Source organism: Streptomyces sp. NBC_00178, from assembly GCF_036206005.1.
Classification (GTDB): Bacteria; Actinomycetota; Actinomycetes; order Streptomycetales; family Streptomycetaceae; genus Streptomyces.
In genome coordinates, this window is the sequence record NZ_CP108143.1 from 4332153 (window position 1) to 4442736 (window position 110584).

Here is a 110584-nt window from a genome sequence, read left to right on the forward strand (position 1 = left end):
GGCCGGCCACCTGGCCGGCCCTACTCCGTGGGCGCCCGGCGGCGGGAGACGATCGCGGTCAGGTCGAGATCGACGGCGAAGGGTGTGGACACCTTCATCCGGTCGTGAAAGATCCCGGTCGAGGTGTAGGCGCCCGTGGCGGGTTCCAGCTCGAAGACGTACACGACCGCCCGGCCGTCCTGGTTCTCCACCCGCCAGTAGTGCGGGATCCTGGCCCGCGCGTACTTCACCGGCTTGGTCTCCCGGTCACGGGTGACGGACTCGTCGGACACGACCTCGACGGCGAGCAGCACACTGCTCGCGGGGAAACGGGTCTGCCGCAGACTCTCGACCGCGTCCGCGCGCACGACGACGACATCGGGTTCGGGGCGGTTCTGGAAGTCGATGTCGATGGTGAACTCCCGGACCGCCTCCAGTTCAGGCGGTGCCAGTGACTGCAGCTGCCAGGTGAAGAAGTCGACCGCCCGGGTGTGGAACAACGTCTGCGGACTCACGAAAACCAGACTCCCGTCGATCAGCTCCGTGTGCGGAGGCAGATTCGGGAGTGTGTCCAGGTCATCGGCGGTCCAGCCGCCCACGGGCGGGACCGCCCACCGCGGCTCGGGGGCCTCGGGTTCGATGCTCATCAGTGCTCCCATGGGAGGCAGTCTCGCGGGACTCCTCAGCGTATCCGCAGGGAACACAAAGAGGTCCCCCCGAACGTGTGACCGCCTCACGCGTCGCTGACCGGCACGCCCTTGCCCACCCGGGCCCCGCCCGCGCCGGAGTCAGTCCCCGCCTCCGCCTCCGCCGCCGTCCCCGCTCCCCCCGCCTCCGCCGCCCGCCCGGGCGGCCTTGTCCTGGCGTACGTTGCGGTGCACGGCCTGCGCCGCCCACTCCTCGCGCACCAGGGCCCGCGTCGCGGCACGCGTGCGGCGGTCGCCGCCCCGCACGACCGCGGGCAGCTCCACCGCCGCCGCCAGGGCCGCGAGCAGCCGGCCCCTGGGGTCGGGGTGACCCGCCGCACGGGACTCCTCGTGGCGCTGCCGCACCTGCCCCGCCGGGGAGGCGGGGCCGGCCGGGTGGCGGTGGTAGGGGAGCAGACCGAGGAAGCGGCGCGTCTCCCGGCGCAGGACACCCCGCTCCACCAGGGCGTCCAGATACAGCCCCTCGGCCTGCCGCCCCGCCTGCCGCACCCAGCGCCGGGCCGACGTCCCAGGGAGCAGCCCGCCCTTGCCGGGGGCCGGGAGGCTGCGCAGGAACACCGCGAGCAGCGGATCGGGCGGATCCAGCGGATTCACGACCACCACCCGCCCGCGTTCCCCGGCGATCCGGCCCTGGAGCTCCAGCTCGGCCAGGGCGGCCCCGGCGACGCCGTACTCCAGGTACCGGCCCCGGCAGTACGGTTTTCCGCGCACGGGGTCCAGGGCGAGCAGCAGCAGTTCCTCGGGGAGCGTCAGAGCGGCGGCGGAGTCGTTCACGGGCGGGCCGTGATCCGTCCGGTGACCTCACCCAGCCCGACGCGCGTGCCGTGCGGGCCGGGGGCCCAGGCCGTGAGCGTCACCGTGTCACCGTCCTCCAGGAACGTCCGCTTGCCCTCGGGCAGGTCCAGCGGGTCGCGGCCGTTCCAGGTGAGTTCGAGCAGGGACCCGCGCTGGCCGGGCCCGGCGCCGCTGACGGTGCCGGAACCGTACAGGTCGCCCGTCCGCAGCGAGGCGCCGTTCACCGTCATGTGGGCCAACTGCTGCGCGGCCGTCCAGTACATGGTGGAGAACGGCGGCTCCGAGACCGTCTGTCCGTTGACGACGACCGAGATGCGGATGTCGAAACCGCCCGGCTCCTCGTCGTCCGCGTCGTCCAGGTACGGCAGCAGTGGGAAGTCCCGGGCAGGCGGCGCCGTCCGGGCCGCGTCCAGGGCCTCCAGCGGGGTCACCCACGCCGACACCGAGGTGGCGAAGGACTTGCCGAGGAACGGGCCCAGCGGCACGTACTCCCAGGCCTGGATGTCGCGCGCCGACCAGTCGTTGAGCAGCGAGAGCCCGAAGACGTGCTCCCGGAAGTCGCCGAGCGCGACCGGTGAGCCCTGCTCCGAGGGGACGCCGACGACGAAGCCGACCTCCGCCTCGATGTCCAGCTTCACCGAGGGGCCGAACACGGGCGCCGGGTCCGCGGGGGCCTTGCGCTGGCCGGAGGGGCGCACGACGTCCGTCCCGGACACCACGACGGTACCGGCCCGCCCGTGGTAACCGATCGGCAGGTGCTTCCAGTTGGGGGTGAGGGCCACGCCGTCCGGCCGGAAGATCCTCCCCACGTTGGTGGCGTGGTGCTCGCTGGCGTAGAAGTCGACGTAGTCCGCGACCTCGTACGGCAGGTGCAGCGTCACCGCGTCGAGCGGGTGCAGCAGCGGCTCTATGTCCGGGCGGTGCGCCGGGACGGTGACCCACGCGGTCAGGGCCCGGCGCACGTCGCGCCATGCGGTCCGGCCGGCCGCGAGGAGCGGCATGAGGCTGGGCTGCGCCAGCAGCTGGGCGTACGGCGAACCGAGGGCGTGCGCGGCCGCCCCGGCGTCCAGGACGTGGCCGCCGACGCGGACGCCGACCCTGCGGTCCGGGTGCCCGGGGGTGGAGAACACGCCGTACGGAAGGTTGTGCGGGCCGAAGGGGTCGCCCTCGGCCAGATCGAGCGGGCTGCTCTGCTCGGGCATCTGTTGCTGCCTCGCTTTCCAGGTCGCTTGAGGGACACGTTACGTCGGCGCCGATCTTCGGCGGCAGTGCCGTCAAGTAGGCGTAATGCCCGGAAAGTTACGCGATAACCCTGGTCATCCGGCCGTCCGCGGGATGCGCTTCTCCCAGGTCCGGTGGAAGACGATCTCGTCTCCGTCCCTGCAGACGATCTCGTCGGACGCGATGAAGTCGTCCGCGTCCGCGCTCAGCTCCGACCGCGTCTCCACCCGCACGTCCCAGGACATCTCCGGCCGGTGCAGCCGGATCGTCCGGCCGGAGCGGGTCCGGGCGGACAGCGGGTCGTCCTGCCGGATCGTGTACGTCTCCAGCGCGTCCTCGGTGAACTCCAGGCCGTCCGGGTGGACCCGCGTGCCGCCGCGGCACGGATCCACCTCCAGCCGCCACTCGCCCTTGGCGACGTCCCGCACCACCAGGCGCTCCGGCCGCTGTTCGTCGAGGGTGACCGGATGGACGACGCCGAGCGGTTCGGCCTGCTCCGGTTCGCCGAAGGTGATGCCCGGGTCCTCGGTGTGCCGGCGCACCGGGAGTTCGACGAGACTCCCGTCCGCGTCGAGCGTGAAGCCCGCCGAGCCGGCCTGCGGCCAGATCCACGGCCAGTACGACGACGAGACGGCGATCCTGATCCGGTGTCCGGGCGGGAAGGTGTACCCGATGGCGCCCAGCTCGAAGGCCACGTCCTCGGTCCCGCCGACGGGCCAGTCCTCGGCTCGGCCGCTCCCGTGCCGGGTGGCCGGGTTGAGGGCGCCGCGCGTCACCAGGGTGGAGGAACCGTCCGGCGCCACGTCGCAGAGCCGGGCGATCACCTGGCCGCGCGGCACGTCCATACGGATGCGGAGTCTCACCCCCGGCCTGCCGAGGATCTCGATGGGGGACTCCTCGACGGGGAACTCGAAGCACACCGACTTGGCGTCCTCGTCCCGCTGGTCGGGCGGCAGGTCCGCGTCGTCGCCGGAGGGGACGAACCGGCCCGCGTCCAACCCGGTCTGCTGCGGCGAGCGGACCGTCTGCTCCCCGCCGGCCAGCGCGTACGCCACCGGGGTGACGTTCTCCGACGGCCAGGCGGCATCGCCGACCCAGCGGCCCGGCAGCGTCTCGTAGGCCGTGGCCGGGGGGTGCGAGCCGCTGATCCAGGACCGGAGCAGCGGCTCGTTCATCACCCCGGTGTCCTGGCCCTTGAGGTGCTGGTCCCACCAGCGCAACGTCTCCTGCAGGAAGCCGATCGCCGGCCCCGGCCGCAGTCCCCGGTCGGGGTACTGGTGCGGCCAGGGGCCGATCAGGCCCCGCACCTTGGAGGGGTCCAGGTGCTCGACGAGCCTCAGGACCGTGTCGCGGTACGGGTCGTGCCAGCCGCCCACCGCGAGGACGTTCGCCCTGATGGCGCCGTAGTCCTCGCGGACGCTGCCGTGCCTCCAGTAGTCGTCGCGGGTCTGGTGCGCCAGCCACGTGTGGAGGAGCGGCTCCACCGCTTCCAGCCGGCCCAGCCACATGTCCCGCCAGCCGTCACCGACGTCCGCCGGGTCGGGCGGCAGCGCGACGGAGGCGAGCATGGCCGACGCCCAGGCGTGCATGCCCACGCCGAGCACGGAGCCGCCCATGTAGTGGACGTCGCCGGTGTAGCGGTCGTCGGCCGAGCAGACGGTGACGACCGCCTTCAGGGGCTCCGGCGCGAGCGCGGCGATCCGGAGCGAGTCGAACCCTCCCCAGGCGATGCCGAACATGCCGACCCGGCCCGAGCACCACTCCTGCTGGGCGAGCCAGTGCACCACGGCGACCCCGTCGGCGAGCTCCGTCGCGTCGTGCGCGTCGCCCGGCAGGCCCTCACTGTTGCCGTACCCGCGCACGTCGACCCGCACCGAGGCGTAGCCGTGGCCGGCGTACCAGGGATGGCGCTGGTGGTCGCGGGGCGCCGTCCCGTCGCTCAGCCGGTGGGGAAGGTACTCCAGCAGGGCGGGCACCGGCTCGTCGGTGACCGGCCGCCAGATCCGGGCGTACAGCCGAGTGCCCCCGGCCAGCGGGATGTAGAGGTCCTCGTGGGTGGTCTCGTACGGGAACGATGTGCGGATCTGCATCGGGAACCCTCGGGGGACGGGGTGCGACGTGCGCGCTTCGGCCAGGGGCCGGCGGTGGTGGCCGGGCCGGCCACCACCGCGACAGCGCCGTCGACACCGACATGGGCGCGGCTGGAGACCTCGCCGAACGGCTTCACCGGACCCCTCGACCGGCCGAACAGGACGTGGTCTTCCCCGGGTGGTGGTGGGGCCGGCCCGGTACCGGTCGTGACAGGGGACAAAGCGGCAACTCCTGATCGTATGAGCTGAACCCGAACATACCGGCGGTGGCGGGAAGGCGCCCACGGTGATCCAAAGGGGACCGGATACGCTGGCTCGAGTGAGGACAGCGACACATCGACATTCCGTGTGATCGTCAGCAGACAGGAGATCCCCTCGTGACCGTCGTCGGGCCGTTCGGACTGCGCGTGCGGGACCAGGCGCTGGAGGCAGATGTCCAGGCCGGTCTGGCCGATGTCGAGGCGGGGCTGCTGGCTGCCACCAAGAGCGAGGTCCCGTTCATCACGGAGGCCGCACAGCACCTCGTCAGCGCGGGGGGCAAACGATTCCGGCCACTGCTGGTCATGCTCGCCTCCCAGTTCGGCGACCCCGACGCGCCGGGCGTCGTGCCCTCGGCCGTGGTCGTCGAGCTGACGCACCTGGCGACGCTGTACCACGACGACGTGATGGACGAGGCGGACGTGCGCCGCGGGGTCGACAGCGCGAACACCCGCTGGGGCAACTCCGTCGCCGTCCTGACCGGCGACTTCCTCTTCGCCCGCGCCTCGCACATCCTGGCCGACCTCGGCCCCGAGGCCGTACGCATCCAGGCCGAGGCGTTCGAGCGGCTGGTGACCGGCCAGATCCTGGAGACCGCGGGCCCGCGCGACGGGCGCGACCCCGTCGACCACTACATGGACGTGCTGAGCGGCAAGACCGGTTCGCTGGTCGCCGTCTCCGGACGGTTCGGCGCACTGATGGCCGGTGCGGACGAGTCCGTCGTCGACATCCTCACCCAGTACGGCGAACGCCTCGGCATCGCTTTCCAGCTCGCCGACGACGTCCTGGACATCGCCTCCGACTCCCACGAGTCCGGCAAGACACCCGGCACCGATCTGCGCGAGGGGATCCCCACCCTCCCCGTCCTCCACCTGCGCGCGCGTGCCGCGGCCGGCGGCAGCCCGGAGGACAAGGAGCTCGTCGAGCTGCTGGACGGCGACCTCGCCGACGACGGCAGGCTGGCCGACGCCCTGCACCGGCTGCGGGCCCACCCCGCCCTGGAACAGGCACGACGTGACACCGTGCGCTACGCGCAGGAGGCACGGGCCACGCTGGCACCGCTGCCCGAGTGCTACGCGAAGGCAGCGCTGGAAGAACTCTGCGACGCCGTGGTCCACCGCGCGGGCTGACCCCCTAGGGGTGCCCGCGCCCTGCGCGCTCCGGGGTCATCCCGGAGAGGTACGCCGAGTTGCTCCCGGGGGCTGACGCTTGTTCCCGTCCGATTTGGTCAGATGGACAACAACCACTCCTGACCACATCGGGTGAGAATGGCGGCGGGGAGTGGAGCAGCGCAAGGGGATGGCAGCCGCCGACCACGGAGGTAGAGCACACATGGCACCGAACGACAGCGCGGAGACCAACGGCGAGGCCACGGGGACTGTCGTGGGCCGCCGGAAGAAGGCGCGTTACATCGTCCCGTTCGCGGTGGCGGGAGTGGCGGCCGCGACGATCGGGCTCGTCCCGGCGCTCGCCGCGTCCGGCGACCCGGACCTGCCCGACATCACGGCGCAGGAGCTCATCGAGAAGATCGCCGCGTCCGACCAGGAGCAGCTGTCCGGCACGCTCAAGGTCAGCACCGACCTCGGAATCCCCTCGCTCGGCGGTATCGCGAGCAGCCTCGCGCCGGACGCCGGCGGGGACACGAGTGCCGCGCCCGAGAGCAAGCTGATGGAGCTGGCGTCCGGCACCCACACGCTCCGGGTGGCCGCCGACGGGCCCGACAGGCAGCGCCTGTCGATCCTCGGCGAGGGCTCCGAGTACAGCCTCGTCCACAACGGGGACGACGTCTGGGGCTACGACAGCGGGAGCAACGAGGTCTACCACGCCCAGTCCGACGGGGCGGAGCGGCCGGACGGGATGCGCAAGGCGCCCGAGGGCGTCCCCGCCACGCCGAAGGAGCTCGCCGAGGAGGCACTCGCGGCCTCGGACGACACCACGTCCGTCACGGTCGACGGCACGGCGCAGGTGGCGGGACGCGACGCGTACCAGCTGCTGATCAAGCCGAAGCAGGCCGGTTCGACGATCGGGTCCGTCCGGGTCGCCGTCGACTCGGAGACCGGCGTGCCGCTGAAGTTCACGTTGGCCACGAGCTCCGGGGGCAAGGCCGCCGTCGACGCCGGATTCACGAAGGTCGACTTCTCCAAGCCCGACGCGTCCTCCTTCTCCTTCACCCCGCCGAAGGGTGCGAAGGTCACCGAGGCCGAGGAGCTGAAGGACGAGGCCGGAAGGAACGGCGCGGCCGGCAAGGCGCCCAAGGACCTGGAGGCGCTGGAGGACTTCAAGGGCCTGAACGTGATCGGCAAGGGCTGGAACGCCGTCGCCGAGATCGACGTCCCGGGCGGCGCCGGGCTCCCCGCCCAGGGCTCCGAAACCGGTGACATGCCGGCCCAGGCCCAGCAGTTCCTCGACGCCCTCGGCGACAAGGTCAGCGGCGACTTCGGCTCGGGCACCGTCTTCAAGACACGCCTGGTCAACGCCCTCATGACGGACGACGGCAAGGTCTACGTCGGCGCCGTCACCCAGGACACCCTGGTGAAGGCGGCCGACGCCGCCGAGTAGCACGCCCCGGTGAAGGCGGCCGACACCGCCGGGCCGTGCACACACAGGGCCCCCGCCCCGCCGTACGCTCCGTACGGCGGGGCGGACCCGTACGGGGCGGGGGACGAGGACCGGGAGGGCGCATGACCGACACAGCGGCCGCGACGGCGCGGCCGGAAACCGGGCCCGGGCCGGCGCCCGGGACCGTGATCGCCACGCACGGGCTCACCAAGCGCTACCGGGGCGGGCAGTTGGCGGTCGACGGGCTCGACCTCACCGTCCCGGCGGGCAGCGTCTTCGGTTTCCTGGGGCCCAACGGCTCGGGCAAGACCACGACCATCCGGATGCTCATGGGCCTCATCGCCCCGACGTCCGGCACCGCCCACGTCCTGGGCCGTCCCATGCCGGACGCGGTCCGCACCGTGCTCCCGCACGTGGGGGCGCTCATCGAGGGGCCCGCCCTGTACGGCTTCCTGACGGGCCGTGACAACCTCCTGCGCTTCGACTCCGCCGACCCGGCTGCCGACCCGCGCACCAGACGGGCGCGGGTGGACGGGGCGCTGGAACGGGTCGGCCTCGCCGCCGCCGCGGGGAAGAAGGCCAAGGCGTACTCGCTCGGGATGAAGCAGCGCCTCGGGCTGGCCGCCGCGCTCCTCCAGCCGCGCAGCCTCCTCGTGCTGGACGAGCCGACGAACGGCCTCGACCCGCAGGGCATGCGGGAGATCCGGGCGCTGGTCCGCGAACTGGCCGCCGACGGCACCACGGTCTTCCTCTCCTCCCACCTGCTCGACGAGATCGAGCAGGTCTGCACGCACGCGGCCGTCATGGCCCGGGGCCGGCTCGTCGTCCAGGGCCCCGTCGCCGAGCTGGCCTCCGGCGCCCGGGGCCGGCTCGCCCTGACCACCCCCGACGCCGGCGACGCCGCGCGCATCCTCACGGAGCACGGGGCGACCGGCGTGACGGCCGACGGGGACCGGGTGAGCGCCGACGCGCCGCCCGCCGACGTGGATCTCGCGGACATCAACGAGACCCTGGTGCGCGCCGGTGTACGGGTGCGGGCCTTCGGCGTCGAACGGGCCTCGCTGGAGGACGCCTTCGTCGCACTGACCGGAGAGGGATTCGATGTCGCAGGCTGAACTCACGGCGGTCCCGGTGTCCCGCGAGCCGCGGCGCGCACGGTGGACCCTGGGGATCCTCCGCTCGGAACTGACCGTCACCCTGCGCCGGTGGCGCACCCTCGCCCTGCTCGGTGTGCTGGCCGCCGTTCCCGTCCTCGTGGGGATCGCCGTGCGGATCGAGACGGGCGAGGGTCGGGCCGGGGGCCCGGACGGCGGGGGCGGCCCGGCGTTCCTCCCGCAGATCACCAACAACGGGCTGTTCCTCGTCTTCGCGGCGCTCTCCGTGACGCTCCCGGTCTTCCTGCCGATGGCGGTCGGTGTGGTCGCCGGGGACTCGGTGGCGGGCGAGGCGGGCGGTGGCACCCTGCGCTACCTGCTGGTCGCCCCGGCCGGCCGGACCCGGCTGCTGCTCGCCAAGTACGCGTCGGTGCTGGTGTTCTGCCTGGCCGCCACCCTGGTCGTCGCGGTGTCCGCGCTCGTGACGGGAGCCCTGCTCTTCCCCGTCGGCGAGGTCACGACGATCTCCGGGACACGGATCGGATTCGGTGAGGGGCTCGCGCGGGCCGGACTCATCGCGCTGGCCGTCGCGGTGTCACTCGTCGGCTTCGCGGCCCTGGGGCTGTTCGTCTCCACGCTCACCGACAGCGGGATCGCGGCGATGGCGGCCACGGTCGGGGTGCTGATCACCGTGCAGATCCTGGACACGATGCCGCAGCTGCACGCGATCCACCCGTATCTCTTCCCGCACTACTGGCCGTCCTTCTCGGACCTGCTGCGCGACCCGGTCTACTGGGACGAGATGGTCCGGAACCTCGGTCTGCAGGCGGTGTACGCGGCGGTCTTCGGATCGGCGGCGTGGGCGCGCTTCACGACGAGGGACGTCGGCGTCTGAGCCGTCTCCGGGGGCGGAGGGGCACGGCCCGTCCGCGCCGTCGGCCGGTCGAGCCGTCCCCCGATCGGCTCGTCGCGGCCCGGACGGCACGAACGGTGCGGTGCACGGAACGTCACGACACGGTACGTTCCGTTTCCAGCCAGGTCATTGTTCGACTTTTGGCGACGACCTGTCAACAAGCGGTGGGCGGAATCCCCCTATGCTCACCGAATGATCACATCGCAGAGTTCCCTGCGCCGCAGCGAGAGATCACGACGGGCGACGCTGGACGCCGCTCTGGAGCTGTGCGCGGAGAAGGGCTACGGCCGGGTCACCATCGAGGCGATCGCGGCCCGCGCCGGTGTGAGCAAGAAGACGATCTACCGCTGGTGGCCGTCCAAAGGGGCGGTGATGCTGGAGGCGTTCACCGAGGTCTTCGTCGGCGCCACCCCCTTTGTCGACACCGGTGACATCGTTGCCGACCTGCGGACCCACATCACCGGCGCGGTGCGGATGGTCTCAACGGGGCCGTACGGCCCCGTCTACGCCGGGATCCTCTCCGAGCTGCACGACGACGAGGTGCTGGCGCGCGCCGTGCGCGAACAACTCGTCGACCCGCGCTTCGACGCCGCCGTGCAGCGTCTGCGCCGGGCGCAGGAACAGGGGCAGGTCCCGGCGGGCGCGGACCTCCCGCTCGTGGTGGAGCTGCTCTACGGTCCGCTCTACTACCGGAACCTGCTGCGGAAGCCGCCGATGGACGAGGCGAGGGTCGCGACCCTCGTGACCCACGTCCTGAGGTCCGTGGGGACGAATGCCGGGGACTCCGCGAATGCCGGGGACTCCGCGAGTGCCGGGAGTACCGCGAACGGTATCGCCCCTCCGCGCCCCAGGGACGGCGGTGCTCCCGGCTGCGACGGCTGACGGGGCGGCGTCGCCCGCTCAGGCGAAGACGCGCTCCAGGACCACCGCCACACCGTCCTCGTCGTTGGACAGCGTGATCTCGTCGGCGACGGCCCTGAGTTCCGGGTGGCCGCCCGCCATCGCCACCCCGTGCCCGGAGAGCCGGAACATCGGCAGGTCGTTGGGCATGTCGCCGAACGCCACCGCGCCCGCCGGGTCACGGCCGAGCAGTTCCGCGGCGAGGGCGACCCCGGTGCCCTTGTCCACGCCGTACGGCGCCATCTCCACCGTGCCCGGCCCCGCCATGGTGACGGACGCCAGGTCGCCCACGGCCCCGCGGGCGGCCGCCGCCAGTTCGTCGTCCGTCAACTCCGGGTGGCGGATCAGGACCTTGATGACCGGCTCCGCCCACAGGTCGGAGCGCCGGCCGGTCCGCTGTGCGGGGAGCGAGGGGTGCGGCATGCGGTACCCCGGCTCGATCAGCGTCCGGCCGTCCGCCCCGTCCTGGTCCACCGCGGCGAACACCTGCCCCACCTCGGCCTCGATCTTGCCGAGCGCGGTGTCGGCCAGCTCCCGGTCCAGGGTCACCGACCTCAGCATGCGCGCCGACCCCGCGTCGTAGACCTGGGCGCCCTGTCCGCAGACCACGAGGCCGTCGTACGCGAGGTCGGTGAGCAGGGCGCGTATGCCGGGAACGGCGCGGCCCGTGACGATCAGATGCCGGGCACCGGCCGACGCGGCGCGGGCGAGGGCGGCGCGGGACCGGGGGCTCACGGTGTCGTCGGAGCGCAGCAGCGTGCCGTCGAGATCCGTGGCGACGAGGGTGTATGCGGCGGGTGGCGTGACCATGGGGTCAGCCTAGAGAGATCGCCGGTCCACCGTGCGCCGCTGACCTGGGCGGACGGTGTGCGCGATCAGTGCACGCAGAATTCGTTGCCTTCGGGGTCCAGGAGCACCTGCCACGAGCCGCCCGGTTCGTCGACGGCCCGCAGCACGCTCGCGCCCAGCCCCACGAGCCGTTCCACCTCCGCCTCGCGCTGTCCGGGCGCCGTGTGGACGTCCAGGTGGAGGCGGTTCTTCACCGTCTTCGGCTCGGGGACGCGCTGGAAGAGCAGCCGCCGGCCGAGACCGGTCCCGCTCTTCGCGTCGTACGGATCGTCCGGGTGCCGTACGGCGACGAGGTCCCGCCAGGCCCGGCGGCCGTGCGGTTCCACCGTGCTGGACTCGGGCACCGCCCCGGCGGCGAGCAGCTCCTCGATCAGGGCGCTGTTGTCCTCGACGAGGTAGCCGAGGGTCTCGGCCCAGAAGTCGGCCTGGGCGTGCGGCTCCGCCGCGTCGATGACGACTTTCCAGTGCAGGGTCATGAACCGTTTATAGCGGCACGCCCACCGGATCGGGGAGTGCCCGGCGGGGGAGGGGCGTCAGTGCGGCGAGCAGGTGGCGCAGGCGTGCCCGCCGAGCGACGCCAGCAGTTCGCCGGCCGCCGCACGCACCGCCGGATCGCTGTCCCCGGCCAGCCGCTCGGCCGTCGTCCGCCCGGCCAGGACCGCCAGATGCGCGTCCCGGGTCCACCCCGGCTGATGGGCGTGGGCGCCGGCGAGGATCGTCCCGAGCAGACCGAGCACGCCGACGCGCTCCTTCACGGTCTCCATGGCGGCGAGTTCCCACAGGAACGGCACCGTGGCCACCGTCGCGTCGAACACCGCCATCGCGGCTATCCACCGCCCCAGGTCGCTCAGCGCGTCCTCGGCCGATTCGCTGTCGCCCCATGCGATGCGCGACAGCATCCCGGGCACCTGGGAGGCGGAGCCCTGGGCGTGGCGCAGCTCATGCCACCGGACGTGCCTCATGTCCCCCAGGATCGTCCCCATCCGGGCACTCAATCAGCCTTTGGGCGCCCCGTCCACCATGCCTTCCGCACTCGTCGCATCCGGCTGCGCGGCCCCGTCCAGGACGTCCAGATACCGGTGCACGGCGTCGTGTCCGCCCGCTCCCGCGATCAGTCCCACGTGGTTGTCGGGACGGATCACGACGACGGTCCCGGCGTCCGCGCCGTAGGCGGCGCGGGCGAGCCCGTCCCGGTCGTGCAGGGCGCCCGGACCGGCCGCCGCCGTCTCGGCCCCGGGTGCCCCGGCGGCGAACACCCGGCAGGTCCGGACGGCCTCGCCGTGTGCCGCCCGCGCCCGGCGCAGGGTGTCCTGCGTGGCGGGCCCGAAGCCCAGCACGGTGATGTGCGGGCCGGCGAAGGTGCGGAAGAGGCGGGTAGGCGCCCCGGTCGCCGCGTCGTGGCAGGGGGCGTCGGGGGCGCGGTCCCCCGACCGCAGCACGCCGTCGGCGCCGGGCGCGGCGAGGGAGCTCCAGCGGTACCCCCGGTCGAGCCCCGCCGTCTCCGGGGTGACCGCACTGTCGAGTCCGCCGCCCGGCCGCCGGATCGCCTCCAGCGTGGCCCGCAGCCGTTCGGACGTGGTGTCCAGCGTCCACGCGGCGACGGGCATCCGCTCCTCCTCGTAGGTGTCCAGCAGCCCGGGTTCCGCCCGGCCGCGCAGCACCTGGGCGAGCTTCCACCCCAGGTTGTAGGAGTCCTGGATGCCGGTGTTCATGCCGAGCCCTCCCGCGATCGCGTGGACGTGGGCGGCGTCCCCGGCCAGGAAGACCCGGCCCGCCCGGAAGCGCTGCGCCATGCGCACGTTGACGCGGTACGTCGAGAGCAGCGTGGCCTCGGTGAGGTGGTCGCCCGGCAGCCGGGTGTGCCGGGCGAAGAGGCGCCGGAAGCCGTCGCGGGAGGGGGCGAGCGGGGCGCCGGAGGGGTCGCGCTCCGGTCCCGCCTGGAACCACCAGCCGGTGCTGCTGCCGGGGACGGGGCAGAGCATGACCGCTCCGCCCGCGTCGAACCACTGGTGCCAGATGCCCCGGTCCAGGACGCCCGGGGTGATCTCGACGTCCCCGCAGACCATCACCTGTTCCTCGTCGGTCTCCCCGTCGAAGGGGATCCCGAGCAGTTTCCGCACGCGGCTGTGGGCGCCGTCGCAGCCCACCACGTACCGCGCCGGGGCCGAGGAGCCGTCGGCGTACGAGACGGTCACCCCGTCCTCGTCCTGGTCGAGGCCCACGACTTCGGTGCCGGTGGTGACACGGACCCCGTGGGAGAGGAGGCGGTCGCGGAGGATCTCCTCCAGCCGCCATTGGGCGATCAGCCTGCCCCGGTCGTACGGCGCGTCCGGCGTGGGCGCGCAGTCCGCGTACGGGTCGGTGTCGGCGACGGGCACGCCGTCGCGGTACTTGCGCATCGGCAGCGGCGCCGAGCCCGCGTCGAACACCTCCCGCACGATCCCCAGGTCCTCCAGCACCTCCAGGGACCGGGGGTTGGGGCCCTTGGCCCGCGAACTGCGCGGGTGCTGCGGCGACCTGTCCACGACCCGCACGGCGACGCCCCGCCGCGCGAGATCGCAGGCCAGCGTCAGTCCGGTCGGGCCCGCGCCCACGATCAGTACGTCGGTCATGCCTGCTCCTCGGTCGGTCGTCCTTCGAAGAGGAAAACGCAACCGAGTCAAAAAAGCAACTCAGTAACCTTTTTTGGAAGGCGGGTCGGTCAGGGGGCCGGGGTCCGGTCGGGGGAAGCCGCCCCGGCGCCCTTGTCCAGCGGGCGTGAGGGGTCCGCGCCCACGGGCGGCACCGCCTGCGCGGCCCGCACGGCGAGGCGCAGCGCCTCGGCCCTCGTGCGCCGGGCCGCCCGCAGCGCGTCCCACGTCAGCAGGACCAGCGCCACCCAGACCAGCCCGAAACCGGCCCACCGCTCGGGCGGCATCTCCTCGTGGAAGTACAGGATGCCGAGCCCGAACTGGAACACCGGCGCGAGGTACTGCAGCAGCCCCAGCACCGACAGCGGCACCCGGATCGCGGCGGCGCCGAAGCAGACCAGCGGGATCGCCGTGACGAGGCCCGTCGCCGCCAGCAGGGCTCCGTGTCCGCCGCCCCCGGCCAGGAACGTGGCGTCTCCGCGCACCCCCAGCCACACCAGGAAGCAGGACGCGGGCACGAAGAGCACGGCGGTCTCGGCGGCCAGGGATTCGAGGCCCCCCATGCCGACCTTCTTCTTCAGCAGGCCGTACGTCGCGAACGAGAACGCCAGCACCAGGGAGATCCACGGCGGCTGCCCGTAACCGATCGCCAGCACCAGCACCGCGGCGAAGCCGGTGGCCACGGCGGTCCACTGCGCGGGGCGCAGCCGCTCGCCGAGCAGCAGGACGCCCATGGCGATGGTGACCAGGGGGTTGATGAAGTAGCCGAGGGACGCCTCGACGACGTGGCCGTTGTTGACGGACCAGATGTAGAGGCCCCAGTTGACCGAGATCACCGTGGCGGCCACCGCGATCAGCCCCAGTGTCCGGGGGCGGCGCAGCAGTTCGCCGATCCACGCCCAGCGGCGCAGGGCCAGCAGGGCGATCCCGACGACACCCAGCGACCAGACCATCCGGTGGGCGAGGATCTCGACCGCTCCCGACGGCTTCAGCAGCGGCCAGAAGAGGGGCACGAGACCCCACATCCCGTATGCGCCTATTCCGTACAGCAGGCCTGCCCGCTGCTCGTTCTTCCCGTCCACGGGCCCTCCCCGGCGCTCCTTCGCCGGCGATCGGCCGACCGCACGAAGGTAGCGCCGGGGGAGGCCCCGTGTCATTGCCGTCTCACGGAAACGCTCGTGACACGGGGAGGGGGTGCGTCAGGAGCCGGCGACCGCGGCGGCGACCGTCTCGGAGGCCGGGGTCGTCGGCCGGCCGATCAGGCGGGCCAGGTCGCCGCTCGTGCCGGCGAGCAGGCCGCGCCGGATCGCCTCGTCGACGTCCACGAGGATCTCGGCGAACGGCGCCGGGACGCCCGCGCCGACGAGGATCTCCTGGTGCGCCGCGGCGGACACCTCGGTGTAGACGATCTTCCGGCCGGCCGCCTCGGACACCATGGCGGCGTACTCGGCCAGCGACCAGGCGACGTCCCCGCTCAGTTCGTACGCCTTGCCCAGGTGGCCCTCGCCCGTCAGGACGGCGGCGGCGGCGTCCGCGTAGTCGGCGCGGGTGGCGGAGGCGACCCGGCCCTCGCCCGCGTTGCCGACGACGGCTCCGTACTCCAGGACGGGGCCCAGGTTCGCCGTGTAGTTCTCGGTGTACCAGCCGTTGCGCAGGAAGGTGTGGGGGACGCCGGACTCCAGGATCAGCTGCTCCGTCGCCTTGTGCTCGGCGGCCAGCAGGAAGTCCGCGTCCGGCCCGCCGAGCACGCCGGTGTAGGCCAGCTGGGCCACCCCCGCGGTCCTGGCCGCCTCGATCACGGCGGCGTGCTGCCCGACGCGCTTGCCGACCTCGCTGCCGGAGATCAGCAGGAGCCGGTCGCCGGACCGGAACGCCCCGGCGAGTGTTTCGGGGTGGCTGTAGTCCGCCATGCGGATCCCGACGCCCCGGGCCGCGAGCGCGGCGGCCTTCTCCTCGCTGCGGACGACGGCCGCGACGGACTGTGCCGGGACGGTGGCGAGCAGTCGCTCGACGACGAGACGGCCGAGTGCGCCGGTTGCTCCTGTGACGACGATGCTCATGGTGTTCCTCCTGGGTGCCGCCCGGACGGCCGGGCGATGCGCGGATCCTCGAACGCGGACTCTTGGTACTCACCTTAAGAGGTGCACTTTCCAATCGAAAGTACCCACTTTGAAGTAAGGTACTGGCATGAGCACCAGTACCCCCGCACCCGCCACGGTCAACCAGCCGATGTGTCCCTCGCGGCTGGTCCTGGAACACGTCACCAGCCGCTGGGGCGTGCTGGTCCTCGCCGCGCTGCTGGAGCGCTCGTACCGCTTCAGCGAGCTGCGCCGCACGGTCGGAGGCGTCAGCGAGAAGATGCTGGCCCAGACTCTCCAGACGCTGGAGCGCGACGGCTTCGTGCACCGGGACGCCAAGCCGGTGATCCCGCCGCGCGTCGACTACACCCTCACGCCGCTCGGCAGGGAGGCGGCGGAGCAGGTGTGGGGGCTGGCCCGGTGGGCCGAGCGGCGGGTCGAGGCCGTCGAGGCGGCCCGCGAGGAGTACGACGAGGCCCGGAGCCACCCGGCTCCGGGCCTCGCGCGGGGCTGACGGCTGGTCAGCCCACCACCGTCCAGGTGTCGTTGCCCGCCAGGAGGGTGCTCAGGTCGCCCTTGCCGTGCTGCTCGATCGCCGCGTCGAGCTGGTCGGACATGAGCGAGTCGTAGACCGGGCGCTCCACGCTCCGCAGCACCCCGATGGGCGTGTGGTGGAGCGTGTCGGCGTCGGCCAGCCGGGACAGCGCGAAGGCCGTCGTCGGGCTGGGGTTGTGCGCGTCGTGGACGAGGATCCGCGACTGGTTCTCCTCCGTGACCGCGACGACGGCGAGATCACCCGTCAGGGGGTCCCGGACGACTCCCTTGGCACCGTCGGCGCCGAAGCGGATCGGCTTGCCGTGCTCCAGGCGGATCACCGCCTCCTCCGCCCGCTCCTTGTCCTTGAGCACCTCGAAGGCGCCGTCGTTGAAGATGTTGCAGTTCTGGTAGATCTCCACCAGCGCCGTACCGGGGTGGTCGGCCGCCGCGCGCAGCACGCTCGTGAGGTGCTTGCGGTCGGAGTCGACCGTCCGCGCGACGAAGGTCGCCTCGGCGCCAAGTGCGAGGGAGACCGGATTGAAGGGCGCGTCGAGCGAACCCATCGGCGTCGACTTGGTGATCTTCCCGACCTCGGACGTCGGACTGTACTGGCCCTTGGTGAGCCCGTAGATCCTGTTGTTGAACAGCAGGATCTTGAGGTTCACGTTGCGCCGGAGCGCGTGGATGAGGTGGTTGCCGCCGATGGACAGCGCGTCGCCGTCACCCGTGACGACCCACACGCTCAGGTCGCGCCGCGAGGTCGCCAGCCCCGTCGCGATGGAGGGGGCGCGGCCGTGGATGGAGTGCATCCCGTAGGTGTTCATGTAGTACGGGAAGCGGGACGAGCAGCCGATGCCGGAGACGAACGTGATGTTCTCCCTGGCCAGCCCGAGGTCCGGCATGAAGCCCTGCACGGCCGCCAGGACCGCGTAGTCACCGCAGCCCGGGCACCAGCGCACCTCCTGGTCGGACTTGAAGTCCTTCATGGACTGCTTGCCCTCGGCCTTGGGGACCAGGTGGAGGAGTTCGTTGGTGTCAGGCATCAATGGCCTCCTTGAGGGCTGTGGCGAGCTGCTCGGCCTTGAAGGGCATTCCGTTGACCTGGGTGAAACTCCGGGCGTCCACGAGGTACTTGGCCCGGACGAGGGTGGCGAGCTGGCCGAGGTTCATCTCCGGGATCACGACCTTGTCGTAACGCCCCAGCACCTCACCGAGATTCCGCGGGAACGGGTTGAGGTGGCGCAGATGGGCCTGCGCGATGGTCTCCCCCGCCGCACGGAGCCGGCGGACCGCCGCCGTGACCGGCCCGTACGTCGAGCCCCAGCCCAGGACCAGGGTGTCCGCGCCCGCCGGGTCGTCGACCTCCAGGTCGGGCACCACGATGCCGTCGACCTTCGCCTGACGGGTGCGCACCATGAACTCGTGGTTGGCCGGGTCGTAGGAGATGTTCCCCGAACCGTCCTGCTTCTCGATCCCGCCGATGCGGTGCTCCAGCCCCGGGGTGCCCGGCACCGCCCAGGGGCGGGCCAGCGTCTCCGGATCCCGCTTGTACGGCCAGAACACCTCGGTTCCGTCGGCGAGTTCGTGGTTCGGTCCGGTCGCGAACTGCGTCCGCAGGTCGGGCAGGCTGTCCGTCTCGGGGATCCGCCACGGCTCGGAGCCGTTCGCCAGGTAACCGTCCGAGAGCAGGAACACAGGGGTCCGGTACGTCAGCGCGATACGCGCGGCGTCCAGCGCCGCGTCGAAGCAGTCCGCCGGGGTCCTCGGCGCCACGATCGGGACCGGGGCCTCACCGTTGCGCCCGTACATGGCCTGGAGCAGGTCGGCCTGCTCGGTCTTCGTCGGCAGACCGGTGGAGGGGCCGCCGCGCTGGATGTCGATGATCAGCAGCGGCAGCTCGAGGGACACCGCCAGGCCGATCGTCTCCGACTTCAGCGCGACACCCGGCCCCGACGTCGTCGTCACCCCCAGGGACCCGCCGAACGCGGCACCGAGGGCCGCGCCGATCCCGGCGATCTCGTCCTCCGCCTGGAAGGTCCGCACACCGAAGTTCTTGTGCCTGCTGAGCTCGTGCAGGATGTCGGACGCCGGGGTGATCGGATACGACCCCAGGTACAGCGGGAGATCCGCCTGCCGGGCCGCCGCGATCAGCCCGTACGAGAGGGCGAGGTTTCCGGAGATGTTCCGGTACGTGCCGGTCGGGAACGCCTTCGTCGCCGGTGCGACCTCGTAGGAGACCGCGAAATCCTCCGTGGTCTCCCCGAAATTCCAGCCCGCGCGGAATGCCGCGACGTTCGCCTCGGCGATCTCCGGCTTCTTGGCGAACTTCGACCGGAGGAATGTCTCCGTCCCCTCGGTCGGACGGTTGTACATCCAGGAGAGGAGCCCCAGGGCGAACATGTTCTTCGACCGTTCGGCCTCCTTGCGGGAAAGGCCGAACTCCTTCAGCGCTTCGATCGTCAAGGTCGTCAGCGGCACCGGATGCACGTTGTACGCCTCGAGCGATCCGTCCTCCAGAGGAGATTCGGAATATCCGACTTTCGCCATCGGGCGCTTGGTGAACTCATCCGTGTTCACGATGATGTCCGCTCCGCGCGGAACATCGGCGATATTCGCCTTGAGCGCCGCCGGATTCATCGCGACCAGCACGTTCGGCGCGTCGCCCGGCGTCAGGATGTCGTGGTCGGCGAAATGCAGCTGGAACGACGAGACACCCGGCAGGGTCCCGGCGGGCGCCCGGATCTCGGCCGGGAAGTTCGGCAGGGTCGACAGGTCGTTCCCGAACGACGCGGTCTCCGAGGTGAACCGGTCACCGGTCAGCTGCATGCCGTCGCCCGAGTCACCCGCGAAGCGGATGATCACACGGTCGAGACGGCGGATTTCCTTGTCGGTGGCGCCCGTACGATCGATGCGCGGGGCGCGCTGCTCCCCGACGACGGGCTCGCTGGCCTCATCGGACTTTCCGGCTGGGCTACTGACCTGACTGGTCACTGAACTGGACCTCCCTCGGGGCGGCGGCTCGGGACCGGCCGGCCCGCCGGCGGTCCGCGCCCCACCCTACTTCTGTAAGGGTCGCCTTCCTCGGACCGTTCATATGGCGGACGCGTTTCCGCAACCCGAATTCGTCACGCTCCGCCATATTTCCCGACCCCCGGGCCGCCCGATGAACGCCTGTGGCCCTCATCCTTTCGCCGGAGGCATGGGTCTCGCTCCACTGCGGGTGGATCACCGGGACCGTCCCGGCCGAACCGTCCCGGCCGAACCGTCCCGGCCGAACCGTGCCGACGCAATCGTGCCGGCCGAATCGTTCCGGACGGGTCATCCCCGAAGGATCATCCCCGAAGGATCATCGGGGAAAGATCATCCGGGAAGGATCGCCGTCTGTCAGGAGTTCAGATACGTGAGAACGGCCAGAACACGCCGGTGGTCACCGTCGCTGGGAGACAGGCCGAGTTTCATGAAGATGTTGCTGACGTGCTTCTCCACCGCCCCGTCGCTCACCACCAGCTGCCGCGCGACGGCCGAATTCGTACGCCCCTCCGCCATCAGACCCAGGACCTCGCGCTCACGCGGAGTGAGCCCCGCCAGCACGTCCTGCTTCCGGCTGCGGCCCAGCAACTGCGCCACCACCTCGGGGTCCAGTGCGGTGCCGCCCCGCGCCACGCGCACCACGGCGTTCACGAACTCGCGGACCTCGGCGACCCGGTCCTTGAGCAGGTAGCCCACGCCGCGGCTGCTGCCGGCCAGCAACTCGGTGGCGTACTGCTCCTCGACGTACTGGGAGAGCACCAGCACCCCGATCTGCGGGTAGTCCTTCCGCAGCTGCACCGCGGCGCGGACCCCCTCGTCGGTGTGGGTCGGCGGCATGCGCACGTCGGCGACCACCACGTCCGGCAGCGCCCCCTCGGCGGCGAGGTCACCCACCGTCTTCAGCAGGGCCTCGGCGTCGCCCACCCCCGCGACGACGTCGTGCCCGAGATCCGTCAGCAGCCGGGTGAGCCCCTCCCGGAGCAGCACCGAGTCCTCGGCGATGACGACCCGCACTCTTTCCTCCACGGCCTTGCGTCCCCCACTGTCGGTGTTCCGTCGTTGCGCCGCGGTGCGCGGTGCCCCTGTGAGTCCAGCATTCCAGCATCGGCGCCCCCGTGTGCCCCAGACCAGCGGTTCCGTCCGCGCACGGGCGAGCCGCAGCGCCCAGGCCGCCGTGGTGGCGGCCTGGGCGCTGCGGCTGTGACCCGTGCGCGGACCGGTGCTCTCAACCCCGCCAGGGGAGTTCGGCCGTGACCGTCGTCGGACCGCCGGCGGGGGAGTCGACGACGAGGACGCCGTCGACCGCGTCCAGCCGCTCCGTCAGGCCGGCGAGACCGCTGCCCGCCGACGCGTCCGCTCCGCCGTGTCCGTTGTCGGTGACTTGGAGCATGAGGCGGTCGGTGGTGCGCCAGACGTCGACGGTGGCGCGGGTGGCGTGGGCGTGTTTGCTGATGTTCTGGAGGAGTTCGGAGACGGTGAAGTAGGCGATGCCTTCGATGGCCTGGGCGGGGCGTGCTGTGAGGTCGACGGTGACGTCGACGGGGACGGTGCAGCGGGAGGCGATGGCGGAGAGTGCTGCGTCGAGGCCGCGGTCGGTGAGGACGGCGGGGTGGATGCCGCGGGCGAGGTCGCGGAGTTCCTGGAGGGCGACTTTGACCTCTCCGTGGGCTTCGTCGACCATGCGGGCTGCTGCTTCGGGGTCGTGGCCGAGTTTTTCCTTGGCGAGTCCGAGGTCCATGGCGAGGGCGACGAGGCGGGCTTGTGCGCCGTCGTGGAGGTCGCGTTCGATGCGGCGCAGGTCGGCGGCGGCGGTGTCCACGACCACCCCGCGATCCGACTCCAGCTCCGAGACACGGGTCGCCAGCCGGGACGGGCCGAGCAGCCCCCGCACCATCAGGCGGTCCACGGAGGCCAGGCCGCGGATGATCCACGGCGTGACGAGGACCAGCACCAGCCCGACCGCGGCGGTGGCCGCCAGTTCGAGGGACGAGTCGAGGTAGACCTGATGCGTCCGGTCGCCGTACAGCTGGATGCCCTCGACGCCCACGTACGCCGGGAACACCCAGTGCCACAGCGGATAGGTGAACGCGGCCCAGCCGTACGTCCAGAACGTCACCGCCACGGTGAACGCGAACACCGCCCACGGCATGTGCAGCAGCGCGTAGAGCAGATGCCGCCAGGACACCCCGCTCCTGAGCACCGCCCCGACCCAGGACATCAGGCCGCCGGTACGGCCGCGCACCGGGGCGGGCTCGGCGACGTCCAGGCTCAGCAGCGCGCGTGCGCGGCCCCGCTCCATCACACCGAAGCCGCGGCACATGACCAGACCGGCCGCGAGGATCGGAATGCCGAGGAAGGTGATCAGCATGCCCAGGCCCAGCGACGTCATGGTCACCGCGACGCCGAACAGGACCACGCTGATCGGAAGGCTCAGAAGCAGATGGGCCAGCTCGCGCCAGGTACGGCCCTCGAAGGGTGCCCGCAGCGGCGCGGGCAGGAAGTGCTTCGCCGGCGGGTCGCCCCCCGGCCCGGCGGCGGGCCTCTGGCGGTCCCGCGCGTCCGGTCCGTATGCCGTGGCCATCAGAGGCGTCCGTCCGTTTCTTCTGGGCGGGGACTCCCCGCGGGCCTGTACAGCGGCTGACGTACCAAGACTGCTGCGCGGAGGGGTGCCGCACCATGAGGGCGCTCTCCGTATCCGGCAGGGGGTTTTCCCCACCACCGCGCACGGGCCGTCCCGACAGCGGCCAGGGGACGGCGCCGGGGTGTCATCGCGGCACCGGGGATCGCCGGACGGGCCTGGAGCCTCGACGCGTCGCAGGGGGTCCCGGTGCGTGCCCCGGGTCTCGCGGCGCGGCCGGAGCCGGTGGTGCGGGTCGTGGGTCTCGCGGCGCGGCCGGAGCGGGCGGTGCGGGTTGTGGGTCTCACCGCGTCACCGGGGTGTCCGTGAGGTCGCGCCAGGGCAGCTCGGCGGTCACCGTCGTGGGACCGCCCTGCGGGGAGTCGACGACGAACAGCCCGTCGACCGCGCCCAGCCGCTCGGCCAGTCCCGACATCCCCGTGCCTCCCTCCAGTCGTGCTCCGCCGTGTCCGTTGTCGGTGACTTGGAGCATGAGGCGGTCGGTGGTGCGCCAGACGTCGACGGTGGCGCGGGTGGCGTGGGCGTGTTTGCTGATGTTCTGGAGGAGTTCGGAGACGGTGAAGTAGGCGATGCCTTCGATGGCCTGGGCGGGGCGTGCTGTGAGGTCGACGGTGACGTCGACGGGGACGGTGCAGCGGGAGGCGATGGCGGAGAGTGCTGCGTCGAGGCCGCGGTCGGTGAGGACGGCGGGGTGGATGCCGCGGGCGAGGTCGCGGAGTTCCTGGAGGGCGACTTTGACCTCTCCGTGGGCTTCGTCGACCATGCGGGCTGCTGCTTCGGGGTCGTGGCCGAGTTTTTCCTTGGCGAGTCCGAGGTCCATGGCGAGGGCGACGAGGCGGGCTTGTGCGCCGTCGTGGAGGTCGCGTTCGATGCGGCGCAGGTCGGCGGCGGCGGTGTCCACGACCACCCCGCGATCCGACTCCAGCTCCGCGATCCGGCGTTCCAGCTCGTCCGACGGCGACAGCAGCGCCCGGACCATCGCCCGGTCGGCGTTGGTCAGACCCCGCGCGATGTACGGGAGCACCGGCCAGAGCACGAACAGGCTCACCAGCGTCACCGCGAACGTCGCCACGCCCCACGGCAGCCTGATGAACGAATACAGCAACGCCCGCCAGGCCACCGGGTCCTTCAGCGCCGTCCACAGCCAGCTGAAGAAGCCCCGCTCCCGCCGGCCGCGCACCACCGGGCTCGGCTCGTCGATCCGCACCCCGAGCATCCCCCGGGCCCGGCCGCGTTCGGCCCGGCCGATCCCCCGCGCACCCTGCAGCCCGAGGGCGAGCAGCGGCAGCCCGATCACGGTGACGGACAGCCCGGCGCCCACGCCGATGAGGAAGACGGTGTAGACGAACCCCGCGATCGCCGTCGGAAGATTCACCAGGAGATGCGCGATCTCCTTCCACGTCCACCGGTCGAAAGCGAAGCGCGCGGGCGTCGGCCGGTCGTCGTCCGGCACGGAGGGGCTCATGGTCATACACCCAGCGTGCCGGGCGGGACAGCCGCACGCCATGGGGTTCGTGGGTGAGGCGCGGTAGGGAAAACCCCACCCCTCGTCCGTAGGGGCCGCTCACCGTTCGCGCGAGGCCCCCCTCACCCTTTGTACGCATCCGTTGCTTACCGTCTCTTTAACAGGGCCTAGACTCCCGTGCGTACAGACCGTCGAACAGGTTGAGGGAGCGAGGGACGGACGTGGCGGACGTGCCGGGACCGACCGTTCTCGCGGCGGACTACTTCCAGAGCTACTCGGTGGTCGGACTGCTGGCCCTCGTCGGCGTGCTGTTCGTCGCCGCCGCCTTCGGCGCCGGCCGGCTGCTGAGGCCCGTGGTCCCGACGCCGGAGAAACTCCTCACGTACGAGTGCGGGGTGGACCCCGTGGGCGAGGGCTGGGCCCACACCCAGGTGCGCTACTACGTCTACGCCTTCCTGTACGTGATCTTCGCCGTCGACTCGATCTTCCTGTTCCCGTGGGCGACGGTCTTCGCGGCGCCGGGATACGGGGCGACGACGCTGGTGGAGATGTTCATCTTCCTCGGCTTCCTGGCCGTGGGACTGCTCTACGCATGGAAGAAGGGCGTCCTCGAATGGGCGTGACGAGCCGGCCGAACCCGGAAACCCCCGTTCCGCTGCCCGATCCGACGCTGCTGCCCGAGCCGAAGAAGCTCGGCGTGCTGTCCCGGCTCGCGCCCGAGCCGATGAAGGTGGTCCTCAACTGGGGCCGCCGCTACAGCCTCTGGGTCTTCAACTTCGGACTCGCCTGCTGCGCCATCGAGTTCATCGCGGCCTCCATGGCGCGGCACGACTTCATCAGGCTGGGGGTCATCCCCTTCGCCCCGGGCCCCCGGCAGGCCGACCTGATGATCGTGTCCGGCACCGTCACGGACAAGATGGCCCCGGCCGTCAAGCGGCTGTACGAGCAGATGCCCGAACCGAAGTACGTCATCTCCTTCGGTGCCTGCTCCAACTGCGGCGGCCCCTACTGGGATTCGTACTCCGTGACGAAGGGTGTCGACCAGATCATCCCCGTGGACGTGTACGTCCCAGGCTGCCCGCCCCGGCCCGAGGCGCTCCTGCAGGGCATCCTCAAGCTCCAGGAGAAGATCGCCCGCGAGTCGCTCGCCGAGCGGTACGCCGGTGAGGGCACCGCACGCGCGTCGGCCGCAGCCCTGCGGAGCGGCCTCGTCGAAGCCCCGAAAGCCCCGAAGGCCCCTGAGACATCGGGGGCCCCTGAGACCTCGGGGGCACCGGAGGCACCCGGGACACCGGCGGACCCAGGGGCACCGGAAGCCTCGGGGACTCCCGGGACACAGGAAGCCCCGGGAACACCGGAGGCGCCGGGGGAGGAGCGGACGTGACCGCCGCCGAGACAGCTGCCGAGCTCTACGGCCGGCTGCCCGACGCCGCCGCGGACGTCTTCGGCCCGGAGGCCACCGCCGCCCGCGCCTACGACCTGCTGACCGTCGACGTCCCCGCCACCGACTGGATCGCCGCCCTCGAAGCGGCCCGCGACCAGCTGGGCTGCACCTATTTCGACTGGCTGAGCGCAGTCGACGAGCCGGGCACCGGCTTCCGCGTGTGCGCCCACGTCGCGGCGATCGGCGAGGGCACCGTACGGCGCCTGCTGGTCCGCACGACCGTCCCGCACGACGCGGCCACCCTGCCGAGCGCCATCGGCGTGTACGCGGGGGCGGCGTGGCACGAACGCGAGACGCACGAGATGTTCGGCATCGGCTTCGACGACCACCCCCACCTCGTCCCGCTGCTGCTGCCCGAGACCTTCGAGGGCCACCCCCTGCGCAAGGACTTCGTCCTGGCGGCCCGGGTCGCCAAGGCCTGGCCGGGCGCGAAGGAGCCGGGCGAGTCCGAGCACGGCGGGCCCAAGCGGCGCACGATGCTGCCGCCCGGTGTCCCCGATCCGAACGAATGGGGCCCGCTCAAGGGGCAGCTCCCGCCCGCCCCGGCCCGCCCGGCCAGGGGTGCACGCGCGACGGGCGACCGCCCGGTGCGCAGGGCGCGTACCGCGGGCGAGGGCTCGGCGGCGCAGCGACCGGCCGCCGCCCCCGACACGGCTCCGGGCGCGGAGCCGGGCGCGGCGGGGACCCGGGGTGCCGAAACCGCGGGTACGGCGGAGGCCCCGCGGACGGCGCCGCCCCGGCGGAGCCGCAGCGCTTCCCAGGGCTCCGCCAGCCAGGCCGCCGGCGCGGCTCCGGCACAGCAGCCGGCCGGGACGACGGGGCCGGACGCGGCGGCGCGTGCGGGCGGTGCGGACGCGGGTACGACCCCGGGGCCGGATGGGTCGGTCGTGCCGGAGGCCGGCGCGACCGGCGCGGACACCCCGCGGCGCCGCGGGGAAGCCGCGCGCCCCAAGGGGGCCGCCGGCAGCGCCGACGCGCCCTGGCACGACGCACGCCCCGCGTTCGACACCACCCCGAAGCCGTCCGAGCGTTCGGCGGGCGCGGAACAACGGCCCGAACAGCCCGAGCGGTCGGAACAGCCCGAGCGGTCGGAGCAGTCGGAACGGCCGACCGTTCCGGAACCCGTGCAGTCACCGCAGCCGGAGACCGCGACGTCCCCGGAGCCGGAGCGGCCGCCTGCGCCGGAACCGCAGCGCGAGGCCACACCGGAGACCGAGAACGCGTCCGAGGCCGAGGCCGCACCGGAGACCGAGAACGCGTCCGAGGCCGAGGCCGCACCGGAGTCCGAGCCGGCGCCGGCAGTACGGCAACCGGACCCGGAGCACGAATCCGAGCGCGCGCCGGAAGGCGACTCCGAGCGGACGCCCGCTCCCGAAACCGTTCCGTCCCCCGAAGCGGACCCCGCCCCCCGAACCACCCCGGCCCCTGAAGCGGACCCCGCGTCCGAACCCGGTCCCGCTCCCGGGGAAGACCCCGCGTCCGAGCCGGAACCGGATCCCGGTCCCGACTCCTCGTCCCGTAACGACCGCTCCACCGGTCCCGACCGTCCCGCCGGAGGGGATACCGCGTGAACGACGTACTCGACGTCGCCCTCCGCCTCATCATCGTCTTTGCCGTGTTCATGGCGGCCCCACTCGTCGTGGGGCAGGCGGAGCACAAGGTGATGGCGCACATGCAGGGCCGCCTCGGCCCCATGTACGCGGGCGGGTTCCACGGCTGGGCCCAGCTCGTCGCCGACGGGGTGAAGTTCGCGCAGAAGGAAGACGTCGTACCGGCCGACGCCGACCGCCGGATCTTCCAGCTCGCCCCCGCCGTCGCCCTGCTCCCGTACCTCCTCGTGATCCTGGTCATCCCGGTCGGTCCCGGCGAAGGCGCGGTCGGCCAGGTCGTCGACGCGGGCATCTTCTTCGTGCTCGCGATCATGGGCGTCGGCGTACTCGGCTCGCTCATGGCGGGCTGGGCATCGGCCAACAAGTTCTCGCTGCTCGGCGGCCTCCGCACCGCCGCGCAACTGCTCGCGTACGAACTCCCGATGCTCCTCGCCGCCGCCTCCGTGGCCATGGCGGCGGGCACCGTGTCGCTCCCCGGCATCCTCGACGCCTTCGAGTGGTGGTGGGTGCCCTGGCAGATCGTGGGCGCCCTCGTCTTCTTCGTGGCCGGGCTCGCCGAACTCCAGCGCCCGCCCTTCGACATGCCGGTCGCGGACTCGGAGATCATCTTCGGCGCGTACACCGAGTACACGGGCCTGCGCTTCGCCCTGTTCCTGCTCGCCGAGTACGCCGGGATCGTCGTCCTGTGCGGGCTGACCACCGTCCTCTTCCTCGGCGGGTGGCACGGGCCGTTCGCCGACGGGCTGGGCTGGGTCTGGACCCTCCTCAAGGCCGCCGTCCTCGCCTTCGTGGTCATCTGGCTCCGGGTCACCTACCCCCGTCTGCGCGAGGACCAGTTGCAGAAGCTCGCCTGGACCACGCTCATCCCCCTCGCCCTGGCGCAGATCGCGCTCACCGGCATCGTGAAGGTGGCGATCAACTAGTGCCCCCGATCCCCGGCTCGGGCCTGGCCAAGGGCCTGGCCGTCACCCTGCGGACCATGACGAAGCGGACGGTCACCGCCCAGTACCCGGACGTCCAGCCCGAACTGCCGCCCCGTACCCGCGGTGTCATCGGCCTGTTCGAGGAGAACTGCACGGTCTGCATGCTCTGCGCCCGTGAGTGCCCCGACTGGTGCATCTACATCGACTCCCACAAGGAGACGATGCCCGCTGCCGCTCCCGGCGGCCGTGAGCGCAGCCGCAACGTCCTGGACCGCTTCGCCATCGACTTCGCCCTCTGCATGTACTGCGGTATCTGCATCGAGGTGTGTCCCTTCGACGCACTGTTCTGGTCTCCCGAGTTCGAGTACGCGGAGACGGACATCCACGAACTGACCCACGAGCGCGACAAGCTCCGCGAGTGGATGTGGACCGTCCCCGAACCGCCCGCACTCGACCCGGCCGCCGAGGAACCCAAGGAGATCGCCGCCGCCCGCAAGGCGGCCGAGAAACTCCAGGCCCAAGAGGCCCAAGAGGCCCAGGAAGCCGAGGGGTCCCAGGAGGCCCGGGGGACCGAGGACATACAGGCTGCCCGGGAACCCGGCAGGGCACAGCGCGCACCCGGGGCCCGGCCCGACCGGGCCCCGGAACAGGAGGGGCAGGAGTGATGTTCGCCGCCACGGCCGGACACTCCGGTTTCCTCTCACCGACGGGTGTCGAGATCGCCTTCGTCCTCGTCGGTCTCGCCACCCTCGGCGCCGCCCTGATCACCGTCACGACCCGGCAACTCGTGCACGCGGCGTTGTGGCTCGTGGCCGCCCTCGGCGGCATCGCGGTGGAGTACCTGCTGCTGACGGCCGAGTTCATCGCATGGGTCCAGGTCCTGATCTACGTCGGTTCCGTCGTCGTCCTCCTTCTCTTCGGGCTGATGCTCACCAGAGCCCCCATCGGCCGTTCCCCGGACGCCGACTCGGGCAACCGGTGGATCGCCCTCGGCGTCGCCGTTGCCGCGGCCGCCGCACTGGTCTGGGTCGTCGTCGACGCCTTCCGGACCACCTGGATCGATCTGGACGGTCCCGCCCAGGGCTCCACCGAGGTCTCCGGTGAGTTCCTCTTCCGGCACTGGGTACTGCCCTTCGAAGCACTCTCCGTCCTGCTGCTCGCCGCCCTGGTGGGGGCGATCGTCCTGTCCCGCAAGGACCGGCAGGACCCGCAGTCGCCACCGAACCGGCAGCGTCCGCGGGGCACGCTGAGCCCGCAGGGCACCCGCACACGGCCGGCCGGCCGCGTCGGCCGGACCACGCAGCCGGGCCAGGATTCCGAGCACGGCGGGGGCAGCAGTGACGCCCACCGGGAGGACAAGAGCTGATGCACCTCGCCTATCCGGTCGTACTCGCCGTCCTCCTCTTCTGCACCGGGCTGTACGGAGTGCTCGCCCGCCGCAACGCGATCCTCGTCCTGATGTCCGTCGAGCTCATGCTCAACGCCGTCAACCTCAACCTGGTCGCCTTCGACGTATGGCTGCGCGACGCCCTGCACGCGGGCCAGGCCCTCACCCTCTTCACCATCGCCATCGCCGCGGCCGAGATCGGCATCGGCCTCGCGATCGTCCTCGCGGTGTACCGCAACCGCGGCACCTCGGACGTCGACCGCCTCCGTGACACCGCGGAGACCGACGAGGCCGAAGCGCTCCCCGACGACGACGGCGCGCAACCCGACGGGGCCGCCCCCGGCACCGCAGACCAGGCCACTGCCACGGCAGGGAAGGCAAAGAAGGCAGAGGCCACCGCGTGACCACCACGACCCTCGCCGTCCTCGTCCCCCTCCTGCCCTTCCTCGGCGCCGTCGCAGGTCTCCTCCTCGGACGGACCGCACCCGGCTTCGTCCGGCCCCTCGCCGTGCTCCCGACCCTCGCGGCCGCCGTGTGCGCGGTCGTCGTCGCCGCACGCCAGGGCGGTGGCCCCGCCATCGACGCCTCGACCCGGTACACCCCCACCGGCTCCGTGCCGATCGACCTGGCCCTCCACCTCGACGGCTTCGCCGTCCTCGTCGCCGTACTCGTGGGGCTCGTCGCCACCTGCGTGCAGATCTACTCGACCGCGTACCTCAAGGGCGATGCCCGCTACCCCTCGTACGCGGCGCTCGTCTCCCTCTTCACCTCCGCGATGCTGCTCGTCGTCTACTCCGGCGACCTGATGGTGCTCCTGGTCGGCTGGGAGATCATGGGCATCTGCTCGTATTTCCTCGTCGGCCACTACTGGGAGACCCCCGAGGCCCGCGCCGCCTCGCTCAAGGCCTTCCTCGTCACCAAGCTCGGCGACGTTCCCTTCCTCATCGGCCTCTTCGCGCTCGCCGCCGACACCGGCACGTTCCGCATCACCGGAATCCTGGCGGCCGTCGGCAACGGCGGGCTCGACCACCCCACCCTCGTCGCGCTGCTGCTCCTCGCCGGTGTGGCCGGGAAGTCCGCGCAGTTCCCGCTGCACACCTGGCTGCCCGACGCGATGGCCGGCCCCACACCCGTCTCCGCGCTCATCCACGCCGCGACGATGGTCGCCGCCGGTATCTACTTCGTCGCCCGCCTCCTCCCCGTCTTCGCCGCCTCGGGGGCGGCCTTGGTGGTCCTCGCCGTGATGGCGGCCGTGACCATGATCGGCTCCGGACTCGCCGCCCTCGCGCAGGACGACATCAAACGCGTCCTCGCCTACTCAACCATCGGCCAGCTCGGCTACATGTCCGGCGCCCTGGCCGTCGGCGACCGCGGGGCGGCCGTCTTCCACCTGATGTCCCACGGCGCGTTCAAGGCAGTCCTCTTCCTCGCCGCCGGTGTGGTCATCCACGCGGCGGGCACCAACTCACTCGCCGCCATGTCCCGCATGGGCGGCCTGGCCAGACGCATCCCCGACGCCTACTGGACGATGACCGTCGCCCTCCTCGCGCTGGCCGCCATCCCCCCGTTCGCCGGCTTCTTCTCCAAGGAGGCGGTCCTCGTCGCCGCCGAGCACACCGCCTTCGGAGACCGCGACGTCGCACCGGCCGCCGCAGGCTGGACCGTCCTCGTCGCCGGGCTCGTCGCAGCGCTCCTCACCGCCGCCTATGCCACCCGGCTGTGGCTGCTGGTCTTCCGCGGACGCGGGACCGAGGTCCCCGACCACGGCAAGCAGCCCGTCGCGATGACCTCCGTGCTCTGGGTCCTCGCCGTGCCGACGATCGCCTTCGGCCTCACCGTCGGCACACTCACCGACTGGTTCGACGGATACAGCCTCACCCCCTCCCTGACGACCGCCGTCCTGTCCACCGGAGTCGGCCTCGTCGGCGGACTCGTCACCTACGGGGCGTGGCGCCACACCACGGCAGTCGCGGGACGGCCCCCGGTCGGCGCGGTCGCCGCCCACCCCGATGCCGAGCCCGCGCTCGTGGAGGCCGAGGCGATGACCTCGCACACCGCGGCGTACGGCACGATCGCGGACGCCCCGGACCCGTCGGACCCCGGCCGGCTGCTGCTCGGCCCCCTCCACCGCCACGCGGTCACCGGCTTCCACCTGGACGCGCTGTACACCGCGCTGTTCGTCCGGCCCGTCCGCGCCGCGGCCCGGCTGGTCCGCTTCCTGGACCGCGAGGTCATCGACACCTACGTACGCGGCTCGGGCAGCATCGCCCGCGGACTCGGCATCCTGGTCCGCCGCGCCCAGACGGGCAACGTGCAGACCTACCTGAGCGCGCTGCTCGCCGGAACCCTCGTCCTGGCGATCGCCGCCGCCGTCCTTGCCAACGTCTACGCCGGGGCGTGAGCCGTGTTCGATATCAGCGCATCAGTGATGCAGTTCCTTCTGGCGTTCATCGTGGTCGTCCCGCTGCTGGGAGCGGTCGCCGCGCTGCTGCCCGCCCCGCCCGGGCTCAAGGGCAGGAACCCGGACCAGGCCGTGCTCCGCCACGGGGTGACCGTCACCGGCGCCGTGCTCATCGCCGCACTCGTCCTGGCTGCGGGCTTCGACCACGACCACCCCTCGAAGATGCAGGCCACCACCGACATCAGCTGGATCCCGGCACTCGACGTCCGGATCCACCTCGGCACCGACGGCATCTCGCTCCCCCTTCTCGTGCTGACCGCGCTGCTGACCTTCCTGTGCGCGCTCTACAGCTACTTCAAGCTCCCCGCAGGCCCTTCCCCGAAGGCCTTCGTCGCGCTCGTCCTGCTGCTCGAGTCCGGCACCCTCGCGACCTTCGCCGTCCTCGACCTGCTGCTGTTCTTCCTGGCCTTCGAGATGGTCCTCATCCCGATGTACTTCCTCATCGCCCGCTGGGGTGGTGACCGGAAGCAGCCCGCCGCCTGGAAGTTCATCCTGTACACCCTGCTCGGATCCGTGATCATGCTGCTGGGGCTGCTCCTCGTCGGGCTGAAGAGCGGCACATTCGACATGGTGGCACTCGCCACTGACAACGGCCGCGGCCTCACCACGTCCGTGCAGGTCATCGCCGTACTGGCGATCGGGATCGGCCTCGCGGTGAAGACCCCGATGTGGCCGCTCCACACCTGGCTGCCCGACGCCCACACCGCCGCCCCGACCGTGGGGTCCGTCCTCCTCGCCGGCGTCATGCTGAAGATGGGTACGTACGGATTCGTCCGCATCCTCCTCCCCGTCGCCCCCGACGGGATGCGGACCTTCGCGCCGTACCTGGCGGCCTTCGCCGTCGTCGGGATCATCTACGGATCGCTCGCCTGCCTCGCCCTCGCCCGCCCCGGGGCCAAGGGCGACCTGAAGCGCCTGATCGCCTACTCGTCCGTGGGACACATGGGCTTCGTGCTGCTCGGCATCGCGACGATGACCCCCACCGGGGTGAACGGCGCGCTCTTCGCCAACATCGCCCACGGGCTGATCACCGGCCTGCTGTTCTTCCTGGTCGGCGCCGTCAAGGACCGCTACGGCACGGCGGACCTCGACACTCTCGCCGGCGCCACGGGAGCCGCCCTCTACGGCCGCGCGCCCCGCCTCGGCGGACTCCTCGCCTTCGCCGCCGTCGCCTCGCTCGGACTCCCCGGCCTCGCCGGGTTCTGGGGCGAGATGCTCACCCTGTTCGGCGCCTTCGACCCCGCCGAGGGACTGAGCCGCCCCGCCTTCCTCACGTACATGTCCGTCGGCGCGCTCGGCACCCTCCTGACCGCCGCGTACATGCTCATCGTCGTACGCCGCGTCTGCATGGGCGAGCAGCGTGAGCGGACCGAGGCGGTCGCCGACATCCGGACCTACGAGTTCGCCGCCTGGACCCCGCTCGCCGCACTGACCGTCCTCGCCGGACTCTGGCCCGCCGTCCTCCTCGGCCTCACCGACCCGGCCGTGCAGAAGCTCCTCGCAGGAGGCAAGTCGTGACCCTGGCAGCCGGCAGCGCAACCGGGGCGGCGAGCCTCGTCCAGTCCGTCGACTGGCTCGCCATCGCACCCCCCGTCGCCGCGGCGGGCGCGGCACTCCTCGTCCTCGTCGCCGACCTCTTCGTCGCCGAGCGGCGCAAACCGCTCCTCGGCTACGGCGCCGTCGCCGGGCTCGTCGTCGCACTCGCCCTGCTCATCCCCCTGCGGGCCGGGGACCGCTCCACCTTCTGCCTCGCCGACGGGGCCTGCAGCTACACCGCCGACCACTTCGCGCTCGTCATCCAGGCCCTCGTACTCGGCGGAGCCCTGCTCACCGCACTGCTCTCGGCCGGGGACACCCGCAAGCTTCCGGCAGGCGAATTCTGGTTCCTGCTGCTCTCCTCGGCCGCGGGCGCCGCGCTCCTGCCCGCCGCCCGGGACCTCGCCACCCTCGTCGTCGCCCTCGAAGTCGCCTCCCTCCCCGCATTCGCCCTGGTGGGCATCAAGCGCGGCGACCGGCGCTCCTCCGAAGCGGCCCTGAAGTTCTTCCTCTCCTCGGTCGTCGCCACCGCCGTCATGCTGCTCGGCGTCAGCTTCGTCTACGCCACCACCGGCACCATGCACCTCACCGAGATCGCGGCCCGGCTCGACGACGTACCGGGACGGTTCCAGACCCTCGCCGGGGCCGGAGTCGTCCTCACCCTCGTCGGCTTCGCCTTCAAGACGGCCGCGGCCCCCTTCCACTTCTGGGTCCCCGACACCTACGTCGGAGCCCCGCTCCCCATCGCCGCCTACCTCTCGGTCGTCGGCAAGGCAGTGGGTTTCTCGGGGCTGATCCTCGTCACGGTGATCGGCTTCCCGTCCTACGCCGATGTGTGGGGCCCCGTCCTGGCCGTCCTGGCCGCCCTCACCATGACCATCGGCAACGTCGCCGCACTCCGCCAGACGGCGACCCGCGCCCGCAGCGCCGTACGCCTCCTCGCCTGGTCTTCCGTCGGCCAGGCCGGATACCTCCTCGTCCCGATCGCCGCGGCCGCGTACTCCAGCGACGCCCAGATCGGCTCCACCGTGGCCTACGCGCTCATGTACGCGGTGGTGAACCTCGGCGCCTTCGCGGTGGCCGCCCTCGTCGCCCGTACCCACCCGGGCAACCGCCTGAGCGACTACCGGGGTCTCTACGCCACGCGGCCCCTGGCCGCGCTCGCCATGGGCTTCTTCCTGCTCTGCCTGGCCGGCCTGCCGCCCGGGATCATCGGCCTCTTCGCCAAGGTGACGGTCTTCTCCGCGGCGGTCGACGCGGGGCTCGGCTGGCTCGCCGTCGTCATGGCCGTCAACGTCGTGATCGCGCTGTACTACTACCTGCGGTGGACCGCCGAGCTCTTCAGGTCCGCGGACACGGAAGCCGCTGCCGAAGGGGCGGCGGCAGCCCCGAGCCACCGGGTCCCCGCCCCGCTCACGGTCGCGATCGTCCTCACCGCAGTAGCCGGAATCACACTCTCCGGTGCCCCCCAGCTCATCCTCCGCGTCGCCGCCGTCGCGCTCTTCTGACCGCTTCCGCCCACGGCCGACCGGCTTGCCCGGCGCGCCGCGCTCAGGGCATGGTCGTGCGTGCACACGTCACCGAAGCAGAGCACGCACGAAGAGCACAGAGGAGCCAGAGCGGTGCTGAACGGGTTCAAGGACTTCATCCTCCGCGGGAACGTCATCTCCATGGCCATCGGCCTCGCCGTCGGGGCCGCCTTCACCGCGGTGGTCACGGGCTTCACCAACGCGTTCATCCTTCCGCTGATCGGGATCTTCACCCGCGGGGCCGGTGACTACAGCAAGGCCCACTACACCGTCGACGGTGTGAAATTCCCCTACGGCCTCTTCGTCAGCGCCGCTATCGCCTTCCTCATCACCGCCGCCGTCCTGTACTTCCTGGTCGTCCTCCCGATGACCAAGGTCCAGAACCGCTTCACGGCCAAGCACGAGCAGGAGAAGGCCGACATCAAGGCCGCCCTGCGCGACTGCCCCCGGTGCTTCACCGAGATCCCCGCCATCGCCAGCCGCTGCGCCCACTGCACCAGCGACGTCGAGCCCGACGCCCAGGCCCGCGCGCTCGCGGGACTGCCCGTCCAGCGCTGAGGCGCGTCACGGGCCCCCGGGCCCGCGCCAGGGCGCCTTCCACCCGTACGGCCCAGGGGCGGATCCGACCGGATCCGCCCCTTCCGCCGTTGCCCCCGGCGCCCGGGCACAAGGGAACTAGCTTCCGTCGCCTGGCGTTGACCAGTAAGGGAGGCTCCACTGGAGAGTGGAGCACCACTGAGCAAGGGTCCCCCTGCCGCACCACTTGGAGGGCTACCGTGCACCGCCGGCACAACGGGCTGAAAACCGCTGTACTCCTCGGGGGCCTGTCGGCCCTCATCATCGTCATCGGCAGCTTCTTCGGACGCACCGGGCTGATCGTGGCGCTGGTCGTCGCCGTCGCCACCAACGCCTACGCCTACTGGAACAGCGACAAGCTCGCCCTGCGCGCCATGAGGGCGCGCCCGGTCAGCGAGTTCGAGGCGCCGCAGCTCTACCGCACGGTCCGCGAGCTCTCGACCGCGGCCCGTCAGCCCATGCCCCGGCTCTACATCTCGCCGACGCAGGCACCCAACGCCTTCGCGACGGGCCGCAACCCCAGGAACGCGGCCGTGTGCTGCACCGAGGGCATCCTGCAGATCCTCGACGAGCGCGAGCTGCGCGGGGTCCTCGGCCACGAGCTGAGCCACGTCTACAGCCGCGACATCCTCATCTCGTCCGTCGCGGGCGCCCTCGCTTCCGTCGTCATGTTCCTCGTCAACTTCGCATGGCTCATTCCCATAGGGCGGTCCGACGACGACGACGGCCCGGGCCTCCTCGGGATGCTCCTCGTGCTCATCCTCGGCCCGCTCGCCGCCTCGGTCATCCAGCTCGCCGTGAGCCGCTCCCGCGAGTACCAGGCCGACTCCTCCGGGGCCCAGCTCACCGGCGACCCGCTCGCCCTGGCGAGCGCCCTGCGCAAGCTGGACGCGGGCACCAAACAGCTTCCGCTCCCACCCGAACCCCGGATCGAGACCGCGAGTCACATGATGATCGCGAACCCGTTCCGACCCGGCCAGGGCATGTCCAAGATGTTCTCCACCCACCCGCCCATGGCCGAACGCATCGCCCGACTCGAGCAGATGGCAGGGTATCGACCGTGAAGACAATCCTGAATGTCATTTGGCTGGTCCTGTGCGGATTCTGGATGTTCCTCGGCTACATCGCCGCAGGGCTCCTGCTCTGCATCACGATCATCGGCATCCCCTTCGGCCTGGCGGCGTTCCGTATCGGCGTCTACGCCCTCTGGCCCTTCGGCTACAGCGTCGTCGACCGCTACGACGCCGGAGCCCCCTCACTCATCGGCAACGTCCTCTGGGTGATCCTGGCGGGCTGGTGGCTGGCGCTCGGCCACATCTTCACCGGCATCGCGCTGTGCGTCACGATCATCGGCATCCCCCTGGGCATCGCGAACTTCAAGCTGATCCCCGTCTCGCTGATGCCCTTCGGCAAGGAGATCGTCCGCAGCGACGACCAGCCGTTCGCGGCCCGCTGAAGCACCCCCGGCCGGCAACCGCGCCCGTCGCGCACGCGTCCTGGCTTGCAGGAACGAGTGACGGGTAGGTACGCCACCATGAGCATCATCAGCTGGATCATCCTCGGGCTGCTGGCCGGCGCCATAGCCAAACTGCTTCTGCCGGGCCGCGATCCCGGCGGCATCGTCGGCACGACCCTGATAGGCGTCGTGGGGGCCTTCCTGGGCGGCTGGCTGTCGTCCCGCTTCCTCGACCGCCCCATCAGCACGGACTTCTACGACACGGCCACCTGGGTGGCCGCCATCGCCGGATCCCTGGTGCTGCTGATCGCCTACAGGCTGCTCTTCGGCAACTCCCGCGAACGCCGCTGACCTTCGACGCCCACCCGGCCCCCGCGAGCCGCGTGGCGGGCCCGGAAGCGCCTTAAGGGGCACGCCGGAGGCGACCGGGGCCTGTGCGGGGCGCCGCATGCGCTCAGCGGGCTGGGACACGCGAACGGGGCGGGCCGTGCCGATCAGGCACACCCCGCCCCGCCCACGCACCGCCGCACACGGCGGCGAACCGCCTACCGGTAGTTGGCGAACTGCACCGCGAAGTCGAGGTCCTTGCCCTTGATGAGTGCCTGCACGGCCTGCAGGTCGTCCCGGCTCTTCGAGCTGACGCGCAGCTCGTCGCCCTGGACGAGTGCCTTGACGCCCTTCGGGCCCTCATCGCGAATGATCTTCGCCACCTTCTTGGCGTTCTCCTGGGAGATGCCCTCCTCGATCGTGGCGAAGATCTTGTACTCCTTGCCGGACAGCTGGGGCTCGCCCGCGTCCAGCGACTTCAGGGAGATCCCGCGCTTGATCAGCTTGGACTGGAAGATGTCGAGGATCGCCTTCACGCGCTCCTCGCCGTTCGCCTCCATCAGGATCTTCTCGCCGGACCAGGAGATCGACGCACCCGTCCCCTTGAAGTCGTAGCGCTGGGAGATCTCCTTGGCGGCCTGGTTGAGGGCGTTGTCGACCTCCTGCCGCTCGACCTTCGAGACGATGTCGAAACTGGAGTCGGCCATGACGTGTGGCTCCTTGCGTCGTATGCGTTGGGTACGGCACAAAGCCTAGCCATCCGCGCCCGCACCCGGCGCTGATCAATCAGGTGGCGTAGCACCCCTGGGCATCGGGTATCGTTTACGTCGTCGCCAAGGAGCCCGCAAGGTCTTCGAGGCGCCGTTCCAGGCGGTGTGCCCGAGTGGCCAAAGGGAGCAGACTGTAAATCTGCCGGCTCAGCCTACCCAGGTTCGAACCCTGGCGCCGCCACAGGAACAAGAGGGCCCGTGAACAGCAGAGATGCTGAGCACGGGCCCTCTTTCGTTGCCCGGCGTCGATGAGTTCCGAAGACGCCGTTGATCCCGTTCTGTGCGGCTTTCCGCCCACCGCAATTCCCGGGTCGGCCACTCCGTGTGGCGCGGGCGTCATCGGCCTGGTCGTGAGCGGAGCGACCGCCTCTGTGAAGAGCCGCCGTCGGAAGGACCGGAGAGACCGGCAAGACAGGCAAGACAGGCAAGACCGGTGAGACCGTTGAGCCCGGCAAGATCGACACCCCGCACCCGCATGATCGGAAAGAGGAGAGTCGAGTGGAATCTTCGGTACCTGAGCTCTACGAACGCATTGCGGAGCGGTTCGGGGAACTGATCCGCGTCTGCCCGCCGGACAGATGGCAGGATCCGTCCCCGTGCCCTGGATGGGCGGCTCGGGATGTCGCGGCCCACGTGGTCTCGAATCACCGGAGGGCCGTCGCCGGACTGGACGGATCAAGCCATGCGGCGCCCGGCCGGGGCGAGGACCTTGCCCAGGCATGGGATGCGGCGTCCGGGGCGGTCAAGGCATCCCTGCGCGACCCGGCGAAGGCGCGTGCCTTGTTGGGGGAGGAGTTCGGCTCCATTCCGTTCGAGGAGTTCGTGAGGCGGATGGCGTGCGCCGACACCCTGATCCACGGATGGGATCTGGCGCGGGCGACCGGCCAGGACGAGGCACTTGACGCCGAAGCAGTGGCCGTGGCCACGGAGATCCTCCTGCCGGAGGACGGGGACATCCGGATGCCCAGGGCGTTCGGCGCGAAGATCTCTTCGGCCGCCGACGCGGACGCCCAGACCAGGTTGCTGAATTTCCTGGGCCGACGGGTGTAGCGGGTCCGCCCGCCCCGCCGACGTCAGTTCCCCGCGACGTCAGTTCCCCGCGATGTCCTTCACCGCGACCGCAACCGGCTTGTTCCCGCTGATGAGTTCCAGCGTGAGGCCCGCCGTCGCCGGGGTGTCGAGCAGCTCCAGCAGCACGGCCGCCACGTCGTCGCGGGGGATGGGGCCCCGGCCCGTCGAGGCGGTGAGCAGGACCTGCCCGGTGCCCGCGTCGTTCGTGAGCATCCCGGGTCGCAGGATCGTCCAGTCGAGGCCCGGCCTGGAGCGCACGTACGCGTCCGCCTCGCCCTTGGCCCGCAGGTAGACGTCGAAGACCTCGTCGCCGGTCTGCCCGGGGTCCGCGCCCATGGACGAGATCACGATGTAGCGCCGCACACCTGCCCGCTCCGCCGCGTCCGCGAAGAGTACGGCCGCCCCGCGGTCCACCGTGTCCTTGCGGCCCGAGCCGCTGTTCGGTCCGGCGCCCGCGGCGAAGACCACCGCGTCCGCTCCCCGAAGCGCTTCCGCCACCTCCTCGACGGACGCCGATTCGAGGTCGAGGACGACAGGTTCCGCCCCCGCCTCCCTCAGGTCCTCGCTCTGCTGCGGGTTGCGGATGACGCCCGCCGCCTCGTCACCGCGCGCGGCGAGCAGACGCTCGAGCCGCAGCGCGATCTGACCATGTCCTCCTGCAATGACAATGCGCATGTTTCCGACGGTACGCCGCACCGCGCAGTCGCGCTCAAGGCCCGCCGCCGTGGCCGGAATCCACCCTTCCCTGGCGGGGGAGGTCCAGCCCCGAGGCGGCCCCCGAGTCGCGGTACTCGCGCACGGCGCTCGTCCGCGCCACGACGCGCCCGCGGTGCACCACGATCCGGCTGTACGCCAGCGAGAGCGCCCCCGCGAGCCCGTCCCCGCGCACGGCGAGCAGTTCCGCGGGGAAGCCGGCCTCGACGCGTACCCCGGGCAGCCCCAGCGCCGCCCTCGCGGTGGTCGAGACGGCGTCGTACGCCTGCTGCGGGGTGAGGCCGTGCTGCGAGGCGAGCAGGTAGGCGGCTTCCAGGGGGTCGCCCCGGCCGACCGGGTTCGAGGCGTCGCGCAGAGCCCCGCTGCCGGCGGCGACCCGTACCCCGGCCGCGCGCAGCAGCCGTACGGGCGCGGTGCCCCGTCGCAGGGAGCCCGAGCACGGGCCCTGGGGCAGGCAGACCACCGTCACGGCGGCGGCGGCGAGCCGGTCGGCCGTGCGGGCCGCGACCTCGTCCGGAAGCCGTGCGAGCCCGGCGACGGGCCCCAGGCAGACGCGGGAGCCGAGCCCGCCGGCCATGTCGGCCAGCCCGGCGAGGCGCGCGGGGTCGTCACCGTCCGTGTGCAGATCGACCGGCCGGTCGTGGGTGGCGGCCAGGTCCAGGACCGCCTCGACGTGGCCCGCGGGGTCCGGGTCGAGATCGGGGCAGGCGCCGATCACGCCCGCACCCATCTCCACGGCGTCGCGGAGCCGGGCGAGGCCGTCCTTGCCCGCGACGCCGGTGAGAACGCGGGGAACGGCCACGGTGGTCAGGTCGGTCAGGCCGCGCAGGGAGCGGCCGGCCTCCAGCACGGCTTCGAGTGCCCCCGGTCCCTGGGAGTCGCCGACGCGCACATGGGCGCGCAGAGCGGTGGCGCCGTGGCTGAGCTGGAGCAGCGCCGACTCGGTGGTCCGGCGGCGGACGTCCTCCGAGTGGCCGGATGCCGAGTGGCCGGATGCCGGGTGGTCGGGCGCCGGGTGGTGTGACGCCGAGTGGCCGGATGTCGGGTGGCCGGACGCCGGGTGGTGTGACCCCGAGTGGTCGGGCGCCGGGTGGTGGGCCGCCGGGCCGCCCGCGGTGAGCGCCGTCCCGGGGTGGGCGTGCGGCTCCGCCGGCGCGGGCAGCAGGAGGTAGCCGCGCAGGTCGAGCCGCCTCCCCTCGGTGCGGAGACTGCCTGCCGTCCCGACCGCCTCGATGCGCGGGCCGCTGATCCGTACGTCGACGGAACGCCCGTCGGCGAGCCGCGCTCCGCTTAGCAGAAGTGCGGGCGCGTCGCTGGGGCTGTCGGGCATCGCGCCGCTCCTGGGGGCAAGCAAGATCACGCAGAGGGTGCGCCGAGCCTAGGCGGGGCCGCGGGCCCCCGTGCGGAGGGCGAGTTAGTCGTACGAATGCGGTCCGCGCGGGGAGGGCGGGTGAGAGCGGGCCGCCCGGCTTCGCGGGAACCCGGCGGGCGCGGTGTACGAGCTGATCAAGGCCCTGATCAGGGGGCGGATCGCGGGGTTCGGCGGACCGGCTCCCGAGGGGTCGGTGGGGGCGGGGGAAACGGATTTGGGCGTCGGCCACAGACCGTGTAATGTCTTCCTCGCTCGCCCCAATAGCTCAGTCGGTAGAGCGTCTCCATGGTAAGGAGAAGGTCTGCGGTTCGATTCCGCATTGGGGCTCTGGTGATCGGGTCTCTCCGCTTCGGCGGGGAAGCCCGGCATCAAAGCGGTGTAGCTCAGTCGGTAGAGCAAGCGGCTCATAATCGCTGTGTCACCGGTTCAAGTCCGGTCACCGCTACTAACGGTAGCCGATTGTGGGGTCGGTCCTTCGATCGGCTACTCTTTTATGCGTTCATCCGTCCATCCGTCCGTCCAAGGAGCACTCACGTGGCTGCCACCGACGTCCGCCCGAAGATCACGCTGGCCTGCGTGGAGTGCAAGGAGCGGAACTACATCACCAAGAAGAACCGGCGTAACAACCCGGACCGTCTTGAGATGAAGAAGCACTGCCCGCGCTGCAACTCGCACACCGCGCACCGCGAAACGCGCTGAAACAGGCTCGTACACGAGGCCGTCCCCACTGGGGGCGGCCTCGTGTCGTTTTATTGGGGTAGTTCCACGCCCTATTCGACTTTTTTCATCAGGAGGTAGCGGGCTCATGGCGCTCGACCAGTCCTTCGTGGGGCGGACCTATCCGCCCACCCCGGCGTACGAGGTCGGCCGGGAGAAGATCCGGGAGTTCGCGGAAGCGGTGGGCGACACCAACCCCGCGTACGTCGACACCGAGGCCGCCAAGGCTCTGGGGCACCCGGATGTGATCGCACCGCCCACGTTCGTGTTCTCGATCACGTTCAGGGCGGCGGGTCAGGTCATCGAGGACCCGCAGCTGGGACTGGACTACAGCCGTGTCGTGCACGGCGACCAGAAGTTCGCGTACACCCGCCCCGTCCGGGCCGGTGACCGGCTGGCCGTCACCTCGACCATCGAGGCCATCAAGTCGATGGCCGGCAACGACATCGTCGACATCCGCGGCGAGGTCCACGACGAGTCCGGTGAGCACGTCGTGACGGCGTGGACGAAGCTGGTGGCCCGTGCCGCCGAGGAGGCGTGATGACGGCGAGCATCGCCTACGGAGCGGTCGAGGTCGGTACGGAGCTGCCCGCGCAGTCCTTCCCGGTGACCCGCGCGACCCTCGTGCAGTACGCCGGCGCCTCGGGTGACTTCAACCCGATCCACTGGAACGAGAAGTTCGCGACGGAGGTCGGGCTGCCCGACGTGATCGCGCACGGCATGTTCACCATGGCCGAGGCGATCCGGGTGGTCACGGACTGGGCCGGCGACCCGGGCGCGGTCGTCGAGTACGGGGTGCGGTTCACCAAGCCCGTCGTCGTGCCGAACGACGACACCGGGGCACTGGTCGAGGTCAGCGCCAAGGTCGCCGCGAAGCTGGACGACAACCTCGTGCGGGTCGACCTGACCGCCATGAGCGACGGCAAGAAGGTGCTGGGCATGTCCCGCGCCGTCGTCCGCCTGGCCTGACGTACGCACGTCCGCGGACGTGCGCGGGGCGCCCTCGTCATGAGGGCGCCCTTCGCGTGTGCGGGGCACGCCCACGCCGTGCGACGGGGGCCGGCCCGGCAGCCGCACCCCGTGGCCCCGCCCGGCGGGGCCACGGACCGTACTCTTGTCCCCGTGCACGAACTCCACGATGCCCCCCTCGCCCCCCTGACCACCTTCCGGCTCGGTGGCCCGGCCGACCGCCTCCTGACGGCCACCACCGACGCGGAGGTGGTCGCCGCCGTCCGCGAAGCCGACGCGAGCGGCACCCCGCTGCTGGTCATCGGCGGCGGATCCAACCTGGTCATCGGCGACAAGGGCTTCGACGGCATCGCGCTGCGCATCGCCACCGAGGGATTCGAGCTCAGCGGTACGACGCTCGAACTGGCCGCCGGTGAGGTGTGGACCGACGCCGTCGCCCGCACCGTCGAGGCCGGCCTGGCGGGCATCGAATGCCTCGCCGGCATCCCCGGGTCCGCGGGCGCGACCCCGATCCAGAACGTCGGTGCCTACGGGCAGGAGGTGTCCTCGGTGATCACCGAGGTCGTCGCCTACGACCGGCACACCGGCGAGACGGTCACCCTTCCCAACGAGGCGTGCGCCTTCTCGTACCGGCACAGCCGCTTCAAGGCCGAACCCGACCGCTTCGTCGTCCTCCGCGTCCGTTTCGGGCTGGAGGACGCGGGCGGGCTGTCCGCGCCCCTGAGGTATCCGGAGACCGCCCGCGCCATGGGCGTCGAGCAGGGCGACCGTGTGCCCGCCGAGGCGGCGCGCGAGACGGTCCTGCGCCTGCGGGCGGGCAAGGGCATGGTGCTCGACCCGGAGGACCACGACACCTGGTCGGCCGGGTCGTTCTTCACCAACCCGGTCCTCGACGAGGCGCAGCACGCGGCGTTCCTCGCCCGCGCGGTGGACAGGCTGGGCGCCGGCGTGACACCGCCCGCCTTCCCCGCCGGCGAGGGGCTGGTGAAGACCTCCGCCGCGTGGTTGATCGACAAGGCGGGCTTCACCAAGGGGTACGGCACGGGTCCCGCGCGCATCTCCACCAAGCACACCCTCGCCCTCACCAACCGGGGCGACGCCACCACCGAGGACCTGCTGGCCCTGGCCCGCGAGGTGGTCGAAGGGGTCCGCGAGGCCTTCGGGGTCACCCTCGTCAACGAACCGGTGACGGTCGGCGTCAGCCTGTAGCCGCCGCCCTCGCGCCCGCGGGGTGGCGGGCCGTCCGCAGGCCGACGGCAGCCACCACCGGCCCGGACGGTCCCGCGGACGGCCTCAGCCGACGAGCCACGCGTCGATCCCGCCGAGCATCTTCTCCCGCACCTCCACGGGCGCCACCGAGCCGCGTACGGACTGCCGCGCGAGCTCGGCCAGTTCCTCGTCGGTGAACGCGTGATGACGGCGTACGAGGTCGTACTGCGCCGCCAGGCGCGATCCGAACAGCAGCGGGTCGTCCGCCCCGAGCGCCATCGGCACCCCCGCGTCGAACAAAGTGCGCAGGGGTACGTCGTCGGGCTTCTCGTAGACGCCGAGTGCGACGTTCGACGCCGGGCAGACCTCGCACGTCACGCCGCGCTCCGCTAGCAGCGACATGAGCCGCGGGTCCTCGGCGGCCCGCACGCCGTGCCCGATCCGGGAGGCGTCCAGGTCGTCCAGGCAGTCCCGGACGCTGGAGGGGCCCGAGAGCTCCCCGCCGTGCGGTGCGGCGATCAGCCCGCCCTCGCGGGCGATGGCGAAGGCGCGGTCGAAGTCGCGCGCCATGCCGCGCCGCTCGTCGTTGGAGAGCCCGAAGCCGATCACGCCCTGGTCGGCGTACCGCACGGCGAGCCGGGCCAGTGTGCGGGCGTCCAGGGGGTGCTTCATGCGGTTCGCGGCGATCACCACCCGGATCCCGAGCCCCGTCTCGCGGGCCGCGCGGTCCACGGCGTCCAGGATGATCTCGATGGCCGGGATGAGCCCGCCGAGCAGGGGGGCGTACGAGGTGGGGTCGACCTGGATCTCCAGCCACCCGGAGCCGTCCGCGACGTCCTCCATCGCGGTCTCGCGCACGAGCCGCTGGATGTCCTCCGGCTCGCGCAGGCAGGACCGGGCGATGTCGTAGAGCCGCTGGAAGCGGAACCAGCCCCGCTCGTCCGTGGCCCGCAGCTTGGGCGGCTCGCCCCCGGTCAGCGCGTCGGGCAGGTGCACGCCGTACTTGTCCGCGAGTTCGAGCAGGGTCGTCGGCCGCATCGACCCGGTGAAGTGCAGGTGCAGATGGGCCTTGGGCAACAGCCGTACGTCACGCTCCATTGAAGGATCTTGCCGCACGCGAGGGGTGCGGCGGTAGCCGGATCCCCTTGTGAGTTACCGATCGAACAGAAAAGTGACCCCCGGCCGGAGCCGGGGGTCACCTTCGTGGGGAGGGGTGTTCCGCGTCAGTCGCGGGCCTCGCCCAGCAGCTTCTGGAGCCGCGAGATGCCCTCGACGAGGTCGTCATCGCCCAGGGCGTACGACAGCCGGAGGTAGCCCGGCGTGCCGAACGCCTCGCCGGGCACGACGGCGACCTCGGCCTCGTCCAGGATCAGGGCCGCGAGCTCGACGGAGTCCGCGGGGCGCTTGCCGCGGATCTCCTTGCCGAGCAGCTCCTTCACGGACGGGTAGGCGTAGAACGCGCCCTCGGGCTCGGGGCAGAGCACGCCGTCGATCTCGTTCAGCATGCGCACGATCGTCCTGCGGCGGCGGTCGAACGCGCCGCGCATCTCGGCGACCGCGTCCAGGGGGCCTGAGACCGCGGCCAGCGCGGCGGCCTGGGCGACGTTGCTGACGTTGGACGTGGCGTGCGACTGCAGGTTCGTCGCGGCCTTCACGATGTCCTTGGGGCCGATGATCCAGCCGACCCGCCAGCCGGTCATGGCGTAGGTCTTGGCGACGCCGTTGACCACGACGCACTTGTCACGCAGCTCGGGCACGATCGCGGGGAGCGAGGTGAACTTCGCGTCGCCGTAGACGAGGTGCTCGTAGATCTCGTCCGTCATCACCCACAGCCCGTGCTCGACGGCCCAGCGGCCGATCGCCTCGGTGTCGGCCTCGTCGTACACCGCGCCGGTCGGGTTGGACGGCGACACGAACAGGACGACCTTCGTGCGCTCGGTGCGAGCGGCCTCCAGCTGCTCGACCGAGACCCGGTAACCGGTGGTCTCGTCGGCCACGACCTCGACCGGCACACCGCCGGCGAGACGGATCGACTCGGGGTAGGTCGTCCAGTACGGCGCCGGGACGATGACCTCGTCACCCGGGTCCAGGAGCGCGGCGAACGCCTCGTAGATGGCCTGCTTGCCGCCGTTGGTCACCAGGATCTGGGAGGCGTCGACCTCGTAGCCGGAGTCGCGCAGCGTCTTCGCGGCGATGGCGGCCTTGAGCTCGGGCAGCCCGCCCGCGGGGGTGTAGCGGTGGTACTTCGGGTTGCGGCACGCCTCGATCGCGGCGTCGACGATGTAGCCCGGGGTCGGGAAGTCGGGCTCGCCGGCGCCGAAGCCGATCACCGGACGCCCGGCGGCCTTGAGGGCCTTGGCCTTTGCGTCGACGGCGAGGGTGGCGGACTCGGAGATCGCACCGATGCGGGCCGAGACCCGGCGCTCGGACGGAGAAGTTGCAGCGCTCATGCCCCCATGCTCGCAGACCGGAAAACCCCGGAGCACAGCGGTTTCAGGGACCGGACAGCACTCGGACAGCATGCGGACAGGACCGGTCGGTTGTTGTCTGTTCGACGCGGCGCCCCTGAGCACGTACACTCACCTGTCGTTGGCCTTCATCAGCCGCACCGTCTTCCCCACCGGCCCACCGGTGAAGATGCGGTAGGTTGGTGGAATCCACAAAGGGTCGTAGCTCAATTGGTAGAGCACTGGTCTCCAAAACCAGCGGTTGGGGGTTCAAGTCCCTCCGGCCCTGCTACACACTCCTCCGCCAGGATGTGTGCGCATCTACGTACTTCAATGCACCGCCGTGCGGCTCCACCGGGCGCGGCACGGCCATGACCCGGAATCAGGTGAGTAGCGTGACGGACGCCGTGGGCTCCATCGACATGCCTGATGCCGAGGACGAAGCCCCCGAGTCGAAGAAGAAGGCCCGGAAGGGCGGCAAGCGCGGCAAGAAGGGTCCTCTGGGCCGGCTCGCGCTTTTCTACCGCCAGATCATCGCGGAGCTGCGCAAGGTCGTATGGCCGACGCGTAACCAGCTCTCGACCTACACGGCCGTGGTGATCGCATTCGTGGTCGTGATGATCGGTCTCGTCACCGTGATTGACTTCGGATTCGCGCGGGTCATCAAGTACGTCTTCGGCTGATCCCGCGGAGGGCGCCTCATCGGCGCCCCTTTCGCATGTTCCACCCATATGTATCCAGGAAGAAGCAGCCATCGTGTCTGACCCGAACCTGAACGACGACGCCGAGCCCACGGCGAGCGCCGTCGAGTCCGCCGAGGACGAGCTCGACATCGTCGAGGCGGCGGATGCCGTGGCCCCGGACCAGGTCGAAGCTGCTGACGCCGCCGAGGACGAGCAGGCCGAGTCCGACGAGGACGACGCCGTCGCCGATGAGGACGGATCCGACTCCGACGAGGACGACGAGTCCACCGAGGACGACGAAGCGGTCGCCGCCGAGGACGAGGAAGACGCCGAGGTGGCCGAACCGGTCGACCCCGTCACCGCCCTCCGCGACGAGCTGCGCGGACTTCCCGGCGAGTGGTACGTCATCCACACGTACGCCGGCTACGAGAAGCGCGTGAAGGCCAACCTGGAGCAGCGCGCCGTCTCGCTCAACGTCGAGGACTTCATCTACCAGGCCGAAGTGCCCGAGGAAGAGATCGTCCAGATCAAGAACGGCGAGCGCAAGAACGTCCGCCAGAACAAGCTCCCGGGCTACGTCCTCGTGCGCATGGACCTGACGAACGAGTCGTGGGGCGTCGTCCGCAACACGCCCGGCGTCACCGGCTTCGTCGGCAACGCCTACGACCCGTACCCGCTGACGCTGGACGAGATCGTCAAGATGCTCGCCCCGGAGGCCGAGGAGAAGGCGGCCCGCGAGGCGGCCGAGGCCGAGGGCAAGCCGGCTCCCGCCCGCAAGGTCGAGGTCCAGGTGCTGGACTTCGAGGTGGGCGACTCGGTCACCGTCACCGACGGCCCGTTCGCGACGCTGCAGGCGACGATCAACGAGATCAACGCCGACTCGAAGAAGGTCAAGGGCCTCGTCGAGATCTTCGGCCGCGAGACCCCGGTCGAGCTCAGCTTCGACCAGATCCAGAAGAACTGACGCTTTCCGTCAGCTTCCGGACACATGCCTATCGAGCAGGTCAGACCGGCTTCGCAGCCTGTCTGACCTGCTCGTTTTTGGTCGCGCGACTGTACCCGTTATCGTTGTGCGGTATGCCTCCATCCGGATGACCGGAACGGCGGCGAAACACTCTCACTAGGACCCGGAGAGAGCAATGCCTCCCAAGAAGAAGAAGATCACGGGGCTTATCAAGCTCCAGATCAACGCCGGTGCGGCCAACCCGGCACCGCCGGTCGGCCCCGCGCTGGGCCAGCACGGCGTCAACATCATGGAGTTCTGCAAGGCCTACAACGCCGCGACCGAGTCGCAGCGTGGCATGGTCGTGCCGGTGGAGATCACGGTCTACGAAGACCGCTCCTTCACCTTCATCACGAAGACTCCGCCGGCCGCCAAGCTGATCCTCAAGGCCGCGGGTGTGGACAAGGGCTCCGGCGAGCCGCACAAGACCAAGGTCGCCAAGCTGACGGCTGCCCAGGTCCGCGAGATCGCCACGACCAAGCTCCCCGACCTGAACGCCAACGACCTCGACGCCGCGTCGAAGATCATCGCTGGCACCGCCCGTTCCATGGGCATCACGGTCGAAGGCTGAGTCAGCCCCGTAGCCCCTCAGTGGTAGGACCAAGCGCTGGTCCGCACCACGACTCCACACTCTGAAAATCATCAGGAGTAGATGTGAAGCGCAGCAAGAACCTCCGCGCTGCGGACGCGAAGATCGACCGGGAGCGCACCTACGCCCCGCTCGAGGCCGTCCGTCTCGCCAAGGACACCGCCACCACGAAGTTCGACGGCACCGTCGAGGTCGCGTTCTGCCTGGGTGTTGACCCTCGCAAGGCCGACCAGATGGTCCGTGGCACCGTGAACCTCCCGCACGGCACCGGCAAGACCGCCCGGGTCCTGGTCTTCGCGACCGGTGACCGTGCTGCGGCCGCGGAAGCCGCGGGCGCCGACATCGTCGGCGCCGACGAGCTCATCGACGAGGTGGCGAAGGGCCGTCTGGACTTCGACGCCGTCGTCGCCACGCCGGACCTCATGGGCAAGGTCGGCCGCCTGGGCCGCGTGCTCGGTCCGCGTGGTCTGATGCCGAACCCGAAGACCGGCACCGTCACCCCCGATGTCGTCAAGGCTGTCAACGACATCAAGGGCGGAAAGATCGAGTTCCGCGTCGACAAGCACTCGAACCTGCACTTCATCATCGGAAAGACCTCTTTCGATGACACGAAGCTGGTCGAGAACTACGGCGCGGCCCTGGAGGAGATCCTCCGTCTGAAGCCGTCCGCCGCGAAGGGTCGCTTCATCAAGAAGGCGACCATGAGCACGACGATGGGCCCCGGCATCCCGCTGGACGCCAACCGCGTGCGCAACCTCCTCGTCGAGGAGGACCCGGCCGCCGTCTGAAACTGACGGTGGTCGCGGACCGCGTGACCGAAAACCGTCCCCCCGGTGCTCTCAGGAGCGCCGGGGGGACGGTTTTTCGTGTGCGGGCTCTCAGTGCGGTGCGTTACCTTTCAACAATTCAACTACGTACACAGGGGTGGGGCATGAGTGTGTCGGCATGGAAGCGGGCGGGGGTCTCGCTGACGTTGGCGGCCGTGGTCGTCGGAGTCGCGGGCTGCCAGAGCGGTGAGAAGAAGCCGGTGGCGGGTGCGGCGAAGTCGGAAGCGCCGGTGACAGAGGTGCTGACGGCCGCGTACAAGAAGACCGCGGCCGCGAAGTCGGCCAAGGTGCACATGACGGTCACCTCGCCCGCCGCCGCCGGCGGCACGATGGAGATGGACGGCACGATGGGCTGGGGACCCACCGTGATGGACATGACCATGAAGGGCGAGGCGCTCCAGGCCGCTCCGGACGCACCGGAGCAGGTCCGCATGATCATGGCGGACAACGTCATGTTCATGGACATGGGTGCCTCGGCCGCCGCCGAGATGGACGGCAAGCGCTGGATGAAGATGGACCTGGGCGCCATCGCGAAGGCATCCGGGAACGCCGCCGCGCAGAAGCAGATGACCCGCGGCCTGGAGGGGATGAACCAGGACCCGGCGCAGCAGCTGGCGCTGCTCCTGGAGTCCCCGAATCTCAAGCGCGTCGGCGCCGAGAAGATCGGCGGGGTCGCGACGCAGCACTACAAGGGCTCGCTCTCGGTCGCCGAGATGCTGTCCGCCAACAAGTCGCTCGACGTCCTGTCGGCCGAGGAGCGCAAGTCGCTGCTCGCCAACGTGAAGAAGAGCGGGATCACGGGCTACGACACCGAGGTCTGGGTCGACGAGGACGGTTACCCGAGGCGTATGAACGTCGGGGTGGACAACCCGCAGGGCGAAATCACCGTGGTCGCCGACTACTCCGACTACGGCGCCGGTGTGACCGTCGAGGCGCCGCCCGCGGGCGAGACCTTCGACCTGATGGAGATGCTCAAGGGGATCGGGCAGGCCGCGGACCCCGCGACCACCTGATCCTTCGACGGTGACGACGGGCCCCGCAGCCTCTCCGGAGGGTGCGGGGCTCCTCCTCGCAGGCGGCGTGGTGCCTGCCCTCCGTGTGCCGCCCGACAGGCCCCTAAACCTCTCGCGCGGGGCGAACCAGGACGGATTTGCTCCGGATGGCCCCGGTCGCGTAGCCTCTACAAGAAGCCAAAGACCGCTGGTCGTCGCCGCGCTCTCGCAAGAGGCACGGTGACCGAAGGTTCCGCTAGATCGGACGACCTGCGCAGGTGACTGTGGAACGCTCCCGGATTCGTCCGGTCGAGCCGCGCCCTGGCACTTGTGCTGGGGCGTTTCGTCTTTCCCGGCCCCTTCTGAGCGGTCCTCATCACCCGGAAGGAGGCCGACGCTCATGGCAAGGCCCGACAAGGCTGCCGCGGTAGCCGAGCTGACGGACCAGTTCCGCAGCTCGAACGCCGCCGTGCTGACCGAGTACCGGGGTCTCACCGTGGCGCAGCTCAAGACGCTGCGTCGTTCGCTCGGTGAGAACGCCCAGTACGCCGTGGTGAAGAACACGCTGACCAAGATTGCGGCCAACGAGGCCGGGATCGACACGCTGGACGACCTGTTCGCAGGTCCGACGGCGGTTGCCTTCATCACCGGTGACCCGGTGGAGTCGGCGAAGGGTCTTCGTGACTTCGCCAAGGACAACCCCAACCTCATCATCAAGGGCGGTGTCCTTGACGGTAAGGCGCTGTCCGCCGATGAGATCAAGAAGCTCGCGGACCTCGAGTCCCGCGAGGTGCTGCTCGCCAAGCTGGCCGGCGCCATGAAGGGCAAGCAGACTCAGGCTGCGCAGCTCTTCCAGGCTCTGCCGTCGAAGTTCGTCCGCACCGCGGAAGCGCTTCGCGCCAAGAAGGCCGAGCAGGGCGGTGCCGGTACGCCGGCTCCCGCCGAGGCCGCCGAGTAATTTCGCTCAGCGGTCCAGCGGGCTCCATGTACGCCCGCCGACATATACATCCGGCACCTGCCGAATAGTGGAAGGACGCCATCATGGCGAAGCTCAGCCAGGAAGACCTGCTCGCCCAGTTCGAGGAGCTCACCCTCATCGAGCTCTCCGAGTTCGTTAAGGCGTTCGAGGAGAAGTTCGACGTCACCGCCGCCGCGGCCGTCGCCGTTGCCGGCCCCGCGGGCGCCGGCCCGGCCGCCGAGGCCGCTGAGGAGCAGGACGAGTTCGACGTCATCCTCACGGGTGCCGGCGAGAAGAAGATCCAGGTCATCAAGGTCGTGCGTGAGCTGACCTCGCTGGGTCTCAAGGAGGCCAAGGACCTCGTGGACGGCGCCCCGAAGCCCGTCCTCGAGAAGGTCGCCAAGGAGGCCGCCGAGAAGGCTGCCGAGTCCCTCAAGGGCGCCGGCGCTTCCGTCGAGGTCAAGTGACTTCGAGAGTCCTCTGACTCTCCCGAGGCCGCTCGCTCCGTAAGGCGCTGAGTGTCCTCACCGAAGGGCGATCACCCATCCGGGTGGTCGCCCTTCGGCATGCCCCCGGGGGCTGCCTTGATCTTCCGTCCGCGGCGAGTAGGGTGATCTTCGCCGTGCGTTTCTCCGGGGCGCGCCACCGGGCGTCAACAGGCGTCCTCCGGGCGCAGGTGAAGATCGGCGGACGTCCGCCGGGGCCCCGGGGCCTTGACGAACCGCACGCGGCGCGCAATTCTCAGGACGCGTCGTCATCTCGATCCGCATCCGAGGCATGGATCGAGAGCGAAGAGGGCAGTAAAGAAGAGCGCACACCGCGCGAGGGCTATTCATGGGTGTTGAGAACAGCTGTTGAGAGCAACGTGGGTCTCTGAGAACCCCGACTGGACATCAGTGTGCCGCTTGGCTACACTGACCCTTTGCGCTGCCTGTTAGCTGCCTCCTGCCCGTCACCAGGGGCATGCCCACGCTCAGCACCGATGACCGGACATTCCCTGACCTTGGGATTCCTGTCTCTGTGTGCGGCTTGGGGGCCGGTACGCGCGTAGTGAGTCCGAGCCCTCGGAAGGACCCCCTCTTGGCCGCCTCGCGCAACGCCTCGACCTCGAATACGAACAACGGTGCCAGCACCGCCCCGCTGCGCATCTCTTTTGCAAAGATCAAGGAGCCCCTCGAGGTTCCGAACCTCCTCGCGCTGCAGACCGAGAGCTTTGACTGGCTCCTCGGCAACGCCGCCTGGAAGGCTCGCGTCGAGGCAGCTCTGGACAGTGGACAGGACGTCCCCACCAAGTCCGGCCTGGAGGAGATCTTCGAGGAGATCTCACCGATCGAGGACTTCTCCGGGTCGATGTCGCTGACGTTCCGCGACCACCGCTTCGAGCCCCCGAAGAACTCGATCGACGAGTGCAAGGAGCGCGACTTCACGTTCGCCGCCCCGCTCTTCGTCACGGCCGAGTTCACCAACAACGAGACCGGCGAGATCAAGTCCCAGACGGTCTTCATGGGCGACTTCCCGCTCATGACCAACAAGGGCACCTTCGTCATCAACGGCACCGAGCGTGTCGTCGTGTCGCAGCTCGTCCGCTCGCCGGGTGTCTACTTCGACTCCTCCATCGACAAGACGTCCGACAAGGACATCTTCTCCGCCAAGATCATCCCGTCCCGGGGTGCCTGGCTGGAGATGGAGATCGACAAGCGCGACATGGTCGGTGTCCGCATCGACCGCAAGCGCAAGCAGTCCGTCACCGTCCTCCTGAAGGCTCTCGGCTGGACCACCGAGCAGATCCTCGAGGAGTTCGGCGAGTACGAGTCGATGCGCGCCACCCTGGAGAAGGACCACACCCAGGGCCAGGACGACGCGCTGCTCGACATCTACCGCAAGCTGCGTCCGGGCGAGCCGCCCACCCGCGAGGCTGCTCAGACGCTGCTCGAGAACCTCTACTTCAACCCGAAGCGCTACGACCTCGCGAAGGTCGGCCGCTACAAGGTGAACAAGAAGCTCGGCGCCGACGAGCCGCTCGACGCCGGTGTGCTCACCAGCGACGACATCATCGCCACCATCAAGTACCTGGTGAAGCTCCACGCCGGTGAGCTCGAGACCGTCGGTGAGTCCGGCCGGACGATCGTCGTCGAGACCGACGACATCGACCACTTCGGCAACCGTCGTCTGCGCAACGTCGGCGAGCTGATCCAGAACCAGGTCCGCACGGGTCTCGCCCGTATGGAGCGCGTCGTGCGTGAGCGCATGACGACCCAGGACGTCGAGGCGATCACGCCGCAGACCCTGATCAACATCCGGCCGGTCGTCGCCTCCATCAAGGAGTTCTTCGGCACCAGCCAGCTGTCGCAGTTCATGGACCAGAACAACCCGCTGTCGGGTCTCACCCACAAGCGCCGTCTGTCGGCGCTCGGCCCGGGTGGTCTGTCCCGTGAGCGGGCCGGCTTCGAGGTCCGAGACGTGCACCCGTCCCACTACGGACGCATGTGCCCGATCGAGACCCCTGAAGGCCCGAACATCGGTCTGATCGGTTCGCTCGCCTCGTACGGCCGCGTCAACGCGTTCGGCTTCATCGAGACGCCGTACCGCAAGGTCGTCGACGGCCAGGTCACCGACGAGGTCGACTACATCACCGCCGACGAGGAAGACCGCTTCGTGATCGCCCAGGCGAACGCGACGCTCTCCGAGGACATGCGGTTCACCGAGCCGCGCGTCCTGGTCCGCCGTCGTGGCGGAGAGGTCGACTACATCCCCGGTGACGACGTCGACTACATGGACGTCTCGCCGCGCCAGATGGTGTCCGTCGCCACCGCGATGATCCCGTTCCTGGAGCACGACGACGCCAACCGTGCCCTCATGGGCGCGAACATGATGCGTCAGGCGGTGCCGCTCATCAAGTCCGAGGCGCCGCTCGTCGGCACGGGCATGGAGTACCGCTGCGCCACCGACGCCGGTGACGTGCTCAAGGCCGAGAAGGACGGTGTGGTCCAGGAGGTCTCCGCGGACTACATCACCGTCACCAACGACGACGGCACGTACACCACGTACCGCATCGCCAAGTTCTCGCGCTCCAACCAGGGCACCTCGGTCAACCAGAAGGTCGTCGTCTCCGAGGGCGACCGCGTCATCGAGGGCCAGGTCCTCGCCGACGGGCCGGCCACCGAGAACGGTGAGATGGCGCTGGGCAAGAACCTGCTCGTGGCGTTCATGCCGTGGGAGGGTCACAACTACGAGGACGCGATCATCCTGTCGCAGCGCCTCGTGCAGGACGACGTCCTCTCCTCGATCCACATCGAGGAGCACGAGGTCGACGCCCGTGACACCAAGCTCGGCCCGGAGGAGATCACCCGGGACATCCCGAACGTCTCCGAGGAGGTCCTCGCCGACCTCGACGAGCGCGGCATCATCCGTATCGGTGCCGAGGTCGTCGCCGGCGACATCCTCGTCGGCAAGGTCACGCCCAAGGGTGAGACCGAGCTGACCCCGGAGGAGCGTCTGCTCCGCGCGATCTTCGGTGAGAAGGCGCGCGAGGTCCGTGACACCTCGCTCAAGGTCCCGCACGGCGAGATCGGCAAGGTCATCGGCGTCCGCGTCTTCGACCGCGAAGAGGGCGACGAGCTGCCGCCGGGCGTGAACCAGCTGGTCCGCGTCTACGTCGCGCAGAAGCGCAAGATCACCGATGGTGACAAGCTCGCCGGCCGTCACGGCAACAAGGGCGTCATCTCGAAGATCCTCCCGATCGAGGACATGCCGTTCCTTGAGGACGGCACCCCGGTCGACATCATCCTCAACCCGCTGGGTGTCCCGTCCCGAATGAACCCGGGACAGGTCCTGGAGATCCACCTCGGCTGGCTCGCCAGCCGCGGATGGGACGTCTCCGGCCTCGGTGACGAGTGGGCCCAGCGCCTGCAGGCCATCGGTGCCGACCAGGTCGCCCCCGGCACCAACGTCGCGACCCCGGTCTTCGACGGTGCCCGTGAGGACGAGATCACCGGCCTCTTCAAGGCCACGATCCCGAACCGCGACGGCGACCGGCTGGTCCAGCCCTCGGGCAAGGCCCAGCTGTTCGACGGCCGCTCCGGCGAGCCGTTCCCGGACCCGGTCTCGGTCGGGTACATGTACATCCTCAAGCTGCACCACCTGGTCGACGACAAGCTCCACGCGCGTTCGACCGGCCCGTACTCCATGATCACGCAGCAGCCGCTGGGTGGTAAGGCGCAGTTCGGTGGGCAGCGATTCGGTGAGATGGAGGTGTGGGCTCTTGAGGCTTACGGCGCCGCATACGCCCTCCAGGAACTGCTGACGATCAAGTCCGACGACGTCACCGGCCGCGTGAAGGTCTACGAGGCGATCGTCAAGGGCGAGAACATCCCCGAGCCGGGCATTCCCGAGTCCTTCAAGGTGCTCATCAAGGAAATGCAGTCGCTCTGCCTCAACGTGGAGGTGCTGTCCTCGGACGGCATGTCCATCGAGATGCGCGACACGGACGAGGACGTCTTCCGCGCGGCGGAGGAGCTCGGTATCGACCTGTCCCGGCGAGAGCCGAGCAGCGTCGAAGAGGTCTGACGGGTTGGCCGGCCGGATCCCAGTGATCCGGCCGGCTCTCCCCGGACCCGTTCAGACCATTGCTGAAGTGCCCCGTTTTCTCGCATGACGCGAGGGGGCTCGAACCCCCGAAAGAGGGATTGACGACAAGTGCTCGACGTCAACTTCTTCGACGAGCTGCGGATCGGCCTTGCCACCGCGGACGACATCCGGACCTGGTCCCACGGCGAAGTGAAGAAGCCGGAGACCATCAACTACCGCACGCTCAAGCCCGAAAAGGACGGACTCTTCTGCGAGAAGATCTTCGGTCCGACCCGGGACTGGGAGTGCTACTGCGGCAAGTACAAGCGTGTCCGCTTCAAGGGCATCATCTGTGAGCGCTGTGGCGTCGAGGTCACGCGCGCCAAGGTGCGCCGTGAGCGCATGGGTCACATCGAGCTTGCCGCTCCCGTCACCCACATCTGGTACTTCAAGGGTGTCCCGTCGCGTCTGGGCTACCTGCTGGACCTCGCGCCGAAGGACCTCGAGAAGGTCATCTACTTCGCCGCGTACATGATCACGTTCGTCGACGAGGAGCGCCGCACGCGCGACCTCCCGTCGCTGGAGGCCCACGTCTCCGTCGAGCGTCAGCAGGTCGAGAACCGTCGCGACTCGGACCTCGAGAACCGTGCCAAGAAGCTCGAGACCGACCTGGCCGAGCTCGAGGCCGAGGGTGCCAAGGCCGACGTGCGCCGCAAGGTGCGCGAAGGCGCCGAGCGTGAGATGAAGCAGCTGCGCGACCGTGCGCAGCGCGAGATCGACCGTCTCGACGAGGTGTGGAGCCGCTTCAAGAACCTCAAGGTCCAGGACCTCGAGGGCGACGAGCTGCTCTACCGCGAGCTGCGCGACCGCTTCGGCACGTACTTCGACGGCTGCATGGGCGCCGCGGCGCTGCAGAAGCGCCTGGAGTCCTTCGACCTCGACGAGGAGGCCGAGCGCCTCCGCGAGATCATCCGCACCGGCAAGGGCCAGAAGAAGACCCGTGCGCTCAAGCGCCTCAAGGTCGTCTCCGCGTTCCTGCAGACCAGCAACAAGCCCAAGGGCATGGTGCTCGACTGCGTGCCGGTCATCCCGCCGGACCTGCGTCCGATGGTGCAGCTGGACGGTGGCCGCTTCGCGACCTCCGACCTGAACGACCTGTACCGCCGCGTGATCAACCGCAACAACCGCCTGAAGCGGCTTCTCGACCTCGGCGCGCCCGAGATCATCGTGAACAACGAGAAGCGCATGCTCCAGGAGGCCGTGGACGCCCTCTTCGACAACGGTCGTCGTGGTCGCCCGGTCACCGGTCCCGGCAACCGTCCCCTGAAGTCCCTCAGCGACATGCTGAAGGGCAAGCAGGGCCGTTTCCGTCAGAACCTCCTCGGCAAGCGCGTGGACTACTCCGCGCGTTCCGTGATCGTCGTCGGTCCGCAGCTCAAGCTGCACCAGTGCGGTCTGCCGAAGGCGATGGCGCTGGAGCTCTTCAAGCCGTTCGTGATGAAGCGCCTGGTGGACCTGAACCACGCGCAGAACATCAAGTCGGCGAAGCGCATGGTCGAGCGTGGCCGCACCGTGGTGTACGACGTCCTCGAAGAGGTCATCGCCGAGCACCCGGTGCTGCTGAACCGTGCGCCCACCCTGCACCGCCTCGGCATCCAGGCCTTCGAGCCGCAGCTGGTCGAGGGCAAGGCCATCCAGATCCACCCGCTCGTCTGCACCGCGTTCAACGCGGACTTCGACGGTGACCAGATGGCCGTGCACCTGCCGCTCTCCGCGGAGGCGCAGGCCGAGGCCCGCATCCTGATGCTGTCCTCGAACAACATCCTGAAGCCGGCCGACGGTCGTCCCGTCACCATGCCGACCCAGGACATGGTGCTGGGTCTCTTCTTCCTCACCACGGACGAAGAGGGCCGCAACGTCAAGGGCACGGACCGTGCGTTCGGCTCCACGGCCGAGGCCACCATGGCCTTCGACGCCCGCGAGCTGTCGCTGCAGGCGAAGGTCGACATCCGCTTCCCGGTGGGCACCATCCCGCCGCGTGGCTGGGTGCCGCCGGTCGCCGAGGAGGGCGAGCCCGAGTACCAGCCGGGCGACACCTTCCGGCTGCGTACGAGCCTGGGCCGCGCGCTCTTCAACGAGCTGCTGCCCGAGGACTACCCGTTCGTCGACTACTCGGTGGGCAAGAAGCAGCTCTCCGAGATCGTCAACGACCTGGCCGAGCGCTACCCCAAGGTCATCGTGGCGGCGACGCTCGACAACCTGAAGGCCGCGGGCTTCCACTGGGCGACCCGTTCCGGGGTCACCGTCTCCGTTGCGGACATCGTCGTGCCCGAGGCCAAGAAGGCCATCGTCAAGGGCTACGAGGAGCAGGACGAGAAGGTCCAGAAGCAGTACGAGCGCGGTCTGATCACCAAGGACGAGCGCACGCAGGAGCTCATCGCGATCTGGACCAAGGCGACCAACGAGGTCGCCGAGGCGATGAACGCGAACTTCCCGAAGACGAACCCCATCTTCATGATGGTCGACTCGGGTGCCCGAGGAAACATGATGCAGATGCGTCAGATCGCGGGTATGCGTGGTCTGGTGTCGAACGCCAAGAACGAGACGATTCCCCGTCCCATCAAGGCGTCCTTCCGTGAGGGCCTCACCGTCCTGGAGTACTTCATCTCCACGCACGGTGCCCGTAAGGGTCTGGCGGACACCGCCCTGCGTACCGCCGACTCGGGTTACCTGACCCGTCGTCTGGTGGACGTCTCGCAGGACGTCATCATCCGCGAGGAGGACTGCGGCACCGACCGCGGCCTCAAGCTGAAGATCGCCGTCAAGGGCGCCGACGGTGTCCTGCGCAAGACGGACGACGTCGAGACCTCGGTCTACGCCCGCATGCTCGCCGAGGACGTCGTCATCGACGGCAAGGTCATCGCGCCTGCCAACGTCGACCTGGGTGACGTCCTGATCGACGCCCTCGTGGGCGCCGGCGTCGAGGAGGTCAAGACCCGCTCGGTCCTGACCTGTGAGTCCGCGGTCGGCACCTGTGCCTTCTGCTACGGACGCTCGCTCGCCACCGGCAAGCTGGTCGACATCGGTGAGGCGGTCGGCATCATCGCCGCCCAGTCCATCGGTGAGCCCGGTACCCAGCTGACGATGCGTACCTTCCACACCGGTGGTGTGGCGGGTGACGACATCACGCAGGGTCTGCCCCGTGTCGTCGAGCTCTTCGAGGCGCGTACCCCCAAGGGTGTCGCCCCGATCTCGGAGGCCAAGGGCCGGGTCCGCATCGAGGAGACCGAGAAGACCAAGAAGATCGTCGTCACGCCGGACGACGGCAGCGAGGAGACGCCGTTCCCGATCTCCAAGCGTGCCCGTCTGCTGGTCGGCGAGGGCGACGCGGTCGAGGTGGGCCAGAAGCTCACCGTCGGTGCCACCAACCCGCACGACGTGCTGCGGATCCTCGGTCAGCGCGCGGTCCAGGTCCACCTGGTCGGCGAAGTCCAGAAGGTCTACAACTCGCAGGGCGTGTCGATCCACGACAAGCACATCGAGATCATCATCCGGCAGATGCTGCGCCGTGTGACGATCATCGAGTCCGGCGACGCGGAGCTGCTGCCGGGCGAGCTGGTCGAGCGGTCGAAGTTCGAGGTCGAGAACCGTCGTGTGGTCACCGAGGGCGGTCACCCCGCCTCCGGCCGCCCGCAGCTGATGGGTATCACCAAGGCCTCGCTCGCCACCGAGTCGTGGCTGTCGGCGGCGTCCTTCCAGGAGACGACCAGGGTCCTGACCGACGCGGCGATCAACGCCAAGTCGGACTCCCTGATCGGTCTCAAGGAGAACGTCATCATCGGTAAGCTCATCCCGGCCGGTACGGGTCTCTCCCGCTACCGCAACATCCGGGTCGAGCCGACCGAGGAGGCCAAGGCCGCGATGTACTCGGCCGTCGGCTACGACGACATCGACTACTCGCCGTTCGGCACGGGCTCCGGCCAGGCCGTTCCGCTGGAGGACTACGACTACGGTCCGTACAACCAGTAAGCGAGTCGCTTGATACGACCGAAGGGCGGTCACCCCGTTGCGTACGGGGTGACCGCCCTTCGGCGTGCCGGCGCGTCCGTCGCGGTGAGGTCGGTCACCCGGGGTCACGGGGATCCCCGGTCCGCCGTCGGCCCGATGCTGCGGTCCGGAGCATCCCAGATGTCGTTTATGCTGGTCAGAGAGGCTGTGCCGGCAGTGGTGCCGACGCCGTGGACGTCCTGGTGGCCGGGTGGGTCCGCACCTCGGGCTCCGGGGCCCGGGGGTGGGCAGCATTTGTTTTGACCCAGCTCCGTGAGGTAGGTACGCTCAAGCCTTGTGCCTGGGGTGTGCCTGGGCTCGGGTGCGTGTCCTCAACCGCACGGCGAGTCCGTAAGTGGCCACCGCAATCTGTGTCTCCTCTGCGTCACCGCAGGGGCGTGCAGTATTCGACACACCCGACCGCGTGGGTCGGAGAGTGTTCCAGGTTAGTTTCACGAACGGCACACAGAAACCGGAGAAGTAGTGCCTACGATCCAGCAGCTGGTCCGGAAGGGCCGGCAGGACAAGGTCGAGAAGAACAAGACGCCCGCGCTCGAGGGTTCGCCCCAGCGTCGTGGCGTCTGCACGCGTGTCTTCACGACCACCCCGAAGAAGCCGAACTCGGCGCTCCGCAAGGTCGCACGTGTGCGTCTGACCTCTGGTATCGAGGTCACGGCCTACATCCCGGGTGAGGGGCACAACCTGCAGGAGCACTCCATCGTGCTCGTGCGTGGTGGCCGTGTGAAGGACCTGCCGGGTGTTCGTTACAAGATCATCCGCGGTTCGCTCGACACCCAGGGTGTCAAGAACCGCAAGCAGGCCCGCAGCCGCTACGGCGCCAAGAAGGAGAAGTAAGAATGCCTCGTAAGGGCCCCGCCCCGAAGCGCCCGGTCATCATCGACCCGGTCTACAGCTCTCCTCTTGTCACGTCGCTGATCAACAAGATCCTGCTCGACGGCAAGCGTTCCACCGCCGAGCGGATCGTCTACGGCGCCATGGAAGGCCTCCGCGAGAAGACCGGCGCTGACCCGGTCATCACGCTGAAGCGCGCGCTCGAGAACGTCAAGCCGTCGCTCGAGGTCAAGTCCCGCCGTGTCGGTGGCGCCACCTACCAGGTGCCGATCGAGGTCAAGCCCGGTCGTGCCGCCACCCTCTCGCTGCGCTGGATCGTGGGTTACTCCCGCGCCCGCCGTGAGAAGACCATGACCGAGCGCCTCATGAACGAGCTGCTCGACGCCTCCAACGGTCTTGGCGCTGCCGTCAAGAAGCGCGAGGACACCCACAAGATGGCCGAGTCCAACAAGGCCTTCGCGCACTACCGCTGGTAGTCGCTCACCCCATCGAGACCGAGAGAAGATTGAGCCTTATGGCCACCACTTCGCTTGACCTGGCCAAGGTCCGCAACATCGGGATCATGGCCCACATCGACGCGGGCAAGACGACCACCACTGAGCGGATCCTCTTCTACACCGGCGTCTCGTACAAGATCGGTGAAGTCCACGACGGCGCAGCCACGATGGACTGGATGGAGCAGGAGCAGGAGCGCGGCATCACCATCACGTCCGCCGCGACGACCTGTCACTGGCCGCTCAACGATGTTGACCACACCATCAACATCATCGACACCCCGGGTCACGTCGACTTCACCGTCGAGGTGGAGCGTTCGCTCCGCGTCCTCGACGGCGCCGTCACCGTGTTCGACGGTGTGGCCGGCGTCGAGCCGCAGTCCGAGACCGTCTGGCGTCAGGCGGACCGCTACGGCGTGCCGCGTATCTGCTTCGTCAACAAGCTCGACCGCACCGGCGCCGAGTTCCACCGTTGTGTCGACATGATCGTCGACCGCCTCGGTGCGGTTCCGCTCGTCATGCAGCTCCCCATCGGCGCCGAAGCCGACTTCAAGGGCGTCGTCGACCTCGTGTCGATGAAGGCCTTCGTGTGGCCCGAAGAGGCCGCCAAGGGCGAGATGTACAACACGGTCGAGATCCCCGACACGCACAAGGAGGCCGCCGAGGAATGGCGCGGCAAGCTCCTTGAGGCCGTCGCGGAGAACGACGACCAGATGATGGAGCTGTACCTCGAGGGCAACGAGCCCACCGAGGAGCAGCTGCACGAGGCGATCCGTCGGATCACCCTCGCGTCGAAGGGCTCGGCCGACTCCGTCACCGTGACCCCCGTCTTCTGTGGCACCGCGTTCAAGAACAAGGGCGTCCAGCCCCTGCTCGACGCGGTCGTCCGCTACCTGCCTTCCCCCCTGGACGTCGAGGCCATCGAAGGCCACGACGTCAAGGACCCGGAGCTGGTCATCAAGCGCAAGCCTTCGGACGACGAGCCGTTCTCCGGCCTGGCGTTCAAGATCGCGAGTGACCCGCACCTGGGCAAGCTCACCTTCGTCCGGATCTACTCCGGTCGCCTCGAGGCCGGCACCGCGGTGCTGAACTCGGTCAAGGGCAAGAAGGAGCGCATCGGCAAGATCTACCGCATGCACGCGAACAAGCGTGAGGAGATCGCGTCGGTGGGCGCCGGTGACATCGTCGCCGTCATGGGTCTCAAGCAGACCACCACGGGTGAGACGCTGTCCGACGACAAGAACCCGGTGATCCTGGAGTCCATGGACTTCCCGGCGCCGGTCATTCAGGTCGCCATCGAGCCCAAGTCCAAGGGTGACCAGGAGAAGCTGGGTGTCGCCATCCAGCGCCTCTCGGAGGAGGACCCCTCCTTCCAGGTGCACTCCGACGAGGAGACCGGCCAGACCATCATCGGTGGTATGGGCGAGCTCCACCTCGAGGTGCTCGTCGACCGCATGAAGCGCGAGTTCCGCGTCGAGGCGAACGTCGGCAAGCCCCAGGTCGCTTACCGCGAGACGATCCGCAAGACCGTCGAGCGCATCGACTACACGCACAAGAAGCAGACTGGTGGTACCGGCCAGTTCGCGAAGGTGCAGATCGCCCTCGAGCCCATCGAGGGTGGCGACGCCTCCTACGAGTTCGTCAACAAGGTCACCGGTGGCCGCATCCCCCGTGAGTACATTCCCTCGGTGGACGCGGGTGCTCAGGAAGCCATGCAGTTCGGCATCCTGGCCGGTTACGAGATGGTCGGCGTCCGCGTCACCCTTCTCGACGGTGGTTACCACGAGGTCGACTCCTCGGAGCTCGCCTTCAAGATCGCCGGTTCGCAGGCGTTCAAGGAGGGTGCCCGCAAGGCGTCCCCCGTGCTCCTCGAGCCGATGATGGCCGTCGAGGTCACCACGCCCGAGGACTACATGGGCGATGTCATCGGCGACCTCAACTCCCGCCGTGGCCAGATCCAGGCCATGGAGGAGCGCAGCGGCGCTCGCGTCGTGAAGGGCCTCGTGCCCCTCTCGGAGATGTTCGGCTACGTCGGAGACCTCCGCAGCAAGACCTCGGGTCGCGCAAGCTACTCGATGCAGTTCGACTCCTACGCCGAGGTTCCGCGGAACGTCGCCGAGGAGATCATCGCGAAGGCCAAGGGCGAGTAACTCTTCCGAGCTCACGCTTTAGGCTTGTCACCGGAGCCCGGTAGGGCATCCGCCGTGATGCGCAAGCAACACGGCGGATGCCCCCGGCACCGGCATTCCAGCAAAGATCACCTGGCGCCGATGAAGCAAGGCGTACAGAACCACTCAGGAGGACCCCAGTGGCGAAGGCAAAGTTCGAGCGGACTAAGCCGCACGTCAACATCGGCACCATCGGTCACATCGACCACGGTAAGACGACCCTCACGGCCGCCATTACCAAGGTGCTGCACGACGCGTACCCGGACCTGAACGAGGCCTCGGCCTTCGACCAGATCGACAAGGCTCCTGAGGAGCGCCAGCGCGGTATCACGATCTCGATCGCGCACGTCGAGTACCAGACGGAGTCGCGTCACTACGCGCACGTCGACTGCCCGGGTCACGCCGACTACATCAAGAACATGATCACGGGTGCGGCGCAGATGGACGGCGCCATCCTCGTGGTCGCGGCCACCGACGGCCCGATGCCGCAGACCAAGGAGCACGTGCTCCTGGCCCGCCAGGTAGGCGTGCCGTACATCGTCGTCGCCCTGAACAAGGCCGACATGGTGGACGACGAGGAGATCCTGGAGCTCGTCGAGCTCGAGGTTCGTGAGCTCCTCTCCGAGTACGAGTTCCCGGGCGACGACCTTCCGGTCGTCAAGGTCTCGGCGCTCAAGGCCCTCGAGGGCGACGCCGAGTGGGGCAAGACCGTTCTCGACCTGATGAAGGCCGTCGACGAGTCCATCCCGCAGCCCGAGCGTGACGTCGAGAAGCCGTTCCTCATGCCGATCGAGGACGTCTTCACGATCACCGGTCGCGGTACGGTCGTCACCGGCCGCATCGAGCGTGGTGTCCTGAAGGTCAACGAGACCGTCGACATCGTCGGTATCAAGACCGAGAAGACCACCACCACGGTCACCGGCATCGAGATGTTCCGCAAGCTGCTCGACGAGGGCCAGGCCGGTGAGAACGTCGGTCTGCTCCTCCGTGGCATCAAGCGCGAGGACGTCGAGCGCGGCCAGGTCATCATCAAGCCGGGTTCGGTCACGCCGCACACGGAGTTCCAGGCGCAGTCCTACATCCTGTCGAAGGACGAGGGTGGCCGTCACACCCCGTTCTTCAACAACTACCGCCCGCAGTTCTACTTCCGTACCACGGACGTGACGGGCGTTGTGACCCTTCCCGAGGGCACCGAGATGGTCATGCCGGGTGACAACACCCTCATGGACGTCGCGCTGATCCAGCCGGTCGCCATGGAAGAGGGCCTGAAGTTCGCCATCCGTGAGGGTGGCCGGACCGTGGGCGCCGGCCAGGTCACCAAGATCATCAAGTAGTCACTTGATCGTCTGACCTGGTTGCTCCGCACAGAGCACCAGAAGGGCCCCGCACCTCTCTCGGGAGGTGCGGGGCCCTTCGCCGTGTCCGGGACCGGAGGCCGACCGGGGGCTGGGCGTCGGGTCACGCGCCTACGGCCGCCAGATCCAGGGCAGCGCGTCCGTGCCCAGCCCCGCCGCGACCGGCCGGCCGCCCTCCGCTCCGAGGTGGAGCACGGCCCCGTCCAGGGCCACGGAGCCGTGCGACCGTACGAAACGGGCGCCGCCCGTGTACAGGTGGAGGCGGCCCTCGGCGGTGAGCCCGAGCAGGGCGGGTCCGCTCGGGGCGGACGCCGCGGCGACGGGTCCGTAGCCGTCGAAGCCCGGTAGCTCCGCCGTCTCTCCCGCGCGCACGGTGGTCAGCCCGGGGCGGGCCTCCGCACGGTAGAACAGCTCGACGGATCCGTCCGGGGCGGGCAGGGCGGCCGGGGGAGTGCCGGGCACCGGGCCGGCGTCGATCTGGGTGCGGGCGGTCAGGCCCTGGCCCGGGCCGTCCTGTGTCCAGTGGTGCACGGCGTGGTGACCGGCTCCGTACACATGGACGAGGCCGTCACCGTCCACCGCCACGCTGAGGCCGTCCTGGATCTCGCCGCCGCCCATGTCCCGCCAGCCGCCCCACCGGCCGTCCCGCTCGCGCACCCGGGTGCTGAGACCTTTCTCCGCGTTGCGTACGAAGAGGTGGACGCGGCCGTCCGGTGCTGTGACAGCCACCGGCACTCCGATGCGGCGGCCCTCGTCCCGGCCGGGTGAGGGGTTGCCGAGGCCGTGCCAGGCGAGGAACCCGTCTCCCGCCGCCCGCTGTTCCAGCAACACGATCTCGCGTTCGTCGTCGCCGCCGTGACCGGAGAGCGCCGCGAACCGGAGCCCGAACAGCAGCAGCCGTCCGCCGTCCGCGAGGGCACTGCCCAGCACCGGGGCGAGCGGCCCGCCGCCGAGGTCCTCGGGGGCGTCCCACATGCCGCTGCCGGCCTCTGCCTCACGCCACCGGACCAGCCGCAGGCCCAGGACGGCGTACGCGTGGAGGCGGCCCCCCGGGCTTTCGGTGAGCACCGTGCGGGGACCCGGGTAGCGGTGGTGGGTGGAGCGGACCCAGCCCTTGCGGTTGGTCAGCGGGCGGTCGCCGCCGACGTTGTAGTCGCCGCATCCGGCCGGGTTGCCGCAGTCCCAGCCGGGCGCACCGCCGTAGGGCACGAGGTGGGCGGCCTTGGGGCCGAGGACGGCGGGCGGGAGGTTCTTGGGCCAGTGCCGGTTGTAGTACCCGCGGTATGCGGCCACCGCGAACGACGGCACCTCGCCGCCCGCCGCGGTGGCCCCGGCCACCCACCGGATCAGCGCAGCCCAGGCGAAGCAGGCCGCGGCGGTGTGGTCCGCGTGGTCGGAGTAGCCCCGCTGTTCGCTGTCCCGGCGGCGCGCGGCCTCCGTGCCGCGCTGGACGTCCGGATCGGGGTCGAGGGTGTGGACCACGGTGGGCCGGTAGTGCTCCAGCAACCGCACGAGGACGTCGACGAGCCCGTCGTACGTGTACGAGCCCGGGTGGCGCACCGGTGAGCCGTCGGCCACGACGGTGCGCAGGGAGAGGCGCCGGTCCTCCCAGAGGCTGGGCAGCCCGGGCCGGTGGCGGCCGGTGTGCATGGCGGTGTCGAGGAAGACCAGGTCCACCCTGCGCCGCCCGTCGCCGAGGGTGGCGATCTCGGCGCGGTGGCGCCCGCCCAGTTCCATGACGGATGTCTCCCAGGGCGTGAACACGTCCTGTCCCAGGAGGGCCGCGTACGCCTGCCGGAGTCCCTGGCGGCGTGCGGAGGAGTAGGCGGCCTTGTCGGGTGCGGGGCGCGGGGCGCCGGGCACCTTGTTGAGGCCGTCGGCCTCGCCCGCCGTCAGATACACGCAGACCACCCGCGTCCCGGCGTCGAGGGCCTGCCGCGTGTCCGGGTTCATGAAGTACAGGTCGTCGTCCGGGTGGGCGAGGAACTGCAGGACCAGGGCGCGGCTGCCGGTGCTGATGGGCCGGCCGGGCGCGGGGTCCGGGGCTGTGTCCGTACGGCGCGGGGGCGGCACGGAGCAGGCGCTCAGGGCGCCGAGGGCGGCCGTGATCACGACAGCGCGCCGGCGCACGCCGTTTCCGGGCAGGCCGGTTCCATCCGTCACGCCGTGTGCTCCGTCCGTTCCCCCCGCAGCGGACGGGCAGGTGCCCAGGGCTGCGTACCGCTGTCGTGCGAGGGGGAAGACGGGTGTCCGCCCCGGCGGGTTGCCTCGGGCGGCCCGGCGGGGTGTCGGCTAGCCCGTCACGGCCGCCGTGACCGTCGCGATGAGGGCCAGCGCGGGCTGGGCGATGTCGGCCGCCCCGGCCAGCAGTTCGCGAAGGCGCTCCGCCCGCAGCCGGAAGGCGCCGGCGTCCGGCTCGCCGGAGAGCGTGGCCAGGTCGTGCACCGCTTGGGCGGCCTCGTCGCGCTCCGTGTCGGACAGCTCGGCGCTGGAGAGGGTCAGTCCCAGCAACTGCCGCAGGTCGTCGGCACAGGGCGTGGTTCCGTGCTGGTTCTGGAAGTCCTGGACGACCGTGTCCTTGGGGCGGTTGATGAACGTCGTGTTCTGCCCGTTGAAGTGGAAGTTCTCCGTCATGACGGCCCCCGATGTGCCCGAAGTGAGAATGACCTTGCAGTTGTTGAGCTGATACCCGGTGTGGGGCGCGGGAGTCCGCCGCAGTGCCGCGCTGATGGCGTGCTGGGCCTCCGCGACCCGTGCGAACGCCTCCTCGTCCCGGTCGCGGGCGCTGCGCAGCAGCAGGTCGCGCAGCACCGTCGGGCCGTCGCCCACCGCCGCGGCCCGCAGGTCGTCGTACTCCAGCCGTCGGTCGTCGCGCGTACCGGGCTGTCCGCCCAGCGCCTCGGCGATGCGGCCGAACAGGGTGCGGAAGTAGCGGGGGGTGGACTCCTCGACGGGGAAGACGACCTTCTGCTTGCCCCACGGCAGGTCGGCCCGGCCGTTGAACAGGACGAGGCAGGGCAGGAGCGCGGGGTCCACCTTCAGGAGCGAGGCGATCCGGTAGGCGCCCTGCGGGTCGTACGGCTGCCAGCGCAGCCACTGCATCGGCGCCAGCACCTGGTAGAGCTCCGGTTCGAGGCGGCTGCGCCAGTAGGCCCGTGCGTCGGCCCACCGAGTCCGGCGCTCCATCACGAAGACGCGCGTCGAGGGACCGGAGAGCGCGTCGAGGTCCTCGAAGTGGGTACGGACGTACGTCGCCAGCTCGGTATCGGCGGACGTGTAGAGCAGGACGCCCCACAGCACGCCGCCGCTGTCGGGGGCGCCGCCCTGCATCGCGAACTGCATGCGTTCGAGCAGGGCGGCGGGATTGGGACTGCGGGCAAGCCTGTACATGCCCTCGGCCGGGCGCTCGATACACAGGACGATCAGATCGCCGTCGCCCAGGCCGTACGCGCCGAGCGTCGCCCGGGGGTCGAGGCGCTCGTCCGTGGCGGGGTCCGCCAGCCAGGTGCGCAGCACACCGTCGTCCCAGGGGAAGGCCGGCTCGTAGACGCGCTCGGGCTCGGCCACCCCTCGTCGCCGGGCTTCGCCGAGGGCGTCTGCCAGGCACTGCGCCACGGTGACGGACGGCGCCGCGGACATCTCGAACGCCCGGCCCAGGACCGCCGCGTGCAGGTCGCGCCACCGGGCCGAGCCGTCCACTGCCGTCCCGGACGCGGCGGCGAAGGACTCCGGTCGGCGCACGCGGCGCGCCGCCTCGTTTCCGTACGGGCCGTGGAACGCGGAGAAGTCACCCTCGACGACGTCGACCAGCAGACGCATCCGGCCTCCCCCTCTGCCCTCGCGATCCGCCCCGGCGGTGACGTGCGGGCCGATCAGTGCCGACATGGAGATCGTCCCTGCCCGGGGAACCGGTGAGTGGGGGTCCCCGAGATCCCTGCCAGTCCATCACAACAGTGCCACCGAGTGTTCGTTTCACCGTCCTCGATCGCTTACCCGGCATGGAGTTGCGCTGACGCGAATCGATCCGTCATGCCACGCACTCCACCGCGTCCCCCGCAGCGTGGTCGGTGCCCTGCTGGGCTGCGGGCTGTCACCTGTTCGGGACGGAGCCGTGTGCCTGGTTCCGCGGGGGGATGCACGGTGGTCCGGGTGACCGGGTTGCCCGGCGGCCGGGGCTGCTCCGGGCAGTGGCTCAGGACCTGCCGCGTCCGGTTTCGTGAGCGGGTCCGTCAGCGCGCTGATCCGGCGGCGAGCCGGGTGAGCGTGCCACGACGCCAGACCGCGCGGAGGTTGAGGGTGTCGCTGATGGTGGTGGTGGGGTCGCCGTCCACCAGGAGCAGGTCGGCGCGCAGCCCCTCGGCGATCCGGCCGCGGTCAGCCAGGCCGAAACGGCGCGCGGGGGTCAGGGTGGCGGCCCGCAGGGCCTGAACCGGCGTGAGGCCGGCCCGGACGAGGTACTGCAGCTCGTGGTGGACGCCGGCGCCGTGGACCATGCCTCCGAGGAAGGGCAGCGGCATGGGGGCGGCGTCGGTGCCGGCGAGAAGATCGACCCCGGCGTCGTGCAGCGCCCTGACCGAGGCCAGGACGTCCTCCACCTTGCCCTGGGGGTAGCGGTTGTAGCTGCTGCGCAGGGTCTCGGTCCACGCGGGGTCCAGACGTGAGCCGACGCGCGGGTCGTCGGCGAGATCCGATCCGGTGATGCCCGTCATCGAGGCGTTCAGGACGACACAGGGGGCGACGAACGCGCCGGAGGCGGCGATGAGTCCGATGATCTCGTCGGTGTGCGGCTGGTCCATGAAGAGGTGGGCGAGGCCGTCGACGCCTGCTTCGATCGCCATCCGCGTCGCGTCGACCGTGAGGGTGTGGGCGATCGCCAGCATCCCGTGCCGGTGCGCCTCGGCGACCCCGGCGTTCAGCGTCGCCTGGTCGAGCATGGGCAGACCGGGGTGCCCCTCGACGGAGCCGTCGTCGACCATGAACTTGATGTAGTCCGATCCGGCGGCGACGAGCTGCGGAATGTAGCCGACCGCTTCGGCGGGGGTGCTGGAGAACGGCATCAGCGGAGCCCGGCCGTGACCCCGCTGCGCATCGGGGCCCGATTCTCCGTGGCCCGGTTCCCCCCGGTCCGTCTCTCCGTGGCCGCCCGGCTCGAAGTCCTCGGGGAGCAGTTCGCTGGGGTGGCCGCCCGGCGGAGTGATGCCGAAACCCGAGGAGCGGACGTCAGCGACGGAGTCGTCGCCGAGCAGGTGCTCGCGGTTGCCCCTGGTGTACATGCCCTGCATCTCCAGCTCCGTGGTCACACCGAACCGCAGCGCCAGCGCGAGCCCGGCCTCGGAGGTGTGGACGTGGGAGTCGATCAGACCCGGCAGAAGCGTGGCGCCCGAGGCGTCGACGATGTCCGCCCCGGCGGGCGGCTCGCCGCCGATCGCGGCGATTCGGGTGCCGTCCAACAGGACGGTGGTCTCTTCACGGACGCGCTCGCCGTCGAACACACGGGCGCCGGTGATGGCCGTAACCATGCTGCTCCACCTCTCTTCGCGGGCCCGAGGGCCCTGCGGCGAACTTCCTCACCGCGTCGGTCAGCTCAATGCTACGCGCAACTCCATGCATGATTGCACGCAACTGCTGTTTGCAAGCTTCTGCGGTAGGGTCGTGGCGTGACGTTCTCCGATGCCTCGAGCCCGCAGGGAGAGGCTTTGCTGGATGCCGTCGGCGCGGCTTTCGCCCGTCTCAGGCGGCGCACCATGCAGGCTCCCGTCGACCCTCCGGTGGGCCGTAAGGACCTCAAGCGCAATCTGGTCCTCAACCTCGTCGACGAGGCGACCGAGGCGGGCAGGGACATCACGGTCGGCGGGCTCGCCGATCAGCTGATGGTCGACCCGTCCGTGGCCAGCCGGATGGCGAGCGACTGCATCACCCACGGCTATCTGGTGCGCACGGCCTCGCAACAGGACGGCAGGCGCACCGTGCTCAGGCTGACCGAGGACGGCATGGCCCTTCTCGGCCACTTCCGCAGTCAGCAGCGGCAGGCCTTCGAGCACATCACCCGTGACTGGCCCGCTTCCGAACGCGTCGAATTCGCGCGCCTGCTCCTCAAGTACGCCGACGCCACGGCCCAACTCCCCACGCCCGGCGGCGAGAACAGCTCCACGGCGCGGTGAGTCCGCCGCTCCGGCGGCTCCTGCCACGGGATGTCCGGGGCCGAGCGTCACGTGATCGTCACCGTTCGTTTCGCACTCTTGTGCGCACGCTGCGCTCTGGCATCAACTGGTCCGAGGAGCCGTGTGGGGGAGTGGAACAGAACAGTGAGCAGCAGAACGCCGTCAGGAGAGCCGCCCGAGCGTCCGGACGAGGGGGGTGCCGTCTCCGACGAACAGTGGGCGGAGCTCGTCCGGCGGGCTGAGAGCGGCGGTGGCGACGCGCCGAAGGAGCCGTCGGCCCGGGCCCGGATGGTCACCGCGCGCCTGCGCGCGCTGGACGAGGAGGCCGCCGGGGAGCGCCGGGGACGTAAGGACGGCCGGCAGGAGGCCTGGCAACCGGACGGCTGGCGCACCGGTCCCGCGTGGCAGGACGGGAGGAGCCGCTCCCGCAAGCGGCGGCGCGTTGCCGGGGTGCTGGGAATCCTGGTCGTCGCCGGGGTCCTGGTGGTCACCATGCGGCCGAGCCTGGTGACCGACCGCCTGCCGGGAGCGGACGTATCGGTCGACACCCTGCCCGCCGACGCGCCCGCTCCGGACGGACCCACCCGCGAAGAACCGTTCCGCGGGTCGCCCGCACTCCGGTGGGCGGACGGTGCAGCCGGGATCGAGATCCCGGCTGCGAAGGCGGTCGGCGGCATGAGCGAGGACCAGGTCGAGCAGGCGTTGAGGGCGACCAGGCAGCTGCTCGTCGAAGCGAATCTGGACCCGGTGACACTGCGGGGCGACAGGCCCCGGGAGGCGCTTGAACTGCTCGATCCTCTGCAGAAGGGCGAACGCGACCGGCTCGAACGGTCACTCGACCGGCCCGACGTGGAACACGATCCGCTGATGCTCTTCACCCGGTTCGACCCGGGCGAGGCGCTGCTGGTGGGAGATGTCGTCAAGACGCGGGGGGAGATGACGTTCGAAGCGGGTGACCCGGGCTCGGTCGAGGTGCACGCCGACTACACCTTCGTCTACCCGCTGTCGAAGCCGGGCGGCGACGAGATGACGCGCACGATCGTGCGGCGCAGGCTCACGACCGCGCTGCACGACCCGGAGAAGTTCGTGGCGACGCCCGGCAAGCTCTCCGTGATCAGCTCGCAGCAGAACGTCGGCAACACCGCCTGCGAGCTGTACGACGGCTTCCTGCACCCGTCCTTCCCGAGTGACCGGCCGGACCCCTACCGCAAGGGGCCGGACGTGGACCCCTACGACCGCGACGCATGGCAGCCCGAAGGGGCGTGCGGGAAGCTCACGCGTACGTGAGACGTGCCCGGGGGACGCGCACGGACCGTCACGCCGTCGCGCGGGCCCGGGGCGCGCACGTCGGCCCACGCGGGCCGGGCATCCTGATCAGGATGCCCGGCCCGGGGCCTTCGCCGGGCCCGTCAGGCCGCCGTGCCCGTCCCGGATCCGCAGTCGCGGCAGTGGCCGGGGAGGCGTGAGCGGAAGGCGCGGTCGCAGCGGTCGCAGTTCTGCATCGGGATGACGAGCGTGCCGGGGCGGACGGCCACCAGTTCCCGGGCACCGGGCAGCGGAGGCGGCAGCAGGACCGTGATGCGGTGCCGCAGGAGCTTGGCCGGGTGTTTCAGGGGCACGGGAAGATCCGCGGTGAGCGCGTGCCGGATCGCGTCGGCGTCCGCGTCGCGCTCCAGCCAGGCGATGACCCCCGGAGCGAGCATCCCGATGTCCCCCTCCGACAGGGTGAGCTGCGGCGCCAGGCGGCGGAGATCCGCCAGGATCGCCCTGGCCGCACGGTGCGGCTCGGGGCAGGCCGCCTGCGGACGCGGCATCGGGGGAGGGGGCGCCGGCCGTGCGGTGGGTGCCGGTGCGAGCACGGGGGCGGTCGGCGGCACCTCGGCGCACTCGGATGCGGTGACCTGGGGAGACTCGGGCGGTGCGGGCGGCGGGGCGTCCGGGGTGAGGGCTTCTGCCAGGAGCACCGGCACGCTCTCCGGCGGTGGTGTCAGCGGCCCGCCGCGCCCCCCGCTCCCCGGACGTGCGGGCACGAGATCGGCCGGGGGCGCGGGCTCGACCCGCAGCAGGGACTCGCCCTGCCGCGCCGGTGCGCGGTGGGTTGCGCCGCGGGGCGCCCGGGCGGTGACCGAGGCGGACGCGGTGCCGCGCCTTCCGTCTCCGGGGCGCGGGCGCACGACGGCGGACGGCGCCACGGCTCCCGGCTGGTTGTACGACACGGTGCGCGTGCAGATCCGGCCGTTCGGCAGGCGTTCGCGGCTGCGGCGCAGATAGCCGGTGGCTTCCAGCTCCCGCAGCGCGGCGGCGATGCGGACCTCGCTCTCGGGGAACCGTTCGGCGAGGCGCTTCACGCCGATCCTGGCACCGGCGGGCAGCGACTGGATGTGCACGGCCAGCCCGATCGCGACCAAGGACAGTGCCCGGTGCTGACTGAGGTGGTTGCCGATCACGGTGAAGGCCGCGGTGTGCCGGACGGTGACGTGGACGACACCGGCGGACGGCGTGAGGCCCCCGGAGACGGGGGACGGGGCGCACGGGGGCGCGCTAACCTGCTGGGTATCCATCGGGAAGGTGCTTCTTCCTCGTGGTCAGGCCCTCGCCCGGGATTCCCGTCCCGGCGGGGGCCGTCGCATGTCTGTGGTTGTCGCGGCGAGCATATGACAGCCAACCCATGGCAAATCCAGCCCAGTTGCCATATGTCACCCGCGCGGGTGACCAGGCCGGAGCAGGGTCGGGTCGGGTTGGGTTGGGGAGGGTTGTTTCCCGAGTCCTCAAAAGCTTTTAGCGTCGTGCGCCGCCGGGACGTGGCCCACCGCCTCGCGGTCCACGAGGTCGCGGTCAACCGGGTCGTGGTCGGCCGCGACCCGGTGCGAGCGGTGCGGAGCGAGGTCCAGTTCGGCCCAGACCGTCTTGCGCGGCACCGGCCCGCACGTCACGCCCCAGCGATCGGCCAGCGCCTCCACGATCAGCAGACCCCGCCCCGACCCGGCCTCGCGGGCAGGGGCCCCGGTCCGCGGCAGAGCCTCGCCACGGGCGTCGGTGACCTCGATCCGCAGCCACCCGCCGCACCGGGCGGACACGTCCAGCCGGAAGTCCCGGCCCGGCACGCGACCATGCCGCACGGCGTTGGACGCCAGCTCCGCCACGATCTGCGCGGCCGACTCCACGGGAAGGCCCCAGGCACCCAGGTGGGCCACGGCCAGCAGGCGCGCGAGCCTGGCTCCCCGCCGAGTGGGGGAGAGGAGCACCGAGAAGGCATGGACGGGAGCGGAACGCACGGTTCGGGTGATTTCTCGACTCATGTCACTCAGCGTGTTCGTTTCATGGCTACTCTCGAAAGGGATGGCGCCCGTGCGGAGAGCCCTTGTCCGGCTGCGGCCGTGCGCTGTCCGGCCTGTACGCCGAGCCGTGGTGGCGGCGGTCGTCGTTGGGCACGGAGGCGCAGGGGCACGACGGAGGCGGACGGGAAAATGAGCGGGGACAGCGGGGCACCGGCAGGCGTCGGCGAAGCGGGGGACGGCGTGGGCGGTTCGCGTTGGGACGGAGGACTGGAGGACGACTCCGGAGCCGTGATGAAGGCCGTCGGCCGGCAGATCAAGCTGTGGCGGGAGGCGGCCGGTCTGCGGCAGTCGGAGCTGGGCGCCGCCATCGGCTACAGCGAGGAGATGGTGTCCTGCGTCGAGCGGGGCAGACGGGCACCGAAGCCGGAGTTCCTCGACGGCGCGGACAGGATCCTGGGCGCCGAAGGGAAGATCGCGGCGATGCGGGGCGACGTCGCCGAGGCCCGCTATCCCAAGAAGGTGCGGGACCTGGCCCGGATCGAGCGGGAGGCGGTGGAGCTCGGCGCCTACGGCAACCACAACGTGCACGGCCTTCTCCAGACGGAGGAGTACGCGCGAGCGCTGTTCGAGATGAGACGGCCGGCCCTCTCGCCGGACGACCTGGACCGCTTCGTCTCCGCCCGGCTGGCCCGCCAGGAGATCTTCACGCGTACGCCCCTGGTGACGCTCACCTTCGTGCAGGAGGAGGTCACGCTGCGGCGCCCGCTCGGCGGGCGGGCGGTGCTGCGCCGACAGCTCGAACGCCTGTTGGAGGTAGCGCAGTTGAGGCACGTGGAGTTCCAGGTAATGCCGACGGACCGGGAGGACCACGCGGGGATGGGCGGGCAGCTCCAACTGCTGAGGCTCAAGGACGGAACAGGGGTCGGGTACTCCGAGGCCCAGCTGACAACCCGCTTGGTGTCCGAGCCGAAAGAGGCCCACCTTCTCGAACTCAGGTATGGAATCATCCGGGCGCAGGCTCTCAGTCCCCGGGAGTCGCTGGCCTTCGTCGAGAAAGCGCTGGGTGAGACATGAGCCTCAGGTCCTCCGGAAAGGCCTCCGCGCCGGAGTGGTTCAAGAGCAGCTACAGCGGCAGCGACAACAACGACTGTGTCGAGGTGGCCCGGTCCTCCGAAGCCGTCCGCGTGCGCGACTCCAAGGACGTGCCTGGCCCGGAGATCGGCGTGGGCGCACAGGCATGGAGCCGGTTCGTGGCGTACGCCGCTCGCTGACCCGCCGAGGTTCCGGCCTGCGGCCTCACGCCCGGGGGCGGCGGACCATGTACACGTCGACGGGGTCCTCGCGCTCCAGGGTGAACCCGTGGCGCTCGTACAGGCCACGGGCAGCGCTGCCCTGGAGGACCTGCAGCCGGACCGCCACGCCCTCGGCGTCGGCGCGGGCCAGGAGCCCGGTGAGGACAGAGGTGCCTATGCCCCTGCCCTGGAGTTCCGGGGCGAGGTAGAAGTTCTCCAGCCACCAGCCGTCCTCGGAAGGGCGCAGAGTGACGCAGCCCGAGAGTGTCCCCTCCCCCTCTGCCACGACCACGGACGTGTGCTCGGGCAGGTAGGAGTCCCGCAGGCGCTGCCGCACGCGGTGCTCGTCGTAACGCCCCAGACGCTCCAGGTCGGGGCGCATCACGACGGCCCTCAGCTCGGCCATGACTTCCAGGTCCTCGGATGCGGCGGGGCGCAGGCCCCAGCTCCGGACGGTGCTCGTCGACATGGCCCGGATTCAAGCAGCCGGGCCCGCGTCGGTGCGTAGGTGTCTCAGTTCTGCTGGAACAGGTCCGTCGCCGAGGACGCGCTGAGGGCCAGGGTCAGATAGCGGTCGAGCGCCCCGGGATCGGTGCATTCCCTGATGCGGGCGCTGATCTCACCGCTCACGGTGATCCCGCGCTGCTCCAGCACCTGCACCACGGCCTCCGCCTTGCCTTCGGCCTTGCCTTCGGCCCTGCCCTCGGCGCGCAGGCGCTGTGAGGATTCCGAGCGGAAGAAAGACAGGTCCACGGCCATGAGGTCCCTCCAGATCTGAGCGGCTGGGGACGTGCCCAGCCCGAGTTCGGTGAGCTCGCCGAAGATGACCGCTGTCTCTTCGTCGAGGGTCTTCAACGCGGTGGCCAGCGCTTCGAGTATGGCAGGCGCATTCGGGTCCTTACCATGTGTAATCGCCGAGAACGTGGCGAGGGGGACATCGCGAGCGGCCACCGAGGGATCGGTCACGGCGGGCACATTGTGCGGACCCAGCACCAGCGGCCGGACTGTGAGCGAGGCCCATTCCGGCGGGCCGATGCGGATGGGCCGCGCCGCCCACAGGGCCGTGGCCTCGTCCTGGCAGACGACGAGCAGCACGGGAGCGATGCCGTACTTGGCGTTGAGGTGGGCGAGATAGTAGGTCCAGCTGCTCGGCTTGGACGGGTCCTTCTTCCCCTGGGACTCGACGGCCAGCAGGTACGGTCTGCCATCGGCGGTCTCCACCCGCAGCAGGGTGTCGAGACGGCGTTCCAGAGGCTGGGTCTCGGTGAGGTCCGTCGTGAGGACCGAAACGTCGACGGTGTCGGGAAAGGGGATGCCCAGGGCTCTGAACGTCCTGGTGAAGATGCCCGGATCTTCCTGGAAGATCCGGTTCATCGCCTCGTGCGATGAGTTGACCATGATCGGAAGCTATGGCCCGCCGCGCCTCTCGCCCTGCCGAAGGAGGAGACAGTTGCCGGAAGAGGTGATCCCTCGAACGGCCGGCCGGGCGTTCCGAACAGCGGCTCTGCGGCGCACCGATGGGTGTCCGCGTTTGACCGGTCCCTCGCAGGGGGTAAGATCCCGGACCCGATTGGCCAGGCCCACGGGCCGTATGGCACACTAGCCAGGTTGCTCGGTTGAGTGTCAATGCTGCACGCCTCCCGCCGGGAGGACCGGAAGCGAGTCCCACAGTACTCGTCGACCCCCAGGGTCGGACGTACGGGAATCTTTCGGGAAGTGCCAGTGGGGCACCGGCCAGGCGCCCGGTGGGGTTTCGCCCCCGGCAGCGCGGTTTCGGCCCGCACCCCCTTGGTTGGGAAATCCTTCGGGAGATCTACGTAGAGGGGATGCGACACGCCCGACCGCGTGGGTCGGAGGCGAGGTTACGAGAACCGCCGGGTCCCAGAGCGTTATGAGAGACAGGACTACTAGTAGCCATGGCGGGACAGAAGATCCGCATCCGGCTCAAGGCCTACGACCACGAGGTCATCGACTCCTCGGCGAAGAAGATCGTCGAGACGGTGACCCGCACTGGTGCGTCGGTCGCAGGCCCGGTGCCGCTGCCCACTGAGAAGAACGTGTACTGCGTCATCAAGTCGCCGCACAAGTACAAGGACTCTCGCGAGCACTTCGAGATGCGCACGCACAAGCGCCTCATCGACATCCTCGACCCCACGCCGAAGACGGTTGACTCGCTGATGCGTCTCGACCTGCCGGCCGGCGTCGACATCGAGATCAAGCTCTGAGGGGACGGGCCGAGATGAGCAAGAACATCAAGGGCGTCCTGGGCGAGAAGCTCGGCATGACCCAGGTCTGGGACGAGAACAACCGGGTTGTCCCGGTGACCGTCGTCAAGGCCGGTCCGTGCGTCGTGACGCAGGTCCGCACGAACGACAGCGACGGCTACGAGTCGGTCCAGATCGCCTTCGGCGAGATCGACCCGCGCAAGGTGAACAAGCCCCTCAAGGGCCACTTCGCCAAGGCCGACGTCACCCCGCGCCGCCACCTGGTGGAGCTCCGCACCCCTGACGCCAGCGAGTACACGCTGGGCCAGGAGGTCACTGCCGAGGTGTTCGAGTCCGGCGTCAAGGTCGACGTCACGGGCAAGAGCAAGGGCAAGGGCTTCGCCGGTGTCATGAAGCGTCACAACTTCAAGGGCCTCGGCGCCGGTCACGGCGTCCAGCGCAAGCACCGTTCCCCCGGTTCGATCGGTGGCTGCGCCACCCCTGGGCGTGTCTTCAAGGGCATGCGCATGGCCGGTCGCATGGGTAACGAGCGCGTCACCACCCAGAACCTGACCATCCACGCGGTTGACGCGGAGAAGGGTCTGCTCCTCATCAAGGGCGCAGTCCCCGGTCCGAACGGCGGCCTCGTCCTGGTCCGTACCGCGGCCAAGGGGGCTTGAGGTAATGAGCACCATTGACATCCTTTCGCCGGCAGGCGACAAGGCCGGTACCGTCGAGCTCCCCGCGGAGATCTTCGACGCGAAGACCAGCGTTCCGCTGATCCACCAGGTCGTTGTCGCACAGCTGGCAGCTGCCCGTCAGGGCACGCACAAGACCAAGCGTCGCGGCGAAGTCCGTGGTGGTGGCCGCAAGCCGTACCGCCAGAAGGGCACCGGCCGCGCCCGCCAGGGTTCGACCCGCGCGCCGCAGTTCGCCGGCGGTGGCGTCGTCCACGGCCCGCAGCCGCGTGACTACTCGCAGCGCACCCCGAAGAAGATGAAGGCCGCCGCCCTCCGCGGTGCCCTCTCGGACCGGGCGCGTCACTCCCGCATCCACGTCGTCACCGGCGTGGTCGAGGGTGGGATCTCCACCAAGGCCGCCAAGACGCTGTTCGGCAAGATCTCGGAGCGCAGCAACCTGCTCCTGGTCGTCGAGCGTGCCGACGAGGCCGCGTGGCTGTCCGCTCGCAACCTGCCCCAGGTGCACATCCTGGAGCCGGGCCAGCTGAACACGTACGACGTGATCGTCTCTGACGACGTGGTCTTCACCCAGGCCGCTTTCGAGTCCTTCGTGTCTGGCCCCCAGACCGCTGAGACCGAAGGGAGCGCCGCCTGATGAGTGAGGCGACCGTTACCAGCAAGACCTACTCGGACCCGCGTGACGTTCTCGTCAAGCCCGTCGTGTCCGAGAAGAGCTACGCGCTGCTCGACGAGAACAAGTACACCTTCATCGTCGCGCCCGGCTCCAACAAGACCCAGATCAAGCAGGCCGTGGAAGCGGTCTTCTCGGTCAAGGTCACCGGGGTCAACACGATCAACCGGCAGGGCAAGCGCAAGCGGACCAAGACCGGCTTCGGCAAGCGCGCTGACACCAAGCGCGCCATCGTGACCCTCGCCGAGGGCGACCGTATCGACATCTTCGGCGGCCCGACCTCCTAGTGAGGTCGAGTCGTCCGGAATCGGACGAGGACTGAGAAATGGGTATCCGCAAGTACAAGCCGACGACCCCGGGCCGTCGTGGCTCCAGCGTCGCCGACTTTGTCGAGATCACGCGGTCCACGCCGGAGAAGTCGCTGGTCCGCCCCCTGCACAGCAAGGGCGGCCGTAACAACGCCGGTCGTGTGACCGTTCGCCACCAGGGCGGTGGCCACAAGCGCGCCTACCGCGTGATCGACTTCCGTCGTCACGACAAGGACGGCGTGCCGGCCAAGGTCGCGCACATCGAGTACGACCCGAACCGCACCGCGCGCATCGCGCTGCTGCACTACGCGGACGGCGAGAAGCGTTACATCGTCGCCCCCCGTGGTCTGTCGCAGGGTGACCGCGTCGAGAACGGTCCGACCGCAGACATCAAGCCGGGCAACAACCTGGCGCTGCGCAACATCCCGGTCGGTACGACCATCCACGCCATCGAGCTCCGGCCCGGCGGCGGTGCGAAGTTCGCCCGTTCCGCAGGTGCTTCGGTGCAGCTGCTGGCGAAGGAGGGCACCATGGCCCACCTTCGTATGCCTTCCGGAGAGATCCGGCTGGTCGACGCCCGCTGCCGCGCCACCATCGGTGAGGTCGGCAACGCCGAGCAGTCGAACATCAACTGGGGCAAGGCCGGCCGTATGCGCTGGAAGGGCGTTCGCCCGACCGTCCGCGGTGTCGCGATGAACCCGGTTGACCACCCGCACGGTGGTGGTGAAGGCAAGACCTCCGGTGGACGTCACCCGGTCTCGCCGTGGGGTCAGAAGGAGGGTCGTACTCGCTCGCCGAAGAAGGCATCGAGCAAGTACATCGTCCGCCGCCGCAAGACGAACAAGAAGCGCTAGGAGCGGGTTTAGATGCCGCGCAGTCTCAAGAAGGGGCCCTTCGTCGACGGCCACCTCATCAAGAAGGTGGACGTACAGAACGAGGCAGGCACCAAGAACGTCATCAAGACCTGGTCCCGTCGCTCGATGATCGTCCCGGCCATGCTGGGTCACACCATCGCGGTGCACAACGGCAAGATCCACGTCCCGGTGTTCGTCACCGAGTCGATGGTCGGCCACAAGCTCGGCGAGTTCTCGCCGACTCGCACCTTCCGCGGCCACGTCAAGGACGACCGGAAGTCGAAGCGCCGCTAACCGCGGGGTGGAAACGACTATGACTTACACCGAAGGGACAACCATGGAAGCCAGGGCCCAGGCGCGGTACATCCGCGTCACGCCCATGAAGGCCCGCCGCGTGGTGGACCTCATCCGTGGCATGGATGCCACGGAGGCTCAGGCGGTCCTGCGTTTCGCCCCGCAGGCCGCGAGCGTGCCGGTTGGCAAGGTGCTGGACAGCGCCATCGCCAACGCTGCACACAACTACGACCACACCGACGCCTCTTCGCTGGTCATCAGCGAGGCGTACGTGGACGAGGGCCCGACCCTGAAGCGGTTCCGTCCGCGTGCTCAGGGCCGTGCCTACCGGATCCGTAAGCGGACCAGCCACATCACCGTGGTCGTCAGCAGCAAGGAAGGAACCCGGTAATGGGCCAGAAGGTTAACCCGCATGGGTTCCGACTCGGCATTACCACGGACTTCAAGTCCCGTTGGTACGCCGACAAGCTGTACAAGGACTACGTCAAGGAAGACGTCGCCATTCGTCGCATGATGACGAAGGGCATGGAGCGGGCCGGCATCTCCAAGGTGGAGATCGAGCGCACCCGTGACCGCGTCCGCGTTGACATCCACACCGCCCGCCCGGGCATCGTCATCGGCCGCCGTGGCGCCGAGGCCGACCGCATCCGTGGCGAGCTGGAGAAGCTGACCGGCAAGCAGGTCCAGCTGAACATCCTCGAGGTCAAGAACCCCGAGGTGGACGCTCAGCTGGTGGCCCAGGCCGTCGCCGAGCAGCTCTCCTCCCGCGTCTCCTTCCGTCGTGCCATGCGCAAGAGCATGCAGAGCACGATGAAGGCCGGCGCCAAGGGCATCAAGATCCAGTGCGGTGGCCGCCTCGGCGGCGCCGAGATGTCCCGCTCGGAGTTCTACCGCGAGGGCCGTGTGCCCCTGCACACGCTCCGTGCGAACGTCGACTACGGCTTCTTCGAGGCCAAGACGACCTTCGGCCGCATCGGCGTGAAGGTCTGGATCTACAAGGGCGACGTCAAGAACATCGCCGAGGTTCGCGCCGAGAACGCCGCGGCCCGCGCCGGCAACCGTCCGGCTCGTGGCGGCGCTGACCGCCCGGCCGGCCGCGGTGGCCGTGGTGGCGAGCGTGGCGGCCGCGGCCGCAAGCCGCAGCAGTCCGCGCCGGCAGCCGAGGCCCCCAAGGCCGACGCTCCCGCCGCCGCTGCTCCGGCTGAGAGCACCGGAACGGAGGCCTGACCGAAATGCTGATCCCCCGTAGGGTCAAGCACCGCAAGCAGCACCACCCGAAGCGCAGCGGTATGTCCAAGGGTGGCACGCAGGTTGCGTTCGGCGAGTACGGCATCCAGGCGCTGACCCCGGCGTACGTGACGAACCGCCAGATCGAGGCAGCTCGTATCGCGATGACCCGCCACATCAAGCGTGGCGGCAAGGTCTGGATCAACATCTACCCGGACCGCCCCCTCACGAAGAAGCCTGCCGAGACCCGCATGGGTTCCGGTAAGGGTTCTCCCGAGTGGTGGATCGCGAACGTCAAGCCCGGTCGGGTGATGTTCGAGCTGTCCTACCCGAACGAGAAGATTGCTCGTGAGGCGCTCACCCGCGCTGCTCACAAGCTTCCGATGAAGTGCCGGATCGTTCGGCGCGAGGCAGGTGAGTCGTGATGTCGGCCGGTACCAAGGCGTCCGAGCTGCGCGAGCTGGGCGGCGAGGAGCTCCTCAACAAGCTCCGCGAGGCCAAGGAAGAGCTGTTCAACCTCCGCTTCCAGGCGGCGACCGGACAGCTCGAGAACCACGGTCGGCTCAAGTCCGTCCGTAAGGACATCGCCCGGATCTACACCCTGATGCGCGAGCGCGAGCTGGGCATCGAGACGGTGGAGAGCGTCTGATGAGCGAGAAGACTGTGACTGAGACCAACACCGAGCGCGGTTTCCGCAAGACCCGTGAGGGTCTGGTCGTCAGCGACAAGATGGACAAGACCGTCGTCGTCGCTGTCGAGGACCGCGTCAAGCACGCGCTGTACGGCAAGGTCATCCGCCGTACCAACAAGCTCAAGGCCCACGACGAGCAGAACGCTGCGGGCGTCGGCGACCGTGTCCTCCTCATGGAGACGCGTCCGCTGTCCGCCACGAAGCGCTGGCGCATCGTCGAGATCCTCGAGAAGGCCAAGTAATCCCTGAGGGGGTCTCCCCTCAGGACAGTTCCGCCAGGCTCGGCGGGGGCCGCTTCACCGCGGCCCCCGCCGGGAACCGGCAGACGATCAGGAGATAGACGTGATCCAGCAGGAGTCGCGACTGCGCGTCGCCGACAACACGGGTGCGAAGGAAATTCTCACCATCCGTGTTCTCGGTGGCTCGGGTCGCCGCTACGCGGGTATCGGTGACGTCATCGTCGCCACCGTCAAGGACGCGATCCCCGGTGGCAACGTGAAGAAGGGTGACGTCGTCAAGGCCGTCATCGTTCGCACCGTCAAGGAGCGCCGTCGCCAGGATGGCTCGTACATCCGCTTCGACGAGAACGCCGCTGTCATTCTCAAGAACGACGGCGACCCCCGCGGCACCCGTATCTTCGGCCCGGTGGGCCGAGAGCTGCGCGAGAAGAAGTTCATGAAGATCATCTCGCTCGCGCCGGAGGTGCTGTAAGCATGAAGATCAAGAAGGGCGACCTGGTTCAGGTCATCACCGGTAAGGACAAGGGCAAGCAGGGCAAGGTCATCGTTGCCTTCCCCGCCCAGGACCGTGTCCTCGTCGAGGGTGTCAACCGGGTCAAGAAGCACACCAAGGCCGGTCAGACGGCTCGCGGCTCGCAGACCGGTGGCATTGTCACCACCGAGGCCCCGATTCACGTCAGCAATGTTCAGCTGGTCGTGGAGAAGGACGGCAACAAGGTCGTCACCCGCGTCGGCTACCGCTTTGACGACGAGGGCAAGAAGATCCGCGTTGCCAAGCGGACCGGTGAGGACATCTGATGACGACCACCACTGCGCCGCGTCTCAAGACGCGCTACCGCGAGGAAATCGCCGGCAAGCTGCGTGAGGAGTTCTCGTACGAGAACGTCATGCAGATCCCCGGTCTGGTCAAGATCGTGGTCAACATGGGTGTGGGCGACGCCGCCCGCGACTCCAAGCTGATCGACGGTGCCGTCAGGGACCTCACCACGATCACCGGCCAGAAGCCCGCCGTCACGAAGGCCCGCAAGTCGATCGCGCAGTTCAAGCTGCGCGAGGGGCAGCCGATCGGCTGCCACGTCACCCTCCGCGGTGACCGCATGTGGGAGTTCCTGGACCGTACGCTGTCGCTCGCGCTTCCGCGTATCCGTGACTTCCGCGGCCTGTCGCCGAAGCAGTTCGACGGCCGTGGCAACTACACCTTCGGTCTCACGGAGCAGGTCATGTTCCACGAGATCGACCAGGACAAGATCGACCGGGTCCGGGGCATGGACATCACCGTGGTCACCACGGCTGCCAACGACGACGAGGGTCGTGCCCTGCTTCGTCACCTCGGCTTCCCGTTCAAGGAGAACTGACCGTGGCGAAGAAGGCTCTGATCGCTAAGGCCGCCCGTAAGCCGAAGTTCGGCGTGCGCGGGTACACCCGCTGCCAGCGCTGCGGCCGGCCCCACTCCGTTTACCGCAAGTTCGGCCTGTGCCGCGTGTGCCTTCGTGAGATGGCTCACCGTGGCGAGCTGCCGGGCGTGACCAAGAGCTCCTGGTAACTCTCCTTCGCCCCTAGGGGCTTGGGAGGACCAGAAAGCTCTCGGTAAGTATCTGGTCGGCAGGAGCCCCGCTTTTCATGCCGTAGGCTTGAAGGGTTGGGCGCCTGCCGCCCTGACCGACTTACTACGCCGTAGGTCCCCGCACCGCACCCGTCCCGCCACAGAGTGGGGAGAGGGATGGCGCATACAGGAAACCCCGGCGAGAGAGGCCGAAGGCCAACTCATGACCATGACTGATCCCATCGCAGACATGCTCACGCGTCTGCGTAACGCGAACTCGGCGTATCACGACGATGTCGCCATGCCGCACAGCAAGATCAAGTCGCACATCGCGGAGATCCTCCAGCAGGAGGGCTTCATCACCGGCTGGAAGGTCGAGGACGCCGAGGTCGGCAAGAACCTCGTCCTCGAGCTGAAGTTCGGGCCCAACCGCGAGCGTTCGATCGCCGGCATCAAGCGCATTTCGAAGCCGGGTCTGCGTGTATACGCAAAGTCCACCAATCTGCCGAAGGTTCTGGGCGGCCTGGGCGTGGCGATCATCTCCACGTCCCACGGTCTCCTGACCGGCCAGCAGGCCAGCAAGAAGGGCGTAGGTGGGGAAGTCCTCGCCTACGTCTGGTAGTCGGGAACGGAGGAAAAGCTCATGTCGCGAATCGGCAAGCTCCCCATCCAGGTTCCCGCCGGTGTGGACGTCACCATCGATGGCCGCACGGTCGCGGTGAAGGGCCCGAAGGGTTCCCTCTCGCACACCGTCGCAGCGCCGATCGAGGTCACCAAGGGTGAGGACGGCGTGCTCAACGTCGTCCGCCCGAACGACGAGCGTCAGAACAAGGCCCTCCACGGCCTGTCCCGCACGCTGGTGGCGAACATGATCACCGGCGTGACCGCGGGATACAGCAAGGCGCTCGAGATCAGCGGTGTCGGTTACCGCGTCCAGGCGAAGGGCTCCAACCTGGAGTTCGCCCTGGGCTACAGCCACCCGATCCTCATCGAGGCCCCCGAGGGCATCACCTTCAAGGTCGAGTCGCCCACGAAGTTCAGTGTCGAGGGCATCGACAAGCAGAAGGTCGGCGAGGTCTCGGCGAAGATCCGCAAGCTGCGGAAGCCCGACCCGTACAAGGCCAAGGGCGTCAAGTACGCCGGCGAGGTTATCCGCCGCAAGGTCGGAAAGGCGGGTAAGTAAGCCATGGCATACGGTGTAAAGATCGCCAAGGGCGACGCCTACAAGCGTGCCGCCCTCAAGCGCCGCCACATCCGCGTGCGCAAGCACATCTCCGGTTCGCCGGAGCGGCCGCGCCTGGTTGTGACGCGTTCCAACCGCCACATGGTGGCTCAGGTCATCGACGACATCGCGGGCCACACGCTCGCGTCGGCGTCGACCCTGGACGCTTCCATCCGCGGCGGCGAGGGTGACAAGAGCACCCTGGCCAAGCAGGTCGGCGCACTTGTCGCCGAGCGTGCCAAGGCCGCAGGCGTCGAGGCCGTCGTGTTTGACCGCGGTGGTAACCAGTACGCCGGGCGGATTGCCGCTCTGGCTGACGCCGCCCGTGAAGCCGGGCTGAAGTTCTAAGCCCCGGTTCCTACGCACAGCGGACGTAACAGAGAGAGGTAAATCCAATGGCTGGACCCCAGCGCCGCGGAAGCGGTGCCGGTGGCGGCGAGCGGCGGGACCGGAAGGGCCGTGACGGTGGCGCTGCCGCCGAGAAGACCGCGTACGTCGAGCGTGTCGTCGCGATCAACCGCGTCGCCAAGGTTGTGAAGGGTGGTCGTCGCTTCAGCTTCACCGCGCTGGTCGTGGTGGGCGATGGTGACGGCACCGTCGGTGTCGGATACGGCAAGGCCAAGGAAGTTCCCGCGGCCATCGCCAAGGGCGTCGAAGAGGCCAAGAAGAGCTTCTTCAAGGTCCCGCGTATCCAGGGCACCATCCCTCACCCGATCCAGGGCGAGAAGGCTGCGGGCGTCGTCCTGCTCAAGCCTGCTTCCCCCGGTACCGGTGTGATCGCCGGTGGCCCGGTGCGCGCGGTTCTCGAGTGCGCCGGCGTCCACGACATCCTGTCGAAGTCGCTCGGTTCTTCGAACCCGATCAACATCGTGCACGCGACCGTGGCGGCCCTCCAGGGCCTGCAGCGTCCCGAGGAGATCGCGGCCCGCCGCGGTCTGCCCCTCGAGGACGTCGCCCCCGCGGCTCTGCTTCGTGCGCGTGCGGGAGCGGGTGCGTAATGGCTCGCCTCAAGATCACGCAGACGAAGTCGTACATCGGCAGCAAGCAGAACCACCGCGACACCCTGCGTTCGCTCGGGCTCAAGCGCCTGCACGACGTGGTTGTCAAGGAGGACCGCCCCGAGTTCCGCGGAATGGTGCACACCGTCCGCCACCTCGTGACGGTTGAGGAGGTTGACTGACATGGCGGAGAACAGCCCGCTGAAGGCCCACAACCTCCGGCCTGCCCCGGGCGCCAAGACCGCCAAGACCCGTGTGGGTCGTGGTGAGGCGTCCAAGGGTAAGACCGCAGGCCGTGGTACCAAGGGTACGAAGGCTCGTTACCAGGTTCCGGAGCGCTTCGAGGGTGGCCAGATGCCCCTCCACATGCGTCTCCCGAAGCTCAAGGGCTTCAAGAACCCGTTCCGCACGGAGTACCAGGTCGTGAACCTGGACAAGCTCGCGACGCTCTACCCCGAGGGTGGAGAGGTCACGGTGGCCGACCTGGTCGCCAAGGGTGCCGTGCGCAACAACCACCTCGTCAAGGTCCTCGGACAGGGCGAGATCTCCGTGGCGCTGCAGGTTTCGGTTGACGCCGTCTCCGGCTCCGCCAAGGAGAAGATTGCCGCCGCCGGCGGCACCGTCACCGAACTCGTCTGAGACAACACGGACAAGACGGTGGTCTGAACATCCGACCGGGGATGCCTCTCATATGGGGCATCCCCGGTTGGTCGTTCCTAGGGGGGCATGTCCGCCGGTAAGGTGGCGTCCACTGCTGTGGTAAGTCCTGGGCGAACGCCCGGGGTTCTCTCACTGTTTCTTATTCGTCGATCCTCAAGACCGTCACCTCTACGCTCTGCGCGGGGGGTCGCAGGAGGCACCGTGCTCACCGCGTTCGCCCGGGCGTTCAAGACGCCCGACCTGCGCAAGAAGCTGCTCTTCACGCTCGGCATCATCGTGCTCTACCGTCTCGGGGCGCACATTCCCGTACCGGGGGTGAGCTATGAGAACGTCCAGATTTGTGTTGATCAGGCCAGCAAGGGCAACAACAGCCTCTTCGGTCTGGTGAACATGTTCAGCGGTGGTGCACTGCTGCAGATCACGATCTTCGCGCTCGGAATCATGCCGTACATCACGGCCAGCATCATTCTTCAGCTGCTGACCGTCGTCATCCCCCGGCTCGAGGCCCTCAAGAAGGAGGGGCAGTCGGGCACGGCCAAGATCACGCAGTACACGCGTTATCTGACCGTCGCGCTGGCCATCCTCCAGGGCACCGGACTGGTGGCAACCGCCCGTAGCGGCGCGCTCTTCAGCGGCTGCCCCGTGGCCGACCAGATCGTCCCGAACCAGTCGATCTTCACGACCGTCGTCATGGTCATCACCATGACCGCGGGTACCGCCGCCGTCATGTGGCTCGGTGAGCTCATCACCGACCGCGGCATCGGCAACGGCATGTCGATCCTCATGTTCATCTCGATCGCCGCCAGCTTCCCCGGCGCCCTGTGGGCCATCAAGCAGAGCGGCAAGCTGGCCGACGGCTGGATCGAGTTCATCACGGTCATCGTCATCGGCTTCGTGATGGTCGGGCTCGTCGTCTTCGTCGAGCAGGCACAGCGCCGGGTTCCCGTGCAGTACGCGAAGCGCATGATCGGGCGCCGTTCGTACGGCGGTACGTCCACGTACATCCCGCTCAAGGTGAACCAGGCGGGTGTGATTCCCGTCATCTTCGCTTCTTCGCTGCTCTACATCCCTGCTCTAATCGTTCAGTTCTCCAACTCCACCTCGGGCTGGGCGACCTGGATTCAGGCTCACTTCGTCAAGGGCGACCACCCGTACTACATCGCGACGTACTTCCTCCTGATCGTGTTCTTCGCCTTCTTCTACGTGGCGATCTCGTTCAACCCCGAGGAAGTCGCGGACAACATGAAGAAGTATGGTGGCTTCATCCCGGGTATCCGGGCAGGTCGACCTACTGCCGAGTATCTGAGCTACGTGCTCAACCGGATCACTTGGCCGGGCTCGCTGTACCTGGGCCTCATCGCTCTGGTGCCGACAATGGCGTTGGCAGGCTTCGGCGGTGCCAACCAGAACTTCCCGTTCGGCGGGACAAGCATCCTGATCATCGTGGGTGTGGGTCTGGAGACCGTGAAGCAGATCGAGAGTCAGCTCCAGCAGCGCAATTACGAAGGGTTCCTCCGCTGATGCGAATCGTCCTCGTCGGGCCGCCCGGTGCCGGCAAGGGAACGCAGGCTGCGTTCCTTGCCAAGAATCTTTCGATTCCGCACATCTCCACGGGCGACCTCTTCCGCGCCAACATCAGCCAGGGCACCGACCTTGGCAAGCAGGCCCGCGCCTTCATGGACGCAGGTCAGCTGGTGCCGGACGAAGTCACCATCGCCATGGCCAAGGACCGTATGTCCCAGTCGGACGCCGAGAACGGCTTCCTGCTGGACGGCTTCCCGCGCAATGTGGGCCAGGCCGTCGCGCTGGACGAGATGCTTCACGACGAGGGCGTCAAGCTGGACGCGGTTCTCGACCTCGAAGTTCCCGAGGACGAGGTGGTCAAGCGCATCGCCGGCCGCCGCATCTGCCGCAACGACAGCGCTCACGTCTTCCACGCGACGTACAACCCGCCGAAGACCGAGGGCGTCTGCGACGCCTGCGGCGGCGAGCTGTACCAGCGGGACGACGACACCGAGGAGACCGTGCGCACGCGTCTCGAGGTCTACCACACGCAGACCGAGCCGATCATCGACTACTACCGGTCCCAGGGACTGGTCGTGACGATCTCGGCGCTCGGCAAGGTCACCGAGGTGACCGACCGGGCGATGAAGGCCCTCGAGAAGTCCGAGGGCTGAGTTCCACCCCCGTTCCACCAGTGCAGTCGGCCGCGACGCCCCTCGGGCGCCGCGGCCGACTGTTTGCGCCGTATCGTGGAGTACGGCATCGGCCGTTCCCTCCGCAGGCAGAAAGGCGCCCAGCAATGGTGCAGATCAAGACCCCCGAGCAGATCGCGAAGATGCGCGAGGCGGGCCTCGTGGTCGCTGCCATTCACGCCGCCACCCGCGAGGCGGCCGTGCCGGGTGCCAGCACGAAGGACCTCGACGAGGTCGCGCGCAAGGTGATCGCGGACCACGGCGCCAAGTCGAACTTCCTCGGGTACGGCGGATTCCCCGCGACGATCTGCACCTCGGTCAACGAGGTCGTCGTCCACGGCATCCCGGACGAGAAGACCGTCCTCAAGGACGGCGACATCATCTCGATCGACGCCGGCGCGATCATCGACGGCTGGCACGGCGACGCGGCCTACACCGCCTTCGTGGGCACCGGTCACGCCCCGGAGCTGGTCGAGCTCTCCCGGGTGACCGAGGAGTCCATGTGGGCCGGGATCGCCGCGATGAAGGCGAACAACCGCCTCGTCGACATCTCGAAGGCCATCGAGTCCTACATCCGCCGCCAGCCCCGCCCGGCGACCGGCAAGTACGGGATCATCGAGGACTACGGCGGGCACGGCATCGGCACCGAGATGCACATGGACCCGCACCTGCTGAACTACGTCTCGCGCAAGCGCGGCAAGGGCATCAAGCTCGTCCCGGGCGTGTGCCTGGCCATCGAGCCCATGGTGTCCCTGGGGACGCCGCAGACGAAGGTCCTCGCCGACGAGTGGACGGTCCTCACGACCGACGGGACCTGGTCCTCGCACTGGGAGCACTCGATCGCGCTCACCGAGCAGGGCCCGCTGGTGCTGACCGCCCCCGACTGCGGCCGCGAGAAGCTGGCCCAGTACGGCGTGGAGGCGGCGCCGGACCCGCTGGGCTGACCGGTTCGACCGGGCGGAGGCCGGCACCGCGGACCGAAGCCGGTGAGGCGCCCCGGCGCCGAGCCCGCGAGGCGTGCGTGGGGGAGACGGCGGCGTGGAGGCGGCGCCGGGCCCGCTGGGCCGGCCGGGCTCGCGGGAGGCCGCCCGCAGGACTGTCCGGCTGATCCGTGTCTAAGGATCAGGGGAAGTGGGCAAACTTGACGGATTCGTCTTTTGGAGTCCGCTGACGTAGACTGACTCGTCGGCTCTCGTGCATCAGTGTGCCCGTATGTCTGCACACGAGTGTGGAGAGTCGATCAAGGTAGCCGATTCGAAGGGCGAAGCGTGGCCAAGAAGCAAGGTGCCATCGAAATTGAGGGCACCGTGATCGAGTCCCTCCCGAACGCCATGTTCAAGGTGGAACTCCAGAACGGTCACAAGGTCCTCGCGCACATCAGCGGCAAGATGCGGATGCACTACATCCGCATCCTCCCGGATGACCGGGTCGTCGTGGAGCTTTCTCCGTACGACCTGACGCGTGGCCGGATCGTCTACCGCTACAAGTAGATCTTGTCTCCACCCCGCTTCGGCGCGGTGTGGGCACTGACCCGGAGAACCTGACATCCCATGAAGGTCAAGCCGAGCGTCAAGAAGATCTGCGACAAGTGCAAGGTGATCCGCCGTCACGGCCGGGTCATGGTCATCTGCGACAACCTGCGCCACAAGCAGCGCCAGGGCTGACGCACGACCACCTGCATCTCGCAGCTCTTCGCGCGACGCACGTAAACGTACATACGCAGAGCCCGTCCAAGCTTCGGCTGACGACACCTCCGGCGGGGGCCGGGGACCCGGGCGTACCACCCCTTCCCACACGGGCGGGGTCGGCGTTCGGGAGTGGCACTGCGGTAGACCCCCGACATGACAACTGGAGCCATTGAATGGCACGCGTTTCAGGTGTTGACATCCCGCGCGAAAAGCGCGTGGAGGTTGCCCTCACCTACGTCTTCGGTATCGGGCGCACCCGGTCCAAGGAGATCCTCGCCACCACCGGCGTGAACCCCAACACCCGCGTTCGCGACCTGGCCGAAGAGGACCTGGTCAAGATCCGCGAGTACGTGGACGCCAACCTCCGCACCGAGGGTGACCTTCGCCGCGAGATCCAGGGCGACATCCGCCGCAAGATCGAGATCGGCTGCTACCAGGGCATCCGGCACCGTCGCGGTCTGCCGGTCCACGGTCAGCGCACCAGCACCAACGCGCGTACCCGTAAGGGCCCGCGTCGCGCCATCGCCGGTAAGAAGAAGCCGGGCAAGAAGTAGTCCTCAGCGGACGCACTGCGGGGCTCCGGGTCACCGGACGCCGCAGCAACCAGCGGTCTTCGCTGTAGGACCGATCACCTCCCCTCTCCATCTGGAGTCAAGACATGCCCCCCAAGGGTCGTCAGGGCGCAGCCAAGAAGGTGCGTCGCAAGGAAAAGAAGAACGTCGCTCACGGGCACGCCCACATCAAGAGCACGTTCAACAACACCATCGTCTCGATCACGGACCCCTCGGGCAACGTGATCTCCTGGGCCTCCGCCGGCCACGTCGGCTTCAAGGGCTCGCGCAAGTCCACCCCCTTCGCCGCGCAGATGGCCGCCGAGTCGGCCGCCCGCCGCGCGCAGGAGCACGGCATGCGCAAGGTCGACGTCTTCGTCAAGGGTCCCGGCTCCGGCCGTGAGACCGCGATCCGCTCCCTCCAGGCCACGGGCCTCGAGGTCGGTTCGATCCAGGACGTCACCCCGACGCCGCACAACGGCTGCCGTCCGCCGAAGCGTCGCCGCGTCTGACCCGCTACGGCCGGTGACGGCCGTGCGTCAGTAGCGTGGGTCCGGGCGGCATACCTCTTCGGGGGTGTGCCGCCCGTACCCTTGTTTCATCTGTCGGGCATCAAATAGTGGGTGCCCACGACTGAAGGATCACCACATGCTTATCGCTCAGCGTCCGTCGCTGACCGAAGAGGTCGTCGACGAGTTCCGCTCCCGGTTCGTGATCGAGCCGCTGGAGCCGGGCTTCGGTTACACCCTCGGCAACTCCCTGCGTCGCACGCTCCTCTCCTCGATCCCCGGTGCCGCTGTCACCAGCATCCGGATCGACGGTGTCCTGCACGAGTTCACCACCGTGCCGGGCGTCAAGGAGGACGTCACCGACCTCATCCTCAACATCAAGCAGCTGGTCGTCTCCTCGGAGCACGACGAGCCGGTCGTGATGTACCTGCGCAAGCAGGGTCCCGGCCTGGTCACCGCCGCCGACATCGCCCCGCCGGCCGGTGTCGAGGTGCACAACCCGGACCTCGTCATGGCCACGCTGAACGGCAAGGGCAAGCTGGAGATGGAGCTGACCGTCGAGCGCGGTCGCGGCTACGTCTCGGCCGTCCAGAACAAGCAGGTGGGCCAGGAGATCGGCCGTATCCCGGTCGACTCCATCTACTCGCCGGTGCTCAAGGTCACGTACAAGGTCGAGGCGACCCGTGTCGAGCAGCGCACCGACTTCGACAAGCTGATCGTCGACGTCGAGACCAAGCAGGCCATGCGTCCCCGTGACGCCATGGCGTCGGCCGGCAAGACCCTGGTCGAGCTGTTCGGTCTGGCGCGCGAGCTCAACATCGACGCCGAGGGCATCGACATGGGCCCGTCCCCGACGGACGCCGCGCTCGCCGCCGATCTGGCGCTGCCGATCGAGGAGCTCGAGCTCACGGTCCGTTCGTACAACTGCCTCAAGCGCGAGGGCATCCACTCCGTGGGTGAGCTCGTGGCCCGCTCCGAGGCGGACCTGCTCGACATCCGCAACTTCGGCGCCAAGTCGATCGACGAGGTCAAGGCGAAGCTGGCCGGTATGGGCCTCGCGCTCAAGGACTCGCCTCCCGGCTTCGACCCGACCGCCGCCGCCGACGCCTTCGGTGCCGACGACGACGCGGACGCCGGTTTCGTGGAGACCGAGCAGTACTGATCCACCCCCGGCAGGGTGCCCGGTTGTCCGGGTGCCCCTCGCCGGACCGGGGGCCCCGGGCCCCCGAGCCGTCCGCCGGCGCGACGCGCCGCGGCCGGACAGGAACTTCCGCGGGGCGTCCGCCTCACGGGAACTGACACCGGTACCTGATACGGCCGGTGCAGCACACAAGGAGAAAAACCATGCCTCAGCCCGCCAAGGGTGCCCGTCTGGGCGGCAGCGCTGCGCACGAGAAGCTTCTTCTCATCAACCTCGCGAAGTCGCTGTTCGAGCACGGCCGCATCACCACGACCGAGGCAAAGGCCCGCCGCCTGCGTCCGGTCGCCGAGCGTTTCATCACCAAGGCGAAGAAGGGCGACATCCACAACCGTCGCCTGGTGCTGCAGTCGATCACGGACAAGGGCATCGTGCACACGCTCTTCACCGAGATCGCCCCGCGGTACGAGAACCGCCCCGGTGGTTACACCCGCATCACCAAGATCGGCAACCGTCGTGGCGACAACGCCCCGATGGCCGTCATCGAGCTGGTCGAGGCCCTGACCGTGGCCCAGCAGGCCACCGGTGAGGCCGAGGCCGCGACGAAGCGCGCGGTCAAGGAGGACGCCCTCAAGAAGGACGAGGCTCCGGCCGAGACCGTCGAGGACGCCAAGCCGGCCGAGGCCGCTGCCGAGGACTCCAAGGACGCCTGAGCGTCCTGAGACCCCTGGAACGGGCCCGCACCACCCTTCGGGGCGGTGCGGGCCCGTTCTGCTTTGAGAGGATGCGCAGGTGAGTGACGAGGCAGAGCCCGGTTCCGTACGGGTACGGCTGGACCTTTCGTACGACGGGAAGGACTTCTCCGGCTGGGCGAAGCAGACCAGCAGACGCACCGTGCAGGGCGAGATCGAGGACGCGCTGCGCACCGTGACGCGGTCGTCGGTGACGTACGACCTGACGGTCGCGGGGCGGACGGACGCCGGGGTGCACGCGCGCGGACAGGTCGCGCACGTCGACCTCCCGGCGGCGGTGTGGGAGGAGCACCGGGAGAAGCTGCTGCGGCGCATGGCGGGACGCCTCCCGCTCGACGTGCGGATCTGGCGGGCGGCCGAGGCCCCCGCAGGGTTCAACGCACGCTTCTCCGCGCTGTGGCGCCGCTACGCCTACCGGGTGGGGGACCGGCCGGGCGGGGTGGACCCGCTCACGCGCGGCCATGTGCTGTGGCACGACCGTCCGCTGGACCTGGACGCGATGAACGAGGCGGCGGCCCTGATGGTGGGCGAGCACGACTTCGCCGCGTACTGCAAGAAGCGCGAGGGCGCCACGACCATCCGCACGCTGCAGAAACTGCACTGGGTGCGGGACGCGGAGTCGGGTGTGCTGACGGCGACGGTGCAGGCCGACGCCTTCTGCCACAACATGGTGCGGGCGCTGATCGGCGCCGCCCTGTTCGTGGGGGACGGGCGCCGGCCCGCGCGGTGGCCGGCCGAGGTGCTCGCGGCGAAGGTCCGGGACCCCGCCGTGCACGTCGTGCGGCCGCACGGACTGACGCTGGAGGAAGTGGCCTATCCGGCCGACGGCCAGCTGGCGGCGAGGGCCCTGGAGGCCAGGAACGTCAGGACGCTGCCGGGGGCCGGCTGCTGCTGACCGGCCTGCGGCGCAGGGCGCGGACCAGTCCGGCCGCGAAGTACGCGGCGAGCGCACTGGACACCGTGGAGCGGAACCAGCCGATGTCCGGGGTCCACCAGGCGTAGACGGCGGCGGCCGTGAAGAACAGCAGGCCCGCCGTGCGCAGGACCCACCAGCCCGCCGGGTGCGGCTCGTCGGAGGCGGCCGCCTCCGGGTGCACACCGTCCTTCGTGGTCATGGTGTCGCGCATCCCCGCGAGGAATCCCCGCCGGGCCAGCACACGGGCGCCCGGCAGGCGGGCCAGGATCTCCTGGTCACCGCCGTAGCCCGGCGGCAGCGGGGGGAGGCCCAGAGCGGCGACGAGTTCGCCCTGGTGACGGGCGGGGTCGCCGGTGGCCCGCAGGACGTGGGCGAGGGGGCGCGGGTCGGTGAGCCCGTAGACGCGGGCGAGCGCGGCGGCGGTCGCGCTCGCCTCGGTGTGGTCGGCGGCCGGGGCGGCGGTCTCCCAGACGTGGTGCGCCACCTGCCTGCCCCGGTGCAGGAGGGTGAAGCTGCTGCGCTCCGGGGTGCGGTGCAGGACGAGGGCGGGCCAGTCCTCGGCCGTCGTGAAGTTGTCGGCCGCCGAGGTCAGCGGATCGTGGGGGAGCAGCCCGGCCCGCTTGCCGCGGACCGGGTCCGGGACGATCTCGACGTACGTGTGACGGTCGCCGGCCGGGGCAGTGCGCAGGCTGTGGCCGCAGATCAGAGCCGCCTGGGCGAGCTCGGTGGGGCCGGTGGAGGCGATGGCGACGGAACGGGGCGCGAGTGCGCGCTCCCAGTCGGGTGCCCCGGCCGCAGGAGGGCCTGGCGGCCTGCGGAAGAAGGGGACCTTCATCGCCAGCTCGACCCGGGTGTCCGAGCGGGCCTCCAGGAACTCGTCCCGGGCGTCGCCGAAGTAGGTCCAGGGGAAAGTGGTGGCGTGCACCCCTATGCCGCGGAAGGCGTCGAGGGCCTCCTCGTAGCGGTTCGTCGACCACAGGACCAGGGCGAGGTGGTTGCGGAAGCCGGCCGCCTCGCGGTCCCCCGGCGCGTAGCTCTCCGAGAGGGCCTGGGCACGGCTCACCGCCGCCTCGGCCCGCTGCGCGTACGGGCCGGGGCCCTCGGCCGCGCCGTCGGCGATCAGGTACTCCACGACTGCCTGGAGGGGCAGCGCGTGCAGCCGGGAGCCCGGCGGCGCCTGGCCGGCGGCCCGCTCGGCGAAGTCGAACATGTCCTCGTGGGAGCCGTACCACTTGGCGCAGAGGTACTGCAGGGCCTGGACGTGACAGCCCTCGTGGTGCGGATCGCGGTCCGCGGCCTCGGCCAGGTAGGAGTCGAAGACCTCCCGCGGCGCCTGGATGCCCCGGGCCTGGGTCAGCGCGATGCGCCACGGCACCGGATCGTCGGGGTTGAGCTCGGCGGCGGCGGAGATCACCGGGACCGCGTCCCGCAGCACCGCGTGGAACGCCCGGAACTGGTCGGCCTCCACGTGCCTGGCCCGGGCGCCCGTGCGTATCTGCCACGCCTGGTGGACGTACTGGTCCGCCTTGACCAGCACGGCGTCGGGGTCCTCCGGCGACTCCTCCAGCCAGGCGTCCAGCCAGCCCGGATGGTGCAGCGACGCCCGTGCCAGCCGGGAGACGCAGGCGTCCCTGTGTTCCCACTGCGCGTGCTCGCGGGTGGCGGCGAGCAGCTCGGCGGCCGGTCCGTGGTCACCGGCCGACGCGGCGGCGAGCGCCACCCGCAACGAAGGGTCGGGCGCGTCGACCACCACCGCCTCGTCCGGGGGCAGGTCGGCCCCTATGGCGTCGCTGTGGCGCAGGACGCGCGGGATGGTGAGGAAGGCGGACAGACGCACGGCGGCGGTTCCTCGGTGGAGGGGAGGGACGGGAGGGGTGCGTGGAGCGGCGGCCGGCTGTCAGGTGACCGGCGCGGCCGCCGCCGACGCCTGGACCTCGCCGCGGTGCCGGATCTGGCGGAAGGTGAAGTCGGTGAGGTCGTCGCCGACCGCGTACACGTTCTTGTCCGCCGTGGTGACGTTCTTCCCGCTGGTGAAGCCGCCGACGGTGAAGTAGGCGTAGCGCCCGTAGGAGTTGGCGGTGCGCCGGCATACCGACCCGCCCCGGCAGAACGTCGGGACCCCCGACCCGCTGAGGGACGCTAGGCCGCCGGACGCCTGCCGGGCCGCCTTCCCGGCCTGCGCCTCGGTGGCGAAGACGGCGACGCCGACGGTGACCGCGACCCCGCTCCTGCTGTACGTGGCACGGATGACCTGGTCGCACCCGTGCGCGGCGAGGATCGAGCCCAGGGCGCCCTGGGTCGTGGCCGCGCAGTCCGTCGTCCGGGCGGTGGCGCCCTTGGCATAGACGCGGTCGCCCATGGTCAGCCTCCTGCCGGGGAAGAAGGCGTCGACGGTGACGGGCGCCCTGTCCTTCTTCTCGTCGGCTATGAAGTCCTTCGGGTCCGGCGGGGGCGGCGGCGCCACCGAGGAGAAGGACGGCTGGGGCGCGGCGCTCTCCGGGGGCAGGTCCTCGGGGGCGGGCAGCTCGCTCGCGTTCTTGTCCGAGCCGGACGTGCCGCCCTTGCCGCTGGTCGTGATGACGGCCGTGGCCACGATCGCGGCGACCGCCGCGGTGGCCAGCGCGCCCCCGCCGATCAGCAGCCACTTCCTGCGTCTGCCGCGTGCCTCGGACGCCTCGGCGAGCGCCGCCCAGTCCGGAGTCCGGCTGTCTCCCGGCCCCCAGGAGGGCCCCCCTTGCCCAAAGCTCATGCGGCGAATCCTAGACCGCCCCTAATCCGGTTGGGCCAACGGTTCTCGGGCCGTGACAATGATGCGCATGGGACATCTTGAAGCGGGCCACCTGGAGTACTACCTACCGGACGGGCGGGTGCTGCTCGGCGACGCCTCGTTCCGGGTGGCCGACGGCGCGGTCGTCGCCCTGGTCGGAGCGAACGGGGCCGGCAAGACGACGCTCCTGCGGCTGCTCGCCGGGGAGATCCAGCCGCACGGAGGCTCGGTCTCGGTGAGCGGCGGGCTCGGCGTGATGGCCCAGTTCGTCGGGGCCGTCCGCGACGAGCGCACCGTCCGCGACCTGCTGGTGTCCGTGGCCCAGCCGCGGATCAGGGAGGCGGCGAAGGCCGTCGACGCCGCCGAGGAGCGCATCCTCGCGGTGGACGACGAGGCCGCGCAGATGGCGTACGCGCAGGCACTGAGCGACTGGGCGGAGGCGCGCGGCTACGAGGCCGAGACGCTGTGGGACATGTGCACCATGGCCGCGCTCGGCGTGCCGTACGAGAAGGCGCAGTGGCGCGAGGTGCGCACGCTCAGCGGCGGCGAGCAGAAGCGCCTGGTCCTGGAGGCGCTGCTGCGGGGCCCCGACGAGGTGCTGCTCCTGGACGAGCCGGACAACTACCTGGACGTGCCCGGCAAGCGGTGGCTGGAGGAGAAGCTGAAGGAGACCCGCAAGACGGTCCTCTTCGTGTCCCACGACCGGGAACTCCTCTCCAGGGCCGCCGAGAAGATCGTCAGCGTGGAGCCCAGCGCGGCCGGCTCGGACGTGTGGGTGCACGGCGGCGGGTTCGGCACCTACCACCAGGCCCGCAAGGAGCGGTTCGCGCGCTTCGAGGAGCTGCTGCGCCGCTGGGAGGAGGAGCACGCCCGGCTGAAGGCGCTCGTCCTGCGGATGCGGCAGCAGGCGGCGAACAGCCCCGACATGGCGAACCGCTACCACGCGATGCAGACCCGCTTCAAGAAGTTCGAGGAGGCGGGCCCGCCGCCGGAGCCGCCGCGCGAGCAGGACATCAGGATGCGGCTGCGCGGCGGGCGGACCGGGGTGCGGGCGGTGACGTGCACCGGCCTGGAGCTGACCGGCCTGATGAAGCCCTTCGACCTGGAGATCTACTACGGCGAGCGGGTGGCCGTGCTCGGCTCCAACGGGTCGGGGAAGTCGCACTTCCTGCGGCTGCTCGCGGGGGAGCAGGTGGCGCACACCGGCGAGTGGAAGCTCGGGGCGCGCGTCGTGGCCGGTCACTTCGCCCAGACCCACGCCCACCCGGAGCTGCTCGGCAAGACCCTGGTCGAGATCCTGTGGTCGGAGCACGCCAAGGACCGCGGGGCCGCGATGTCGGTGCTGCGGCGCTACGAGCTGGAGCGCCAGGGCGACCAGGCCTTCGAGAGGCTGTCCGGCGGACAGCAGGCGCGCTTCCAGATCCTGCTCCTGGAGCTGGCCGGCACGACCGCGCTGCTGCTGGACGAGCCGACGGACAACCTGGACCTGGAGTCCGCCGAGGCACTCCAGGACGGTCTTGAGGTGTACGACGGCACGGTGATGGCCGTCACGCACGACCGCTGGTTCGCGAAGTCCTTCGACCGGTACCTGGTCTTCGGCTCGGACGGGGTGGTGCGGGAGACCACGGAACCGGTCTGGGACGAGCGCCGGGTGGAACGGGCCCGTTAGGGGCGGTGGGGCTGACGCGTTTTGACCCGTCCGGGCCGGGGCGGGTACTGTCAATGGTTGTTATACGTATTGGCTTCGTCGTTCTCACGCGAAGGGCCATGCGTAGGTTCTCTGGAGCAGTTACCAGTGGTTCGCATACGGGCGGTGTCCCGGCCTTGTGAGCCCCAGCTGCATATCGCTTCAGGTGCCATGTGTCTGGACCTCATCCACTGAAGAAGCGAAGGCTACGACGTGCGTACGTACAGCCCCAAGCCCGGCGATGTCACTCGCCAGTGGCACATCATCGACGCCGAGGACATCGTCCTCGGCCGCCTGGCCACCACGGCTGCGAACCTCCTGCGAGGCAAGCACAAGGCGATCTACGCCCCCCACATGGACATGGGCGACTTCGTCATCATCATCAACGCCGAGAAGGTCCACCTCTCCGGCAACAAGAAGACCCAGAAGATGGCGTACCGCCACTCCGGCTTCCCGGGCGGTCTGCGTTCGGTTCGTTACGACGAGCTTCTCGCCAAGAACCCCGAGAAGGCCATCGAGAAGGCCATCAAGGGCATGATCCCCAAGAACACCCTGGGTCGTCAGATGATCTCCAAGCTGAAGGTCTACGCGGGCGACCAGCACCCGCACGCTGCGCAGCAGCCGGTCCCGTACGAGATCACCCAGGTCGCGCAGTAGTTCCGGCCTCCCCCCAAAGACGTAAAGAAAGATCTGAGGAGAATCGTGGCCGAGACCACTGTTGAGACGACCGCTGACGACGCAGCGGGCACCGAGGGCGAAGAGACCTTCGCCGAGGTGACCACCTTCGAGTCGGAGGTCCCCGTCGAGGGTGAGTACACCTCCGAGTCGCTCGCGGGCCGCTTCGGCGACCCGCAGCCCGCGGCCGGCCTTGGCCGTCGCAAGAACGCCATCGCCCGCGTCCGGATCGTTCCGGGCACCGGCAAGTGGAAGATCAACGGTCGCACCCTTGAGGACTACTTCCCCAACAAGGTGCACCAGCAGGAAGTCAACGAGCCCTTCAAGGTGCTCGAGCTCGACGGCCGCTACGACGTCATCGCCCGCATCTCGGGTGGCGGCGTCTCGGGTCAGGCCGGCGCCCTGCGCCTCGGTGTGGCCCGCGCGCTGAACGAGGCGGACGTGGACAACAACCGCGCCACGCTGAAGAAGGCCGGCTTCCTCTCCCGCGACGACCGTGCGGTCGAGCGCAAGAAGGCCGGTCTCAAGAAGGCCCGTAAGGCTCCGCAGTACAGCAAGCGCTAAATCGCCTGCTCGCACGCGTTACACGTTCGCCCCGGCGGCACACCTGTGCTGCTGGGGCGTTCGTTTATCAGCCCTCGCGGGCGTATAACGGCTTCATACGCTTGCATGTTCATCGGGCCGGAAGCCTCGGGCGCGCCCTTCTTTGCTGCGCCTTGCCACGCTATGCCCTGTTTTGATTACTTTGGTTTTGCGGTTTCGGAGCACCTCGGAGGACGACAGTGGGACGACTCTTCGGCACGGACGGCGTACGCGGTGTCGCCAACGCGGACCTGACGGCCGAGCTCGCGCTCGGGCTCTCGGTCGCGGCGGCGCACGTACTGGCCGAGGCGGGGACCTTCGAGGGGCATCGGCCGACCGCCGTGGTGGGCCGCGACCCCCGCGCGTCCGGAGAGTTCCTGGAGGCCGCCGTCGTGGCGGGCCTGGCCAGCGCGGGCGTGGACGTGCTGCGGGTCGGAGTGCTGCCGACCCCGGCCGTGGCCTACCTCACCGGCTCCCTGGGGGCCGACATCGGTGTCATGCTCTCCGCGAGCCACAACGCCATGCCGGACAACGGCATCAAGTTCTTCGCCCGCGGCGGTCACAAGCTCGCCGACGAGCTGGAGGACCGCATCGAGACGGTCTACGAGCAGCACCGCACCGGTGAGCCGTGGAACCGCCCGACCGGCGCGGGCGTGGGCCGGGTCACCGACTACACCGAGGGCTTCGACCGCTACGTCGCCCACCTCATCGGCGTCCTGCCGAACCGGCTCGACGGACTGAAGGTCGTCCTCGACGAGGCGCACGGCGCCGCCGCCCGCGTCTCGCCCGAGGCCTTCGCCCGGGCCGGCGCCGAGGTCGTCACCATCGGTGCCGAGCCCGACGGGCTCAACATCAACGACGGCTGCGGCTCCACCCACCTGTCCCTGCTGCGGAACGCGGTCGTCGAGCACGGCGCCGACCTCGGCATCGCGCACGACGGCGACGCCGACCGCTGCCTGGCCGTGGACGCCGCGGGCGAGGAGATCGACGGCGACCAGATCCTGGCCGTGCTCGCCCTCGCCATGCGTGAGACCGGACACCTGCGCAAGGACACCGTCGTCGGCACGGTCATGTCGAACCTCGGCTTCAAGATGGCCATGGAGCGCGAGGGCATCCACCTCGTCCAGACCGCCGTCGGCGACCGCTACGTCCTGGAGTCGATGAAGGCCGAGGGCTTCGCGCTCGGCGGCGAGCAGTCCGGACACGTCATCGTCCTGGACCACGCCACCACCGGCGACGGCACCCTGACCGGCCTGATGCTCGCGGCCAGGGTCGCGGCGACCGGGCGCACGCTCGCCGACCTGGCCGGCGTGATGCAGCGCCTCCCGCAGGTCCTCGTCAACGTGCCGGACGTCGACAAGTCCCGTGTCGACACCTCGGCCGAGCTCGCCGCCGCGGTCACCGAGGCCGAGCGCGAATTGGGCGACACGGGAAGGGTGCTCCTGCGCAAGTCGGGCACCGAGCCCCTCGTACGGGTCATGGTCGAGGCGGCCGACCTCGAACAGGCGCGTGCGGTGGCGGGCCGGCTGGCCGACGTCGTGAAGTCCGCACTCGGCTGACGGCCCCTCGGCTCCTGGACGGACACCCGTACCGGACGGCCTCTCAACTCCCGGACGGACCCGGCCTCACGGCCGGGTCCGTCCGGCGTCGCAGCTCACGGAGGATGCGGGTCAGGTCGTCAGGGGCGGCGGCGAGGCGGACCGGCGTGCCCGCGTCGTCGAGTTCGGCGACGTGCCAGTTCCCGTGGACGCCGTCGCCGTCGCCGCCCCTGACCCGCCGTACGTTCGTGACGGTGAGCCGTTCCACCGGGATCCGCCTGGCCGCGAACCGGCCGGGACCCGAATGGGGTGTCACCGCGGGCGGGCCGCTCCCCAGGACGACGTGGGTGCCGAAGCAGTCCGGGTTGTAGTCGGTCCCGTCGAGGAAGCGGGCGGCCAGGAACAGCTCCGTCGTCTCCGGAGAGGCCTCGTCCCCGGGCGCCGCGGCGTCCCCCGGCATCACCGGGTCCCCGGGTGTGCGGACACGGGTGGCCCGCCAGGCCCAGGCGAGCATGCCCAGGGTGGCGGCCACGCCCGAGGCCGTCCACGCGAGGGCCACGGGGGAGCCGAGCGGGTCGGCCGGGTGGACGTAGCACAGCGGCAGCAGCCACCCGGCCGTACCGGCGAGGGCCGCGGCGAACGGCAGGGCGGAGGGGACGACCTCGTCCGCGGCCAGTCGGCGGCTGCTCCGCCTGCGCAGCAGGATCCGGGCACCGGGGTAGCCCGCGGCGAGGGCGCAGCCGGCCGCGACGACGGCCACGTCTCCCGCGCCTGGGAAGTGCTCGCGCCAGACGTGGTGCTCTCCGGCGACCACCCTCACGCGCCCCCGCCACAGCGTCAGCTCGACGCCGTCTCCGGGGTGGAACCCCCGGGCGCCCTCCTGCGAGACCCCGAGGCGTTCCGACGGACCGCCGTCGGCGAAGTACAGCCAACTGCTCTGCCTGCCCATGCCGACGTCCGTCCCCGAGATCACCGCGCGGCGCGTGCTCAGACAGTCGCCCCGCTCCGTGGCGGGGGTGTCCGCGGTGCAGGGGACCGCCGACGTCCACGCCTGCTTCGTCGAGGCGGCGGCCGGCACGAACCACGCCGCCAGGCCCGCGCCCGCGAGCAGCAGGACGCACAGGATCCACGACACGGCCGAGCCGCCTCCGGCGGTGCGGTGCGAGAGGACGGGGGCACGACCCGGCTCCGGGCCGCCATGACGGTGGTGCAGTGCACGGAGCCCGTACAGCTCCGCGTCGAAGTCCGCCCGGCCCCCGGAGGACCCGTCGGGCGTCAGAGGCAGCCGTCGCGTGCGTCCGTCGCGCAGCAGGACCTCGACGCGGTGGATGTCCTGGTGCCGCCCGCGCTGGACGCGGGCGCGCAGCTCGGCGACATCGGACCACGGCATGCTCCGCCGGCGCAGCAGCGTCCGGGAACGCAGGCCGTGGTCGTCGGCGGTGACCCGGGCGGTGGCGGCGTACAGGCACACGAGACCCAGCAGCGCGAGCAGCAGACCCACGGCCGACCACAGGTCCGGGAAGCCGGCACCGCAGGCCGGGCGCACGGCGGCCAGGCCGGCCCCCGCCGCGACGAGGACTGCGGAGTACCGGGCGGCACGCCTCCTGCGGCGGCGCGGGATCACATCCGGGGTGTCGGTCATGCCGGGATCGTGTCACCGGCGGGACCGCCCCCGCCTGTGCGGTGTACGGCAGTTTCGGCGCCCGCCACCCTGCCGGTCCGTCACCCGCGGGCGCGGCCCGGCGTCCGCAGGCGTCGTGGCGTACCCCCGCGCGTGACGTGCCGTCAGTCTCCGGAAGGAACCGGCCTCACGGCCGGGTCCGTCCGGCGTTGGGCGGCCCACAGCGCCCGCTGGACCAGCAGCGTGCACGTGCCCGCGAGCACGATGCCGCCGAGGTTGGCCAGCAGCTGCGCCGACGACCCCCAGGTCTGTTCGAGGTCCTGGTAGCTGAAGGCGACGGCGGCGTTCGCCGCGGCCGGAACCGTCGTCACCGAGATGGCCACACCGATCAGCGCCCCGGACTTCGCCGACGTCAGCGAGAGCGTGCCCGCGATGCCCGCGAGGAGAGCGACGACGAAGGACGTCCAGTCCGGGTGCCAGATGAACCCCGTGTTCGGCCTCTCCGCCCTGATCATGTCGGCGCTGAACAGCCCGAGCGCGTCCATCAGCCACGCGAACCCCGCCGTCAGGACCATCGCCACGGCGAAGCCGCCGATCAGGGCCCACAGCGACCGCCCGACGAGCCGGGGTGCCCGCTGCACCAGCGCCGTCGAGATACCCGCCAGCGGGCCGAACTCCGGCCCCACCGCCATCGCCCCGACGATGAGGACCGCGTTGTCCAGGACCACCCCGCAGGCGGCGAGCATCGTGGCCAGGGAGAGGAAGGCGACGTAGGTCGCGCTGAAGGTCGACTCCTCGTGGGTCACCTCGCTCAGTTCTTCCCAGAGCACCGCGTCGGCGCCCTCGCCCGGTGCCGCCCGCTCCGCCTCGTCGGCGTGCCTGGACAGCGTCAGGTCCATGTTCTCGACGGTGATCGATCCCGCGTCGTCGATGCCCAACCGGCGCAGCTCGCCGATCAGTTCGTCACCGGCCTCCCGCGCCACGTCGCACAGGACGACATCGCCGGCCGGGCTGCGCGCGACTCCGGCGAGCACGGCGAGGTGCGCGGTGCCCACCGTCCGCTCCAGCAACCGCACCACCTCGTCGGTGCGTTCGGCGGGCACGATGAGGCGCAGATGCAGCACGGGCGCACCCTTTCCGTGGTCAGAGCTTGCGCAGCGAGAGCTTCTGGACCTTGTGGTCCGGACCCTTGCGCAGCACCAGGGTGGCACGGCCCCTGGTGGGCGCCACGTTCTCCAGCAGATTCGGCTTGTTGATGGTCCGCCACATGGTGCGCGCGTAGTCCAGCGCCTCCGACTCGGAGACCTGGGTGTACTTGCGGAAGTAGGAGAACGGGTTCTGGAACGCCGTCTCGCGCAGCCTGCGGAAGCGGTTCAGGTACCAGGTCTCGATGTCCTCGGCCTTCGCGTCCACGTACACGCTGAAGTCGAAGTAGTCGGCGAGCCCGACCCTGGTCCGGCCGTCCTTGCCGGGCAGCGCCGGCTGCAGCACGTTCAGGCCCTCGACGATCAGGATGTCGGGGCGGCGGACGGTGAGCCGCTCACCCGGCACGATGTCGTAGATCAGGTGGGAGTAGACGGGAGCCGTCACCTCGTCCTTGCCGGCCTTGATGTCGGCGACGAACCGGGTCAGCGCCCGCCGGTCGTACGACTCCGGGAAGCCCTTGCGCGACATCAGCCCCCGCGCCTGGAGCTCCTTCATCGGGAGCAGGAAGCCGTCCGTCGTCACCAGCTCCACGCGGGGGTGCTCCGGCCAGCGGGCCAGCAGCGCCTGCAGGATGCGGGCGGAGGTGGACTTGCCCACGGCCACACTGCCTGCGACCCCTATGACGAACGGGGTCCCGCGCTGCGCCCCGTGCCCGTTGCCCGCGTCACCCAGGAAGGTGTTCAGCGCCCCGCGCAGGCCCGAGGTCGCCTGGACGTAGAGGTTGAGGAGCCGGGAGAGCGGCAGGTAGACGTCCCGGACCTCGTCGAGGTCGATGACGTCGCCGAGGCCCCGCAGCTTCTCGACCTCCTCGGCGCTCAGCGGCAGCGGGGTCTTGTCGCGCAGTGCGCTCCACTCCGCCCGGGTCAGGTCGACGTAGGGCGTCGGCGCGTGCTCGGTGCGGCGGGGGCTCCGTGCGGGCGAAGTGATCACGCACTCATTGTCGCGGGACATGCCCCGGAGTGGGAGGTGGGGTCGGTCACGTGGGGGATGCCGCGCACGGCGGAGGCGGCCTGCGGGGCGGTGGGGATCACTCTTCGGGAGGGGCGGGGGCACCCTGTTGGTACTCTGCCGCACCGCCCGCGCCAGGTGATCACCGGCGCGGCGGATCCCCTTCCATGAGCGATGAGGTGCGAATGAAGACAAGCGGCAGAACCGGAGCCGCGGGCGTGATCGTGGGGGCACTCGCCCTCTCGGCGTTCGCGGCTCCCCCGGCGCAGGCCGCCGGAACCGGCATCACCGTGTCGCGGGTGGTCGTCAACGGCGGAGCGACCGTCGTCGTGGGCACCTCGGACGTGAAGCGGCCCTCCCTCACCTTCCGGGTCACCCTGCCCTCCGGCTACAGCACGTCCGACTGGTCCGCGTGGTCCGCGCGTCCGTTCCTGTACCACGGCACGACCGTGGCCAAGGGGCTGGACGACGGCGGCCTGCGCACCGGCATCTACACCTGCTACCCGACGACCGCACGGATCGCGGACTGCGAGGGCAGCCTGTACATCGACCCGCGCTACGACCTCGACTCGAACAACGACGCCACCACCTGGAACATCGGCGTCCTGACGCAGCTCTGGAAGCCGGGCGGCGGGCTCAAGGCGGAGCAGCACGTCACCGCTTCCGGCGCCGTGAAGGTCAAGCGCTGGGCCAAGGCCACGGTCAACGCCTCGCCCGAACCGGTGACGAAGGGCGGGACGATCACCGTCACCGGCAGCCTCAAGCGCGCGGACTGGGTGAAGCACGCGTACACCGGTTACGCGGGCACGTCGGTCAGCCTGCAGTTCCGCAAGGCGGGCAGTTCCGTCTACTCCACGGTCAAGACGGCCACGACCAGCAGCACGGGCTCGCTGAAGACCACCGTCAAGGCCACGGTGGACGGCTACTGGCGCTGGTCCTTCGGCGGCTCGTCCACCTCGGGGACGGCCGCAGCCGCGGGCGACTTCGTCGACGTGCGCTGAAAGCCGGCGGCGCCGCCGCTCTGCCCGTGCGGTGCCCGCGTCGCCCGCACGGCACGGGGAGGCGGCGCCGCCGGTGCGCGGGGGGCCCTAAGCGCCGCCGAGTTCCGCCCGGAGCGCGAGGGCCACGCCGTCCGCCCGCCCGGCCGTCACCCGCTGCCCCTCCGGCGGCCTCAGCAGCGCGAAGACGCCGGCCCCGAGGTGCTCCGGCGGCAGGTCACCGGCGCGCGGCACGATGTGGAAGTGCACATGGGCGAAGCCCTCGGCCTCGGCGAACTGGACGACGTACGTCTTGGCGCATCCCGTGACCGCGCGCAGCGCCCTGGACAGCCTGACCTGCCAGGTCCCCAGACCGGCCGCCTCCGCGTCGGTGAGTTCGTGCACGGCCGTGATGTGGCGCCTGGGCAGCAGCACCAGCCAGCCCGGCAGCGAGGTCCCGGTCGCGTGGGCCACCCGCCAGTGCCGGTCGTACGCGACGCGCTCGCGCGGCGGCAGCGCGTCGAACTCCGCTTCCATGCCGCAGGTGTAGCAGTCGGAAGTCGCCATGGGCCGAGAGCGTAGCGACCGCCCGGTCCCGGACGCAGCCGCCCGCGCGAAACCGCTCGGCCCGGTGCCCCGCGGGCCGTGCGGCGACAGGCACTTTCCGGCGGCCGTCCGGGCCCGACACACGCATGGCCCTGGGCTGCGGCAGGCAGGGGCCTTAGGGTGCCGATATGTGCGGAATCGTGGGTTACGTCGGGTTGCAGTCGGCGCAGGACGTCGTCGTCGCGGGGCTGAAGCGGCTGGAGTACCGGGGATACGACTCCGCCGGGGTCGCCGTCCTCGCGGACGGCGGGCTGGCCGCGGCGAAGAAGGCGGGCAAGCTCCTCAATCTGGGGAAGGAACTCAAGGACCGGCCGCTGCCGGCCGGGAACGCGGGGGTCGGGCACACCCGTTGGGCCACGCACGGCGGGCCCACCGACACCAACGCCCACCCCCACCTCGACAACGCCGGCCGGGTCGCCGTCGTCCACAACGGGATCATCGAGAACTTCGCGTCGCTCCGCGAGGAGCTGGCCGGGCGGGGCCACGCCCTCGCCTCCGAGACCGACACCGAGGTGGTGGCCCACCTGCTCGCCGAGGCGTACTCGTCGGTCGGTGACCTGGCGGACGCCATGCGGCAGGTGTGCGGGCGGCTGGAGGGTGCGTTCACCCTGGTCGCCGTGCACGCGGACGAGCCCGGCACGGTCGTCGGGGCCCGGCGCAACTCGCCGCTCGTGGTGGGCGTGGGTGAGGGCGAGATGTTCCTGGCCTCCGACGTGTCCGCCTTCATCGCGCACACCCGGTCGGCGATCGAGCTGGGTCAGGACCAGGTCGTCGAGCTGCGCCGGGACGGGGTGACCGTCACCGGTTTCGACGGCTTCCCCGCCGACGTGCGCGAGTACCACGTCGACTGGGACGCGTCGGCGGCGGAGAAGGGGGGCTACGCCTCCTTCATGCTCAAGGAGATCGCCGACCAGCCCAAGGCGGTCGCCGACACGCTGCTCGGCCGCGTCGACGGCTCGGGCACGCTCCACCTCGACGAGGTGCGCATCCCGCCCGGCGTGCTCCGCGAGGTCGACAAGGTCGTCATCATCGCCTGCGGGACCGCCTTCCACGCCGGGATGATCGCCAAGTACGCCATCGAGCACTGGACCCGGCTGCCCTGCGAGACCGAGCTCGCCAGCGAGTTCCGCTACCGCGACCCGATCCTGGACCAGCGCACCCTCGTCGTCGCCATCTCGCAGTCGGGCGAGACGATGGACACCCTCATGGCGGTCCGGCACGCGCGTGAGCAGGGGGCGAAGGTCCTCGCCATCTGCAACACCAACGGCTCGACCATCCCCCGGGAGTCGGACGCCGTCCTCTACACGCACGCCGGGCCCGAGGTCGCCGTCGCCTCCACCAAGGCGTTCCTGACGCAGCTCGTCGCCTGCTACCTCGTCGCGCTGTACCTGGGGCAGGTGCGCGGCACCAAGTGGGGCGACGAGATCCGCACCGTCGTGCGCCAGCTCTCCGAGATGTCCGGCGCGGTCGAACGCGTCCTCGGGACCATGGAGCCGGTACGCGAACTGGCCCGCTCGCTGTCCGCCCACGACACCGTGCTCTTCGTCGGCCGGCACGTCGGCTATCCGGTGGCCATGGAAGGGGCGTTGAAGCTCAAGGAGCTCGCCTACATGCATGCCGAGGGGTTCGCCGCCGGAGAGCTCAAGCACGGACCCATCGCGCTGATCGAGGAGGGCCTGCCGGTCGTCGTGATCGTGCCGTCGCCGCGGGGCCGCTCCGTGCTCCACGACAAGATCGTCTCGAACATCCAGGAGATCAGGGCCCGTGGAGCCCGTACCGTCGTCATCGCGGAGGAGGGCGACGAGGCGGTCGTGCCGTACGCCGACCACCTCGTCCGGATCCCGGTCACGCCTACGCTGCTCCAGCCGCTGGTGGCCACGGTGCCCCTGCAGGTGTTCGCCTGCGAGCTGGCGACCGCCCGGGGCAACGAGGTGGACCAGCCGCGCAATCTGGCGAAGTCCGTGACTGTCGAGTGAGTGAGTGAGCGCGTGATCATTGGGGTCGGGATCGATGTGGCGGAGATCGAGCGGTTCGGCGCCGCGCTGGGGCGCACACCCCAGCTCGCCGAGCGGCTGTTCCTGGAGCGGGAGCTGCTGCTGCCCGGCGGGGAGCGGCGGGGGATCGCCTCACTGGCGGCACGGTTCGCCGCGAAGGAGGCCCTGGCCAAGGCACTGGGCGCGCCGGGCGGGCTGCTCTGGACCGACGCCGAGGTGTGCGTCGAGGAGAGCGGCCGGCCCCGGCTGGAGGTGCGCGGCACCGTCGCCGCACGGGCCGCCGAACTCGGCGTGCGCAGCTGGCACGTCTCCCTCAGCCACGACGCGGGGGTGGCGTCCGCCGTGGTGATCGCGGAGGGTTGAGCGCATGCGACATGCCTACAGCGTCGAGACCGTACGGGCGGCCGAGCGCGCCGTGATGGCGCGGCTCCCGGAGGGCACGCTCATGCAGCGCGCCGCCGCCGGGCTCGCGGTGGCCTGCGGCGACCTCCTGCGGCGCAACGGCCGGGTCTACGGCTCCCGGGTGCTGCTCCTCGTCGGCAGCGGCGACAACGGCGGCGACACCCTCTACGCGGGAGCCCGGCTGGCGCGGCGGGGGGCCGGTGTACGCGCGGTCCTGACCGCGCCGGACAAGGTCCACCGGGCCGGGCTCGCCGCCCTGCTGGCCGCGGGCGGACAGGTCCTCGACGGCCCGGACCCGGGCCCCTTCGGCCCCGTCGACCTCGTCGTCGACGGCATCACCGGGATCGGCGGACACGGCGGCCTGCGCCCCGGCGCCGCCGACCTGGTGCGGGCGGTCACCCGGGGGCACGCGCCCGTGCTGTCCGTGGACCTGCCGAGCGGCGTCGAGGCGGACACCGGGCAGGTGCTCGGGGCCGCCGTGCGCGCGGACGCGACGGTCACCTTCGGCGCGTACAAACCGGGGCTGCTCGTCGATCCGGCCGCCGGACACGCGGGAGCCCTGCGCCTGGTGGACATCGGCCTGGGCCCGGAACTGCCCGCCCGCCCGGACCTGGAGGCCCTCCAGTACGCCGACGTCGCGGCCCTGCTGCCGGTGCCCGACGCGGAGAGCGACAAGTACCGGCGCGGGGTCGTGG

113 protein-coding genes, 4 tRNA genes and 1 pseudogene (1 of these 118 running past the window's edge) are annotated in these 110584 nt (G+C 70.1%); 85 read left to right on the forward strand and 33 right to left on the reverse strand.

Annotation, left to right across the window (positions count from 1 at the left end; genetic code table 11):
* Positions 1–20: 20 nt before the first annotated feature.
* From OHT61_RS18965 to OHT61_RS18980, 4 genes are all read right to left on the reverse strand, one after another.
* Positions 21–626, reverse strand: coding sequence for a Uma2 family endonuclease (locus tag OHT61_RS18965; protein WP_329039983.1), 606 nt, complete (start codon positions 624–626; stop codon positions 21–23).
* Positions 627–767: 141 nt separating this feature from the next.
* Complete coding sequence (locus OHT61_RS18970; protein WP_329039984.1) at positions 768–1460, reverse strand: GOLPH3/VPS74 family protein; 693 nt, start codon at positions 1458–1460, stop codon at positions 768–770.
* Positions 1457–2683 (reverse strand): fumarylacetoacetase, encoded by a 1227-nt coding sequence (gene fahA / locus OHT61_RS18975; RefSeq protein ID WP_329039985.1) that lies wholly within the window; start codon positions 2681–2683, stop codon positions 1457–1459. Before fahA ends, OHT61_RS18970 begins: the two co-directional genes overlap by 4 nt.
* 114 nt (positions 2684–2797) lie before the next feature.
* Positions 2798–4792 carry a CocE/NonD family hydrolase gene (locus OHT61_RS18980; protein ID WP_329039986.1) on the reverse strand — a complete coding sequence of 665 codons (1995 nt, stop codon included), beginning with the start codon at positions 4790–4792 and terminating at the stop codon, positions 2798–2800.
* Positions 4793–5169: 377 nt separating this feature from the next.
* Here OHT61_RS18980 and OHT61_RS18985 point away from each other — a divergent pair, with 377 nt between their 5' ends.
* The 5 genes from OHT61_RS18985 to OHT61_RS19005 all read left to right on the forward strand — a co-directional run bounded on the left by OHT61_RS18985 (position 5170) and on the right by OHT61_RS19005 (position 10498).
* Entirely contained in the window at positions 5170–6180 is a 1011-nt protein-coding gene (locus tag OHT61_RS18985; RefSeq protein ID WP_329039987.1) for a polyprenyl synthetase family protein, read from the forward strand.
* A 202-nt stretch (positions 6181–6382) separates the two neighbouring features.
* Positions 6383–7609 carry a LolA family protein gene (locus tag OHT61_RS18990; RefSeq protein WP_329039988.1) on the forward strand — a complete coding sequence of 409 codons (1227 nt, stop codon included), beginning with the start codon at positions 6383–6385 and terminating at the stop codon, positions 7607–7609.
* A gap of 122 nt (positions 7610–7731) precedes the next feature.
* Positions 7732–8724 (forward strand): ABC transporter ATP-binding protein, encoded by a 993-nt coding sequence (locus OHT61_RS18995; protein ID WP_329039989.1) that lies wholly within the window; start codon positions 7732–7734, stop codon positions 8722–8724.
* Positions 8711–9598: an ABC transporter permease gene (locus tag OHT61_RS19000; RefSeq protein ID WP_329039990.1), complete on the forward strand. Its 888-nt coding sequence runs from the start codon at positions 8711–8713 to the stop codon at positions 9596–9598. The genes OHT61_RS18995 and OHT61_RS19000 overlap by 14 nt, the downstream gene beginning before the upstream one ends.
* A 210-nt stretch (positions 9599–9808) precedes the next feature.
* The gene (locus OHT61_RS19005) at positions 9809–10498 is read left to right on the forward strand and encodes a TetR/AcrR family transcriptional regulator (RefSeq protein WP_329039991.1); all 690 of its coding nucleotides are present in this window, start codon (positions 9809–9811) and stop codon (positions 10496–10498) included.
* Positions 10499–10516: 18 nt separating this feature from the next.
* On the opposite strand, the gene OHT61_RS19010 is transcribed toward OHT61_RS19005, so the two are convergent.
* The 6 genes from OHT61_RS19010 to OHT61_RS19035 all read right to left on the reverse strand — a co-directional run bounded on the left by OHT61_RS19010 (position 10517) and on the right by OHT61_RS19035 (position 16055).
* On the reverse strand, positions 10517–11326 hold the full coding sequence (locus OHT61_RS19010; protein WP_329039993.1) for an HAD family hydrolase: 810 nt from the start codon (positions 11324–11326) through the stop codon (positions 10517–10519).
* Between the two features lie 65 nt (positions 11327–11391).
* The gene (locus OHT61_RS19015; protein WP_329039995.1) at positions 11392–11841 is read right to left on the reverse strand and encodes a VOC family protein; all 450 of its coding nucleotides are present in this window, start codon (positions 11839–11841) and stop codon (positions 11392–11394) included.
* Between the two features lie 57 nt (positions 11842–11898).
* Positions 11899–12348 carry a hypothetical protein gene (locus tag OHT61_RS19020; RefSeq protein WP_329039996.1) on the reverse strand — a complete coding sequence of 150 codons (450 nt, stop codon included), beginning with the start codon at positions 12346–12348 and terminating at the stop codon, positions 11899–11901.
* Positions 12349–12360: 12 nt separating this feature from the next.
* On the reverse strand, positions 12361–13977 hold the full coding sequence (locus OHT61_RS19025) for an FAD-dependent monooxygenase (protein WP_329039998.1): 1617 nt from the start codon (positions 13975–13977) through the stop codon (positions 12361–12363).
* A gap of 89 nt (positions 13978–14066) precedes the next feature.
* Positions 14067–15077 (reverse strand): EamA family transporter RarD, encoded by a 1011-nt coding sequence (gene rarD, locus OHT61_RS19030; protein WP_329039999.1) that lies wholly within the window; start codon positions 15075–15077, stop codon positions 14067–14069.
* 117 nt (positions 15078–15194) lie between these two features.
* Positions 15195–16055, reverse strand: coding sequence for an SDR family oxidoreductase (locus tag OHT61_RS19035; protein WP_329040000.1), 861 nt, complete (start codon positions 16053–16055; stop codon positions 15195–15197).
* A gap of 127 nt (positions 16056–16182) precedes the next feature.
* Between OHT61_RS19035 and OHT61_RS19040 the strand changes: the two genes are divergently transcribed.
* Complete coding sequence (locus tag OHT61_RS19040) at positions 16183–16587, forward strand: winged helix-turn-helix transcriptional regulator (protein ID WP_329040001.1); 405 nt, start codon at positions 16183–16185, stop codon at positions 16585–16587.
* Between the two features lie 7 nt (positions 16588–16594).
* Here the strand turns inward: OHT61_RS19040 and OHT61_RS19045 are convergent, their stop codons facing one another.
* The 5 genes from OHT61_RS19045 to OHT61_RS19065 all read right to left on the reverse strand — a co-directional run bounded on the left by OHT61_RS19045 (position 16595) and on the right by OHT61_RS19065 (position 23749).
* Entirely contained in the window at positions 16595–17653 is a 1059-nt protein-coding gene (locus tag OHT61_RS19045; protein ID WP_329040002.1) for a 2-oxoacid:ferredoxin oxidoreductase subunit beta, read from the reverse strand.
* Positions 17646–19601, reverse strand: a complete 1956-nt coding sequence (locus tag OHT61_RS19050; protein WP_329040003.1) for a 2-oxoacid:acceptor oxidoreductase subunit alpha — start codon at positions 19599–19601, stop codon at positions 17646–17648. The genes OHT61_RS19045 and OHT61_RS19050 overlap by 8 nt, the downstream gene beginning before the upstream one ends.
* Positions 19602–19994: 393 nt before the next feature.
* Positions 19995–20654 (reverse strand): response regulator transcription factor, encoded by a 660-nt coding sequence (locus OHT61_RS19055; protein WP_329043316.1) that lies wholly within the window; start codon positions 20652–20654, stop codon positions 19995–19997.
* 211 nt (positions 20655–20865) lie between these two features.
* Positions 20866–22221 carry a sensor histidine kinase gene (locus OHT61_RS19060; protein WP_329040004.1) on the reverse strand — a complete coding sequence of 452 codons (1356 nt, stop codon included), beginning with the start codon at positions 22219–22221 and terminating at the stop codon, positions 20866–20868.
* A gap of 340 nt (positions 22222–22561) precedes the next feature.
* Positions 22562–23749, reverse strand: coding sequence for a sensor histidine kinase (locus OHT61_RS19065; RefSeq protein WP_329040005.1), 1188 nt, complete (start codon positions 23747–23749; stop codon positions 22562–22564).
* 215 nt (positions 23750–23964) lie between these two features.
* Between OHT61_RS19065 and OHT61_RS19070 the strand changes: the two genes are divergently transcribed.
* The 14 genes from OHT61_RS19070 (at position 23965) to OHT61_RS19135 (ending at position 37016) form a co-directional block, all read left to right on the forward strand.
* Positions 23965–24366, forward strand: coding sequence for an NADH-quinone oxidoreductase subunit A (locus tag OHT61_RS19070; RefSeq protein ID WP_329040006.1), 402 nt, complete (start codon positions 23965–23967; stop codon positions 24364–24366).
* A complete protein-coding gene (gene nuoB / locus OHT61_RS19075; protein WP_329040007.1) occupies positions 24357–25127 on the forward strand; it encodes an NADH-quinone oxidoreductase subunit B in 771 nt (256 codons plus the stop codon). Before OHT61_RS19070 ends, nuoB begins: the two co-directional genes overlap by 10 nt.
* Positions 25124–26758: an NADH-quinone oxidoreductase subunit C gene (locus OHT61_RS19080; protein ID WP_329040008.1), complete on the forward strand. Its 1635-nt coding sequence runs from the start codon at positions 25124–25126 to the stop codon at positions 26756–26758. Before nuoB ends, OHT61_RS19080 begins: the two co-directional genes overlap by 4 nt.
* Positions 26755–27720: a complex I subunit 1/NuoH family protein gene (locus tag OHT61_RS19085; protein WP_329040009.1), complete on the forward strand. Its 966-nt coding sequence runs from the start codon at positions 26755–26757 to the stop codon at positions 27718–27720. The genes OHT61_RS19080 and OHT61_RS19085 overlap by 4 nt, the downstream gene beginning before the upstream one ends.
* Positions 27720–28385 (forward strand): 4Fe-4S binding protein, encoded by a 666-nt coding sequence (locus tag OHT61_RS19090; RefSeq protein ID WP_329040010.1) that lies wholly within the window; start codon positions 27720–27722, stop codon positions 28383–28385. The genes OHT61_RS19085 and OHT61_RS19090 overlap by 1 nt, the downstream gene beginning before the upstream one ends.
* Positions 28385–29086, forward strand: coding sequence for an NADH-quinone oxidoreductase subunit J family protein (locus tag OHT61_RS19095; RefSeq protein WP_329040011.1), 702 nt, complete (start codon positions 28385–28387; stop codon positions 29084–29086). The genes OHT61_RS19090 and OHT61_RS19095 overlap by 1 nt, the downstream gene beginning before the upstream one ends.
* Entirely contained in the window at positions 29086–29511 is a 426-nt protein-coding gene (gene nuoK, locus OHT61_RS19100) for an NADH-quinone oxidoreductase subunit NuoK (protein WP_329040012.1), read from the forward strand. The genes OHT61_RS19095 and nuoK overlap by 1 nt, the downstream gene beginning before the upstream one ends.
* Positions 29508–31508 (forward strand): NADH-quinone oxidoreductase subunit 5 family protein, encoded by a 2001-nt coding sequence (locus OHT61_RS19105; RefSeq protein WP_329040013.1) that lies wholly within the window; start codon positions 29508–29510, stop codon positions 31506–31508. The genes nuoK and OHT61_RS19105 overlap by 4 nt, the downstream gene beginning before the upstream one ends.
* 27 nt (positions 31509–31535) lie before the next feature.
* A complete protein-coding gene (locus OHT61_RS19110; protein ID WP_329043318.1) occupies positions 31536–33086 on the forward strand; it encodes a complex I subunit 4 family protein in 1551 nt (516 codons plus the stop codon).
* Entirely contained in the window at positions 33083–34612 is a 1530-nt protein-coding gene (locus OHT61_RS19115) for an NADH-quinone oxidoreductase subunit N (RefSeq protein ID WP_329040014.1), read from the forward strand. Before OHT61_RS19110 ends, OHT61_RS19115 begins: the two co-directional genes overlap by 4 nt.
* Positions 34613–34726: 114 nt before the next feature.
* Entirely contained in the window at positions 34727–35191 is a 465-nt protein-coding gene (mscL, locus tag OHT61_RS19120; RefSeq protein WP_329040015.1) for a large conductance mechanosensitive channel protein MscL, read from the forward strand.
* Between the two features lie 218 nt (positions 35192–35409).
* The gene (htpX, locus tag OHT61_RS19125; protein ID WP_329040016.1) at positions 35410–36273 is read left to right on the forward strand and encodes a zinc metalloprotease HtpX; all 864 of its coding nucleotides are present in this window, start codon (positions 35410–35412) and stop codon (positions 36271–36273) included.
* Positions 36270–36665 carry a YccF domain-containing protein gene (locus tag OHT61_RS19130; protein ID WP_327115730.1) on the forward strand — a complete coding sequence of 132 codons (396 nt, stop codon included), beginning with the start codon at positions 36270–36272 and terminating at the stop codon, positions 36663–36665. The genes htpX and OHT61_RS19130 overlap by 4 nt, the downstream gene beginning before the upstream one ends.
* A 78-nt stretch (positions 36666–36743) precedes the next feature.
* Positions 36744–37016, forward strand: a complete 273-nt coding sequence (locus OHT61_RS19135) for a GlsB/YeaQ/YmgE family stress response membrane protein (protein ID WP_329040017.1) — start codon at positions 36744–36746, stop codon at positions 37014–37016.
* A gap of 194 nt (positions 37017–37210) precedes the next feature.
* On the opposite strand, the gene OHT61_RS19140 is transcribed toward OHT61_RS19135, so the two are convergent.
* Complete coding sequence (locus OHT61_RS19140) at positions 37211–37699, reverse strand: YajQ family cyclic di-GMP-binding protein (protein WP_329040019.1); 489 nt, start codon at positions 37697–37699, stop codon at positions 37211–37213.
* Between the two features lie 162 nt (positions 37700–37861).
* On the opposite strand from OHT61_RS19140, the gene OHT61_RS19145 reads away from it, so the two are divergent.
* Both OHT61_RS19145 and OHT61_RS19150 read left to right on the forward strand, forming a co-directional pair.
* A tRNA-Tyr gene (locus tag OHT61_RS19145) sits at positions 37862–37943 on the forward strand.
* Positions 37944–38260: 317 nt separating this feature from the next.
* The gene (locus tag OHT61_RS19150) at positions 38261–38812 is read left to right on the forward strand and encodes a TIGR03086 family metal-binding protein (protein ID WP_329040020.1); all 552 of its coding nucleotides are present in this window, start codon (positions 38261–38263) and stop codon (positions 38810–38812) included.
* A 39-nt stretch (positions 38813–38851) separates the two neighbouring features.
* Here OHT61_RS19150 and OHT61_RS19155 read toward each other — a convergent pair whose 3' ends face one another.
* Positions 38852–39508, reverse strand: a complete 657-nt coding sequence (locus OHT61_RS19155) for an SDR family oxidoreductase (protein ID WP_329040021.1) — start codon at positions 39506–39508, stop codon at positions 38852–38854.
* A gap of 34 nt (positions 39509–39542) precedes the next feature.
* Positions 39543–40877 carry a hydrolase gene (locus tag OHT61_RS19160; protein WP_329040022.1) on the reverse strand — a complete coding sequence of 445 codons (1335 nt, stop codon included), beginning with the start codon at positions 40875–40877 and terminating at the stop codon, positions 39543–39545.
* A 296-nt stretch (positions 40878–41173) separates the two neighbouring features.
* Between OHT61_RS19160 and OHT61_RS19165 the strand changes: the two genes are divergently transcribed.
* The 6 genes from OHT61_RS19165 to OHT61_RS19190 all read left to right on the forward strand — a co-directional run bounded on the left by OHT61_RS19165 (position 41174) and on the right by OHT61_RS19190 (position 43814).
* Positions 41174–41246, forward strand: a tRNA-Thr gene (locus OHT61_RS19165).
* A 45-nt stretch (positions 41247–41291) separates the two neighbouring features.
* A tRNA-Met gene (locus OHT61_RS19170) sits at positions 41292–41364 on the forward strand.
* 89 nt (positions 41365–41453) lie between these two features.
* Entirely contained in the window at positions 41454–41618 is a 165-nt protein-coding gene (rpmG, locus tag OHT61_RS19175) for a 50S ribosomal protein L33 (RefSeq protein ID WP_003956487.1), read from the forward strand.
* A 106-nt stretch (positions 41619–41724) separates the two neighbouring features.
* Positions 41725–42177 (forward strand): MaoC family dehydratase N-terminal domain-containing protein, encoded by a 453-nt coding sequence (locus OHT61_RS19180; RefSeq protein ID WP_327115720.1) that lies wholly within the window; start codon positions 41725–41727, stop codon positions 42175–42177.
* Entirely contained in the window at positions 42177–42605 is a 429-nt protein-coding gene (locus OHT61_RS19185) for a MaoC family dehydratase (protein WP_329040023.1), read from the forward strand. The genes OHT61_RS19180 and OHT61_RS19185 overlap by 1 nt, the downstream gene beginning before the upstream one ends.
* Positions 42606–42758: 153 nt before the next feature.
* Entirely contained in the window at positions 42759–43814 is a 1056-nt protein-coding gene (locus OHT61_RS19190; protein WP_329040024.1) for a UDP-N-acetylmuramate dehydrogenase, read from the forward strand.
* An 84-nt stretch (positions 43815–43898) separates the two neighbouring features.
* Here OHT61_RS19190 and OHT61_RS19195 read toward each other — a convergent pair whose 3' ends face one another.
* Positions 43899–44912 (reverse strand): adenosine deaminase, encoded by a 1014-nt coding sequence (locus OHT61_RS19195; RefSeq protein ID WP_329040025.1) that lies wholly within the window; start codon positions 44910–44912, stop codon positions 43899–43901.
* 125 nt (positions 44913–45037) lie between these two features.
* On the reverse strand, positions 45038–46264 hold the full coding sequence (locus OHT61_RS19200) for a pyridoxal phosphate-dependent aminotransferase (RefSeq protein WP_329040026.1): 1227 nt from the start codon (positions 46262–46264) through the stop codon (positions 45038–45040).
* A 213-nt stretch (positions 46265–46477) separates the two neighbouring features.
* Between OHT61_RS19200 and OHT61_RS19205 the strand changes: the two genes are divergently transcribed.
* The 14 genes from OHT61_RS19205 (at position 46478) to tuf (ending at position 64774) form a co-directional block, all read left to right on the forward strand.
* Positions 46478–46550: transfer RNA gene (locus OHT61_RS19205), tRNA-Trp, on the forward strand.
* 106 nt (positions 46551–46656) lie between these two features.
* Positions 46657–46944 (forward strand): preprotein translocase subunit SecE, encoded by a 288-nt coding sequence (gene secE / locus OHT61_RS19210; RefSeq protein WP_327115712.1) that lies wholly within the window; start codon positions 46657–46659, stop codon positions 46942–46944.
* 73 nt (positions 46945–47017) lie between these two features.
* Complete coding sequence (gene nusG, locus OHT61_RS19215) at positions 47018–47908, forward strand: transcription termination/antitermination protein NusG (RefSeq protein ID WP_329040027.1); 891 nt, start codon at positions 47018–47020, stop codon at positions 47906–47908.
* A 175-nt stretch (positions 47909–48083) separates the two neighbouring features.
* On the forward strand, positions 48084–48518 hold the full coding sequence (gene rplK, locus OHT61_RS19220) for a 50S ribosomal protein L11 (protein WP_007445924.1): 435 nt from the start codon (positions 48084–48086) through the stop codon (positions 48516–48518).
* An 83-nt stretch (positions 48519–48601) separates the two neighbouring features.
* Complete coding sequence (gene rplA, locus OHT61_RS19225; protein ID WP_325747076.1) at positions 48602–49324, forward strand: 50S ribosomal protein L1; 723 nt, start codon at positions 48602–48604, stop codon at positions 49322–49324.
* A gap of 143 nt (positions 49325–49467) precedes the next feature.
* Positions 49468–50376 carry a hypothetical protein gene (locus OHT61_RS19230; protein WP_329040028.1) on the forward strand — a complete coding sequence of 303 codons (909 nt, stop codon included), beginning with the start codon at positions 49468–49470 and terminating at the stop codon, positions 50374–50376.
* A gap of 379 nt (positions 50377–50755) precedes the next feature.
* Entirely contained in the window at positions 50756–51313 is a 558-nt protein-coding gene (gene rplJ / locus OHT61_RS19235; RefSeq protein WP_327115703.1) for a 50S ribosomal protein L10, read from the forward strand.
* A gap of 83 nt (positions 51314–51396) precedes the next feature.
* Entirely contained in the window at positions 51397–51780 is a 384-nt protein-coding gene (gene rplL / locus OHT61_RS19240) for a 50S ribosomal protein L7/L12 (protein ID WP_329040029.1), read from the forward strand.
* A 613-nt stretch (positions 51781–52393) separates the two neighbouring features.
* A complete protein-coding gene (gene rpoB / locus OHT61_RS19245; protein ID WP_329040030.1) occupies positions 52394–55879 on the forward strand; it encodes a DNA-directed RNA polymerase subunit beta in 3486 nt (1161 codons plus the stop codon).
* 129 nt (positions 55880–56008) lie between these two features.
* Positions 56009–59908: a DNA-directed RNA polymerase subunit beta' gene (locus tag OHT61_RS19250; protein WP_327115697.1), complete on the forward strand. Its 3900-nt coding sequence runs from the start codon at positions 56009–56011 to the stop codon at positions 59906–59908.
* A gap of 501 nt (positions 59909–60409) precedes the next feature.
* On the forward strand, positions 60410–60781 hold the full coding sequence (gene rpsL / locus OHT61_RS19255; protein WP_003948652.1) for a 30S ribosomal protein S12: 372 nt from the start codon (positions 60410–60412) through the stop codon (positions 60779–60781).
* Positions 60782–60783: 2 nt separating this feature from the next.
* Entirely contained in the window at positions 60784–61254 is a 471-nt protein-coding gene (rpsG, locus tag OHT61_RS19260; RefSeq protein WP_014154599.1) for a 30S ribosomal protein S7, read from the forward strand.
* Positions 61255–61292: 38 nt separating this feature from the next.
* Entirely contained in the window at positions 61293–63422 is a 2130-nt protein-coding gene (gene fusA / locus OHT61_RS19265) for an elongation factor G (RefSeq protein WP_327115694.1), read from the forward strand.
* Positions 63423–63580: 158 nt separating this feature from the next.
* Positions 63581–64774: an elongation factor Tu gene (gene tuf, locus OHT61_RS19270; RefSeq protein ID WP_327115692.1), complete on the forward strand. Its 1194-nt coding sequence runs from the start codon at positions 63581–63583 to the stop codon at positions 64772–64774.
* A 132-nt stretch (positions 64775–64906) separates the two neighbouring features.
* On the opposite strand, the gene OHT61_RS19275 is transcribed toward tuf, so the two are convergent.
* The 3 genes from OHT61_RS19275 to OHT61_RS19285 all read right to left on the reverse strand — a co-directional run bounded on the left by OHT61_RS19275 (position 64907) and on the right by OHT61_RS19285 (position 70314).
* Complete coding sequence (locus tag OHT61_RS19275) at positions 64907–66958, reverse strand: PIG-L family deacetylase (RefSeq protein WP_443049477.1); 2052 nt, start codon at positions 66956–66958, stop codon at positions 64907–64909.
* A 129-nt stretch (positions 66959–67087) separates the two neighbouring features.
* A complete protein-coding gene (locus OHT61_RS19280) occupies positions 67088–68680 on the reverse strand; it encodes a hypothetical protein (protein WP_329040031.1) in 1593 nt (530 codons plus the stop codon).
* Positions 68681–69024: 344 nt separating this feature from the next.
* Positions 69025–70314 carry an amidohydrolase family protein gene (locus tag OHT61_RS19285; RefSeq protein WP_329040032.1) on the reverse strand — a complete coding sequence of 430 codons (1290 nt, stop codon included), beginning with the start codon at positions 70312–70314 and terminating at the stop codon, positions 69025–69027.
* Positions 70315–70452: 138 nt separating this feature from the next.
* Between OHT61_RS19285 and OHT61_RS19290 the strand changes: the two genes are divergently transcribed.
* Both OHT61_RS19290 and OHT61_RS19295 read left to right on the forward strand, forming a co-directional pair.
* Complete coding sequence (locus tag OHT61_RS19290; RefSeq protein WP_329040033.1) at positions 70453–70956, forward strand: MarR family winged helix-turn-helix transcriptional regulator; 504 nt, start codon at positions 70453–70455, stop codon at positions 70954–70956.
* Positions 70957–71100: 144 nt separating this feature from the next.
* Complete coding sequence (locus OHT61_RS19295) at positions 71101–72243, forward strand: hypothetical protein (protein ID WP_329040034.1); 1143 nt, start codon at positions 71101–71103, stop codon at positions 72241–72243.
* A gap of 122 nt (positions 72244–72365) precedes the next feature.
* Here the strand turns inward: OHT61_RS19295 and OHT61_RS19300 are convergent, their stop codons facing one another.
* Entirely contained in the window at positions 72366–73517 is a 1152-nt protein-coding gene (locus OHT61_RS19300) for a helix-turn-helix domain-containing protein (RefSeq protein ID WP_329040035.1), read from the reverse strand.
* Positions 73518–73832: 315 nt separating this feature from the next.
* Positions 73833–74255 (reverse strand): annotated as a pseudogene (locus OHT61_RS19305) (ATP-binding protein); the annotation flags it as partial.
* A gap of 168 nt (positions 74256–74423) precedes the next feature.
* On the opposite strand from OHT61_RS19305, the gene OHT61_RS19310 reads away from it, so the two are divergent.
* Positions 74424–75308: a helix-turn-helix domain-containing protein gene (locus tag OHT61_RS19310; protein ID WP_443049479.1), complete on the forward strand. Its 885-nt coding sequence runs from the start codon at positions 74424–74426 to the stop codon at positions 75306–75308.
* Positions 75305–75505 (forward strand): DUF397 domain-containing protein, encoded by a 201-nt coding sequence (locus OHT61_RS19315; protein WP_329040036.1) that lies wholly within the window; start codon positions 75305–75307, stop codon positions 75503–75505. Before OHT61_RS19310 ends, OHT61_RS19315 begins: the two co-directional genes overlap by 4 nt.
* A gap of 25 nt (positions 75506–75530) precedes the next feature.
* Here OHT61_RS19315 and OHT61_RS19320 read toward each other — a convergent pair whose 3' ends face one another.
* The gene (locus OHT61_RS19320; RefSeq protein WP_329040037.1) at positions 75531–75995 is read right to left on the reverse strand and encodes a GNAT family N-acetyltransferase; all 465 of its coding nucleotides are present in this window, start codon (positions 75993–75995) and stop codon (positions 75531–75533) included.
* A 44-nt stretch (positions 75996–76039) separates the two neighbouring features.
* Positions 76040–76924: a hypothetical protein gene (locus OHT61_RS19325; RefSeq protein ID WP_329040038.1), complete on the reverse strand. Its 885-nt coding sequence runs from the start codon at positions 76922–76924 to the stop codon at positions 76040–76042.
* 518 nt (positions 76925–77442) lie between these two features.
* Between OHT61_RS19325 and rpsJ the strand changes: the two genes are divergently transcribed.
* The 31 genes from rpsJ (at position 77443) to truA (ending at position 94865) form a co-directional block, all read left to right on the forward strand.
* Positions 77443–77751, forward strand: coding sequence for a 30S ribosomal protein S10 (gene rpsJ, locus OHT61_RS19330; RefSeq protein WP_003948644.1), 309 nt, complete (start codon positions 77443–77445; stop codon positions 77749–77751).
* A 14-nt stretch (positions 77752–77765) separates the two neighbouring features.
* Positions 77766–78410 (forward strand): 50S ribosomal protein L3, encoded by a 645-nt coding sequence (rplC, locus tag OHT61_RS19335; RefSeq protein ID WP_014154591.1) that lies wholly within the window; start codon positions 77766–77768, stop codon positions 78408–78410.
* A gap of 4 nt (positions 78411–78414) precedes the next feature.
* Positions 78415–79065: a 50S ribosomal protein L4 gene (gene rplD / locus OHT61_RS19340; protein ID WP_329040039.1), complete on the forward strand. Its 651-nt coding sequence runs from the start codon at positions 78415–78417 to the stop codon at positions 79063–79065.
* Positions 79065–79388 carry a 50S ribosomal protein L23 gene (gene rplW / locus OHT61_RS19345; RefSeq protein ID WP_014154589.1) on the forward strand — a complete coding sequence of 108 codons (324 nt, stop codon included), beginning with the start codon at positions 79065–79067 and terminating at the stop codon, positions 79386–79388. The genes rplD and rplW overlap by 1 nt, the downstream gene beginning before the upstream one ends.
* Positions 79389–79426: 38 nt before the next feature.
* On the forward strand, positions 79427–80263 hold the full coding sequence (gene rplB / locus OHT61_RS19350) for a 50S ribosomal protein L2 (protein WP_056796589.1): 837 nt from the start codon (positions 79427–79429) through the stop codon (positions 80261–80263).
* A gap of 12 nt (positions 80264–80275) precedes the next feature.
* A complete protein-coding gene (gene rpsS, locus OHT61_RS19355) occupies positions 80276–80557 on the forward strand; it encodes a 30S ribosomal protein S19 (protein ID WP_003966956.1) in 282 nt (93 codons plus the stop codon).
* Between the two features lie 43 nt (positions 80558–80600).
* A complete protein-coding gene (rplV, locus tag OHT61_RS19360) occupies positions 80601–80948 on the forward strand; it encodes a 50S ribosomal protein L22 (protein WP_004571827.1) in 348 nt (115 codons plus the stop codon).
* Entirely contained in the window at positions 80948–81784 is an 837-nt protein-coding gene (gene rpsC, locus OHT61_RS19365; RefSeq protein WP_014047784.1) for a 30S ribosomal protein S3, read from the forward strand. Before rplV ends, rpsC begins: the two co-directional genes overlap by 1 nt.
* A gap of 5 nt (positions 81785–81789) precedes the next feature.
* Positions 81790–82209 carry a 50S ribosomal protein L16 gene (rplP, locus tag OHT61_RS19370; protein WP_014047785.1) on the forward strand — a complete coding sequence of 140 codons (420 nt, stop codon included), beginning with the start codon at positions 81790–81792 and terminating at the stop codon, positions 82207–82209.
* Entirely contained in the window at positions 82209–82433 is a 225-nt protein-coding gene (gene rpmC, locus OHT61_RS19375; protein ID WP_033297602.1) for a 50S ribosomal protein L29, read from the forward strand. The genes rplP and rpmC overlap by 1 nt, the downstream gene beginning before the upstream one ends.
* Positions 82433–82717, forward strand: a complete 285-nt coding sequence (gene rpsQ / locus OHT61_RS19380) for a 30S ribosomal protein S17 (RefSeq protein ID WP_329040040.1) — start codon at positions 82433–82435, stop codon at positions 82715–82717. Before rpmC ends, rpsQ begins: the two co-directional genes overlap by 1 nt.
* Positions 82718–82817: 100 nt before the next feature.
* The gene (rplN, locus tag OHT61_RS19385; protein WP_003966950.1) at positions 82818–83186 is read left to right on the forward strand and encodes a 50S ribosomal protein L14; all 369 of its coding nucleotides are present in this window, start codon (positions 82818–82820) and stop codon (positions 83184–83186) included.
* 2 nt (positions 83187–83188) lie between these two features.
* Positions 83189–83512, forward strand: coding sequence for a 50S ribosomal protein L24 (gene rplX, locus OHT61_RS19390; protein ID WP_014047788.1), 324 nt, complete (start codon positions 83189–83191; stop codon positions 83510–83512).
* Positions 83512–84069, forward strand: a complete 558-nt coding sequence (gene rplE / locus OHT61_RS19395) for a 50S ribosomal protein L5 (protein ID WP_329040041.1) — start codon at positions 83512–83514, stop codon at positions 84067–84069. The genes rplX and rplE overlap by 1 nt, the downstream gene beginning before the upstream one ends.
* A gap of 2 nt (positions 84070–84071) precedes the next feature.
* Entirely contained in the window at positions 84072–84257 is a 186-nt protein-coding gene (locus OHT61_RS19400; protein ID WP_003948630.1) for a type Z 30S ribosomal protein S14, read from the forward strand.
* Between the two features lie 223 nt (positions 84258–84480).
* Positions 84481–84879 (forward strand): 30S ribosomal protein S8, encoded by a 399-nt coding sequence (gene rpsH, locus OHT61_RS19405; RefSeq protein WP_028439249.1) that lies wholly within the window; start codon positions 84481–84483, stop codon positions 84877–84879.
* Positions 84880–84900: 21 nt separating this feature from the next.
* Entirely contained in the window at positions 84901–85440 is a 540-nt protein-coding gene (gene rplF / locus OHT61_RS19410; protein ID WP_147959075.1) for a 50S ribosomal protein L6, read from the forward strand.
* A 3-nt stretch (positions 85441–85443) separates the two neighbouring features.
* A complete protein-coding gene (rplR, locus tag OHT61_RS19415) occupies positions 85444–85827 on the forward strand; it encodes a 50S ribosomal protein L18 (protein ID WP_069171153.1) in 384 nt (127 codons plus the stop codon).
* Between the two features lie 47 nt (positions 85828–85874).
* Positions 85875–86477 (forward strand): 30S ribosomal protein S5, encoded by a 603-nt coding sequence (gene rpsE / locus OHT61_RS19420; RefSeq protein ID WP_014047793.1) that lies wholly within the window; start codon positions 85875–85877, stop codon positions 86475–86477.
* A complete protein-coding gene (gene rpmD, locus OHT61_RS19425; RefSeq protein ID WP_018550611.1) occupies positions 86477–86659 on the forward strand; it encodes a 50S ribosomal protein L30 in 183 nt (60 codons plus the stop codon). Before rpsE ends, rpmD begins: the two co-directional genes overlap by 1 nt.
* Before the next feature lies 1 nt (position 86660).
* Positions 86661–87116 (forward strand): 50S ribosomal protein L15, encoded by a 456-nt coding sequence (gene rplO, locus OHT61_RS19430; RefSeq protein WP_014047794.1) that lies wholly within the window; start codon positions 86661–86663, stop codon positions 87114–87116.
* A 222-nt stretch (positions 87117–87338) separates the two neighbouring features.
* Positions 87339–88658, forward strand: coding sequence for a preprotein translocase subunit SecY (gene secY / locus OHT61_RS19435; RefSeq protein ID WP_329040042.1), 1320 nt, complete (start codon positions 87339–87341; stop codon positions 88656–88658).
* On the forward strand, positions 88658–89314 hold the full coding sequence (locus OHT61_RS19440) for an adenylate kinase (protein ID WP_329040043.1): 657 nt from the start codon (positions 88658–88660) through the stop codon (positions 89312–89314). The genes secY and OHT61_RS19440 overlap by 1 nt, the downstream gene beginning before the upstream one ends.
* 125 nt (positions 89315–89439) lie before the next feature.
* Complete coding sequence (gene map, locus OHT61_RS19445) at positions 89440–90276, forward strand: type I methionyl aminopeptidase (protein ID WP_329040044.1); 837 nt, start codon at positions 89440–89442, stop codon at positions 90274–90276.
* A 324-nt stretch (positions 90277–90600) separates the two neighbouring features.
* Positions 90601–90822, forward strand: a complete 222-nt coding sequence (gene infA, locus OHT61_RS19450; protein WP_003956442.1) for a translation initiation factor IF-1 — start codon at positions 90601–90603, stop codon at positions 90820–90822.
* Between the two features lie 60 nt (positions 90823–90882).
* Entirely contained in the window at positions 90883–90996 is a 114-nt protein-coding gene (gene rpmJ, locus OHT61_RS19455; RefSeq protein WP_003956441.1) for a 50S ribosomal protein L36, read from the forward strand.
* A 197-nt stretch (positions 90997–91193) separates the two neighbouring features.
* The gene (gene rpsM / locus OHT61_RS19460; RefSeq protein ID WP_014047799.1) at positions 91194–91574 is read left to right on the forward strand and encodes a 30S ribosomal protein S13; all 381 of its coding nucleotides are present in this window, start codon (positions 91194–91196) and stop codon (positions 91572–91574) included.
* A gap of 104 nt (positions 91575–91678) precedes the next feature.
* Positions 91679–92083 carry a 30S ribosomal protein S11 gene (gene rpsK / locus OHT61_RS19465; RefSeq protein ID WP_003956432.1) on the forward strand — a complete coding sequence of 135 codons (405 nt, stop codon included), beginning with the start codon at positions 91679–91681 and terminating at the stop codon, positions 92081–92083.
* A gap of 136 nt (positions 92084–92219) precedes the next feature.
* Positions 92220–93242 (forward strand): DNA-directed RNA polymerase subunit alpha, encoded by a 1023-nt coding sequence (locus OHT61_RS19470; protein ID WP_024491600.1) that lies wholly within the window; start codon positions 92220–92222, stop codon positions 93240–93242.
* Positions 93243–93424: 182 nt separating this feature from the next.
* On the forward strand, positions 93425–93931 hold the full coding sequence (gene rplQ, locus OHT61_RS19475; protein WP_329040046.1) for a 50S ribosomal protein L17: 507 nt from the start codon (positions 93425–93427) through the stop codon (positions 93929–93931).
* Positions 93932–94010: 79 nt separating this feature from the next.
* On the forward strand, positions 94011–94865 hold the full coding sequence (truA, locus tag OHT61_RS19480; protein WP_329040047.1) for a tRNA pseudouridine(38-40) synthase TruA: 855 nt from the start codon (positions 94011–94013) through the stop codon (positions 94863–94865).
* Here truA and OHT61_RS19485 read toward each other — a convergent pair.
* Positions 94834–96723 carry a DUF4034 domain-containing protein gene (locus OHT61_RS19485; RefSeq protein ID WP_329040048.1) on the reverse strand — a complete coding sequence of 630 codons (1890 nt, stop codon included), beginning with the start codon at positions 96721–96723 and terminating at the stop codon, positions 94834–94836. The genes truA and OHT61_RS19485 overlap by 32 nt on opposite strands.
* A gap of 60 nt (positions 96724–96783) precedes the next feature.
* Positions 96784–97635, reverse strand: a complete 852-nt coding sequence (locus tag OHT61_RS19490; protein WP_329040049.1) for a hypothetical protein — start codon at positions 97633–97635, stop codon at positions 96784–96786.
* A gap of 67 nt (positions 97636–97702) precedes the next feature.
* Here OHT61_RS19490 and OHT61_RS19495 point away from each other — a divergent pair, with 67 nt between their 5' ends.
* The 4 genes from OHT61_RS19495 (at position 97703) to glmM (ending at position 102156) form a co-directional block, all read left to right on the forward strand.
* Positions 97703–99322 (forward strand): ABC-F family ATP-binding cassette domain-containing protein, encoded by a 1620-nt coding sequence (locus tag OHT61_RS19495; RefSeq protein WP_329040050.1) that lies wholly within the window; start codon positions 97703–97705, stop codon positions 99320–99322.
* Positions 99323–99553: 231 nt separating this feature from the next.
* Positions 99554–99997, forward strand: a complete 444-nt coding sequence (gene rplM, locus OHT61_RS19500; RefSeq protein WP_329040051.1) for a 50S ribosomal protein L13 — start codon at positions 99554–99556, stop codon at positions 99995–99997.
* A gap of 45 nt (positions 99998–100042) precedes the next feature.
* A complete protein-coding gene (gene rpsI, locus OHT61_RS19505; protein ID WP_033297615.1) occupies positions 100043–100579 on the forward strand; it encodes a 30S ribosomal protein S9 in 537 nt (178 codons plus the stop codon).
* 218 nt (positions 100580–100797) lie between these two features.
* On the forward strand, positions 100798–102156 hold the full coding sequence (glmM, locus tag OHT61_RS19510; protein WP_329040052.1) for a phosphoglucosamine mutase: 1359 nt from the start codon (positions 100798–100800) through the stop codon (positions 102154–102156).
* 43 nt (positions 102157–102199) lie between these two features.
* Here the strand turns inward: glmM and OHT61_RS19515 are convergent, their stop codons facing one another.
* From OHT61_RS19515 to coaA, 3 genes are all read right to left on the reverse strand, one after another.
* On the reverse strand, positions 102200–103777 hold the full coding sequence (locus OHT61_RS19515) for a PH domain-containing protein (protein WP_329040053.1): 1578 nt from the start codon (positions 103775–103777) through the stop codon (positions 102200–102202).
* A 143-nt stretch (positions 103778–103920) separates the two neighbouring features.
* Positions 103921–104880 carry a DUF389 domain-containing protein gene (locus tag OHT61_RS19520; protein ID WP_329040054.1) on the reverse strand — a complete coding sequence of 320 codons (960 nt, stop codon included), beginning with the start codon at positions 104878–104880 and terminating at the stop codon, positions 103921–103923.
* 19 nt (positions 104881–104899) lie between these two features.
* Positions 104900–105892, reverse strand: a complete 993-nt coding sequence (gene coaA / locus OHT61_RS19525; protein WP_329040055.1) for a type I pantothenate kinase — start codon at positions 105890–105892, stop codon at positions 104900–104902.
* 203 nt (positions 105893–106095) lie between these two features.
* Here coaA and OHT61_RS19530 point away from each other — a divergent pair, with 203 nt between their 5' ends.
* On the forward strand, positions 106096–106911 hold the full coding sequence (locus OHT61_RS19530) for a hypothetical protein (RefSeq protein WP_329040056.1): 816 nt from the start codon (positions 106096–106098) through the stop codon (positions 106909–106911).
* Positions 106912–106998: 87 nt separating this feature from the next.
* On the opposite strand, the gene OHT61_RS19535 is transcribed toward OHT61_RS19530, so the two are convergent.
* Complete coding sequence (locus OHT61_RS19535; RefSeq protein ID WP_329040057.1) at positions 106999–107454, reverse strand: HIT family protein; 456 nt, start codon at positions 107452–107454, stop codon at positions 106999–107001.
* A gap of 167 nt (positions 107455–107621) precedes the next feature.
* Between OHT61_RS19535 and glmS the strand changes: the two genes are divergently transcribed.
* The 3 genes in view from glmS to OHT61_RS19550 are tightly spaced (at most 12 nt apart) and all read left to right on the forward strand, a layout consistent with a single transcriptional unit that may run on beyond the window.
* A complete protein-coding gene (gene glmS / locus OHT61_RS19540; protein ID WP_329040058.1) occupies positions 107622–109469 on the forward strand; it encodes a glutamine--fructose-6-phosphate transaminase (isomerizing) in 1848 nt (615 codons plus the stop codon).
* A 12-nt stretch (positions 109470–109481) separates the two neighbouring features.
* Positions 109482–109850 (forward strand): holo-ACP synthase, encoded by a 369-nt coding sequence (locus OHT61_RS19545; protein WP_327122262.1) that lies wholly within the window; start codon positions 109482–109484, stop codon positions 109848–109850.
* A 4-nt stretch (positions 109851–109854) separates the two neighbouring features.
* Positions 109855–110584 carry the 5' portion of an NAD(P)H-hydrate dehydratase gene (locus tag OHT61_RS19550; protein ID WP_329040059.1) on the forward strand. The gene runs 722 nt beyond the window's last position, so the window shows 730 of its 1452 coding nt (coding positions 1–730); its start codon is at positions 109855–109857; its stop codon lies beyond the right edge, outside the window.

What these genes read in the sequence shown, in the direction of transcription:
- OHT61_RS18965 (WP_329039983.1), bottom strand. Translation starts at nt 626, where the DNA reads ATGAGCATCGAACCCGAGGCCCCCGAGCCGCGGTGGGCGGTCCCGCCC.
- fahA (WP_329039985.1), bottom strand. Translation starts at nt 2,683, where the DNA reads ATGCCCGAGCAGAGCAGCCCGCTCGATCTGGCCGAGGGCGACCCCTTC.
- OHT61_RS18980 (WP_329039986.1), bottom strand. Translation starts at nt 4,792, where the DNA reads ATGCAGATCCGCACATCGTTCCCGTACGAGACCACCCACGAGGACCTC.
- OHT61_RS18990 (WP_329039988.1), top strand. Translation starts at nt 6,383, where the DNA reads ATGGCACCGAACGACAGCGCGGAGACCAACGGCGAGGCCACGGGGACT.
- OHT61_RS18995 (WP_329039989.1), top strand. Translation starts at nt 7,732, where the DNA reads ATGACCGACACAGCGGCCGCGACGGCGCGGCCGGAAACCGGGCCCGGG.
- OHT61_RS19000 (WP_329039990.1), top strand. Translation starts at nt 8,711, where the DNA reads ATGTCGCAGGCTGAACTCACGGCGGTCCCGGTGTCCCGCGAGCCGCGG.
- OHT61_RS19005 (WP_329039991.1), top strand. Translation starts at nt 9,809, where the DNA reads ATGATCACATCGCAGAGTTCCCTGCGCCGCAGCGAGAGATCACGACGG.
- OHT61_RS19010 (WP_329039993.1), bottom strand. Translation starts at nt 11,326, where the DNA reads ATGGTCACGCCACCCGCCGCATACACCCTCGTCGCCACGGATCTCGAC.
- OHT61_RS19015 (WP_329039995.1), bottom strand. Translation starts at nt 11,841, where the DNA reads ATGACCCTGCACTGGAAAGTCGTCATCGACGCGGCGGAGCCGCACGCC.
- OHT61_RS19020 (WP_329039996.1), bottom strand. Translation starts at nt 12,348, where the DNA reads ATGGGGACGATCCTGGGGGACATGAGGCACGTCCGGTGGCATGAGCTG.
- OHT61_RS19025 (WP_329039998.1), bottom strand. Translation starts at nt 13,977, where the DNA reads ATGACCGACGTACTGATCGTGGGCGCGGGCCCGACCGGACTGACGCTG.
- OHT61_RS19035 (WP_329040000.1), bottom strand. Translation starts at nt 16,055, where the DNA reads ATGAGCATCGTCGTCACAGGAGCAACCGGCGCACTCGGCCGTCTCGTC.
- OHT61_RS19040 (WP_329040001.1), top strand. Translation starts at nt 16,183, where the DNA reads ATGAGCACCAGTACCCCCGCACCCGCCACGGTCAACCAGCCGATGTGT.
- OHT61_RS19045 (WP_329040002.1), bottom strand. Translation starts at nt 17,653, where the DNA reads ATGCCTGACACCAACGAACTCCTCCACCTGGTCCCCAAGGCCGAGGGC.
- OHT61_RS19060 (WP_329040004.1), bottom strand. Translation starts at nt 22,221, where the DNA reads ATGGCCACGGCATACGGACCGGACGCGCGGGACCGCCAGAGGCCCGCC.
- OHT61_RS19065 (WP_329040005.1), bottom strand. Translation starts at nt 23,749, where the DNA reads ATGACCATGAGCCCCTCCGTGCCGGACGACGACCGGCCGACGCCCGCG.
- nuoB (WP_329040007.1), top strand. Translation starts at nt 24,357, where the DNA reads ATGGGCGTGACGAGCCGGCCGAACCCGGAAACCCCCGTTCCGCTGCCC.
- OHT61_RS19095 (WP_329040011.1), top strand. Translation starts at nt 28,385, where the DNA reads ATGTTCGCCGCCACGGCCGGACACTCCGGTTTCCTCTCACCGACGGGT.
- nuoK (WP_329040012.1), top strand. Translation starts at nt 29,086, where the DNA reads ATGCACCTCGCCTATCCGGTCGTACTCGCCGTCCTCCTCTTCTGCACC.
- OHT61_RS19110 (WP_329043318.1), top strand. Translation starts at nt 31,536, where the DNA reads ATGCAGTTCCTTCTGGCGTTCATCGTGGTCGTCCCGCTGCTGGGAGCG.
- OHT61_RS19135 (WP_329040017.1), top strand. Translation starts at nt 36,744, where the DNA reads ATGAGCATCATCAGCTGGATCATCCTCGGGCTGCTGGCCGGCGCCATA.
- OHT61_RS19140 (WP_329040019.1), bottom strand. Translation starts at nt 37,699, where the DNA reads ATGGCCGACTCCAGTTTCGACATCGTCTCGAAGGTCGAGCGGCAGGAG.
- OHT61_RS19155 (WP_329040021.1), bottom strand. Translation starts at nt 39,508, where the DNA reads ATGCGCATTGTCATTGCAGGAGGACATGGTCAGATCGCGCTGCGGCTC.
- OHT61_RS19160 (WP_329040022.1), bottom strand. Translation starts at nt 40,877, where the DNA reads ATGCCCGACAGCCCCAGCGACGCGCCCGCACTTCTGCTAAGCGGAGCG.
- OHT61_RS19180 (WP_327115720.1), top strand. Translation starts at nt 41,725, where the DNA reads ATGGCGCTCGACCAGTCCTTCGTGGGGCGGACCTATCCGCCCACCCCG.
- OHT61_RS19185 (WP_329040023.1), top strand. Translation starts at nt 42,177, where the DNA reads ATGACGGCGAGCATCGCCTACGGAGCGGTCGAGGTCGGTACGGAGCTG.
- OHT61_RS19195 (WP_329040025.1), bottom strand. Translation starts at nt 44,912, where the DNA reads ATGGAGCGTGACGTACGGCTGTTGCCCAAGGCCCATCTGCACCTGCAC.
- OHT61_RS19200 (WP_329040026.1), bottom strand. Translation starts at nt 46,264, where the DNA reads ATGAGCGCTGCAACTTCTCCGTCCGAGCGCCGGGTCTCGGCCCGCATC.
- rplK (WP_007445924.1), top strand. Translation starts at nt 48,084, where the DNA reads ATGCCTCCCAAGAAGAAGAAGATCACGGGGCTTATCAAGCTCCAGATC.
- OHT61_RS19230 (WP_329040028.1), top strand. Translation starts at nt 49,468, where the DNA reads ATGAGTGTGTCGGCATGGAAGCGGGCGGGGGTCTCGCTGACGTTGGCG.
- rplJ (WP_327115703.1), top strand. Translation starts at nt 50,756, where the DNA reads ATGGCAAGGCCCGACAAGGCTGCCGCGGTAGCCGAGCTGACGGACCAG.
- rplL (WP_329040029.1), top strand. Translation starts at nt 51,397, where the DNA reads ATGGCGAAGCTCAGCCAGGAAGACCTGCTCGCCCAGTTCGAGGAGCTC.
- rpsG (WP_014154599.1), top strand. Translation starts at nt 60,784, where the DNA reads ATGCCTCGTAAGGGCCCCGCCCCGAAGCGCCCGGTCATCATCGACCCG.
- fusA (WP_327115694.1), top strand. Translation starts at nt 61,293, where the DNA reads ATGGCCACCACTTCGCTTGACCTGGCCAAGGTCCGCAACATCGGGATC.
- OHT61_RS19280 (WP_329040031.1), bottom strand. Translation starts at nt 68,680, where the DNA reads ATGTCGGCACTGATCGGCCCGCACGTCACCGCCGGGGCGGATCGCGAG.
- OHT61_RS19285 (WP_329040032.1), bottom strand. Translation starts at nt 70,314, where the DNA reads ATGGTTACGGCCATCACCGGCGCCCGTGTGTTCGACGGCGAGCGCGTC.
- OHT61_RS19300 (WP_329040035.1), bottom strand. Translation starts at nt 73,517, where the DNA reads ATGGATACCCAGCAGGTTAGCGCGCCCCCGTGCGCCCCGTCCCCCGTC.
- OHT61_RS19310 (WP_443049479.1), top strand. Translation starts at nt 74,424, where the DNA reads ATGAGCGGGGACAGCGGGGCACCGGCAGGCGTCGGCGAAGCGGGGGAC.
- OHT61_RS19315 (WP_329040036.1), top strand. Translation starts at nt 75,305, where the DNA reads ATGAGCCTCAGGTCCTCCGGAAAGGCCTCCGCGCCGGAGTGGTTCAAG.
- OHT61_RS19320 (WP_329040037.1), bottom strand. Translation starts at nt 75,995, where the DNA reads ATGTCGACGAGCACCGTCCGGAGCTGGGGCCTGCGCCCCGCCGCATCC.
- OHT61_RS19325 (WP_329040038.1), bottom strand. Translation starts at nt 76,924, where the DNA reads ATGGTCAACTCATCGCACGAGGCGATGAACCGGATCTTCCAGGAAGAT.
- rpsJ (WP_003948644.1), top strand. Translation starts at nt 77,443, where the DNA reads ATGGCGGGACAGAAGATCCGCATCCGGCTCAAGGCCTACGACCACGAG.
- rplC (WP_014154591.1), top strand. Translation starts at nt 77,766, where the DNA reads ATGAGCAAGAACATCAAGGGCGTCCTGGGCGAGAAGCTCGGCATGACC.
- rplD (WP_329040039.1), top strand. Translation starts at nt 78,415, where the DNA reads ATGAGCACCATTGACATCCTTTCGCCGGCAGGCGACAAGGCCGGTACC.
- rplW (WP_014154589.1), top strand. Translation starts at nt 79,065, where the DNA reads ATGAGTGAGGCGACCGTTACCAGCAAGACCTACTCGGACCCGCGTGAC.
- rplB (WP_056796589.1), top strand. Translation starts at nt 79,427, where the DNA reads ATGGGTATCCGCAAGTACAAGCCGACGACCCCGGGCCGTCGTGGCTCC.
- rpsS (WP_003966956.1), top strand. Translation starts at nt 80,276, where the DNA reads ATGCCGCGCAGTCTCAAGAAGGGGCCCTTCGTCGACGGCCACCTCATC.
- rplV (WP_004571827.1), top strand. Translation starts at nt 80,601, where the DNA reads ATGGAAGCCAGGGCCCAGGCGCGGTACATCCGCGTCACGCCCATGAAG.
- rpsC (WP_014047784.1), top strand. Translation starts at nt 80,948, where the DNA reads ATGGGCCAGAAGGTTAACCCGCATGGGTTCCGACTCGGCATTACCACG.
- rplP (WP_014047785.1), top strand. Translation starts at nt 81,790, where the DNA reads ATGCTGATCCCCCGTAGGGTCAAGCACCGCAAGCAGCACCACCCGAAG.
- rpmC (WP_033297602.1), top strand. Translation starts at nt 82,209, where the DNA reads ATGTCGGCCGGTACCAAGGCGTCCGAGCTGCGCGAGCTGGGCGGCGAG.
- rpsQ (WP_329040040.1), top strand. Translation starts at nt 82,433, where the DNA reads ATGAGCGAGAAGACTGTGACTGAGACCAACACCGAGCGCGGTTTCCGC.
- rplX (WP_014047788.1), top strand. Translation starts at nt 83,189, where the DNA reads ATGAAGATCAAGAAGGGCGACCTGGTTCAGGTCATCACCGGTAAGGAC.
- rplE (WP_329040041.1), top strand. Translation starts at nt 83,512, where the DNA reads ATGACGACCACCACTGCGCCGCGTCTCAAGACGCGCTACCGCGAGGAA.
- rpsH (WP_028439249.1), top strand. Translation starts at nt 84,481, where the DNA reads ATGACCATGACTGATCCCATCGCAGACATGCTCACGCGTCTGCGTAAC.
- rplF (WP_147959075.1), top strand. Translation starts at nt 84,901, where the DNA reads ATGTCGCGAATCGGCAAGCTCCCCATCCAGGTTCCCGCCGGTGTGGAC.
- rplR (WP_069171153.1), top strand. Translation starts at nt 85,444, where the DNA reads ATGGCATACGGTGTAAAGATCGCCAAGGGCGACGCCTACAAGCGTGCC.
- rpsE (WP_014047793.1), top strand. Translation starts at nt 85,875, where the DNA reads ATGGCTGGACCCCAGCGCCGCGGAAGCGGTGCCGGTGGCGGCGAGCGG.
- rpmD (WP_018550611.1), top strand. Translation starts at nt 86,477, where the DNA reads ATGGCTCGCCTCAAGATCACGCAGACGAAGTCGTACATCGGCAGCAAG.
- rplO (WP_014047794.1), top strand. Translation starts at nt 86,661, where the DNA reads ATGGCGGAGAACAGCCCGCTGAAGGCCCACAACCTCCGGCCTGCCCCG.
- OHT61_RS19440 (WP_329040043.1), top strand. Translation starts at nt 88,658, where the DNA reads ATGCGAATCGTCCTCGTCGGGCCGCCCGGTGCCGGCAAGGGAACGCAG.
- map (WP_329040044.1), top strand. Translation starts at nt 89,440, where the DNA reads ATGGTGCAGATCAAGACCCCCGAGCAGATCGCGAAGATGCGCGAGGCG.
- rpmJ (WP_003956441.1), top strand. Translation starts at nt 90,883, where the DNA reads ATGAAGGTCAAGCCGAGCGTCAAGAAGATCTGCGACAAGTGCAAGGTG.
- rpsM (WP_014047799.1), top strand. Translation starts at nt 91,194, where the DNA reads ATGGCACGCGTTTCAGGTGTTGACATCCCGCGCGAAAAGCGCGTGGAG.
- rpsK (WP_003956432.1), top strand. Translation starts at nt 91,679, where the DNA reads ATGCCCCCCAAGGGTCGTCAGGGCGCAGCCAAGAAGGTGCGTCGCAAG.
- OHT61_RS19470 (WP_024491600.1), top strand. Translation starts at nt 92,220, where the DNA reads ATGCTTATCGCTCAGCGTCCGTCGCTGACCGAAGAGGTCGTCGACGAG.
- rplQ (WP_329040046.1), top strand. Translation starts at nt 93,425, where the DNA reads ATGCCTCAGCCCGCCAAGGGTGCCCGTCTGGGCGGCAGCGCTGCGCAC.
- OHT61_RS19490 (WP_329040049.1), bottom strand. Translation starts at nt 97,635, where the DNA reads ATGAGCTTTGGGCAAGGGGGGCCCTCCTGGGGGCCGGGAGACAGCCGG.
- OHT61_RS19495 (WP_329040050.1), top strand. Translation starts at nt 97,703, where the DNA reads ATGGGACATCTTGAAGCGGGCCACCTGGAGTACTACCTACCGGACGGG.
- OHT61_RS19515 (WP_329040053.1), bottom strand. Translation starts at nt 103,777, where the DNA reads ATGACCGACACCCCGGATGTGATCCCGCGCCGCCGCAGGAGGCGTGCC.
- OHT61_RS19530 (WP_329040056.1), top strand. Translation starts at nt 106,096, where the DNA reads ATGAAGACAAGCGGCAGAACCGGAGCCGCGGGCGTGATCGTGGGGGCA.
- OHT61_RS19535 (WP_329040057.1), bottom strand. Translation starts at nt 107,454, where the DNA reads ATGGCGACTTCCGACTGCTACACCTGCGGCATGGAAGCGGAGTTCGAC.
- glmS (WP_329040058.1), top strand. Translation starts at nt 107,622, where the DNA reads ATGTGCGGAATCGTGGGTTACGTCGGGTTGCAGTCGGCGCAGGACGTC.